The sequence below is a fragment of the Leifsonia sp. AG29 genome (assembly GCF_009765225.1).
Lineage (GTDB): Bacteria > Actinomycetota > Actinomycetes > Actinomycetales > Microbacteriaceae > Leifsonia.
In genome coordinates, this window is sequence record NZ_VMSF01000001.1 from 444,865 (window position 1) to 556,199 (window position 111,335).

Here is a 111,335-nt window from a genome sequence, read left to right on the forward strand (position 1 = left end):
CGCCGCGGGCATGATCGACCCCATGCCGGTGCCGAGGATCATGAGCGGCGGCAGCAGATCGACCGCATAGTTGGCGTGGACGCCGAGGTGGGTCAGGTAGACCATTCCGCCGGCCGCGATCGTCATGCCGATCGGCACCATGACCTTCGGGCCGAACTGCGGCACGAAGATGTTCGTCGACAGCTGCGCCGCGAGCACGAGCATGACGATCATGGGGAGGAAGCCGAGGCCGGTCTGGATGGGCGTGAACCGCAACGTTGTCTGCAGGTAGTACGTCACGAACAGGAAGATGCCGAACATGCCCGCGCCCGCGATCAGAACGGCGCTGTACGACGCGCCCCGATTGCGGTGCAGCACGATGTGGAGGGGCAGCAGCGGGTGGGAGGCGCGGCGCTGCCAGAGCACGAACGCCACGAGGAGGACGCCGGCCGCGGCGAGGAAGCCCCAGCACGACGGCGAGTCCCAGCCGTCCGACTCGGCGTTCGAGAACCCGTACACCAGCGAGAACAGCGCTGCCGACACGAGGATCGTGCCCGGCACGTCGAGCTTCGGGCGCGGCCCGGTGCGCGGGACCGAGCTGACGAACACCATCGCCCCGGCGACCGCGATGAGCGCGATGACGACGTTGATGTAGAGGTTCCACCTCCAGTCGAGCTTCTCGGTGAGGAGGCCGCCGAGCAGGAGCCCGACCGCGCCTCCCGCGCCGGCGATGGCCCCGAAGATGCCGAACGCACGCGCCCGCTCCTTGGGCACCGTGAAGGTGGTGGTCAGCACCGCGAGGGCGGTCGGCGCGAGCAGCGCACCGAACGCACCCTGCAGGGCGCGCGCGCCGACGAGCATGCCGAACGTGCCCGCTGCGCCACCCAATGCCGACGCACCCGCGAAGCCGATGAGGCCGATGATGAAGGCGCGTTTGCGCCCGATGAGGTCGGAGAGGCGGCCACCGAAGAGAAGGAGGCTGCCGAAGGCGAGGGAGTAGGCGGTGACGATCCACTGGCGGTCCGCGTTCGTGAAGCCGAGGTCGGCCTGCGCGGAGGGAAGCGCGATGTTGACGACGGTCGAGTCGAGCACGACCATCAGCTGCGCCAGCGCGACCGTCACGAGCGTCCACCAGCGGCGCGACGACGGAGCGGCGGTTGCGGGCGCGGCAGCCGGGAGGGAGGGAGAGGTGGGGGACATGGACGTCAGCATATACGAAACGGAGCAGTTTCGGATCTAAATTGTTCAGGAATTCATCTAGACTGTCGGTGATGGACACGTCAGCCCCCGCACCGAAGCTCGGGCGCAAGAGGGATCACACCCGCGACCCGGAGATCCTCGCCGCTGCCCTCGACGTCCTCGCCGAAGTCGGCTACGACGGCATGACGATGGACATGGTCGCCGCGCGCGCGAAGGCCGGCAAGGCCACCGTCTACCGGCGCTGGCCATCGAAGGCCGAGCTCGTGGTCGAGGCCGTCGCCTGCCTGAAGAAGGTGGACGCCGACCCCGCCTCCCTCCCCGACACCGGCACCCTCCGCGGTGACCTCGTGGCGATGATGAAGCCCCACACGATCGACGACGCCGAGAAGAAGCTGAAGGTGATGGCCGGGCTCGTCTCGATGCTCGCGCAGAACCCCGGGCTCTCGGAGGCCGTCAATGCGGCGATCGTCGAGCCGCGCGCCGCCGTGAACCGGCTGCTGCTCCAGCGAGCGGTCGACCGCGGCGAGATCCCCGCCGACACGGACATCGACCAGCTCGCGCTCCTGGCGCCCTCGATGGCGGCCTACCGGTCGCTGGTGCTCCGCAAGCCGGTCGACCGGGAGTTCCTGCTCGGCGTGCTCGACGACATCCTGCTGCCCGCGGTCGGAATCCGCCGAGAGGTCGCGGCCCAGCCCTGAGCGGGCTAGCATCCACCCCGTGACCTCGCTGAGCGGACCATCCCCGTATTTCGCCTTCCCCGGCACAGCCCGGGAGGCGCTCTCCTTCTACCAGAGCGTGTTCGGAGGCGATGTGCGGCTGAACACGTACGCCGAGTTCGGCCGCACCGACGGCCCCGGCGACGCGGTCGCGCACGGCATGCTCGTCGGCGACGTGCCGCTCTTCGCCGCCGATGCCGCCGAGGGCGAGGCGTCTTTCAGGGCCGAGGGGCTCCTCCTCTCTCTACTCGGGGCGGACGAGCCCGCCGTGCTGCGGGCCTGGTTCGATGGGCTCTCGGCGGGCGGCACCATCGTCGATCCCCTGCAGGAGCGGCCGTGGGGCGACTGGGACGGCCAGGTGAAGGACCGTTACGGCGTCACGTGGCTGATCGGCTTCGAGGGCTCGGCGCTGTAGCGCCGGCCACCGGCCACCGGCCACCGGCCACCGCCCGGCTCGGGCGTGGCGGAGGGAGGAGACTTCGCTGGGCCGCGACCGAATCGGCGGTGAACGGAGGATGGGGTGGCCGTTGCTGGCCGAATCGTCCTCCGTTGCACATGGAAGGTGCCGTCCCTCCAAGCGTCAGCCGGCGTCGCCCAGCCCCGCCCGCGCATAGCCCACCAGCGCGTTCGCGTGACCGTGGCCCATGCCGTGCTCGGTCTTGAGCCAGCCGACGACCTCCATGTGCGTCGCGCCCGTGTCGAGCTGCGCGACGACGAGGCCGAGCCATTCCTGCACCGTGCGGCCATAGGTCTTCTCGATGCTCGGGAAGTACGAGGCCGGGCCCTGGACCTTCTGACCCGGGGCGATATCGGGCGCGATGACGGGATGCTCGGACATGCCCGAATCCTACCGACCGCGATGTCACCGGCTGCGGATAGTCTCCATCCATCGATCGCCGAGGAGGCGCTGATGCACGACACCACCTGCCACATGTCGATCTCGCTCGACGGCTTCGTCGCCGGGCCCGAGCAGAGCCTCGAGAACGGTTTGGGCCTGCGCGGCCAGGAGCTGCACCGCTGGCACATGGGCGACCCGCGCGCGACCGAGGCTGACGCGACGGCCGCCGGCTGGCTGATGCGGCCGCGCGGCGCGTACGTGATGGGGCGGAACATGTTCGGGCCGATCCGCGGCGAGTGGGACGAGCCGTGGGACGGCTGGTGGGGGCTCGAGCCGCCCTATCACGCGCCCGTTTTCGTGCTCACCCACTTCGCCCATGACCCGATCGAGATGGAGGGAGGGACCACCTTCCACTTCGTGACCGACGGCTTCGACGCTGCCTACGCGCGGGCGGTCGAGACCGCCGACGGGCGCGGCATCGACATCGCTGGCGGCGCCTCCACCGTACGTCAGGCGCTCAACGCGGGCGTCATCGACGAGCTCACGCTCGACATCGCGCCCGTGCTCCTCGGCGCCGGCGAGCGCATGTTCGACGACGTCACCGCGTTCGACTTCGAGCCGGTCGAGGTGCTCCACTCGCCGCTCTCGACCCACATCCGGTACCGGCGCACCGGCACCTGATCCCGCGCGACTACCCGCGAGCGGCTTCCGCCTCCTCGGGCGCCCGCCGCAGCACCAGGAACCGCGCACCGTACGGGCCGATCCGCAGCGGGAAGCTCGCCAGGTTGTCGACCGTTGCGAACTCGCTGTCGTCGTCCGCGTCGATGACGGTCGCGCCGAGCGGCAGCGCCTCCGACCGCACGGTCCCGTCGACCTCGGCGCCCGTCATGTTGAGCACGGTCAGCTGCACGGTCGGCAGCCCCTGGTCGTCGAGCTCGTCGAGCTCATGCACGAGCACGAGCATCCCGGGGTGCGCGACATCGGGCACGTCGATCTGGCGCCCGCTCGCGATGCCGTACCGCGAGCGCAGCTCCAGCAGCCGTCGCAGCCGGCTGGCGAACGATTCCGGGTCGCGCAGCTGATCGGGCAGGATCCCGTACAGCGAGCGTGCCCGCGGCATACCCGACGCCGACCGCTCCGCGTCGGGGGCCACCCCGAGCAGATCGTGGGCGCCGCGCTCCACCCACCGGGTGTCGCCGTCGGCGATCAGGTCCGCGACCTCGTCGCGCGGGAGCGTCAGGGCCCCGAGCAGGTCCCATCCCGAGAGCGCGAACACTCCCGGCTGCCACGCGTTGAACGCCGCGAGCAGGAGGTGCGCGTCCCGGATCGCGGGCACGTCCTCCGCGGTGATCGAGTCGAGCGTCGTGTGCCCCTGGGTCGCCGCGATGAGGGAGGCGGTGGTGCAGGCAATCCCATTGGTCGTGAACACGAGGTTGTAGTCAGCCGCGTCGCCGGTGAGCGCAGCGGTCAGGTCGCCGCGGATGATCTCGGCGAGCTCGCCCCCGGTCACCTCCTGGTAGCGGAACGGGTAGAGATCGTCCTTGTGGAGGGTCGCCCAGTGCACGAGCTCGTAGGTGAGCTCGTCGTGGTTCTGCATGCCGTGCACCAGGCTCACCGGCTCGACGCCGGTCTCGAGGGAGGTGCGCAGCGTCAGCCGCAGGAACTCGGTGTCGCCGGTTGCGAGGGCGTGGTGGTAGGCGGGGCGGTTGATGAAGTCGTACGACAGGTCGGCGCCGACGGCTCCGGTGTCGCGGATGTCCTCCACCGTGAGGTTGAGCTCCTGGAACGTGAAGCCGCCCACCTTGCGCACCATGCCCGCGATGACGTGGTTCGCGGCGTGCGACAGCGGGTGGCCCTCCGACCAGGCGGGCATTCCCTCCACGCTCTTCTCCACGCCGAGGAAACCGTTCGCGTCGAGCCGCAGCGCACTCGTGCCGAGGTCGCCTAGCGAGTGCAGTGCGTCGCCGATCACGAGCCGCATGCCCGAGAAGGTCGGGTCGAGCCAGTTGACCGAGGGCTGTCCCTCCTTGAAGTAGTGGAGGTACACCCAGCGGCGCGTGACGCCGTCGACGCCGAGCACCGGCGCGGTGACGCTCCAGTTGGTCTCCTTCACGCCGGGCGAGTAGAAGATGACGCGCTGGAGCTCCCCGATGATGTAGCCGCGGTCGGCGAGCGAGGCCTCGGTGGCGGGGTCGAGGTTCACCGAGTCACGCCCCTCGGGCACGTCCGGCAGGAGGTGCCACTCCTCCGGCGGGATCTCGACCATGTGGTAGATGCCGGGGTAGTCCTTGTACGCCATCTCGGCGAGGCGGAAGTCCGCCCCCTTGCCGGTGTGGCCGGGGACGATGTCGTCGATGACGCTGCCGCCGTGCTCCTCGGCCACGTCGGTCAGGCGCCGGAAGGTCTCCTCGTCGCCGAACGCGGGGTCGATCTGCGTGCCGATTCGGTCGAAGTGGCCGTCGCCGCTGGGGGTCTGCTGCCAGCCGCGGATGCCGCCGGCCCGCTTGACCGGGCCCGTGTGGAGGCCGTTGATGCCGATCTGCTCGAAGACCGTCCACAGCTCGGGGTCGGCGAGGGAGGTGAGAAACGACTCGTTCGGACGCGTGATCAGCGAGATCGGGTAGGCGGTGAACCACACGTCCGAGATCGAGACGGCGCGGCGAGCGTCGGGACGCGCGTACGGGTGGCGCCACATGCTCGGCGAGCCCGAGAGCTGACGGCTCAGCACGTCGGCGTCCTTCAGCATCGACTGGCGGACCAGCCATTCGATGTAGGCGGGGTTCTGCCCGTTCGCGGCGCGAGGGTCGGCGAAGCTGCGACGCAGCGTGCCGCTGCGCAGGTTCGCGCGCGGGCGCAGGCGCCTGGGCCGCGCCGGGTACAGCTGCTCGTCGTAGGTGATCTCCGTCGCCTCCGGCTCCACCGGAGTCTCCGGCTCGACCGGGGCCTCCGGCTCGACCGGGGCCTCCGGCTCGGCAATGCTGGCCGTCTCGACCGGCTCGTCCTCCACGTGTTCTCCTTCCGCCGCTGTGAACGGTAGTCCCGTGCGGGCCGATCCGGTGCATCCTGCGCCGACTCCGGCGTACCGTTCAGCCAGGAAGGAGTCTCGCATGCCGACGTCTGCCGCACAGACGGTCGAGGTCGACGGCCGTCGCCTCCGGGTCAGCAACCTCGACAAGGTGCTCTACCCCGAGACCGGCACCACGAAGGCCGACGTCATCGCCTACTACCTGGCCATCGCACCGGCCCTCATCCCGTACGCCGCGAACCGCGCCCTCACGCGCAAGCGCTGGCCGAACGGCGTCGGCACCGAAGAGGAGCCGCTGCCCGCCTTCTTCGAGAAGGACCTCGGCAACGGCGTGCCCGATTGGGTGCAGCGGCGGACCATCGAGCACTCGTCCGGGCCGAAGCAGTACCCGCTGGTCGAGGACCGAGCGACGCTGGCATGGCTGGCCCAGGCGGCGGCGCTCGAGCTGCACGTGCCGCAGTGGCAGTTCGCCCGGTCGGGAGGCGCGCGCAACCCGGACCGCATGGTGCTCGACTTCGACCCGGGACCCGGCGTGGATCTGCCGACGACGGCGGGTGTCGCGCTGCTCGCGAAGGACATCCTGGAGGGAATGGGCCTGACGCCCTTCCCGGTCACCTCGGGCTCGAAGGGCATCCACGTGTACGCGGCGCTCGACGGGTCGCTCACCAGCGACCAGGTGTCGGCGGTCGCGCACGAGCTCGCCCGCGCTCTGGAGGCGGACAACCCGGACCTGATCGTGTCGGACATGAAGAAGTCCCTCCGCGAGGGCCGGGTGCTCATCGACTGGTCGCAGAACAACGGCAAGAAGACCACGATCGCGCCGTATTCGCTGCGTGGGAGGCCCCATCCGACCGTTGCCGCGCCGCGCACCTGGGAGGAGCTGCGCGAGCCCGGCCTCGCGCACCTCCTGTACTCGGAGGTGCTCGAGCGGTACGAGAGCATCGGCGACCCGCTCGCGCCCCTCCTGCGCTCGCGCGACGCCGGCCTCGAGCCGACGCCCGAGCACATGGCGAGGTTCGTCTCGACGCCGGAGGCGCAGGACCGGCTCGCGAAGTACCGCTCGATGCGCGATGCGGCGAAGACGCCGGAGCCCGTCCCCGACGACCTCGGACTCCCTGGATCCGGGCGCTCGTTCGTCATTCAGGAGCACCACGCCCGGCGCCTCCACTACGACTTCCGGCTCGAGCACGACGGAGTGCTGGTCTCGTGGGCGATTCCGAAGGGCCCGCCGACCGACCCCAAGGTGAATCACCTCGCGGTGCCGACGGAGGACCACCCGCTCGAGTACGGCACGTTCGAGGGCGAGATCCCGAAGGGCGAGTACGGCGGCGGCCTCGTCAAGATCTGGGACGCCGGCGAGTACGACGTCGAGAAGTGGAGGGACGGCAAAGAGGTCATCGCGGTCCTGCACGGGCGCCCGGACGGCGGGCTCGGCGGCGAGCCGCGGAGGTTCGCGCTGATCCACACGGGTCAGGCGGGAGACGAGAAGAACTGGATGATCCACCTCATGGTGGACAAGGCGCACGCGGCGGCGACGGCGGCGCAGCCCGAGCCGGCCCCGATGGGCGTGATGCTTACGAAGAGCGCCACCCGCCTCCCCGGCGCGGGCGCCCTGCCGGGAGGGACCCGCTACGAGCCGAGGTGGGACGGCGTCCGCATGGTCGTCACCGCCGCAGAAGACGGTGCCGTGCAGTTGTGGTCGGCGCAGCAGGAGGCGCTGACCGCCTCCTTCCCCGAACTCGTCGAGGCCGCGGACGGCCAGGTCCCGCCCGGCTGCTCTGTCGACGGCGTGGCCGTCCGCTGGGCCGGTGAGCGCCTCGACCCAGACTCGCTCGAGCGGCGGTTGACGGCCCCGGCGAAGACCGTCCGCCGCCTCGCCGACGAGGAACCCGCGAACTACGTCGCTTTCGACCTCCTCACGGTGGCCGGCACGGACCTCCGTGACCGGCCCTACTCGGTGCGCCGACAACTGCTCGAGGAGCTCGCGAAGGGCTGGACGCCTCCACTCTCGCTCTCGCCGTCCACCGACGACCCTGAGGTTGCGAAGGGCTGGAGGCGCGATCTGGCCCCGGCCGGCATCGACGGCGTCGTCGCGAAGGGCGCCGACCAGGCGTACGAGGCTGGTCGGCGGGAGTGGGTCGAAGTCCGAAGTCAGACCGGCGGGCGCACCGGGTGATGCCGCCCGCGCGACGCAGAAACCCGGCTCAGCCGACCGCGTCGAGCGACAGCAGGACGAGACCCTGCGGGAACAGCACGGGCGGCCGCAGACCCGCCGTGGCGAGGGCCAGCCCGCTGAGCTCCAGCGGCTCGTGCTCCCACGGCAGTGGCGACTGCCCGGGCCGGTCCTGCCGGTTCTCCGGCGCGAGAACCGAAACGGCGTAGACCCGTTCCGGGTCGAGCCCCGGGATGCGGACCGGCGCGACCGGGTGGCTCGCGCTCGAGGTGACCTGCGTGATCGTGACGAGGGCGCGCGCTCCGTCCGGCGCGACCACGCCCCGCACGTCGAGGGCCGGGTCGGCGACGTCGGAGTGGAGGGGGCGACCGGCGGCGATGAGCTCCCGCACCTCCTTGTACCGCTCGACCCAGGCGGCGATGCGGTCGAGAGCCGGCCGGTCGAGCCGGGTGAGGTCCCACTCGATGCCGAAGTGGCCGAACAGGGCGACGCCCGCGCTCAGCTCGAGCGACACCGTGCGGCCGGTCGAGTGGACGACCGGGCTCGTGAGGTGCGCGCCCATCAGCTCAGGAGGCACGACCAGGCCCGTGTATTTCTGGATGGTCAGTCGCTCGAGCGGGTCGAGGCAGTCGCTCGTCCAGATGCGGTCGGTGTGCTCCAGGATGCCGAGGTCGACGCGCGCGCCTCCCGAAGCGCAGGTCTCGATCTCGAGTCCGGGGTGCCGTTCCTTGAGGGAGGCGAGCAGCCGGTAGAGCGCGAGGACGCCGTCGTGCACACGGGCGCGGCCGCCGGGTCCGTCGCCAGGCTCCGTCACATCGCGGTTGTGGTCCCACTTGAGGTAGGCGATGTCGTACTCCTGGAGGAGCGCCTCCAGTCGCTGCTCGATGTACGCGTAGGCGTCGGGATTGGCGAGGTCGAGCACGTACTGCTGTCTGCCCGCGACGGGGAGGTCGTTCCGTCCGCGCAGGAGCCAGTCGGGGTGCTCGCGGGCGAGGTCGCTGTCGAGGTTCACCATCTCGGGCTCGACCCAGAGGCCGAACTCCATGCCCAGCTCGTGCACCCGGTCGACGATCGGGTGCAGGCCGTCGGGCCACACGGTGGTGTCGACGAACCAGTCGCCGAGTCCGGCGGTGTCGCCGCGGCGGCCCGAGAACCAGCCGTCGTCGAGCACGTAGCGCTCGACGCCGACGGAGGCGCCGGCCTCGGCGAGCTCGATGAGTCGGCTCAGGTCGTGGTCGAAGTAGACGGCCTCCCAGGTGTTCAGCGTCACAGGGCGGGGTCGCGACGGGTGACCGGGTCGGCTCCGGAGCTCCCGGTGGAACCGTCCCGACAGCTCGTCGAGCCCGTCGCCCCACGAGCCGATGACCCAGGGCGTCGTGTAGGCGCCTCCCGCCGCCAGCGTGCCCTCACCGGGGAGGAGGAGCTCGCCGCCCGCGAGGAACGAGTCGCCGGTCGTCGTCCGCTCGGCGAGGACCCGGTGGTTGCCGCTCCAGGCCACGTGGATCGCGTGCACCAGTCCGCGCTCGAAGCCGAAGGCGCGGACGCCGGCGGCGAGCAGGAGAGTCGAGTCGGCACCCGGGCGGCCGCGGCGGCTCTCCCGGAGGTGCGTGCCGTAGGTGAAGTCGCGGCGCTGCGGGAACCGCTCGCGGAGGTGGTGCCCGGTGGTGTCGAGGATCTCGGCCGTGTCGGTCGGCACCGGGAACGCGAGGAGGAGGTCGTCGAGCACGAACGGCGTCTCGGCGGTGTTGTGAAGCGTGGCGCGCTGCTTCAGGAGGCCCGCGTCGGTGACCTCGAGCTCCACGGTGACCGAGATCCCCGCCTCCGTGTCGGCTCCGTTCACGGTGACCGAGCTGCCACGCGCCTCCATTGCCGTCGTCGAGAAGAGCAGGTCGAAACCGCGGCCGTCCGGGCGGTGCCCGGCGATGCCGGGGGTGGCGCTCCACCCGGTCGCGTCCGTCGCGAGCAGAGAGAGCTGAGGAGTGCGGTCGAGACCGCCCGACACGCGCTGCGGACGCGCGGCCAGCGCGACAGCGGCAGCGTCCGCGGCGGCGAGTTCGGCACCCCAATAGACGATCCCCGGCAGCCCGGTGTCGCGCGCCTCGAGGATGAGGCTCGTGCCGCCGTTGCGGAGGTGGACGGTGTCGGGCGCGGGGGCCGTGCCGGCGTGCTGATCGCTTCGTCGCATTGAATACTTTTAGCTTGAAAGAAATAGGATTGTCAAGAACGGGCGCCCCGCGCGCCAGGCGCGGGCGGGCGCCGTGCCAGGATGATGCCCGATCGAGAGGAGGCGCCATGAAGCCGCAAGAGCTCCGCGCCGAGCTCGCCCGCGCCGTCCTTATGCACGGGCCGATCTCGCGGACCGAGCTCGCAGACCGCCTCCAGCTGTCGCAGCCCTCCCTGACCCGCTTGAGCAAGCCCTACCTCGACGCGGGCCTGTTCATCGAGCTCGACGCCCAGCCGGACGGGAGCGTCGGCCGGCCCACCCGACCGCTCGACATCCGGCGCGACGCCGCCCGCATCGTCGGCGTCAAGCTGACCGGCGAGGCCGCGATCGGCGTGCTCACCGACCTGCGCGCCGACGTGCTGTCGGTTCAGGAGCGCCCCCTCCCGTCGCACGAGGTGGCCGAAGTCGTCGCCGAAGTCGCCGCGCTCGTGTCGGCGCTCGCCGCCGGAGGGGAGCGCCCGGCGGGCCTCGGCGTCACCGTGGGCGGTCGCGTCGCGCGTGACCGGCTGGTGACCCGCGCACCCTTCCTGGGCTGGAGGGACGTCGAGCTGGCCGATCTCCTCGAAGAGGCCACGGGCATTCCGACGGTCGTCGAGAACGACGTGGTCGGTCTCACCGAAGCGGAGCACTGGTTCGGCCTCGCAAGGGGTCTCGCCGACTTCTCGCTCATCACGATCGGCGTCGGCGTCGGCTACGGTCTCGTCGTGCACGACCGCGTGGTCTCGACCCCCGACACGGGCCTCGGGCTCGGCGGCCACATCCCGCTCGATCCCGCTGGGCCACGGTGTTTCGAGGGTCATCCTGGGTGCACCACGGCGATGCTGAGCATCCCCAGCATCGAGGCGCAGGCTGCGGCCGCTCTCGGCCGCAGCACTCCCTACGAGGAGGTGCTCGAACTGGCCCACGATGACGGGTCGCCGGTCGCCCCTATCGTCCACCGCGCGGCGTGGGCGCTCGGCCGGCTCATGGGGCTGAGCGCGAACCTGACGATGCAGCCGGTCATCGTGCTCTCGGGCGATGGCATCGCCCTGTGGGAGCACGAGAGCGAGCGGGTGCTCGCCTCCCTCCGCGCCGATCGCGACCCCGAGGCGCTTCCGGTGGAGGTGCGGGTCGACACCTCCGGCTTCGAGGCGTGGTCGCGGGGTGCGGCCGCGCTCGCCATCCAGTCGTACCTCGGTGCCCGGAGCACGGGCGCGATGCTTCACACGGCGTAACCCGGCCTGGCCGGCCCGACCCACGGCCCCTATTCTTCCTCGCACCCGGTCGTGAGCCGGGTCCGGAGAGATGGGGGTCACGATGTCCGACCACGAGAGCGAGCACGGCCCGGCGCCGATCGTCGTCGGAGTCGTCAGCCTCCTGCTCGCCGCGGCGGCCGTGGCGAGCCTCTTGACGGCCTCGGCTGCGACGCCCGGCGTGACGGCCACGGCCGCACTGCTGCTCCTCGGAGCCGGCTACGGCGTCGCGGTGTCCGTCGTCTCGCTGGTGCGCCGGGGCCGGTCAGCGTCGGACGCGGTAAGCGAGGAGAGCGCGGCGGAGTAGCGGTCGCGGGCGACGGCCACGAGCTCCCACTCCGGTTCGCGCCCCGCGCGGAGGAGCGGCTCCGTGACGAGGTCCGCCCCCGACTTGTGCACCAGATCCTGGAAGTAGCCCGGCGCGAGCAGGTAGCTCGCGGCGACGACACGCGCGCCGCCCGACGACGAGGCGCTCCGGGCGACCGCCGTGGGGAGGTTCGGCTCGGCGGCGCTCAGGAAGCCGACCGTCACGGACCGCCCGGCCGTCTGGCACAACAGCAGCCCCGCCTCCCGCCCGTCGTCCACGCCGTCCGCGTCGCTCGACCCGGCGACGGCCAGCACGATGCTGTCCGCGGGAGTCGCGCCCGCCTCCAGGATCCGCCGCCGGAGGAGGGCGCCGAGCCGGACGTCGGGCCCGAGCGCACCCGCGACGACGACGCGGTCGCCGAAGGGCGCGACGGCTTCCGGGATGTCGTGCCCGAGGTGATACCCGCGGCTGAGCAGGAGCGGCAGGACGATGACGGAGGCGTCCGCCGGCAGGGCGCCCAGCGCCTCCGCCAGGTCGGGCTGCTGCACGTCGACGAACGCGTGCGCCGCCAGGTCGGCGCCGATCTGCCCGTGGACGGCGGCCGCGAAGTCGGCGACGGCGCGCTGGCCCACGGGGTCGGACGTCCCGTGCGAGACGGTCAGGAGCGCGATCATGGCCCCAGGATGCCGCATCGGGCGCGCCCGGTTTCCACATTGCGTCCATTTATTACCGGCCGCCTTCCGTCGCGCACTGCGTTCGTCCTAGGTTCGCTTCCCGATCCGCCTCGCCGCGGACGACCCGCCTCCGGGCGGAGGAAGGACCACCCGTGACGATCTCCGAGCAGGACCGGCCGGCAGCCCCGGCCCGCCCCCGCCGCACCGATGCGCGCCCCAACGGCCAGTGGGCCGTCGACGGCCGCGCGCCGCTCAACGCCAACGAGGCGTGGAAGCAGGAGGACGGCGGCCTCGCCGTCCGCGAGCGGATCGAGAACGTCTACGCGGCGGGCGGGTTCGCCTCCATCAACCCCACCGACCTGCACGGCCGGTTCCGCTGGTGGGGCCTCTACACGCAGCGGAAGCCCGGGATCGACGGCGGCAAGACGGCAACGCTCGAGCCGCACGAGCTCGAGGACGAGTACTTCATGCTCCGCGTCCGCATCGACGGCGGCCAGCTGACGACCGAGCAGCTGCGGGTCATCGCCGGCATCTCGACCGAGTTCGGGCGCGACACGGCCGACCTGACCGACCGGCAGAACATCCAGCTGCACTGGATCCGCGTCGAGGACGTGCCCGAGATCTGGCGCCGGCTGGAGGCGGTCGGGCTCAGCACGACCGAGGCCTGCGGCGACGTGCCGCGCGTCATCCTCGGCTCGCCCGTCGCGGGGATCGCGGCCGACGAGCTGATCGACCCGACCCCGCTCATCGACGAGATCGCCGACCGCTTCCTCGGCGACCCCGAGCTCGCGAACCTCCCGCGCAAGTTCAAGACCGCCATCAGCGGGCACCCCAGCCAGGACGTCGCCCACGAGATCAACGACGTCTCGTTCGTCGTCGTGGAGCATCCCGAGCTGGGCGTCGGGTTCGACCTCTGGGTCGGCGGCGGCCTCTCGACGGCGCCGCGCCTGGCCGAGCGCCTCGGCGCCTTCGTGCCCGCCGAGCGGGTGCCCGAGGTGTGGCACGGCGTGGTGCAGATCTTCCGCGACTACGGCTACCGGCGCCTCCGCAACAAGGCGCGCCTCAAGTTCCTGCTCGCCGACTGGGGCACCGCGAAGTTCCGGGAGGTGCTCGAGACCGAGTACCTCGACGCCCCGCTCCCCGATGGGCCCGCTCCCGCGGCACCCAAGACCGTGGGAGACCACGTGGGCGTCCACCGCCAGAAGGACGGCCGCTACTTCATCGGCGTCACGCCGTTCGTCGGCCGTGTCTCGGGGAGCACCCTCGCCGCGCTCGCCGACCTGCTCGAGCGCCACGGCTCCTCCCGGCTGCGCACCACGCCGCACCAGAAGATCCTCGCGCTCGACATCCCGGAGGAGGAGGTCGAGCAGGTCGTCGCCGAGCTCGACGCCCTCGGGCTGTCGGCGCGGCCGAGCGTGTTCCGCCGCGGCACCATCGCCTGCACCGGCATCGAATTCTGCAAGCTCGCGATCGTCGAGACGAAGGTGACCGCGACGACGGCTGTCCGGGAGCTGGAGAAGCGACTGGAGGGACTGGACCTGCCGGCTCCGCTGAGCCTCCACGTCAACGGCTGCCCGAACTCGTGCGCCCGGATCCAGACGGCCGACATCGGGCTGAAGGGCCAGCTCCTCCCGGACGGGAACGGCGGCCAGGTGCCAGGGTTCCAGGTCCACCTCGGCGGCGGCCTCGCCTCCCGCAACCGCGACGAGGCGGGACTCGGCCGCACCGTCCGCGGCCTCAAGGTCTCCGCCGACGGCATCGCCGACTACGTCGAGCGCATCGTGACCCGCTATCTCGCCGACAAGGCGGAGGACGAGACCTTCGCCCAGTGGGCGCACCGAGCAGATGAGGAGGCGCTGGCATGACCGCCACGAACCTGGGCAGCACGACCGTCCGCCCCGACGGGCTGCGCCCGGCCGACGAGCTGCGCGACATCGCCCGCCGCGGCGCGCGCGAGCTCGAGAGGGCGACCGCGGAGGAGATCGTCGCCTGGGTCGCCGATGAGTTCGCGGTCGAGCGGACAGCGGTGGCGTGCTCGATGGCCGACGCGGTCCTCCCGCACCTGGTCTCCACGGCCTTGCCGGGCGTCGACGTGCTCTTCCTCGACACCGGTTACCACTTCGTAGAGACGTACGCGACGCGCGACGAGGTCGCCCGTTCCCTCGACGTGACGGTCGTCGACGTGCTGCCCCGGCAGACCGTCGCCGAACAGGATGCCGAGTTCGGCGCGGAGCTCTTCGCGCGCGACCCCAACCTCTGCTGCGCCCGTCGCAAGGTCGAGCCGTTGCAGCGCGCGCTCGCGGGCTACGAGCTGTGGTTCACAGGCGTTCGCCGGGAGGAGGCGCCCACGCGCGCCGAGACTCCCGTCATCGCCTGGGACGAGAAGAACGGCCTCGTGAAGGTCAACCCGCTCGCCGCCTGGACGTTCGACGAGTTGCTCGACTACGCGACCGCCAAGGCCGTCCCCCTGAACCTCCTCCTGTCGAACGGGTACCCCTCGATCGGCTGCGAGCCGTGCACGAAGCCGGTCGCGCCGGGCGAGGACCCGCGATCCGGCCGGTGGGCCGGGCTCGCCAAGACGGAATGCGGGCTCCACCTGTGAGCGCCGCGACGACCGGGACACTGACCCTGATCGATCAGCTCGAGAGCGAGTCGATCCACATCATCCGCGAGGTGGTCGCCGAGTTCGAGCGGCCGGTCCTCCTCTTCTCCGGCGGCAAGGACTCCGTCGTCGTGCTCCACCTCGCCGCGAAGGCGTTCTGGCCGGCGCGCATCCCGTTCTCGCTCCTCCACGTCGACACGGGCCATAACTTCCCGGAGGTGCTCGCCTTCCGCGACGCGACCGCCGAGCGTTTCGGCATCCCGCTCGCGGTCGCCAGCGTTCAGGACTACATCGACGACGGGCGTCTGACCGAGCGTGCGGACGGCACTCGCAACCCGTTGCAGACCGTCCCGCTCCTCGACGCGATCGAAGCGGGTCGTCACGACGCGGTCTTCGGCGGCGCGCGCCGCGACGAGGACAAGGCCCGCGCGAAGGAACGCATCCTCTCCCTGCGCGACGGCTTCGGACAGTGGGACCCGCGCAACCAGCGCCCCGAGCTGTGGAGCCTCTACAACGGGAGGCACACCCCGGGCCAGCACGTCCGCGCCTTCCCGATCAGCAACTGGACCGAACTCGACGTCTGGCGCTACATCGAGCGCGAGGGCATCGAGCTGCCGCCGCTGTACTACGCCCACGAGCGCGACGTCTATGCCCGCGATGGTATGTGGCGCGCCGTGACCCCGGTCTCGCTGCCCGACGAGGCCGAGACCGTCGAGCGGCGGCTCGTGCGCTACCGCACCGTCGGCGACATGAGCTGCACCGGCGCGGTCGAGTCGGACGCTGTCGACGTCGCCGCCGTGGTGCGCGAGGTCGCCGCCTCCACCCTCAGCGAACGCGGCGCAACCCGTGCCGACGACCGCATCTCGGAGGCCGCCATGGAAGACCGGAAACGACAGGGATACTTCTGATGACACTCCAGCTCGACGACGTCCTGCGTCCGTCCGCCCCCGCCGCGACGCGCGGAACGCTCTTCCGGTTCGCCACGGCCGGCTCCGTCGACGATGGCAAGTCGACGCTGGTCGGCCGGCTGCTGCACGACTCGAAGGCGATCCTCGCCGACCACCTCGCCGCCGTGGAGCGCACCTCCCGTGAGCGCGGCTTCGGCGGTGAGCGCGGCGGTCTCGACCTGGCGCTCCTGACCGACGGGCTCCGTGCGGAGCGCGAGCAGGGCATCACGATCGATGTCGCGTACCGCTACTTCGCCACCGATGCCCGGTCGTTCATCCTCGCCGACTGCCCGGGCCACGTGCAGTACACGCGCAACATGGTCACGGGCGCGACCACCGCCGACGCAGTCGTGCTGCTCGTCGACGCCCGCAACGGCGTCCTGGAGCAGACCCGGCGTCACCTCGCGGTGATCAGCCTGCTCCGGGTGCCGCACGTCATCGTCGCGATCAACAAGGTCGACCTCATCGGCTTCGACGAGGCCCGGGTGAGCCAGGTCGCGGCGGAGCTGGCCGAGGTGGCCCTCGGTCTCGGCATCGGCGACCTGCACGTCATCCCGGTCTGCGCCGTAGACGGCGACAACGTGGCTGCGCGGTCCGAGCGCACGCCCTGGTACACCGGGCCGGCTCTTCTGGAACTGCTCGAGTCCCTCCCGACCGGCGATCAGGCCGAAGCCGTCACGGAGGAGCTGCGCCTCCCCGTCCAGCTGGTCCTCCGGCCGCAGGGCGCCCTGGCACCCGGCCTCGACGCCGACGAGTATCGCGACTACCGCTCGGCCGCGGGCCGTATCGCCTCCGGCACGATCGCCGTCGGCGACCGCGTGAGCGTCCACCCGGGAGGCGCGACCAGCGTCGTGACGCGCATCGACGTCGCGGGCCGGAGCGTCGCCTCGGCGGTCGCGCCCCAGTCCGTGGCGGTGAGCCTCGCTGACGGCCTCGACCTGGCCCGCGGCGCCCTCATCGGCGCGCCGGGGACCCTCCCGGAGCCGCGCTCCGCGATCACCGCCGAGGTCTTCTGGCTCGACGCTGCGGGCATCGCCGTGGGCGCACGCCTTCTGCTCAAGTGGGGGACCGCGACCGTCCAGGCGCGCCTGACCGGCATCGCCGGCCGGCGCGACCTCACCACGCTGGAGGTGGTGCCCGCCGACGCCCTCGAGGTGAACGACATCGGCCACGTCTCCCTCCAGCTCGCCGAGGCCCTCCCGGTCGAGCCGTACGCCGTCAACCGGCAGACCGGCGCGTTCCTCCTCATCGACCCCCAGTCCGGCGCGACCCTCGCGGCCGGGATCGTCTCCGTCTGAAAGGCCCGTCCGTGACCTCTCTGCACCCTCCCTCCCGCCGTTCCCTCCGCGCAGCCGCCGCGCTGCTCGTCGCCGCCTCGCTCGGGGCCCTGACCGGCTGCGCCGGAGCGTCGGCCGCGTCCAGCACCGCGTCCGGCACCGCGACCTCCACCCTGGCAGCCACGATCCGCGTCGGCTACTTCGACAACGTGACGCACGCTCCTGCGCTGGTCGGCCTGCGCGACGGCCTGCTCGAGAAGGCGCTCGGCCGCACCGAGCTCAAGACCTCTCAGTTCAACGCCGGCCCGGCCGAGATCGAGGCCCTCAGCGCGGGCGCCATCGACGCGGCCTACATCGGCCCGAGCCCCGCCATCAACTCCTACCTGAAGAGCGCGGGCCAGTCGCTGAAGATCGTCTCGGGCGTCGCCACCGGCGGCGCCGCGCTCGTGGTGAAGCCGAGCATCACCTCGGTCGCCCAGCTCAAGGGCACCACGATCGCGACGCCGCAGCTCGGCAACACGCAGGACGTCGCCTTCCGCTACTGGCTGACGCAGAAGGGCCTCCACACCTCCCTGACCGGAGGCGGGGACCTCACGATCGCTCCGACCGACAACGCCCAGGCGCTGACGCTGTTCCAGGCCGGCAAGCTGGACGGCGCCTGGGTGCCGGAGCCGTGGGTCTCCCGCTTCGTCCTCGACGGCAAGGCCTCCGTGCTCGTCGACGAGGCCAAGCTGTGGCCCGGCGGTCGCTTCCCGACCACGGTGCTCGCCGTCTCCAGCAGCTTCCTCAAGGCGCACCCCGAGACGGTCAAGGCGCTCGTGAAGGGCAACGCCGATGCCATCGCCGCGCTGCAGAAGCCCTCGGCCGCCGCCTCCATCAACGCCCAGCTCAAGGCCGACACCGGCAAGGCGCTGCCCGACGCCGTGGTCGCCCGCTCGCTCGAGCACGTCTCGTTCTCGGTCGACCCCGACGCCTCCGCCTTCCCGGCGCTGCTCAGCCACGCAAGCGCGGTCGGCCTCGGCACGAAGGGCTCGCTGAAGGGACTCTTCGACCTGTCCGCGCTCAACGCGCTCCGGAAGGCGGCGGCCAAGCCGGCCGTCTCCGCGGGCGGACTCGGGTGAGCCCGGTGGGCGGGACCAGCAGGCCGGCCGTGACGCTGGAGGCGGTGAGCAAGCGCTTCGGCGCCGACGCGCCCCTCGTGCTCGACGGCATCGACCTCCAGATCGCCGACGGGGAGTTCGTCTGCCTGCTCGGCGCGTCCGGGTGCGGTAAGTCCACGGCGCTGAACCTCATCGCCGGCCTCGAGGAGCCCACGGCCGGACGGATCGACGTCCCGAGCGGGCCGGTCGCGATGATGTTCCAGGACGCCGCATTGCTGCCCTGGCTCACCGCCCGCCGCAACGTCGACCTCGCCCTCGAGCTGGGCGGCGAGCCGCGCGACGCCCGGCGCGCCCGCGTCGACGAGCTCCTCGCGCTCGTCTCGCTGTCGCACGCCGCCGACCGCCGCCCGCACGAGCTCTCCGGCGGGATGCGGCAGCGGGTGGCGCTCGCCCGCGCTCTCGCCCAGGACAGGCACGTCCTTCTCATGGACGAGCCCTTCGCCGCGGTCGACGCCATCACGCGCGACCTGCTCCACGTCGAGCTCGAGCGGATCTGGCGGCAGACCGGGAGGACGATCGTGTTCGTCACCCACAACGTCCGCGAGGCGCTGCGCCTCGGCCAGCGGATCGTGCTGCTCACCTCCCGGCCCGGCCGCGTCGCCGCCGAATGGGCCGTGCCCGCCGACGTGCGCGCCGGGCAGGACCCCGTCGAGATCGCGCGGCTCGACGACGAGATCACCCATCGACTCCGAGAGGAGCTGGTCCGCAATGCCGCCTGAAGCCGCCGTCACCGCGCCGCCTTACGTCGCGCCCGACCTGCACGCCCTGGAGGCGGGGCTCGACTCGCTGCAGACCGCCGGCCCGGCGTCGCCCCGCCGCGGCCGCCGCCTCCTCAGAGCAGCCGTGCCGACGACGCTGTTCGTGCTCGTCGCGATCGCAGTGTGGCAGCTCTGGGTCTCGATCGCCCACCCGCGACCGGATCTCTTCCCGGGGCCGGCCGACGTCGTGGGTGCACTCGGCGCCGCTGCGACGTCCGGCCGCCTCGCGGAGGCGATCGGAACGAGCCTCGGCCGCGGCGGGTTCGGCTTCGCCCTGGCCGTCGTGATCGCGACCCCGCTCGGCCTCCTGCTCGCCGAGGTGCGGTGGCTGCGCCGTGCGGTCGGCCCGATCCTCTCGGGCCTCCAGGTGCTGCCGTCCGTCGCCTGGGTGCCCGCGGCGATCCTCTGGTTCGGGCTCACCGACGCCGCCGTGTACTTCGTCGTGCTGCTCGGGGCCGTTCCGTCGATCGTCAACGGGCTGCTCACCGGCATCGACCACGTGCCGCCGCAGCTGCGTCGCGTCGGGGTCGTGCTCGGCGCCTCCCGTCGGCAGCTGCAGACCCGCGTGCTGTTCCCCGCCGCGCTGCCCGGCTACGTCGCGGGCCTCCGTCAGGGCTGGGCGTTCGCGTGGCGCTCCCTCATGGCGGCCGAGATCATCGCCGGCTCGCTCGGCTTCGGTCTCGGGTCGATGCTCGAGCAGAGCCGGGAGCTCGCCGATCTGCCCAGCGTGCTCGCGACGATCCTCACCATCCTCGTCGTCGGCATCGTGATCGAGCTAGCCGTTTTCGCGCCGGTCGAGCGCAGCCTCCTGCGGCGCCGCGGCCTCATGGGGACGACCCGATGAGCGCGCGCGAGAACGGGTCCGTCGGGTCCGTCGCCCTGATCGGCGGCGGTCCGGGCCACCCCGACCTCATCACGGTCCGCGGTCGCCAGCTGCTCACCGCCGCCGACGTGGTCGTCGCCGACCGGCTGGGGCCTCGCGCCCTGCTCGACGACCTCGGTCCCGATGTCGAGATCATCGACGTCGGCAAGCAGCCCGGCCACCACCCCGTGCCGCAGTCGCGGATCAACGAGATACTCGTCGAGCACGCCCTCGCGGGCAAGCGCGTCGCCCGGCTGAAGGGCGGCGACCCGTTCGTCTTCGGGCGCGGCGGGGAGGAGGCGGAGCACTGCCGTGCCGCCGGCGTCCCGGTGGAGGTGGTGCCCGGGGTGACGAGCGCCATCTCCGTCCCCGCCGTGGCCGGCATCCCGCTGACCCACCGCGGCGTGGCCGCCGGCTTCACGGTGCTCTCCGCCCACACCGATATCGACGAGGTGCCGGGCGGCCCCGAGCACACGGTCGTCCTCCTCATGGGCGTCTCCGGACTCGCGGCGACGGCCGCCACCCTCGCATCGGGCCGCCGCGGCACCGACTGCCCCGTGGCGATCGTCGAGGACGGCTACGGCGACGGCCAGCGCATCACTGTGGGAACCCTCGGCACCATCGCAGCTGACGCGGCGCTTCGCGGCGTACGCTCGCCCGCGGTGATCGTCATCGGCGATGTCGTCCGTCTCGCCGACCCCGACCTCGTCGACGCACCCCTCACGCACCAGCGAACCCAGACGCACCAGCACAGGCTCACGCACCACCACAGAGAGGCACAGCAATGACCCGACCGTTCCGAGTGGCCGTCGTCGGCGCCGGACCCGCCGGAATCTACGCCGGCAACATCCTCCGCACCCGCGCCGCCGAGGCGGGCATCGAGACCCGGATCGACCTGTTCGAGTCCCTTCCCGCGCCGTACGGGCTCATCCGCTACGGCGTCGCGCCGGACCACCCGCGCATCAAGGGCATCGTGACGTCCCTCCACGACATGCTCGCCGAGGGCTCGGTGCGCCTGATCGGCAACGTGGAGGTCGGCGCCGACATCACCGTCGACGAGCTGCAGTCGCTCTACCACGCCGTCGTCTTCGCGACGGGAGCGCAGCGCGACACCGCGTTCGACCTCCCGGGTGCGGGGCTGAAGGGCAGCTTCGGCGCCGCCGACTTCGTCTCCTGGTACGACGGCCACCCCGACGTTCCGCGTCACTGGCCGCTCGAGGCCGAGCAGATCGCTGTGCTCGGGAACGGCAACGTCGCGCTCGACGTCGCTCGCGTGCTCGCCAAGCACCCGGCCGACCTCCTGACCACCGACATCCCGGACAACGTCCACGCCGGCCTCGCCGCATCGCCGGTCACCGATGTGCACGTCTTCGGCCGGCGCGGCCCCGAGGACATCAAGTTCACGCCCATCGAGCTCCGCGAGCTCGGCGAGGTCCCCGGCGTCGACATCGTGCTCTACGACGAGGACTTCGGGCGCGCGGCCGACGAGACCACGGGCGAGCGCCGCGCCGCCGGCAATCAGGCGAAGGTCATGGCGCGCATCCTCCAGTCGTGGCGCGACCGGGAGCCCTCGGGCGCGCCCCGGCGCCTCCACCTCCACTTCTGGCACCGCCCGGCGGAGATCCTGGGCGACGACGCCGTCTCGGGCATCCGCTTCGAGCGCACCGAGCCGGACGGACGCGGCGGCATCGCCGGCACGGGCGAGTACCGCGAGTACGACGTCCAGGCCGTCTACCGCGCGATCGGCTACCGTGGCACGCCCGTGCGCGACGTGCCGTTCGACGAGGCGGCGGGGGTCATCCCCAACGACGGCGGCCGCGTGCTGGAGGACGGTGTGCCGGTTCCGGGCCTCTACGCGACAGGCTGGATCAAGCGCGGACCCGTCGGCCTCATCGGCCACACCAAGGGCGACGCCGGCGAGACGATCGAGAAGCTGCTCGAGGACCACGCCGAGCTCGCCGCCTCCGAGCGCCCGGGGGAGGAGGCGGTCACCGAGTTCCTGGAGGGGCGCGGCGTCCGGTACACCACCTGGGAGGGGTGGCTCGCCCTCGACGAGCACGAGCGCGCCCTCGGCGAGGGCTTCGCGGGCGACGTCGTCCGGGAGCGCATCAAGGTCGTCCCGCGTGACGAGCAGGTCGCGATCTCGAACCGCGAGGTGATCGTCCGATGACCTACGTCATCGCGCTGCCCTGCGTCGACGTCAAGGACCGAGCCTGCATCGACGAGTGCCCCGTGGACTGCATCTACGAGGGCGAGCGCTCGCTGTACATCAACGCCGACGAGTGCGTCGACTGCGGGGCCTGCGAGCCGGTGTGCCCGGTCGAGGCGATCTACTACGAGGACGACCTCCCGGCCGAGTGGGCCGACTACCACGCGGCGAACGTCGAGTTCTTCAGCGAGCTCGGCAACCCGGGAGGCGCCTCCAAAGTCGGCCCGCAGGCGTTCGACCACCCGCTCATCGCCTCCCTCCCGCCGCAGGAGGGTCCCGGGCTGACCGTGGTGGCCCATGTCTGAGGTCGTCGTCATCGGCGGCGGACCCGCCGGTCTCTCCGCCACCCTCAACCTCGCCCGGGCGCTGGTCGATGTCGTGCTCGTCGACGCGAGCCGGCCCCGCAACGCCGCCACCCTCCGATCGCACGGCTTCCTGACCCGAGACGGCATCCGGCCGACCGAGCTGCGGTCGCTGGCCAAGGAGGAGCTGGCGCCGTACGAGAACGTCGAGTTCCTGGAGCGCCGGACCGTCACCTCCGTGCGTCGGACGCCGGACGGCTTCGCCGTCGACGTCGCAGGCCGCGCGCCGGGTCAGGAGCAGAGCATCGCCACGCGTGCGGTCCTGCTGACGACAGGTCTGACCGAATCGCTGCCGGCGCTGCCGAGCATCCGCGCCTACTACGGCATGAGCGTCTTCAGCTGTGTCGCGTGCGACGCCTGGGATCTGCGCGGCAAACCGCTGGCGCTCATCGGCGAGACGGACGACCTCGCCCGCCGCGCCGTCCACCTGAGCCGGTGGACCGACGACCTGACGGTCTTCACCAACGCCTCACCCGTCGTGTCGGACGAGGAGGAGGCCGCCCTGGCCGCCGCCGGCATCCGCGTCGAGCGCACTCGCATCGCCGACCTGGAGGGGGAGCGCGGCGCCGTCCGGTCGGTCCTGCTGCAGGACGGCCGGTCGGTGCCGATCGAGGGAGGCTTCGTGCGCCCGGGCTGGACGGTCGCGACCGCCTTCATCGACGACATCGACCCCGAGCGCTCCGGCGACGGCTTCCTCGTCGTCGACGAGGGCGGCCGCACGTCCATCCCCGGGCTCTACGCGGCCGGCGATGTGACGGTGCCGGGGCCGCAGCAGATGATCATCGCGGCCGGAGCTGGCGCGCGGGCGGCTGCTGCTATCGTCGACGATCTGCAGTCCTCCGCCGTCGCGGCGAGGGGCGGCCTGGCCGACGCCCGGGGCTGACACCCCGGCGGCGCGAGACTCGAGAGGAAGACGCCGCGTGCTCCGCACCATGCTCACCGCGAAGATCCACCGGGCGACGGTGACCCACGCCGATCTGCACTACGTGGGATCCCTGACGGTCGATCTCGACCTGATGGACGCGGCGGGGCTCCTCCCGGGCGAGAAGATCGCCGTGCTCGACGTCGACAACGGCGCGCGGTTCGAGACCTACCTCATCGCGGGCGAGCGGGGCAGCGGCGTGATCGGCGTCAACGGGGCGGCCGCGCATCTGGCGTCGGTCGGCGACCTCGTGATCGTCGTGGCGTACGGGCTGCTCGACGACGCGGAGGCGCGGACCTTCCGTCCCTCCATCGTGCACGTCGACGCCGCGAACCGGCCGGTCGCGATCGGCGACGACCCCGCCTCGGCGGACGGGCTGGAGGGCGTGGAGGCGCCGCCGCAGTCGCTGCCCGCGCTCCCCGCCTAGCCCCGCACCGCGGCCTCCGTCAGAGCCGGAGGCGGCGGTCGACGATCTCGGCGGCGACCGTCGAGATGCCGATCCGGTTGCTCCTCGCGTGACCCCGGATGAGCTCGAAGGCGGCGTCGATGGAGACTCCTCGGGTCTGGGCGACGACCCCCTTCGCCTGCTCGATCACGATGCGGCTGTTCAGGGCGAACTGGAGCTGCTGGCGCACGGCGTCGCTCTCGGCGAGGGTGCGCTGGTGGAGGATGCCGATCGTCGCGACGTCGGCGAAGGCCTGGGCGGCGATCAGGTCGTCGGGGGCCAGCTCGCCGGTGCTGTCCCGGAACAGGTTCAGCGTGCCGATCGTCTCCTCGCGGAGGCGCATGGGCACCGCGTCGATCGCCGCGAAGCCCTGCTCCAGCGCCCGGTCGCGGAAGGCGCGCCAGCGCTCGGGCGAGTCGGCGATGTCGGACAGCGAGACGACCCTCCCGGTCACGAAGCTCTCGATGCACGGACCGGCGTAGGCGCTGAGCTGCATCACCTCGACCAGCCGCGTCGCCTCGCTCGTGGAGGCGATGACGTCGAGTTCGCCGTGCTCGTCGGCGAGCATGACGCCCGCGGCCGTCGCGCCGAGGACGCGGCTCGACAGCTCGACGAGATTCTGGAGGAGGTCCACGACGTCGTAGTCGGCCACGAGGGTGTCCGCCAGGCCGGCGAACGCCGTCAGCATCTCCTGGTCCCGGGTGCGCGTCATCGATCCTGCTCCTCGCCGCGGTCGAGGGCCGAGAAGTCGAGGCGCCCCTCCAGGACCTCGCGCGACACCTCCATCATCGACCGGTTCGTCGCGTAGGCGTGTGCCTGGATCACCGACCGGGCATCGTCGGCGCTCACGTCGAGCTGGGCCAGGACCATGCCCGTCGCCTGGTGCACGGCACGGCGTGAGAACGGGTTGCGGTCCTCCGGCAGGTCGTCGGCGCCGAGAGCGGTCAGCGCCCGGTGGAGGAGCCGGCGGCCCGCCTCGTCCGCGAGCCTGCTCGCCTCCCTGGTATCGGCCTGGTCGAGCACGAGCGGCTCGCGCGAGTACAGGTCGACGGCCCCGATCCGGAGCCGGCCGATCAGCATGGGGAAGGCGAAGAGGGCTCCGACGCCCGCGTCGAGAGCCGCCGGGCTGAACGCAGGCCAGGAGGCGGCCGCCGCCGCGCGCAGGTCGGGCTCGAGCACGGGACGGCGGAGGCGCACCGCGTCCCAGCACGGTCCCTCGCCGAGGTCGAACTGCAGTTCGTCCAGTCGCGCGGCGATCGAATCGCTCGCGGCGACGGTCTCCGTGCCGAAGAGCTCGCCGATCGTCGAGACCGAGGTGCCGGAGACCGGGAGGGCCGCCATGAACGGGCGCCAGTACTCCGCACGCCGCTCGGCGCCGGAAGCTCCCTCGCCTCCGCCGTCGTCCCCGCGCGATCCATGCCCCACGACGCTCACGCTACCGAACCCGGCGCCCCCGTCGACGGGCCGTGCCTGAGAGAGTCCGCAGAAACCGTTCACCGGTGCGTGCCCGGGGGTTCACCCGGTCGTCGCATCCGGTCCCGACCCTGTGAACCGGCCGGGCGTCACTCGGACCCGCCCGTCAGGAGGATCGGTATGCGCTCTCGAACCCGCAGGCTCTCGCTCATCGCGGCCGGTGCCGTCGCGGCCACGCTGTTCGCCGGTGCGGCCGCCGTCGCGGCGCCCGGCATCGGCAACGGCTGGCCCTACGACCCGACGGTCACGGCCGATGACGCCAAGGCCTACACGCTCGCAGCCGTCGGCGACATCGCGTGCGAGCCGGCCGACGCCGAGAACGCCGCCACCCCCTCCTCCCTCAAGTGCGGCAGCCCGAGTCTCGGCGGCTACGACGCCGAGTTCGCCACCGCGCAGCAGACCGAGGCGATGAAGCCCGACGCCGTCGCGCTTCTCGGCGACGAGCAGTACGAGGTCGGCAAGCTGAGCGACTTCGAGGGCTCCTTCGAGCAGGCCTGGGGCGGCCTCAAGTTCCTCGAGCGACCGGCCCCGGGCAACCACGAGTACTACCCGTACACCAAGAAGGGCGACAACGAGGCCGGCCAGAACGGCACCGGCTACTTCGCGTACTTCAACGGCCACGACCAGGCGGGCAAGCCGAACGCGTCCGGGCAGGCCGGGGACGACACCGCCGAGACGCAGGGCTGGTACTCGTACGATCTCGGCAACTGGCACATCGTCTCGCTCAACGCCGAGTGCAACTCGCCCGCGTTCGGCAACGACTGCTCCACCACCGACGGCGGCCTGCTCGCCCAGGAGACGGCCTGGCTCGCTGCCGACCTGCAGAACAACCACCAGCAGTGCACCGTGGCCTACTGGCACCAGCCGACGTTCAGCGCGACCAGCGCCTCCACGGCGACCGTGTCGGCCTCGGCGCCCGGTGCCGGGGGTCAGGAGGGACAGGTCGCCGACGCCTGGTGGAAGCTGCTCTACGCCAACCGCGCCACCCTCGTGCTGAACGGCCACGAGCACGCGTACGCGCGCTTCAAGCCGATGGACCCGGCCGGCCAGGTCGACACCAAGCGCGGCATCCCCGAGATCATCATCGGCACCGGTGGCGAGGGGCTCGACACGCTCGCGAAGAACGCCGACGGCACCTTCGCCAACCCGAACGTCGTGACCGGGTTCGACCAGGGCTACGGAACGATGAAGCTCACGCTCAAGCAGCACGGCTACTCGTTCTCGTACTCGCCTGCGCTGCTCGGCGCGGGGCAGCCCGCGTCGGCGCTGAACTACACGGACTCCGGCTCCGGCGACTGCAAGGGCTGACCAGCGCCGGCAGCGTCGCGAAGGTCGCAGCCGCCGTCGTCGCCGCGGGTCAGAGGCCCTCGGCGACGGCGGCGGCCGCGTGCAGCCAGGCGCGCCGCGTCTTCGCCGACAGCCGCTCGAACGCCAGTCGGCCCCCGTGCATCTCCGGGTCGAACGGGATGGTCACGGCCCGGCGCGCGAGCGGCTCGAAGCCCTTCGCCACGCGCTGCACCTCCGACGCGGGGCCGGTCCGCTCCGACTGCGACACGATCACGACGGCGTCGCGGGCGAGGCGGGCGGAGTGCGCGTCGCGCTGCATGAGTGCCTCCAGGAGGAGTGCCCCGGCCTCGGCGTGCTCGCCGAGCGCGGTCGTCGCGATCACGAGCTGGTCGGTGTGGTCGACCATCCGGAGCCAGCGCTCGGCGGACTCGTCGTTGCCGCTGTCGATGATGACGAGCCGGTAGAACTTGGTGGCGACCGTGTGGAGCCGGTCGAAGTCGTCCGACGAGATCCGCTGCTCGGTCGCCAGCATGGTCGGGTTGGACCGCAGGACGTCGTACTTGTCTGCGTTCTGGTGGTGCACGAAATGGCCGATGTCGGCCGTGCGGGCCTCCGCCGAGAGCAGCATGTCGGTCGCCGGGAGGATGTCCTGCACCGTCGCGTCGTGCGCGTCGCGCTCCGTGCGCCAGCCGAGGGTGCCCCGGGTCTCGTTGTTGTCCCAGGCGAGCACGCCCGAGCCGCCGTTGCGGGCGAAGACGGCGGCGAGGAGGGCCGTCGTGGGGGTCTTGTTCGCGCCTCCCTTGCCGTTGACGATCGCGATCGTGCGAGGTCCCGCCCAGTGGCGGCTGACGGCGTCGAGCTCGGCGCGCTCCTGCAGCTCGGCGTTCGACGGGGCCATCGGGATGCCGACCCGGGCCAGCGCCCCGCGGACGCCCTGGCGGGCGCGATCCGGCTGCGGACGCTCCACGTAGAGGAACGAGTCGCGCTCGGGCGCGGTGCGGGGGAGGAAGGCGACCGGGGCCGGCTCCGCAACGGACGCGGCCAGCGGCTCCTCGTCGCCGATCGTGCCGTCGGGGTGGACGACCAGCAGCCATTCGCCCTCGTCGTCGGCGACCGTCAGCTGCACGGGGTGACCCGCCGACGCGGCGATCTGTCCGACGCGCCAGAGCATCGCCTCGCGCAGCCGCTCGGTGGTGGCCTCGGCGAACGTCTCGGTGTTTCCGTCGACGCGGAGCTCGCCCGTCGCGTCGGCCCGGAGCCGTGCGCTGAGGTGAGGGGGCAGGGGCATGTCGAGTGCCACGGGACTCCTTCCGTCGGCTGCGCCGGAGCGCGCGCAGGCCGACTCAGCACGGTAGACCGGTCCGGCGCGGGTTTCCAGTCGCACTCAGCCGACAGTCAGATCCGCGCGGCGCCCTCGCGGGCCGCTGCGCGCCCGCGGTCCGGCTCGCGAACACGGAATTCTCAGAACGCTTGTCCTCACCCCGTACGGGGGTAGAGGATAGCGATCGCGCCGACCTGCGCACTCCCGCATCGATGAAAGGACATCCATGCGCACCACCACACGATCCCTCAGGGCCGCTGCCGTCACCACCGGCGCGGCCCTTCTTTTCGCCGTCGCGATGGCCTCACCGGCCGCCGCGGCCCCGGACCGGACATCCCTCCCGGGCAGTCAGCCGTCCTGGGCGAACGCCAAGGCGCTCCGCTCTGCGGCGCCGGCGACCGACACGGTCGACCTCCGGGTGTACCTCCCGTGGCGCAACCAGTCCGCGGCCGAACAGGCGGCGCTCGCCGTCTCGACGCCGGGCTCGTCGAGCTACCGGCAGTTCCTGACGCCGCAGCAGTTCCGTCAGCAGTTCGCGCCGAGCCAGTCGAGCGTCCTCGCCGTTCAGAAGTTCCTGCGCGACGCCGGCTTCTCGATCGTCGACACTCCGGCGAACAACCGCTACGTCTCCGCTGAAGGCACCGTCGCCCAGGCGCAGAGCGCGTTCGGCGTCACCCTGGGCGAGTACAGCGCCTTCGGCACGACCCTCCGGGCCCCGGAGTCGGCGGTCAGCGTCCCGGCGTCGCTCGCGGGCGTCGTGGAGAGCGTCATGGGCCTCGATCAGGGCGCGTCGCTGATCCAGTCGGACAACACCAACGGGAACAGCGGCAACGGCACCACCGGCAACGGTCAGGACCACGGCGCACCGTCGGTCGGATTCCGTGCGGGCCAGCCGTGCTCGCTCTGGTACGGCGAGAAGACGGTCGCCATGCCGAACGCCCCCGCGTACGGCACGAGCACCAAGCCGATCGCCCCATGCGGTTACACGCCGGCGCAGGTTCGCGGCCTGTACGGCCTCGACACGGTCGCGGCCGACGGCACCGGGCAGACGGTGGCGTTCGTCGGAGCCAACGCGAGCCCGACGCTGGTGCAGGACGTGACCAAGTACAGCAGCCTCCACAACCTGCCGGCGCCGAAGATCACGCAGCTGGTGGCCCCGGGCGTGTACAAGCACCCGGACACGCCGCAGCAGGTCCCCGGCGACTACTACGGCGAGGAGACGCTCGACGCCGAGGCGATCCACACCACCGCTCCGGGAGCCAGCCTGCTCTACGTGGCCTCCGCGAACGCACGGCAGGACTTCGACGCGTCGGTGAACCACATCGTCGACAATCACCTGGCGAGCATCCTGTCTATCAGCTACGGGTTCGCCGGCGAGGCGGTGCCGCAGGGCTACATCAACAGCCTCAACAACACGTTCATCCAGGCGGCGGCCACCGGCGTCGGCGTGTTCGTGTCGAGCGGTGACAGCGGTGACGAGGTCAAGAACTTCGGTTCGCCGCAGGTCGACTTCTACGCCGACAGCCCGTGGGTGACCGCCGTGGGCGGTACCTCCGCTGCGGTGGTGCCGACGGCCGCGCCGTCCGGGCTCGGCTACTCCGCTGTCGACGACCCGGCGTCGCCGCTCAACAAGAGCGGCTGGAAGCGCTCCTTCGAGGTCGGCTGGCAGACGGGTCTCGACTCGGTGAAGCCCACCGCGACCGACCACATGTCGAGTGCTCCTTACGAGCTCGACGGCACGTTCGCGTCGCCCCTCCCGGGTGGCTTCAACGGCGGCGGCGGTGGAGGCGTCAGCAAGATCTTCGCCGAGCCCTCGTACCAGCAGGCGGCGGTCGGTTCGGCCTCCGGCCGGCTCGTGCCCGACATCAGCGGACTGGCGGACCCGAACACGGGTCTGCTCGTCGGCCAGACGCAGGCGTTCAGCGACGGCACGTACTACGACGAGTACCGCATCGGCGGCACCTCCGTCGCGGCCCCGCTGACGGCCGGCATCGCCGCGGTCGCCAACCAGGTGGCCGGTTCGCCGCTCGGGTTCCTCAACCCGCGCATCTACGCCGCGTACGCGGCGGGCGGGTCGGCGTTCTACGACGTCGATCAGGCGGACCAGTTCGGGACGACCCTCCAGTCGCCCCTGCCGTCCGTGCTCCGCGTGAACTACGTGAACAGCGAGAACGCGTCCGGTGGCCTCAGCTACAGCCTGAGGACGCAGGAGGACCCGAACCAGACGCTGCACAGCACCAAGGGCTACGACACCGCCACCGGTGTCGGCACGCCCGCGGGCGCGGCGTTCTTCGCGGCGATCACGAAGTAGCGCGATCACGACCTAGCGGCGCTGCGCGCCTCCCGATGTGCCCCCTCCCGTGCGGAGGGGGCACACTGGTGTCCGGCCGTGTTGTCGAAGGCGCGCGACGAGATTCGACAAGGTGTCGAATCGAGCCGCTCTGCGGGCCCCCTAGCATCGCCGTGACCGAAGAGGGAAGTGATAGCCATGAACAGCATCGACCGTGACGTCGTCATCATCGGCGCTGGCGCATCCGGGCTGACGGCTGCGAACGAACTGACGAAGGCGGGCCTGACCGTGGCCGTCCTGGAGGCGCGCGACCGCGTCGGCGGGCGGCTCTGGACCGACGACATCGACGGCGCGACGCTCGAGATCGGCGGCCAGTGGGTCTCGCCCGACCAGGACGCGCTCCTCGAGACGCTCGCGGACCTCGGCCTCGAGACCTACTCCCGCTACCGCGAGGGCCGCAACATCTACCTCGGCGAGAACGGCGACCGCCGCACCTTCGAGGGCGAGATCTTCCCTGTGGCTCCGGCGACCGAGCAGGAGATCGTGGGCCTGATCGACCGCCTCGACGCGCTCGTCGCCGAGATCGATCCCGAGCGGCCGTGGGCGCACCCCGACGCCAAGGAGCTCGACGAGATCTCGTTCCGCCGCTGGCTCGAGACGCAGACCGACGACGAGGAGGCGCGGCGCAACATCGGCATGTTCATCGCCGGTGCCATGCTCACGAAGCCCGCTCACGCCTTCTCGGCGCTTCAGGCACTCCTCATGGCCGCCAGCGCGGGAAGCTTCTCGCACCTCGTCGACGCCGACTTCATCCTCGACAAGCGCGTGAAGGGCGGCCTCCAGCAGGTGCCGCTGCTGCTCGCCGAGCGGCTCGGCGACGACGTGTTCCTCGGCCAGCCGGTGCGCTCCCTCCGCTGGGACGAGTCCGGCGTCACCGCGGTCGCCGACGGCATGGAGGTGCGGGCCCGCTCCGCGATCCTGGCCGTCCCTCCCGTGCTGATCAGCCGGATCTCCTATGAGCCGCCGCTGCCGCGCCGGCAGCAGCAGCTGCACCAGCACCTCTCGATGGGCTTCGTCATCAAGGTGCACGCTGTGTACGAGACGCCGTTCTGGCGCGACCACGGTTACAGCGGCACGGCGTTCAGCCCGTACGAGCTCGTGCACGAGGCGTACGACAACAGCTACCACGGCGACCCGCGGGGCACCCTCGTCGGGTTCGTCTCCGACGAGTCGGCCGACGCGGTCTTCCGGCTCACCCCGGAGGAGCGCAAGGCCCGCATCCTCGAATCGCTCTCGCACTACTACGGCGAGCAGGCCCTCCACCCCGTCGTCTACTACGAGAGCGACTGGGGCAGCGAGGAGTGGACCCGCGGCGCCTACGCCGCGAGCTTCGACATGGGCGGCCTCGCGCGCTACGGCGCAGACCTCCGCGTCCCGGTCGGGCCGATCCACTTCTCCTGCAGCGATCTGGCAGGCAAGGGATACCAGCACGTCGACGGCGCGATCCGCGTGGGGCGCGAGACGGCCGCGGCGATCGTCGCGGCGCTGGAGCCCGCGGGCCGGTAGGCCCCCACGAGCTGCGCGCGGCCAGTCGTGGATGGCCGCGCGCACCCTCCCTCCGAACCCCCTGCCGACGCGGCGGGGGGTTCGGCGTTCCGCCCGGGCGGCGCGGAACCAGGGGGAAGGTGCTCGGATGTGAAATCTCAGATGGAGGATGCTAGGCTCGTCTGCAGATCGAGGGCCGTCGAGTGATCCGGTTCTCGACCGGGCGCCGGGCTGAACGGGTACAGGCCGCGCTCGGCGGTGAGCGCTGAAGCGCCTACCGAGGTGCCCCCGGCTGTTTTCGGGTTCAGCCGGGGGCGCCTTTCTGGTGCGGCGCTGCCTGCGCTCGGTCGGCGCTCGGTGCCGGTGCCGTGCCGTGCTCACGATCCTCCCCGGGCGACGCTGATCCTCCCTGAGCGACCGCGCGCCGCTAACGGAGGATGGGCGGCGGCTGGAGACGCGGATCTGCGGTTTCCGGAGGCGCACTCCCAGTGCGCGACGCGCGCGATCCTCCCTGCGCCACGGAGCTCCTCCCTTCGCGACCGCGCGGCGCTAACGGAGGATGGGCGGCGGCTGGAGGCGCGGATCTGCGGTTTCCGGAGGACACGCCCAGTGGGCGACGCGCGCGATCCTCCCTGCGCCACGGAGCTCCTCCCTTAGCAGCCGCGCGGCGCTAACGGAGGATGGGCGGCGGCCGGAGGCGCGGATCTGCGGCTTTGGGAGAGACACGCGATGCGTGGATGCCCGCGATCCTCCCCAAGCGACCGATGCCCTCCGTCGCTACCCCCGCGGCTAAGGGAGGATGAGTGGCGGTCGGAGGCCCGAATCTGCGGCTTCCGGAGGAGGCGTGCAGTGCGGGGACGCACGCGATCCTCCCGGCGCGACAGATCCCCTCCCTCCGCGACCGTCGAGACGCAGAGGGCCTCAGACCGCGCGGATGGTCCAGGACGCGGTCGCCGCCTCCCCGGGCTGCAGCACGATGAGGTCCGTACCCGAGTTGAAGGCGTCGGGCGGGCACGTCATCGGCTCGACGGCGAGGCCCAGCCGGTCGATCGCGGCGACGGGCTGGTCGGCCGTGTGGATCTGCACCCAGGGGCACGCGCCGTCCCAGGTCATCTCGACGCCGCTGCCGTCGGCGGCCCGCAGGGTGACAGTGGCCATCCCGTCGGCATCGCGGTCGAGCCCGGTGAAGGCGTGGTCGATGAACGTGTCCGCGATGCGGCGCGGCTCGCGGAAGTCGAAGACACCGCCTCCCTCGGACGCGACATCCGCGAGCCCGATCGGAATGAGCCTGTCCTCGGTGACGGTGAGCACCGAGGCGGCCGGAAGCGTCAGCGTCCAGTCGTCCACCCGGCCGTCGCCGGCCACGAGGTAGGGGTGCGGTCCCGTGCCCCAGGGCGCGGGCGTCGTGCCGGTGTTGGTTCCCGTGACGCTCGTGTGGAGGCCGTGATCGTCGAGTTCGAACGACACGGTCACCTCGATGCGGTGCGGGTATCCGGCCTGCGCCTCGATCGTCGCGGCGAACGCGGCCGAACTGGCGGAACGATCGATCGCTGCGAAGTCGAGCCAGCACGCGAGCCCGTGCAAGGCATGGCCGCGCGTCGGCTCGGTGAGCGGGAGGCGCTGCTCCACCCCGTCGAACGTGTACCGGCCGTCGACGACCCGGTTCGGCCAGGGTGCCAGTGTCGCGCCCCGGTAGGCCGGTCGCACCTCGTCGGCATCGAACGGCACCACGAGGTCGCGCCCGTCGTACTCGAGCGTGCGCAGGGTGGCCCCGACGGAGGCGATGGTCGCGTGATAGCCGCCGGCGCTCAGGCCGAAGTGCGTGCCGGAGATGGGAGTGGTCATCCGCCCATTCTGGCGCACCGGGCGCGCCGGCGGTCGACGAGGGAGGATGCCCGTCGCTCAGGGAGGATCCCTGGGCGCCCCGGAGTGCAGGTCTCCTCCCCGACCCGCGGATTCGGGCAACCGGCCGCGGCTCATCCTCCGTTGCCAACGGTTCGGTCCCGCGTCGGCGCGGCGTGGGCGCGAGGGCCGGCGACGCCAAGGGAGGAGGCCCGTAGCTGAGGGAGGATGTATGACCGTCCCGCGGCGCTTGTATCCTCCCCAAGCCGCACTTTCGGGCCTCCGGCCGCGGCGCATCCTCCGTTCCCGACAGTGCGCGGTCGGCGGGAGGCGAAGCCCCGCCGCGACCGCGGATGCGCCGAACGCGAGCAACGCCTCCACCACCCCACCCCGCCCACCCCCTCGAAACACTCGCAACACCGCGGAAACGCCGACGAAACGCATCGCGGATAGCGTCTGCCCATGGGCGAGCTGTTCGGCGGGTACACGACCGCCGCGTCGCGCCGCCGGCGTGGCCGGGCGGCCCCGTTCGACGAGATGTTCCACGGGCCCGCCGCCGCGGTCGACGGCGCACGCCCCGCGTACCGCGAGCTGTTCACCGCCCTGGCGGCCCTCACCCAGGAGGAGCTCCGCGGCCGCACGGAGGCGCTCGCCAGCTCGTACCTGGCCCAGGGCGTGACGTTCGACTTCGCAGGGGAGGAGCGGCCGTTCCCCCTCGATGCGGTGCCCCGCGTCATCGAGCAGCGGGAGTGGGCGCACATCGAGGCGGGCGTGAAGCAGCGCGTGCGGGCGCTCGAGGCCTTCCTCGCCGACGTCTACGGCGATCAGAACGCGGTCCGCGACGGCGTGGTTCCCGCGGCCCTCATCACCTCCTCCGCCCACTTCCACCGGGCCGCGGCCGGGATCGTCAGCGCCAACGGCGTCCGCATCCAGGTCTCGGGGATCGACCTGATCCGGGACGAGCGCGGGGAGTGGCGGGTCCTCGAGGACAACGTGCGCGTCCCCAGCGGCGTCAGCTACGTGATCTCCAACCGCCGGGTCATGGCCCAGACCCTCCCGGAGCTCTTCACCTCGATGCGGGTGCGCCCGGTGGGCGACTACCCCTACCGCCTGCTGCAGGCCCTCCGCGCCAGCGCGCCCGGCGGCATGGAGAACCCGAACGTCGTCGTCCTGACCCCGGGCGTGTACAACTCGGCCTACTTCGAGCACACCCTGCTCGCCCGGCTCATGGGGGTCGAGCTCGTGGAGGGGCGCGACCTGTTCTGCTCGGGCGGTCACGTCTGGATGCGGACCACCTCCGGTCCGCAGCGCGTCGACGTGATCTACCGCCGGGTCGACGACGACTTCATCGACCCGCTCCAGTTCCGCGTCGACTCCGTGCTCGGCACGCCCGGCCTGATGCTGGCGGCGCGGCTCGGCAACGTCACGATCGCGAACGCGGTCGGCAACGGCGTCGCCGACGACAAGCTCGTCTACACGTATCTGCCCGAGCTCATCCGCTACTACCTCGCCGAGGAGCCGGTGCTGCCGAACGTCGACACCTGGCGGCTGGAGGAGCCCGACGCGCTCGCCGAGGTGCTCGACCGGCTGGACGAGCTCGTCGTGAAGCCGGTCGACGGCTCGGGCGGCAAAGGGCTCGTGATCGGGCCGGACGCGACACGCCGCGAGCTCGCGGAGCTCCGAGCCCGGCTCATCGCCGACCCGCGGGGGTGGATCGCCCAGCCGGTGGTGCAGCTCTCGACGATCCCGACGCTCGTCGACTCCGGGATGCGTCCGCGCCACGTCGACCTGCGCCCGTTCGCGGTGAACGACGGGCGCGACGTCTGGGTGCTCCCCGGCGGCCTCACCCGGGTGGCCCTCGCCGAAGGGCAGCTCGTCGTCAACAGCAGTCAGGGAGGCGGTTCGAAGGACACGTGGGTGGTGGGCGCGAACGCGAGCCCGGAGAACGGGGAGCTCGCGAGTCCGCGCGATGCCGGCACCGCTCCGGGGGAGGGGCGCCGCGTGGCCGGCCTGGTCGCAGCGCAGGCGGCGCACCGGGCGTCACCCGACGCCAGGACCGCTCAACACGCCCCCGACCACTCGGCGGAGGACGCCCCGCGCAGCGACCAGCAGCAACAGCAGCAGCAACAGCAGCAGCAGCAGCAAGAGCAACCCGGGGAGGCGCCCCGATGCTGAGCAGGATCGCCTCGTCGCTCTTCTGGATCGGCCGCTACATCGAGCGCAGCGACGGCACGGCGCGCATCCTCGACGTGCACCTCCAGCTCCTGCTGGAGGACCCGTGGATCGACGAGGACACGGCGTGCCGGTCCCTCCTCGGCGTCATGGGCAGCCCGGCGACCGAGAGCGCGATCGCCCGGGAGGATGTGCTCCGCATCCTGGCCGTGGACCGGTCTGCACCCGCCTCCATCATGTATTCGCTCAGCTCCGCCCGGGAGAACGCCCGGCGGGCCCGCGAGATCATCTCGACCGAGCTGTGGGAGTGCCTCAACACGACGGCCGCGCGGATGCCCCGCCGCGTCACCGGCGACAAGGTGCACGAGTTCTTCAGCTGGGTGCGCGAGCGGACCGCGCTCGCCGTCGGCGTCATGGAGTCCGGCGCGAGCCGCGACGAGGCCTGGCACTTCTTCACCCTCGGGCGGAGCCTGGAGCGAGCGGACATGACCGCGCGCCTCCTCGCGACCCGGTCGCTCACCGAGGCGAGCGGCCCCAGCTGGACCACGATCCTCCGCTCGTGCGGTGCGTACGAGGCGTACCTGCGCACGTACCGGGGAGTGCCGTCGGCGCGGAACGCCGCCGAGTTCCTGCTCCACGACCGGCTCTTCCCGCGATCGATCCTGTTCTCCGTGGCGCGGGCGGTGGAGTGCCTGCGCGACATCGAGCCGCGCCTGGAGCGGGCGGGCGTGTCGGATCACGCCGTGCGGATGCTCGGGCAGGTGCAGAGCGAGCTCGAGTTCCGCCCGGTCGCCGAGGTCCTCGACGACCTCCCGGCGTACATGTCGGCGATCCAGGAGGCGACGAGCGCGGCGACGACCGCGATCAGCCTCCGGTACTTCCCGGAGAGCACGGCGCCGAGCTGGACGGGGGACAGGACATGAAACGGCTCAAGGTGGTCCACTCGACCGGCTATCGCTACGCCGGCGACGTGACGGCGTCGTACAACGAGGCGAGGATGCTCCCCGTCTCGGGCGAGCGGCAGCTGGTGCTCCACTCGTCCGTCGACGTCCGGCCCGTGTCGTCTCATCACCAGTACACCGACTACTGGGGCACGCGCGTGCTCGCGTTCGACGTGCTCGATGCGCACAGCGAACTGACGATCACCGCGAGCAGCCTCGTGGAGGTGCTGGAGACCACGCATCCCCCGTCGGGCGTCGGGTGGGAGGAGCTCGCCGCGCTGGTTCCGCGCTCCGCGGGCTGCGTCGAGCAGCTCCGGCAGACCCCGCTGACCGCGCCTCCGCCCTCGCTCACCGAGCTCGCGCGGTCGGTCGCCGCCGCCGTGGCGCCCGCGGTCGACGGGCCGTGCGCCGCAGCGCTGGCGATCGTCGCCGCCGTCTCCTCCGAGATGGACTACGTGCCGGGCGTCACCGGTGTCAGGACCACCGCCGCCGAGGCCTGGGAGGCGCGCAGCGGCGTCTGCCAGGACATCGCCCACGTCGCGATCGGGGCGCTCCGGGCCGTCGGGATCCCCGCGCGCTACGTCTCCGGCTACCTCCACCCGAAGGCCGAGGCCGCGGTCGGCGAGACCGTCACGGGCGAGTCGCACGCCTGGGTGGAGTGGTTCTGCGGCACCTGGCACGGCTACGACCCGACGAACGGCATCGCCATCGGCGACCGGCACGTGCGGGTCGGGCACGGCCGGGACTACACCGACGTGACGCCGCTTCGCGGGGTCTACGCCGGCAGCGGCGGCTCGGAGCTGTTCGTCTCGGTCTCGATCACCCGGGAGGCGTGAACCGTCTGACTCTCGAGCAGCTGCCGCAGCGCGGCGACCTCGCGGGTCAGCGCCTCCACCTCGGACCGCGTGATGACCTCCTCCGCTGCCTCGCTCTCGCCGACGCGCTCGACGATCCAGGAGGCGAAGGTCGCCGTCACGACGCCGATGAGTGCGATGCCGCCGAGCATCACGCCGACCGCGACGAGACGCCCGGCGTCGGTGACGGGCACCTCGTCGCCGTAGCCGACGGTGGTGATCGTGACGAAGGCCCACCACAGCCCGTCGCCGAGCGAGCGGATCGTCCCGCCGTGCCCGCGCTCGGCGTCGAGCACGGCCAGCGCGGCGATGTACACGAGCAGCGACGCCGCGCCCACCACGTAGACCAGCACCCGGCCCCGGAACGCGCGCCCGACGGTCCGCTGCAGCACGGTCGCGATCGTGACCAGTCGCAGGAGGCGCAGCGGACGCAGCATGGGGAGGGCCACCACCAGCAGGTCGAACAGGTGCGTGTAGAACCATCGCCAGCGGCTCTCGGCGAGGACGAGCATGACGATGTAGTCGGCGACGAAGACCGCCCAGGTGGCCCAGATCACCGCCTCCGCCACGTCGCCGGGCGGACCCTTGAGGTCGCCGATCACCTCCCACGAGTACGCGACGAGGAAGATGAGGGCGGTCACGGCGAGCGGCCACTCCATGAGCCGCTGCCAACGCTGCTGGGTCATGGCGGGAGCGTAGTGCTGCCGCGCCTCCGCCGCACGCTCCCGGCGGGTCGAGGGGCGACGCGCTCAGCCGGCCGCGCGGAGTGCGGCGTACAGATCCGCGCGGGCCGCGAAGCCGGACAGGTCGCGCCCGAGCAGTCGCTCGGCCTCCGCGACGCGGGCGCGCAGCGTGTGCCGGTGCACGCCCAGGCGGCGCGCGGCGACGTCGTACACGCCGTCGCTGTCGAGCCAGATCCGCAGGGTCGCCGGGAGGGACGGGTCGGCCGCCTCCAGCGGGGCCAGCGACGCCCGGGCGACCGCCCGGGCGTCCGGCGTCTCGAGCAGGGCGAGCATGCCCGCGCCGGCGACGTCGTCGAACGCCACGACCGCCGCCTCGGGGGAGGCGCGCCGTCGCGCGGTCTCCGCTTGACTGACAGCACTGCGCAGGCCGGACAGCGACGTCGGCGCGGAGAGACCGCCGCGCAGCTCGAAACGCTCGGTCAGCTCCTCGACCGCGGCCTGGGCGGGAGCGGAGCCCTCGGCGGAAAGGACGAGCACGAGCTCCTGCCCGTCGCGCGCGAAGAACACGTCGCTGTTCGCCTCCAGCCAGTCGGCCGCCGCTGCGGTGGAGGGGCCGGTCAGCAGCGCCACGCGCACGGGAGACTCGGGAAGGGCTCCCAGGACCGGCTCCGCGACGTCCGCGGCGAGTTCGGCGTCCCCCGTGAGCAGCGCCCGCCAGACCCCCGTCCGCAGACGCCCGCGCGCCGCGTCGGTGGCCCGTCCCTGCTCGAGGGCGAGCCCGGCCAGCGCGACGACCCCGGTCACGACCTGCTGGGCCGCCTGGTCGAGCCCCTCGGCGCCGACGGCCAGCACACCGCGGAGGCGCCCCGCCGCGCCTAGGGTCTGGAGTGAGAACGCTCCGGCCGACGTCGAGGCCGTCCCCGCTGCGCGCCGTCTGCTCCGGAGCAGCGGCTCGGCCGCCGCGGCGAGGGCGGCCCGGTCGCCGGCGGCGAGGGCGTCGTCGGGAGCCACGCGGTCGATCGTGCCGTCCGCTCGCAGGAGGGCGACCGGGCGCTCGATCTGGCGCGCCAGCTCGCCGAGGACGGACGCGAGCGGATCGGGCCGCAGAGCGGCGAGCGAGATCGCCCTGGAGGCGCGGAGCGCCCAGGTGTTGCGGGCATACGTGTCGGCGGCGACGCGCTCCGCGATGAACCGGGCGATCGCGATGAACGGGGTGCGGTAGGGCACCTCGAACAGCGGCAGGCCGTGACGGGTGCACGCCTCCACCAGGGCCTCCGGCGTCCCGGAGCGGACGACCTCGGTGCCGTACCCGAGGCCGGCGATGCCGTGCGCCGCGAGGCGCGAGACGTACGCCTCGATGTCGTCCGGCGTCCCGGTGATGAGCAGCAGCTGGCCCGCCGAGAGGAACGGCGTCGGGTCGGGGAGCTCGGAGCTGTGGGCCCACGGGATCGGCCGCTCCAGATCGCCCGTGCCCGCGGGGGTGAGCAGCCGCAGCTTGAGCTCGGGTCGCGCCAGCAGCTGGGCGAGCGTCGCGGGCATGGTGGCCCCTCCCTTCCCGGCGGCTCCGGCGCCGCGCTGACAGGCTGTCCAATCGCCTGCAGAGAATTGTACGGCTGGTCCAGGCGGTGGAGGTCCACCGGTTCGTACGATTCCGGCATGACCATCCTCTCGACCGCCACCCCCGCCCTCGTCGGCGGACCGACCCTCCCGCAGGAGCGCCGGCTCGTCACCCCGATCCCCGGCCCGGAGTCGCGCCGACGCGCCGAGCGCAAGGCGCAGGCCGTGGCCGCGGGCGTCGGGGCCACCATCCCGGTCTTCACTGTCGCCGCGGGAGGCGGGGTGCTCGTCGACGTCGACGGCAACTCCCTCATCGACCTCGGCTCGGGCATCGCCGTCACCGGCGTCGGCAACTCGGCCCCCCGCGTCGTCGAGGCCGTCACCGCCCAGGTGGCCGCCTTCACGCACACCTGCTTCACCGTCGCGCCCTACGACTCGTACGTCGACGTGGCCGAGGCGCTGAACCGGCTGACCCCGGGCGACCACGCCAAGCGCAGCGCCCTGTTCAACTCCGGCGCCGAGGCCGTCGAGAACGCGGTCAAGATCGCCCGCCACTACACCGGGAAGCAGGCGGTCGTCGCGTTCGACCACGCGTACCACGGCCGCACCAACCTCACGATGGGGCTCACCGCCAAGAACCAGCCGTACAAGAACGGCTTCGGCCCCTTCGCCCCCGAGATCTACCGCGCCCCGCTGAGCTACCCGCTGCGCGACGGCGGCCTCTCCGGCGCCGAGGCGGCGAAGCGCGCGATCACCATGATCGAGAAGCAGATCGGCGCCTCCAACCTCGCCGCGATCATCATCGAGCCGATCCAGGGCGAGGGCGGCTTCATCGTCCCCGCCGACGGGTTCCTCCCGGCGCTCCAGGAGTGGGCGAACGCGAACGGGGTCGTCTTCATCGCCGACGAGGTGCAGACCGGCTTCGCCCGGACCGGCACCATGTTCGCCTCCGAGCAGTTCGGGATCGTCCCCGACCTCATCGTCACCGCGAAGGGCATCGCCGGCGGCCTGCCGCTCTCGGCCGTCACCGGCCGGGCCGAGATCATGGATGCGCCGCAGGTCGGCGGACTGGGCGGCACCTACGGCGGCAACCCGCTCGCCTGCGTCGCGGCCCTCGCCGCCATCGAGACGTACGAGCAGGAGAACCTGGCCGAGCGCGCACAGCAGATCGGGCACATCCTGTTCGAGAAGCTCGGCGCCCTGCGCGACGCCGACCCGCGCGTCGCCGAGGTCCGCGGCCGCGGTGCGATGGTCGCCATCGAGCTCGTCGACCCCGAGACCGGCGAGCCGGACGCCGCCCTCACGGCGAAGGTCGCGGCCGCCGCGCACGCCGCGGGCGTGGTGCTGCTCACCTGCGGCACGTACGGCAACGTGATCCGGTTCCTCCCGCCCCTGAGCATCCCCGACCACCTGCTGATCGAGGGACTCGACGTCGTCGCGGAGGCGGTGGCGAACTCATGAGCCTCGTCGACACCGCGAACGACACGACGCGGAGCGCCCTCGCCGACCGCGAGGCCGACCTCCTCGCCCGCATCCCCGACGGCCTGTTCATCGGCGGCCGGTGGGAGGCGGGGACCCGCGACCCGATCCAGGTCCAGGACCCCGCCACCGGGCGCGTCATCAAGCGCATCGCGAACGCGACGCCCGAGGACGGCGTGCGTGCTCTCGACGCCGCTGTTGAGGCGGCCGACTCGTGGGCGGCGACCCCCGCCCGTGTGCGCGGCGAGATCCTGCGCCGGGCGTTCGACCTGCTTCAGGAGCGACGCGAGGACTTCGCGCTCCTGATGACGCTCGAGATGGGCAAGCCGCTGGCCGAGGCGAACGGCGAGGTCACCTACGGCGGCGAGTTCCTGCGCTGGTTCTCCGAGGAGGCGGTGCGCATCTCCGGCCGCTACGGCCAGAACCCCGAGGGCACCGGGACCATGGTCGTGTCGCAGCGCCCGGTCGGTCCGTGCTTCCTCATCACCCCGTGGAACTTCCCGCTCGCGATGGCGACCCGCAAGATCGCACCGGCGCTCGCCGCGGGCTGCACGGTCGTCGTCAAGCCGGCCGAGCTGACCCCGCTCACCACGCTGTACTTCGCCCAGCTGCTCGCCGACGCGGGCCTGCCCGCCGGGGTCGTGAACGTCATCCCGACGAGCACGGCCCGTCAGGTCTCCGAGCCGATCATCGCGGACCCGCGGCTGCGGAAGCTCTCGTTCACCGGTTCGACGCCGGTGGGGCGCAACCTGCTAGCGCAGGCCGGGCAGAACGTGCTGCGCACCTCCATGGAGCTCGGCGGCAACGCGCCGTTCGTGGTCTTCGACGACGCCGACCTCGACAAGGCGGTGGAGGGAGCGATGCTCGCCAAGTTCCGCAACATCGGCCAGGCGTGCACCGCGGCCAACCGCTTCCTCGTCCACGAGTCCGTCGCCGACGAGTTCGCGGCCCGGATCGTCGAGAAGGTGCGGGCGCTGCGCATCGGGCGCGGCACCGAGGAGGGCGTCACCATCGGCCCGCTGATCGACCACCGGGCGGTCGCCTCCATGGAGGACCTCGTCGCGGACGCGGTCGACAAGGGCGCTCGCGTGCTCACCGGCGGGTTCGCGCCCGCGGGCGACGGGTCCTTCTACGAGCCGACGGTGCTCGTCGACGTGCAGCCCGGGAGCGAGATCCTCCGCGAGGAGATCTTCGGCCCGGTCCTCGCGATCAGCACCTTCTCGACGGAGGAGGAGGCCGTGGCCCGTGCCAACGAGACCGAGTACGGGCTCGTCGGGTACGTGTTCACCCAGGATCTGGCGCGCGGCCAGCGGATGATCGACCGCATCGACACCGGCATGATGGGGCTCAACACGGGGATCGTCTCGAACGCCGCCGCGCCCTTCGGCGGCGTCAAGCAGTCGGGCCTCGGTCGGGAGGGCGGCCTCGAGGGCATCCACGAGTACCTGAGCACCAAGTACACGCTCATCCCGGCCTGACTCGTCCTCGCCGTCGCTGCGCCCTGCATTCGTGCCGAATGCAGGGCGTGGCTCGCTCCAGGGCGACATTCGTGCCGAATGTCGCCTCGCCGCTGCCCCGACCGCGCGCCCGACATTCGTGCTGAATGCGGGGTATGCCGCGCTCGAGGGCCACATTCGTGCCGAATGTGGCCTCGCGGCTGACCAGACCGCGCCCCTGCATTCGTGCTGAATGCGGGGTATGGCACGCGCCAGGGCGACATTCGTGCCGAATGTGGCCCTCGAGCGGCGAGGGTCAGGCGCGAGCGATCGGCCCGGTCTCCGCGCGCAGTTCGGTCTTCACGTCGTGCTCCACGAGCACCGGTACGAAGTCGCGCACCGGAGCCCCGTCGAACTGCTCGTGGTGCTTCTCGACGAGTTCCTCGATGTGCTCCCGCGGCACCTGCGGGAATCGCTCGCTCAGTCGCTCCGCCGCGTGCTCCAACGCGGCCGACTCGTCATCGAGGCCCTCGGACAGTCGGCGCTGCTCGTTCTCGATCGTCATGGCGCGATTATGCACCCCCAGGGTTAACAGGGGCTACGGCCATCTGACAGGCTGGTCCCATGGATGACGAGAACATCGAGGTGGTCGTCGTGCGCGTCTTCACCGACGAGCGCGGGACGAACGGGAACGAGCTGGGGATCGTGCGCTCCTCGCCGGTGACGGCGCACCGGGAGCAGGCGATCGCGACCGCGCTCGGCTTCAGCGAGACGGTGTTCATCGACGAGGTCGACGCCGCCGACGTCACGGCCCGGATCCGGATCTTCACGCCGGCGAAGGAGTTGCCGTTCGCGGGCCACCCGAGTGTCGGGACCGCGTGGTGGCTGGCCGAGTCCCGCACTCCGGTCGGCGTGCTGCGCGAGAAGGCCGGCGACGTCACGGTGGAGGTCGACGACGAGCAGGGCAGTGCCTTCATCGAGGCGCGCCCCGAGTGGACGCCCGCCTTCGAGTGGCTGCCGCTCGACTCCCCGGCCGAGGTCGACGCCCTCGATCCGTTCGCCTTCACGTCCGGCCAGCACTTCGCGTACGCCTGGATCGATGAGGAGGCGGGGCTCCTGCGGGCCCGCATGTTCGCCCCCGAGATGGGCATCATCGAGGACGAGGCGACCGGCGCCGCCGCGGTCGCCCTGACCGCGCGCCTGGGCCGCGCCCTGCGGATCACGCAGGGGGAGGGATCGGAGATCGTCACCGAGCCGCTCGCCGACGGCCGCGTCCGCGTCGGCGGCAGCGTGGTCTACGACCGCACCATCGACGCGACGCTCTGAGGCGGTCCCCGGCCTGCCCGGCCGGGAACCGCCTCCAGCGAGTGCCGCTAGTCGGCGACGCCGACGAACTCGGCCGCCTCGTCGGCGGTGCCGGCGCCGGAGTCCAGGCGGTCGCGGAGAGCGCGGCCCAGGGAGGCGTCGACGTTCGTCCAGTACTGGATGGCTCGCTCGCGGATGTCCTCGCGCTTCACGCCGCCCACAGCGCCCGCGATCGTGTCGAGGAAGCGCGCGCGTGCGGCGTCGTCGTACACCTCGCGGTACAGCGTGCCCGCCTGCCCGAAGTCGTCGTCCTCGGCGTGGAGGGTCGCCGCGGCGCGCACCAGCTCGCCGTCCGCCTCCCACGAGCCCTCGTCGGCGAGCTGCGGCTGGGCCGCCGGTCCGCCGAACGAGTTCGGTGCGTAGACCGGCTCGCCGGCCGGCTTGAAGCCGTGCCGCGCGGCGCCGTCCTGCGAGTAGTTGTGGACGGGCGCGACCGGCCGGTTCACGGGCAGCTCGTTGTAGTTCGTCCCGACGCGGTAGCGCTGGGCGTCCGGGTAGGAGAAGACGCGGGCCATCAGCATCTTGTCGGGGCTGATGCCGATCCCCGGGACCGTGTTGGCGGGTGAGAACGCGGCCTGCTCGATCTGCGCGAAGAAGTTCTCCGGGTTGCGGTCGAGCGTGTGGACGCCCACTTCGATCAGCGGGTAGTCGCTGTGCGGCCACACCTTGGTCAGATCGAACGGGTTGAACCGGTACGTCTTGGCGTCCTCGTACGGCATGACCTGGACGGACAGCTTCCACGCCGGGAAGTCGCCGCGCTCGATCGCCTCGTACAGGTCGCGGCGGTAGTAGTCGGCGTCCTCGCCCGCGATCCGCTGGGCGTCGGCGCCGTGGAGCTCCTCGTTGCCCTGCAGCGCGTGGAAGTGGTACTTGACCCAGAAGCGCTCGCCCGCCGCGTTGATCCACTGGTAGGTGTGCGAGCCGTAGCCCGGCATGGTCCGCCAGGAGCGGGGGAGGCCGCGGTCGCCCATGAGGTAGGTGACCTGGTGCGCCGACTCGGGGGAGAGGGTCCAGAAGTCCCACTGCATGTCGGCGTCGCGCAGGCCCGAGCCGGGGAGGCGCTTCTGCGAGTGGATGAAGTCGGGGAACTTCATGCCGTCGCGGATGAAGAACACGGGGGTGTTGTTGCCGACGATGTCGTAGTTGCCCTCGGTCGTGTAGAACTTCACCGAGAACCCGCGGACGTCCCGCCAGGTGTCGGGCGAGCCCTGCTCCCCGGCGACGGACGAGAAGCGATGGAGGGTCTCGGTCACCGTCTCCGGCTGGAAGACGGCCGCCTTCGTGTAGGCCGTCACGTCGCCCGTGACCTCGAAGCGGCCGAAGGCGCCGCCTCCCTTGGCGTGCACGATGCGCTCGGGGATCCGCTCCCGGTTGAACTGCGCCAGCTTCTCGACGAGGTACCGGTCGTGCAGGGCGGTGACGCCGTCGCGTCCGGTGGTCAGCGAGTGGGCGTCGCTGGCGACCGGCGTTCCGGTCTGGGTCGTGGTGGGGCGATCGGACATGGTTCTCCTCATCTCTTGTGGAGCGCGGCGGTCAGGCCGCGCTCCGCTGGCAGGACGGGCACAGCCCCCAGAACGTGACCTCCGCGGTCGAGATCGCGAACCCTCCCGTTTCGCCGGGGGTCAGGCACGGGGCATGACCGGTGACGCAGTCGACATCCGCCACGGCTCCGCACGAGGTGCAGACGACGTGGTGGTGGTTGTCGCCGATGCGGCGCTCGTACAGCGCCGGCGAGTGCGCCGGCTCGATGCGCCGTAGGAGACCGGCGCCGGTGAGGTCGGCCAGCACGTTGTGCACGTTCTGGATCGACGTGCCGGGGAGGGCGTCACGCACCTCGGCGAGCACGGCCTCGGCGCTCGCGTGGGGGCGACGGTCGAGCGCGTCGAGGACGAGCATGCGCCCTCGGGTGGCACGGAGACCGGCCCCGTGCAGGGCGTCCTCCAGGCGTGCCGCGTCCATGGGTCGAGCCTAGTGATAACGGTGAATGACTCAAAACAAAGCGGATCCCGGGCGTGGCGCATCCGCCTCCACCGGGCGACGGGACACGGCCACCAGGGTCGCCGGACCGACCGCGCGCACGACGTGGTCGACGAGGGCATGCGGAGCGGCCGCCTCCACGATGAGCACCAGCCAGCGACCGCCGGCGATCACCGTGACCTCGTACTCCGCACGGTTCACCGGCCGGCCCTCGCGGCCAGCCAGGGGAGCGGATCGACGTGACGGCCGTCGACGGCGAGCTCGAAGTGGAGGTGCGGCCCGGTCGACACGCCCGTGTTGCCCAGTGCCCCGACGATGTCGCCCGCGCGCACCTCCTGTCCCTCCGCCACGGCGAGCGAGCCGGACTGCAGGTGGCAGTACTTGGTGACCACGGAGGCGCCGTCGTGGCGGTGCGCGATCTCTGCGAAGACGCCGCAGGCGCCGGTGCCCCGAGCATCGGCCGCGATGACCGTGCCGGCCAGTGACGCCGCGACGACCGTGCCTTCCGGGGCGACGAGGTCGATGCCACGGTGGAAGGTGGATGCGCCGGGAGCGGGCGCCGAGCGCGGGCCGAAGAAATCGGAGATGTCCGCGTCCGGGCCGAGCGGCCAGACGACTGCGGGCGGCGCCGCGACCGCGGGCGCCTCGCGCGTGATGACGAAGGAGCGGAAGTCGTCTGCGGCGACGGTCTGCAGCGGGTCGGTGACGGCGGGCCGCTCGGGAGGCGCGGCCGACGCTGCGTGGGCGGGGCTGCCCGCGGCGGCCGCTGAGCCGATGAGGGCGAGGGCGACGCCGCGTCGGCCGGCTCCGGCGACCAGGGCGCGCGGCACCACGGGCGAGGGTCGGGTGGGTGCTCGGTGTCTAGGCATACTGAAATTCTAAGATGCTAAAATGAATGCGTCATGTGAGAAGGCCACCCTGACCGAAGGAGAAGACATGCAGTTCAGACGACGGAATCGGCTCGGCCGACGGGCCAAGCTCGTGGTCGGGGTGTCCGGCCTCCTTCTCGGGCTGGTCGCTGCGCTCGCAGCGGCGGTCCTCATCTTCGTGACCACGGTGGCGAACACGTTCACCGCGGGCCGCGACGTCATCGAGGACGCCTTCCCTCCCGCGAGCAGCCGGGCCGCCCCCGCTGCGGACGGCTCGCGGAACATCCTCCTGCTCGGATCGGACGCCCGCGGGTCCGTGGCGGGGATCGGAGATGAGGGCAGCACTGGCCAGCGCACCGACACGATCATGGTCGTGCACGTCCCGGCCGACCGGAAGGACGTCCAGGTCATGTCGATCATGCGCGACAGCTGGGTCGACATCCCCGGGCACGGCGAAGCCAAGATCAACGCGGCCTTCTCGTGGGGCGGCACGCCCCTGATGGTCCAGACGGTGGAGGCGCTGCTCGGCACGCGCATCGACCACGTCGCCCTCATCGGCTTCGACGGCTTCAAGGACATGACGGACGCCCTGGGCGGGGTGACGGTCCACTCGGAGCAGGCCTTCACCATGGAGGGGCACCACTTCACCGAAGGGCCGAACCACCTCGACGGCGATGCGGCGCTGGCGTTCGTCCGCGCCCGCTACCCGTTCGCGGACGGCGATTACCAGCGCGTACGCAACCAGCAGGCGTTCATGAAGGCGATCGCGACCACCGCGATCAGCCAGCGGACCTTGACGAGTCCCGAGCGCATCCTCGCCTTCACCGATGCGACGGCCCGGCACCTCGCGGTCGACCCGGGTCTCGACTTCCAGACCCTCCTCGGGCTGGGTCTCGGCGTTCGGGACGTGCGCGCCGGCGACATCGGGTTCTTCACCGTCCCGACTGCGGGGACGGGAATGGTGGGCGATCAGTCGGTGGTGTTCGTCGACGAGGAGCGGCTCGCGGCCCTCCGGGTCGCGCTCGCGGAGGACGGAGTCGCGGAGTTCGCCGCGTCTCTCGGCTGAGTCACCCGTGATTGTTTCTCAGCATTGCAATATACTGGTCACACCGTATCCGTATGATCTGCAGTGCCCGAGAGACAGGGGAACGACGATGCCCATCCCGGTGACCAAGAAGGCGGCCCCTCCGAAGCGCGTGCTGCTGCGCGACGTGGTCCGCGACACCATCCGCGACGCGATCATGGACGGGACGCTGAAGCCGGGGGAGACCCTCCACGACGACGCCCTGCAGGAGTGGCTCGGCACCTCCCGGACGCCCATCCGCGACGCGCTCAACGAGCTCGCGCGGATCGGCCTCATCGAGATGGAGCCGAACCGGTACACGCGGGTCGCCATGCTCACCTCCGACGCGGAGGCGCTCGAGGCGCTGAACGTGCTCGGCGTGATCTACGGCGGCGCGGCGGTCATCGCCGTCCCCGGGCTGACCGCCGCCAACGCCAAGACGCTCACCGGCAAGGTCAAGACCGCGATCAAGGGGGTCAAGGGGTCGGACGCCGATGTCATCCGCGCCAACCTCCTCGACGTCTTCAACACGCTCGTCGAGCTGTCGGACAACAGCCTCCTGGTGAAGCTCGCCCGCGAGACCATCGACGGCCTGGCCTACAAGATCCGTGTCGCCCGGCTGGTCGAGATCGTCGACGGCCCCTCGGTCGTCGACCTCCTCGAGCGCATGATCGGCGCCCTGGAGGAACGCGACGGCTTGAGCGCGCGCCGCGTCACGGACGCCCTGTTCCAGCTGCCGACCGCGGCGCTCAGCGAGGACGCGCTCGCGGCCTCCTGACCCGGACGCCGCGGCGATTCGGTCGCTTCGGCGCGCCCTCGCGCCGGCCCACATTCGTGCCGAATGCAGCCCCGGGCGGGTGCGTCGGCAGCATTCGTGCTGAATGTTGCCGTGGAGGTGCGCCGCGGCGCTCTCGCGCTGGGCCACATTCGTGACGAATGTGGGCCTGGGCGGGTGCGTGGGCAGCATTCGTGCTGAATGTGGCCGTGGAGGTGTGCGCCGAGGCGCCCTCGCGCTGGGCGACATTCGTGACGAATCTGGGCTTGGGCGGGTGCGTCGGCAGCATTTGTGCCGAATGTGGCCGTGGAGGTGCGCCGCGCCGCCCTCGCGCTGGGCGACATTCGTGACGAATGTGGGCCTGGGCGGGTGCGTCGGCAGCATTCGTGCTGAATGTGGCCGTGGAGGTGCGCCGAGGCGCCCTCGCGCTGGGCGACATTCGTGACGAATCTGGGCTTGGGCGGGTGGGTCAGCGACATTCGGCACGAGTGGCACGAGCGTCGGCGACGCGAGACCGCGCCTTGCACAGCGAACCCGCCAGCGAGGGCCGCACGCTTTCGGCGAATTTGCAGATTCAGAGGTGCGGCGCGCGGACGGCTCGAGGAATGCGCACCTGACCTGGCGATTTTCTAGCGCGCTCGAAACACTTACGCGGCGACGGCGTACGTATGTTGAAGTATCAGAGTTCTAAAAGATCAGAACGACGAGGGAAAACGCTAGAATATCAATAGACAGGTTCACCGACCCGAGGGGAGCAGCCACCATGAAGATGCAGGCCATGACCGATGACCGCCGCGACGACGGCCACGGCGGCACGGCGATCGGACGCTCCGGCTCATTCCCGCTCGCCCGACCGCACGCCGCCCTCGCCCTCACCGACGCCCTGATCGTCATCGCGGCCCTCCTGGCCAGCACCTTCGTCGCCGGTGCCGCCCAGCTCCTGAGCATCACGGGCGCCATCGCGGCAGCGGTCCTCGCGGCCGGCTGGGTGATCGCGCTCCGCGTCGGCAACACGCGCGATGAGCGCATCCTCGGGTCGGGCACGGCCGAGTTCCGGCGCGTGCTCGTCTCGTCGCTCTCGTTCGCAGGGTCGGCCCTGCTGCTGTTCGCGATCTTCGGCGCCGACCTCGCCACCGGTCATGTCGTCATCGCCCTTCCGCTCGGGGTCGTCCTCCTCGTCCTCAGCCGGGCGGTGTGGCGGCTCGTCCTCCGGCGCCTCCGGCGCCGCGGCGCAGGCCTCCTTCCGGTGCTGGTCGCCGGGGAGAACGCGGCGCGCGTGAGCGGCCACCTGACGGCCGACCCCGCGGCGAGCGGCCTGCGACCGATCGCCGTCCTGCCCGGCGCACTCGACCACGCGGAGGTGGTGCGCAGGGCGGTCGCCGCGCACGCGGGCGCGGTCGTGCTCGCCGGCGACATCGGCGACCCCCGCGATGCGCAGCACCTCATGTGGTCCCTCCAGGACCGGGGCATCGATGTCATCGTCAGCACCGACCTCCCCGACGTCGCTCCGTCCCGGCTCGCGTACCGCGTTGCCGACGGGCTTCCGCTCGCCCACCTCCGAGGACGACGGACGCATTCGGTCGGCCGCGTGGTCAAGGGCGCCATCGACCGCGTGGGCGCGGCCGTCGGCCTCGTGCTCCTCGCGCCGGTCTTCGCTGCTGTCGCCCTGCTGATCCGCCTCGACGACCGCGGCCCGGTGTTCTTCCGTCAGGAGCGCGTCGGACGCGACGGTCGACGCTTCCGCATGCTCAAGTTCCGCACGATGTGCGTCGACGCCGAGAAGCGGCTCGAGGAGCTGCGCGACGCGAACGACAGTTCCGGGCCCCTGTTCAAGATCCGCCACGACCCGCGCATCACCCGGGTCGGGCGCACACTCCGCAAGTACTCGATCGACGAACTGCCGCAGCTCTGGAACGTCCTCGTCGGCGACATGAGCCTCATCGGCCCGCGACCGGCCCTGCCCTCCGAGGTCGCCTCGTACCCCGACCACGCCACCCGCCGCCTCCTCGTGCAGCCGGGCATGACCGGGCTCTGGCAGGTCAGCGGCCGCGCCGACCTCTCCTGGGAGGCGGGGCTGCGGCTCGACCTGTCGTACGTCGACAACTGGTTCCTCCACCGCGACGTCGCGATCCTCGCCCGGACCGCCGGGGTCCTCGTCCGCCCGCGCGGCGCGTACTGACGCACCGACTTCCACACCTCCAGCCACCCTCCCGACACCCACCCCGAAGGAGAACCCCATGAAGAACAAGCTCATCGCCCCGCTCGGCGTCCTCGTCCTCAGCGCCCTCGCGCTGACGGGCTGCAGCGCGGCCGACTCCGCGAAGCCCACCCCGACGCCGTCGAGCACGAGCACCGCCGCCCCGGTGCCCGAGGTCGAGAAGAAGGCGATCGCCTGCGAGGACGGCAAGGCGACGGTGACCGAGAACAACATCGAGGCGACCATCGAGGGCGACTGCGCGACCGTCGAGGTGAAGGCGTCCAGCAGCATCGTCAAAGTCGGCGCGGTCGGCACCCTGACGATCGAGGGGGCGATCAACAAGGTCGTCGCCTCCTCCATCGACCAGCTCTCGATCACCGGGAACGGGAACACCGTCGTGACGCCCACCGAGCCGCTCGTCACCGACAACGGCGACCAGAACGAGGTCCTGAAGGAGGAGCGGGCCGGCTGACCGGTTCCGTCAGCGGGCCCGCGACCGGAGGCGCGTCTCCTCCAGATCGAGCAGGGACTGAGCATCCGTGAGGATGCGCGACGGGTAGGAGCCGCGTGCGCGCTCGAGCAGCAGGCGGCTCCGCTCGGCGTCCACCACGGCGAGCCGGAGAGTCCGGTACACGTGGTGGGGCCGGTTCTCGGCGGGCGTCTCGCTTGCGAGTGCCCGCTCCCAAGCCGACTCGGCCCGCAGGTAGGAGGACTGCCGTACTCGCTCCACGACCTCCGGATCGATCGGCCCCGTCGTGCCGGCGACCGTCTCCGGGTCGTCGAGCACGGCGAGGCCAGCCTCGCTGAGATCGTCCAGCAGCCGGGCGAGCAATCGCCGGTCCTCTCCGGCGTCGGCGCCCTGAAGCCCGAGGGCGCGGATCAGCCAGGGGAGCGTTCCTCCCTGCACCACCAGGCTGACGAAGGCGACCGTGAACGCTATGAGGATCAGCTGCGGGCGGTACGGGATCTCGGCGGGGAGCGACTGGGCGGCCGCGAGGGTGACGACACCGCGCATGCCGGCCCACCCGAGCACGACGCCGCCCCGCCAATCGATGGCCTCCTGGCGGTACTCCTCCAGATCGGTGCGGTGCCGCGCGTAGCGCTGCTCGGCCCGGAGCTTCCGGAGCGCCTGCCAGCGAAACCGGACCGGATGGTCGCGGAAGTAGCTGATCATCAACCACTCCCGGAGCACCGCGCGCTCGGCGCGCTCGGCGCGTCTTCGCAAGCCGTAGATCAGCGGCACGATCAGCACGAACCGGATGACGACCAGCGCGCCGAGGGCGATCAGGCCGAGACCGATCGCGTCCCACACGCTCAGGATCTCCGGATGCTCGACATCGGTGATGAGCGTCCGGAGCTCGAGGCCGATCAGGAGGAAGACTCCGTTCTCGAGCAGGAACTGGATGGTCCTCCAGTTGATCGCGTCGCTGATGCGCGCCTGGGCGCTGAACTCGCGCGGCGCGGCGTGGCCGGTGTAGAGCCCGGTCACGACGACCGCGAGGACGCCCGAGCCGTGGAGCGCCTCCGTGGGAGCGAACGCCGCGAACGGGACGATGACCGACAGCGCCGTGTCGAGAACGGGGTCGCTCAGCTTGGAGCGCACCCACACCGAGACGAATCCGACCACCAGCCCGACCACGAGCGCGATCACGACGGCCGAGACGAAGTCGCCGACGCCCTGCCACGGCGTGGTGGCCGCGCCGAGCGCCACGGCCAACGCGGTCCGCAGCAGCACCAGGGCGGTGGCGTCGTTGACGAGACCCTCTCCCTCCAGGACGGTGAGGAGGCGCGGGGGCAGTCCGAGCCGGCGGCCGACCGAGGTCGCGGCCACCGCGTCCGGCGGGCTGATGATCGCTCCCAGGGCGATCGCCGCGGCGAGGTCGAGGGCCGGGAGGAGCGTGAAGAGCACGAACCCGGCGGCGAAGGCGGTGATGATGACGAGCACGACCGAGAGCCCCGCGATCGGAGCCAGGTTGCGACGGAAGTCCGTCAGCGGAGTGCTGATCGCCGCCGCGTAGAGGATCGGCGGGAGGAGCCCGTCGAGGATGATCTCAGGCGGCACCTCGATCGAGGGGACGCCGGGCAGGAACGACAGCGTCACCCCGACGATGACCAGGATGATCGGCGCCGCGACACCGAGACGCCGGGCGAACGCGGCCACCCCGACGATCACCGCGACGGCGATGACCGCGTAGACGCCGAGTTCCATGCGTCAAGAGTATGAGAGAACGTTCAGCGTGCGCGCAGTCCGTCGATCGCCATCGCGATGACGCGGTCGCGCTGAGCGTCGTCGTCGAAGGCGACACCGGCGATGCCGGACACCATGCGGATCACATCGCCGATGGTCGCGTCGGCCCGCAGCTCGCCGGCCTCCTGGGCGCGGCGCAGCAGCGGCGCACCCGCGTCGTAGAGGGAGGTGCGGCAGCTGAGGAGCACGGGCGACTCCTTGTTGAGTCCCTCCAGCAGAGCGCGCTTGGTGCCGATGTAGACCACGAACCGGGCCAGCCAGGCCGTGACCGCCTCCCAGGGTTCGAGTGCCTCCGCCTCGTGCGCCGCGCGCACCACGGCGTCGACCTCGTCGACGTACACCGCCTCGACGAGGGCGTCGCGGGTGGGGAAGTTGCGGTACAGGGTGCCGATGCCGACGCCCGCCCGGCGCGCGATGTCCTCGAGGGAGGCGCCCGTGCCGTCCGCTGCGAAGGCCTCGCGGGCGGCGGCGAGCAGCGCGTCGAAGTTTCGCCGGGCGTCCGCCCGCTGCGGGCGGACGATGCCGGCGCGCACGGTGTCGGTGGCGCTCACGGCGGGTCCTTTCGGGTCGTCGGAAAGAAGGGGTTGCAAACCGGAGGCCGCCTCCGGTAATGTCGTATCCACAAACCGGAGGCTCCCTCCGATCGGAGCCAGCCTCCATTCTACGCCCTTCCCGCTCGAGATCGGCATCCTCTTCGAGAAACGGACACTCACCGACATGTCTCGACCCCACCCCTGGCGGACCTTCGCCATCCTGGCGCTCAGCGTCGGGTCCTTCGCCATCCTCCAGTCCCTCGTCGTCCCCGTCCTCCCCGTGATCCAGGCCGATCTCGGCACGACCACCTCCGGTGTCACCTGGACCATGACCGCGTGGCTCATCGTCGCCGCGGTCGCCACACCGCTGCTCGGGCGCGTCGGCGACCTCCGCGGCAAGCGTCGCGTGCTCGTGCTGGCCCTTCTCGCGGTCGGCCTCGGCAGCGTGATCGCCGCCGTCGCTCCGACCATCGGCGTGCTCATCGCCGGCCGCGTCGTCCAGGGGCTCGGCGGCGCGATGTTCCCGCTGGCCTTCGGCATCATCCGGGACGAGTTCCCGGCCCACCGCCTCCCGTCCGCCATCGGCGCGATCGCCTCCATCATCGCCATCGGCAGCGGGCTCGGCACCGTGCTCGCGGGGCCGCTCGCCGCGGCGCTGAGCTGGCGCGGGCTGTTCCTCATCCCCGTCGCGCTGACCACGGTGGCCGCCGTGCTGGCGCTCGCCTTCATCCCCGAGTCGCCGGAGCGGGCCACGGGAGGCGTGAATCCGTGGGCCGGGCTCCTCCTTTCCGGGTGGCTCGTCGCCCTGCTCCTTCCGCTCAGCACGGGAGCGCAGTGGGGCTGGGGCTCGCCCGCGGTCGTCGGGCTGTTCGTGCTGGCCGCTCTGCTCCTCGCGGCTTGGATCGTCGTCGAGCTCCGCTCACGGCACCCGCTCGTCGACATGCGCCTCATGCGCGAGCCGGGCGTGTGGTCCATGAACGCGGCGGCCGTCTTCATCGGCGCGTCCATGTTCGCGGTGTTCGCGTACTTCCCGCGCTTCGTGCAGACGCCGGTCGCCAGCGGGTACGGGCTGGGCGCGACCGTCGCCGGTTCTGGCCTGCTGATGCTTCCGATGCTGGTGACGATGGCTGTGACCGGGTTCCTGAGCGGGCCGCTCGCCCGGTGGATCGGCTTCCGTGCTCAGATCGTGCTCGCGGCGCTCGTGATGGGGGCGTCGAGTCTTTCGCTCGCCTTCCTCCACGGCACCCTCCTCGCGGTCGCCTCGGCCTCGGGAGCTTTCGGGATCGGCCTCGGCATCATCTACGCCGCTATCACGAGCGTGGTGGTCCAGAGCGTTCCCGCCACCCAGACCGGCATCGCGAGCGGGATGAACGCCAACCTCCGCACCGTCGGCTCAGCGATCGGGGCCGCGGTCATGACGGCGCTCGTGACCGGAACGATCGGGCGCGGCGGTCTCCCGGCCGAGTCCGGCTACACCGAGGGCTTCGCGACGGCGGGCCTGCTGGCTGTCGCCGCCGGAGTGGTCACGGTGGTCGCGGTGGTGCTCATGCGGGCCCGCGAACGCCGGGTACAGGCCGCCGAGCAGGTGGCCGCCGTCGCCGGTCTCGCCCGGATGGAGGCGGACACCGCGGACGCCGCCCGGGCGGAGGCCGAAGAGATGGCCCGTCTCGTCGCACACGTCGAGCGCGACCTCGGGCTCGAAGTCGGTGGGGCGGCGCAGCCGGGGAGGCGCGACTCGCTCGAAGTGGCCTGAGCCCTCGTGGTTCGTTGTCCGCTGAGGCGGCGGTCCGGGTCAGGCCCGGGCCGCCGCCTCGCTGCGCCAGCGGGCGAGGAGCGCCCACGGGTCGCCGACGCCCTCCGCCAGCCCGGCGATGTGCCGCAGCAGGTCGTCGTCCGTCTCGAACCACTCGGTGCCGGGGATCCGGAGGCGCGCGAACTGGGCGTGCCTCCGCTGCTCGACGGTGCGGTCGCCCCGCTCGAAGGCCACCACCTCGTCGTGCGGCAGGCTCGCGAACCGCTGAGACGGATTGGCGGACGTCCCGATCTTGATCCGGTCGCGGTAGCGCAGGTAGTAGACGACGTCCACCCGGGAGGCGCGGGAGTCGTCCGGTGGAGGCTCGCCCACCCTCCACTCGCAGACCGCGCAGAGCCACCCGGAGGGGTACCGGACCCCGAGCCGGGACCCGCAGAACGCGCACGGCGACGGGAGCAGATCGGTCGTCCCGAACTCGCCCGCCACCCAGTCGTGGGCTTCCAGCAGGTGGGGGAGGCACAGCGGCACCGGGGCGTCGGCCGGCACCGCCCCTCCGCAGAGGGCGCACCCGGGAGCGTGATCCGACACGCTGGGAGCGTACGCCCGACGGACGACAGCGGCCGCCCGGCCCCGGCCGGCCGGCCCCTCCCGGAGCCGTTGAACGATTGAACGGTCGCTCGTGGCCCCCTCAGGGCGTCGTGGAGGCGGCGAGGGGGCCATTGGTGACGGCTCACGCGGCCCCGAGGGTCCGAGGCCTGTGGATAACCGGTCGCGGCGAGGGCGTTCGGCTTTCGGCTCCCGCAAAGCCGGTTACGGCAGGCTGACCCGGTACGACATCCGAAGGGAGCCGAGTGAGACGCGTCGAGACCGTGATGGGCATCCCGATGTCGGTCGACCTGCGGGCCGACGACGCCGCGGCCGCTGCCGCCGCCGAGGCCGCCTTCGCCGTGCTCGAGGCCGCCGACCGGCGATTCAGCCGCCACCGGCCCGACAGCGAGCTGTCGGCGCTGAACCGCGGCAGCCTCCCCGAGGAGGAACGGAGCGCCGATCTGCGGGAGGTGCTGGCCATCGGCGAGCAGCTGCACGTCGCCACGTCGGGCGCCTTCACCCTGCGGGCGGCAGACGGCAGCATCGACACGGACGGCATCGTGAAGGGGTGGGCGGCCGACCGGGCGGCCCGAGCGCTGCGGAGTCACGGCATCCGGTCGTTCTGCCTCAACGCGGGCGGCGACGTCGCGGTCGGGGCAGCACCCGAGGGGCAACCGGCCTGGAACATCGGCATCCGATCGCCGGAGTCACCCGATCGCATGCTCGCCGTGCTGACCGTCGCCGATGGTGCTGTGGCCACGTCCGGGGCGTACGAGCGCGGCGAGCACATCGTCGACGGGCGCACCGGGGCCCCGGCGCGGGCGCTCGCGAGCGCCACCGTGCTCGCGCCGGACCTGACGACCGCCGACGTGCTCGCAACGGCGGTCTTCGCGATCGGGGAGGCGGGGGTCGGCTGGGCGCTCGGGCACGGGGCGACCGGCGTGCTCGCCCTCACAGCTGATGGCCGCCTCCTCGCGGCGGGCACCGTACCGTTCGCGCGGTGACGCGGGCCGCCGAGAGACGCCGTCGCTGTCAGCGCGGAGGAAAGCAGCGGATCAGCGTGAGCGTCCCCTCCACGCCCAACTCACCATCGCCGTAAGCGGTGAGGACGGTCGCGCCGCGCTTCAGCGGGATCTCGCTGCCGTCGCGTCGCCCGACGAGAGCGCCCTCGCCGTCGATGATGACGAGCACCGAGAAGGAGGGCTCGAGCTCCCTGCTGCCGGAGATCCGGATGCGTTCGGCCCCGAAGAACGGGTCGGCGTCGGCCGGGAAGAGTTCGTCGCCGCGGCCGCTTCGAAGCCGCGCGATCGCGTCGGCGTCCGTCGGCCGGCGGTTCAGCCCGCCGATGGCGGTGTCGAGGTCGAGCCCGAGGAGGGCGTCGGCGGCGGGGAGCCCGCGACGCTCGAGCAGCATGGAGAGGTCGGTCGGCTGCTGGAGCTCGACCAGGGTGACGCCGGGACCGATCGCGTGCGCGAGGCCGGCGGGCACGAGGAGGGTGTCCCCGGCGGCAAGCGGGAGCCGGTTCATGGCGGCGAGCATCGCCTCGGCGTCCTGACCGTCCCACCAGTCGCGGACCTCGGCCTCGGTCACCTGGCGCGCGAAGCCGAGCGTCGCGTAGGCACCGGGCTGCGCCTCCAGGATCGCCCAGGCCTCGGTCTTGCCGTGCGGGCTGCGGAGGTGCCGGGCCGCGAACGCGTCATCCGGGTGATAGTGCACGAACAGTCGCTCGGCCGTGTCGAGGAGCTTCACGAGGAGCATGGTGCGCGCGCCGAACCGGTGGAGGTGCTCCTCGCCGAGGAAGTGCACCGGATCCGCTAGGACCGCGTCGCGCAGCGTGCGGCCGTCCGGCAGAACGGTGAGCCCGACGCCTCCACCCGACCAGATCTCGGTGGTCGAGGCGACGAAGTCCTCCGGGACCGACTCGCCGGGCTGCGGGGTGCCCCGGAACCGGGCGATCCCGGCGCCGCCCCGGTACGGACGGTCGAGCGGCTGGTTGGGGCCGAGGAGGAGCGGAGTCATCATCGTCCAGCACGCTACCCGCATGTCGCTCGCCCAGAGGCTGGGCCGGGGTCGCCGGCGTCGCTACGCGTACACGCGCCGGTGGTACGCTCCGGGCATTCCCGCCCCTGCGGAGCAAGGAGACATCGTGACCGAGGACGTGCCCGTCAGCGACCTCCGCGAGTACATCGAGTACCTGCGCGAGCGCGGTTACTCCGTGCAGAACGGGCACACCCCCGACCCGGACCTCATCGACCCGGAAGGCAACCCGGTCTACACGTGGCAGGAGGGTTACCCGTACGACGAGCTGATGAGCCGCGAGGAGTACGAGGTCGAGAAGTACCGCCTCCAAGTGGAGCTGCTCAAGTTCCAGTACTGGCTGGAGGACAACGACCGCCAGGCGATCATCGTCTTCGAGGGACGCGACGCGGCCGGCAAGGGAGGGACGATCAAGCGGTTCACGGAGCACCTCAACCCGCGCACCTCCCGGGTCGTCGCGCTCTCGAAGCCGAGTGACCGCGAACGGGGTCAGTGGTACTTCCAGCGCTACATCCAGCACCTCCCGACCGCCGGCGAGATCGTGATGTTCGACCGTTCCTGGTACAACCGGGCGGGCGTCGAGCGCGTGATGGGGTTCTGCAGCGACGACGAGTACGAGCAGTTCATGTCCCAGGCGCCCGCCTTCGAGAAGATGCTCGTCGACTCGGGCATCCACCTGACCAAGTTCTGGTTCTCGGTTTCGCGCACCGAGCAGCGCACGCGGTTCGCGATCCGTCAGCTCGACCCGGTCCGGCGCTGGAAGCTCTCGCCGATGGACCTGGCCTCCCTCGACAAGTGGGACGAGTACACGGCCGCCAAGGAGAAGATGCTCCGCCGCACGGACAAGCGGCACGCCCCTTGGACCATCGTCCGCTCCAACGACAAGAAGCGTGCCCGGGTCAACGCCATGCGGTTCTTCTTGAACCAGTTCGACTACGAGGGCAAGGACTCGTCGGTCGTGACGCGCCCCGACCCGCTGCTCGTGATGCGTGGGAAGCAGGAGGGCCTGGAGGAGTAGGGACGTCGGTGCCGGCCCCGCCCTCTGCCGTTCCTCAGAGGCTGTCCGGGTCGAGGTTGAGCCGGGTGGAGGCGTACAAGGTCTGAGCACCGGTGATGGTGCCGAGATCCGAGTTGAGCCAGACGAGGTCTTGGACGGTGATGCCGAACCTCGCCGCCACCGCATCGGTCGTGTCCCCCTGCGCCACGTCGTAGTGCTTGGGGGCGCCGGCGGCGGTCGTCGCGCTCACGGTGCCCATGGCGTTCGGCCGCGCCCCGCCGTCGACCGTGTGGACGTTCGACTGCCGGACCGGGACGGACCACCGCACGGTGTTCACCGCGAGGACCTTGTCGGGCCCGAGCTCCTGCGGCACATCGTCGGATGCGGAGGCGGATGAGTAGGTCACCAGCGCCTTCAGATAGGAGGGTTGCCCCTCCTCGATGGGGCCGACGGACGACGCGGCCCCGCTCGTCGGGCCGCCAAGCAGATGATCGCCGACGCCGTGGAAGGTGAGACCGTCGCCGACGCGCGGAGGGATCTCGAGCAGGGTCACCGAGACCGGGATGGGCACCGTCGAGGTAAACCTGGAGTACTGGGCCGAATAGGTGTTGTCGCCGTCCGAGACGATCCGGTAGTGGAAGTGGATGCTGCCCTTCGGTGAAGCGACGTCGCCCTCGGCCACGACGGTTCCCGTGGGCACCGGCGTGAGGGTCGGCGGCGGGGGAGGCGGCGCGGTCGGCGTCGGGCTCGCTGAGCTCACGGTGCTCTCGCGGGCGGCCGTGGCCGTCGGCGAGGCCTTCGGTGTCTTGCGCGCATGCGTATGCGTCGCTGACGGGCCCGATGCCTGCGCCTGACCCAGCAGAGCGCATCCCGACAGGACCATGGCTGCGATCATCACGGCGCCGATGGCCCCCGCGAATCGACGTGTCTTTCGAATCACTCGTCTACCCCCGTGAAGCACCCTATATGCGGCGGGGGACAGAGTGGGATGTGCCGGCCGTCATGGGGCTTCGACACGCCTCCACCGACATGCCGACCGCCGACGGGCCCGGGCCCTCGAGCCCTGCCCGCCGGCGGTCATGACTCAGTGCAGCGGGAGCTCCTCCAGGGAGAACACCCGGCTCGTCAACGGGGTGCCGAAGAGGTAAGTGTCCATCTGGGAGTTGGTGACGAGCAGCCGGTCGTGTGCGATGGCCACGCCGGTGGTCGTGTCAGCTCCGGTGAACGTCCGCTCCGAGACGACGGTGCCCGTGTCATCGGCGGAGAGCCGCACGGTTGTGATCTCGTTGTCGACCGAGCGGGCGATGTACAGCGTGTTCCCCTGCCGGACGATGCCATCGGCGCTCGGCAGCGCAGGGGCGGAGATCTTCCGAATTCCACCGGTGGCCAGGTCGAGCCGGTACAGGGCGCCCGAGTACCAGTAGCCGATGATCAGGGAACGGCCGTCCGGACCCATGACGATGCCATTGCCGTTGGACTGGCCCGAGATGTAGTCCGGCAGCCGGTAGGCGACCTGGAGGGTCCGGTGCGTGTCCCCGGGGAGCGCCTGAACCTGGGCTGCGGGAATGCGGTAGACGACCGCCCGGAAGGAATCAGTGATGTACACGTCCCCATCGGGGGCGATGGCTTCGTCGTTCACGAGAGTCTTCTCGCCGGTGTCCGGGACGGAGTAGGAGCCTACGAGCTTCCCGGTGCTCGTGTAGATGAAGAAGCGACCGGTGAACCCGCCGGCCACCAGGAGGCGGTCGCCGGCGATCTTGACCCCGGTCGCCTGCGTGCGGCCGTCCTCGCCCCCGCGAAGGAAGGGTTCGAGGGTCGGCGCGCCGAGGCGGCCCCGGTAGACGGTGCCGTCGGCGATGCTCGTGGTGTAAACGAAGCGGCCATCGGAGGCGACGCTCTCCGGGAAGGCGTTCGCGCCATCGATCGTCACCGCCTGAGCGGCCTCGTTACGGGATTCTGCCGATGCGGTGGTCGCCGGCGCGGCCGCGATCAAGCCGACGGCGACAACCGCCGCGGCGACGGAAGAGCCGATAGCGCGCCATGAGGCACCGGATCGGATGCCCGCGATGGCGCGGCCGACACCGACACCTTCGGTATTGACAATTGACACAGTACTTCTCCTTTCTCGCGCGGCCGGTCGGTTGGCTGCCGCGCAGTTTCGATGAGACTGGACCGAGGATTCGGTTCAACAGAAAGCGCCTCCGGTCCGGCCCGAACTACGGCGCTCGCCCAGATCAGCAGGACGCGCACCGGCGCATGCGATGCCTCCTGTTCGAACCCATCCTCAAGCGGCGCGAAGTGCGTCTCGGACGGCTGCCCGGGCGGTCACGGGGGTCCGGCCGAGGAGGCGCTCCAGATCGCGGCTTTCGGTGGCGAGCTCGCCTCGGGAGAGCCCCGCGTCCGCGTCGGCGAGGACCTCGGCGAGTTCGGCGGGGAGGCCCGCTTCTGCGAGGGTCCTGGCGAAAGCGGCGACGGGGAGATCGTGATACTCGATCGGAAGGCCGGTCTCGGCGGCGATGATGTCCGCCAAGGCGTGGAGCGTGAATCCGTGGCCACCGAGTTCGTAGGTCTCGCCGTCGTGCCCGTCTCCGGTCAGTACGGCGGCCGCGGCGGCGGCGAGGTCGTCGCGCGAGGCGCCTGCCACCGTTCCTGTGCCCGCGGCCCCGACGATGACTCCGCTTCGGAGGATGGACTCAAGCTGGCTGGTGTAGTTCTCCAGATACCAACCGTTGCGGAGGATCGTGAAGGGCGTGCCGCTCGCTCGCAGGTACTGCTCCGTCTTCCAGTGCTCATCCGCGAGCCGCATCCGCGCGGAACCCGCGTTGAGTGTGCTCGTGTAGACGATTCGGCGGACGTTGCATGCCCGCGCGGCGTCGATCACCCGACGATGGTTGTCGAATCGTTCTCCGACCGTGGTCGTGGAGACCAGGAGGAGCCGGTCGACGTCCGTCAGTGCGCTCTGCAGCCCGGCCGGGTCGCTGAAATCCACAGCTCGCGTGAGGACTCCGCGCTCCGCGAGCTGGTGCAGCCTCCCGACATCGCGACCGGTCGCAATGATCTCACCCGCTGAGACGCCTTGGGCGAGCAGGTTCTCGACCACCCGGCGTCCGAGCTGTCCGCTTGCGCCTGTGACCATGATCGTCATGTTCGTGCTGTTCCTTTCGTAGGGCTCTGTGCCTTCGTCTCGGGAAGATGCGCCGCGGGAGTGCGCCACGGCAATTACGCTAGAACCTGACACCAATGTCAGGGTCAAGTCGTCGTGGCAGAGAAGGGAGTCGGCGGATGCGGATCGGAGATCTCGCGCGCCGCACGGGCGCGAGCGTGCGCTCACTGCGGTACTACGAACAGCAGGGACTGCTCGTGAGCGAACGGAGCCCCAGCGGTCAGCGCCTCTACTGCGAAGAGGCGGTGGAGCGGGTCGAATTCGTCCAGCGACTTCTCGCGGCCGGCCTGTCGAGCGCCACGATCCTCCAGCTGCTTCCGTGTGTCGATGCTCCGAGCAGCGACAACTCCGCGGCCGCGCTCGAGCGTATGGCCCACGAGCGGGTGCGCCTGTCAGAGCGAATCGCTGACCTCATCGCCACCCGCGACGCGTTGGATGAAGCCATGGACCGCGCTCGCCGGCTGCAGCCGGCTTCGCTCACGGGGTGAACGGCGCTCCCGCCAGCGCGTGCCGAGTCCAGGTCGTGAGGATGGGCATGAGTTCGTCCATCTTGTCGATGGCGCAGTGACCGGCCCCGCGGATCAATGAGACCGTCGTGCGGTCGCGCCCCTCGAAGATGTGCGCGTCGGACGGGGGCACGTGGACATCGGCATCGCCGTTCACCACGAGCATCCGGCTCTGGTTCTGCTCGATGAGCAGGTCATCCAGCGCGAGTCCGGAGGCCGCTCGGGTCAATTCAGCGGTGGACGGGGCGTGATCGAATCCGAGCGCGTTGCCCAGGATGCCTTCCATCCCGAACAGCAGGCCCGCCAGGTTCTGCTCTCCGAACGACCGGAGGGTGACGGGGCCGCCGAGCACGATCGCTGCATCGACGACTCCGCGGAGCCCGCTGGAGGCCGAGAAGTATCCGCCGAAGCTCAGACCGAAGTGTCCCACGCGACCGCGGGTGAGCGTTCGCGCGTAGCCCACGATCTGGTCGACGATCTTGTACGAGGTAGGCGTCAGCGGCGTGTCGGTGAGTTCGCCGACGCCGGGGTGATCGAACGCGACGATCCGGGCGTTCGATGCCTGGCTCAAGGCGATCAGCATCTGATGCAGGTCCAACTTCCACGTGTCGATTCCGCCGCTGGCGATGAGGACCGGGGTCTGATCCGTGGCGTCCGGCGGGGTGAGAACGTGAACCGGCACGTCGATCGCGATTCCGGAACTGTCGAGTCGGAGAACGTGCCGCTCGAAGACAACGGGAAAGTCGGGTGATGCGGCCTCGTACTCCCGCACTTGGTCGGCGATGGCGGTGCGCCGGGAATCGGTGGCCAGGGACGGGAACTTGGCGCAACCATACGCGAGGGAGGCCGCGAGATGATCGCCCCGTTCGCTGTATCGCTCGGCTAGGCGGCTCCACTCGTACACCCACCCGCCGGGCTGATCCGACCACATGTCGGTGACACGCGATCGCACGGCGGCGATGTCTGCAGCGTTCAAGCCGAGGTTGGCGAACTGCCGGGTGCGCTCCTCGAAGAGGTTCTGCGGGTCCACAGCGAAGGTGTAGGTCATGGGGTCTCCTCTCGTCGAATCTCGACCCCAGTTTTCGGCTCATCGCACGCCGACCGGTAGAGCCGGATCCTCCTGGCCCCCATGTCGCGGTGACATGTGTTTCCGCTAAGCTCCCTCGCCATGACCGCCGACCTCTCACAGTGGCGAACGTTCGTCGCGGTCGCTGAGCAGGGCAGCATCAGCAAGGCTGCGTCGACGATGAGAATCGATCAGCCGGCGCTGAGTCGTTCGCTGCGTCGACTGGAGCGGGACATCGGGGGTGCGCTGTTCCAGCGCGGTGCTTCCGGCGTTCAGCTCACGGAGCTCGGCTCCGCGCTCCTGCCGGAGGCCGTCGAGCTGGTCGCGGCCGCTGACGCTCTGGCGGCACGTGCCGCCGAGGTGGTTCGTTCGTCGACGAGTCGGGTACGGGTCGGCACGCTCGAATACCATCCGTTCAGCGCAGCGCTGGCGTCGACTCAACGGAAGCTAGCCACCGAGCATCCGCCGGTGGTCCTCGAACTCGCCCATCTGCCCCGGTTGGGTCACGCCCAAGCTCTCCGGACGCGCGAGATCGACCTGGGTTTCTCCCTCATGATGCCGGAGGACCTGGATGCCGACGACTTCTTCGCCTACCAGGTGATCCGTGAGGAGCGCCGGCTGTACGCCATCCTTCCCGCGGATCACCCGTTGAGCGGCGAGGATTCTCTTGCGCCGGCTCTGCTCAGCGGGACTCCGCTGATCCTGCCTGATCCCAAGGACAATGCCGGCGCCTACGAGCAGATACTGTCCGCCCTGACCGACGCGGGGTACGAGGCCGGCGCGCCGGTCCGGGTGAACAGGAGCCTGACGGATGCGCTCCAGGACGTGGCACTCGGTGCCGGCTGGACGGTTGCTGCCGGGGGAGTCGCTCGCAATCCGATGCCCGGGACCGTGGCCGTGCCGCTCCCGTCCGGGATCCTCGCCGGAGTTCACCTGGTGGCCCTGTGGAGGGCGGCGTCCGAGGATCGGACGGTCCGCAGCGTGGTGCACACGTTCAGGGCCGAACTTCAGTCACGACGGGACGAGCGTTCCTGAAAATGGAGGCTCGGCCCCGAAGGCCGCGAGAGCCCCGGCCTACAGGGGCCGGGGCTCGTGAGCGGCACTCGTCGAGGTGTCAGTCGAAGTCGGCGCGGTGCTGCTCGGCCCACTGACGGAACGTGCGGGGGGCGACACCGGTGAGGTTCTGGACGTCCTCGGTGACGACGCCGGATCGGCCGACACGGAACAACTCCTGCAGATCCTTGAGGGCAAGCGCCTGCGGTTCGGGGGTCCCCCGGGAGATGTTGACCTCGAAGTACTGCTCCGGGGTCACCGGCACGAACTCGATCTCACGGCCGAGGACATCGGCAAGGGTCTCGACCTGCTCCCGGGCGCTGAGCGCCGCGGGACCGTTGAGGATGTAGCTGTTTCCTTCATGGCCGGGCTGGGTGAGCACGGCCGCGGCGACGCGGGCCAGGTCGTAAGGGTCGATCGGCGAGGTGAGGCCGGGCTCGGTGGGGTCGTAGACCTTCCCTTCCGCGGTGATCGTGCCCTTCCACCACAGCGCATTGGAGGCGAGCGTGTTCGGCTTCAGGTAGGTGATGTCCAGGTCCGAGGCACGCAGCACGTCGTCCCGGGCGCTGATGGCCGCGCCGATGATCGGCATCGGGTGGATCGCGGTCCCGATCGAGGAGAGCACCACGACCCGGCTGACGCCCGCGGCCTTCGCGGCGTCGACGATGTACTGCGCCTGGGCGGGGACCGGGTGGGTCTGCATGAAGAAGATCCCGTCGACGCCGTCGACCGCGGAGGTGAGGGCCGCGGTGTCGTCGAGGTCGCCGATCGCGAGCTCGGCCGCCTCGGGAAGCAGCTGGCGCGCTTTCTCGGGGTTGCGGACGTAGGCGCGCACCTGGTGGCCCGCGTCGAGCAGCTCCGTGACGAGTTCGCCGCCGACGTTTCCGGTGGCTCCGGTGATGAGGAATTTCATGATGCTCCTTGTCGAGGATGGTGAGTGCTGGGGAATGGATGGGTGGATGGGCGGGGTCACCACGGGACATCGCCTTCGCGGTCCCGGTAGTGGCCGGTCAGGTGCCGGTCCTCACCGAGGGCGAAGCGGATGATGGCGTCCGTGCCGTCGGTGACCGAGTGCCCCATACCGCCGGACAAGGCGGTGGCCGTCAGCCCGGGGTCGGCGGCATTGATCCGGATGCCCGGGAGACGCCGGGCATAGCGGACGGTGAGCATGTTGATCGCCGCCTTCGAGGCCGCGTACAACGGGCTCCCGGCCCGCGACTCGATGGTCGAGGGATCGTGGAAGCGGGCCAGCGACCCCAGGCCGCTGGTCACGTTCACGATGCTCGGCTCAGCGGCGCGTTCCAGCAGGGGCAGGAACGCGTGGATGACGCGCACGTAGCCGACGACGTTGGTCGCCAGCACCTCCTCCATGCCGGCGGCGGTGAGGTCGTGGACATCGACCTGCGGACCGGTGATGCCGGCGTTGTTGACGAGGATGTCCAGGCGCCCGGCTTCAGCCTCGACCTGGGCAGCGGCTGCCGCTACCGACTCGTCCGAGGTGACGTCCAGAGCGACGAACCTCGCGCCGATCTGCGCTGCCGCAGCCGTGCCGCGGTCGGGGTTGCGGGCGCCGACGTACACGGTGCAGCCCGCCTCGGCGAGGCGTCGGGCGGTCTCGAGCCCTATGCCCTGGTTCGCCCCGGTGACGAGCGCCACCGGAGCTTGCTCATTCGGTGATGTCATGCATCTCCTCCTTTCGGTCCGGGACTCGTTCCCCGGCCGAGAACAACTCTGCTGATCGCCGGGCGACGCAGCGTGGCCCAGCCTGTGCCACCCTGATCGGACGGGGGACGAGCAGACTGGAGAGCATGGAAACGCTCCTCGAACTCGGCCCCTTGCTGCGCACCTGGCGCGGCCGGTTGCAGCCGGCGGACGTCGGCTCGCCCTTCGGGTTCGCCTCCAGCCGAACGCCCGGCCTGCGGCGAGAAGAGGTCGCCAGGCTCGCGGGGGTGTCGCCCGATTACGTCAAACGGCTCGAGCAGGGGCGCGCCCACCCGACGGCCGGCGTCGTGTACGCCTTGGCCCGGGCACTCCGGCTCTCGGAAGCCGAGACCGCGACCGCGCTCCGGCTGGCCGGGCACGCCAGCGACCTGCGCGCGCTCATGCCACGGCGGATCACACCGAGCGTCCGACGGCTCCTCGACCGGCTTCCGGACACACCGGTGGCCGTGTTCGATGCCGCGTGGAGCCGCCTGGATCAGAACGCGCTGTGGACCGCCCTGACCGGCGATCCGCGAGGTCGCGGAGATCGAGAGGACAACCTGGTCTGGCGCGTGTTCCTCGGCGATCCCGGACGGGTCCGCCACCCGCGTCCGGAGGAATATCGGGCATCCATCGTCGCCGACCTGCGCCGGGTCCACACCCGCTATCCGAACGACAGCGAGCTCGCCTCACTGGTGAGCGCCCTGGGTCAGCGCAGCGATGAGTTCGCGCGGCTCTGGGGCAGCTCCGCCTTCGGCGAGCATGGGAACCAGCGCAAGACCATCGACCACCCCGAACTGGGTCCCATCGAACTCGACTGCGACATCGTCACCGTTCAGGGCGCCGAGCTCCGGCTCATCATCTTCACGGCCGAACCCGGGAGCGAGTCGGCCGAAAAGCTCCAGCTGCTCAGCGTCATCGGCACCGAGCGCATCAGCACGCCTCGACCGGACGAGTCCTACGCTCCTAGCGAGGTCGGATCAGGCGAGTGACGTCATGCCGGGTTCGGCCGCTCGCAGAGCGGTCGTGAACGTTCGGCGATACGCGGTGGGGGTGGTGCCGAACGAGCTGCGGAACTGCAGCCGGAGGTTCGATCCGGATCCGAGGCCGACCCGGTCCGCGATCTGGTCGACCGAGAGCTCGCTATCCTCCAGGAGCGCCCGGGCTTCGTCGAGTCTCACCCGCTGAAGCCAACGGTGCGGAGTCGTCCCGGTTTCCTTGATGAAGCGCCGCTCGAATGTTCGGGTCGACAGATTCGCGCGCGCGGCCAGCTGAGGCAGCGTGAGCCGTTCGGCGAGGTGCTCGCGTGCCCACGCCTTGACGGGGTCCAGCGAGGCATCGGCGATCTCGACGGGGCTGGCCGTCGGCACGTACTGGGACTGACCCCCGGGTCGGCGCGGTGCTGTGACCAGGCGTCGCGCGATGTCGTTCGCGGCTTTCGCGCCCAAGTCCTTGCGCACCATGTAGAGACACAGGTCGAGTCCGGCTGCCACTCCCGCAGAGGTGAGGACCTGTCCTTGGTCGACGTAGAGGACGCCCTCATCGACCTCGACGCGAGGGTGCACGCGGGCGAGGACCCCGGCCGCATCCCAGTGCGTGGTGGCTCTGCGACCGTCGAGTAGTCCGGCCCCGGCCAGCGCGAACGCGCCGTAGCAGATTCCGACGATCCGGGCGCCGCGATCGTGGGCTCGGCTCAGTGCTGCTGCGACCACGGGCGCCAGCGGCGCGGTGGGTGGTTTGTAACCGGGAACGATGACCGTGTCTGCATCGTCGAGAGCCTCGAGTCCAGCGGCCACCGCTATGCCGATCCCGGATTCTGCGGGGATGACGCCCGGGCGTGGGCCGCACACGCTCAACCGGTACGGGTATTCCGGTCGTTCGGCGAACACCTGCAACGGGATCCCCAGGTCGAGAGGAAGGACTCCCTCCAAGACCAGGACGCAGACACGATGCGGAACCTGTCGGTCAAGCATGACGTAATCCTCGCACATCTTGTCATTTACGACACTGGCTGGATCGGCTCGCAGCGGAGACGCTGGTGAGCACGATCCCCCCATTCGAATCGGATGCTCATGAAACACCCTTCCCGTAACCGCGCGGTCGCCTATGTCGTCTCGACCGTCGCCTTCCTGGTGGTGATGGCCGCCTCGGGTGCCCCGAGCGTTCTGCTCGCGGCGTACCAGCGGCAGTGGCACTTCCCCGACGCGGCCCTCACCGTCGCCTTCGCGATCTACGCGCTCGCGCTCGTCGTCGCACTGTTGTTCTGTGGTTCGCTCTCTGATCACATCGGGCGGCGACCGGTAGCTGTCGGCTCCCTCTTGCTCACGGCGTTGTCGATGGTGCTGTTCCTCTGCGCCGGGGACGTGACCGTCCTGATCCTGGCCAGGGGCGTTCAGGGAGTCGCGACGGGTCTCGCCACGGTTGCATTCAGCGCTTGGATCACCGAGCTGGCCTCCCCGCGCCGACGAAAGCAAGCGGAGACCCTGGTTGCCGTGTCCACAGCCGGCGGTCTGGGTGTCGGGGTCGTCGTGGCCGGAGCTGTATCGCAGTTCGCCGCGCATCCTGAGGCCCTGATCTTCGGGACCAGCCTCGTGGCAGTGCTCGTCGCGGCGGCCCTTCTCTTGATTGCACCGGAATCGGTGGCACCTCGCGGCGGGATCGCCGCCTCCCTGCTGCCTCGGCTCACCCTCGAACGCCACGTCGCCAAGAGGATGGCGCGGCTCGCGCCGGCGGTCGTCGGCATCTGGATGTCGGCGGGGTTGATCCTCGGCCTGGGGGCATCGCTCTCCCGAGCGGCTCTGCATCTCGGGGATGGCTTCCTCGCCGCCGTGGTGGTCGCAACGCAGCCGCTGACGGCGACCGTGTGCTCTCTGCTCCTTGCTCCCCGACTGCGCCCGCGGCCGTTGCTGGCGCTGGGTTCGAGCGCCGTCCTGGTCGGTGTCGCCGCTGAGGGCTGCGCGTTCGTCACCGGAGTCGCGGTGCTCGAGATCGTCGGCGCATTCATCACAGGCCTGGGGTTCGGCGCCGTGCTCACAGCCGTTCTCGTCGACATGGTGCCCCGCGTCGACGTCAACGACCGCGGGGCGTTCTTCGCGGTGTTCTATCTCGTCGGCTATCTGCCCTACGGCTGCTCGGCGATCGCGGCGGGGCTCCTCAGCGACACGATCGGGCTCGCTCGTGCGGCCGCGGTCTACGCGGCGGCGATCATCGTGGTCATCCTGCTGGCCCTCGTTCTGAATCCGATGAAGTCGAGCCGGACACGGGCGGACGCCCAAGCGAGCCGGGCGCATCGCGGCATCGAATCGACCTGACACAAGGGACACGAATGAACAAGAAGAATTGGTTGATCACCGGGGTGAGCACGGGGCTCGGCCGCGCTATCGCGAGCGCGGCGCTTGCGGCTGGTCACACTGTTGTCGGCACGGTCCGCTCGGATGCGGATCGTCTCAGCTTCGAACGGCTCGACGACCGACGGGCTCACGCGCGCATCCTGGACGTCCGGGACGAGGAGGCGACCTCGCAGCTGGTGGAGGAGATCGAGCGCAACGTCGGCCCTCTGGATGTGGTGGTGGCCAACGCCGGTTACGGCTTGGAAGGGACTTTCGAAGAGACTCCGCTGACCGAGGTGCGCCGCCAGTTCGAGGTCAACGTCTTCGGGGCGATGTCCACGCTGCAGGCGGTTCTGCCTTCCATGCGCCGGCGGCGGAGCGGGCACCTCATGGCGGTCACCTCGATGGGTGGGCTCATGGCCGTTCCGGGCATGTCGGCATACTGCGGCAGCAAATTCGCGCTGGAAGGAGTTCTGGAGGCTCTGGGCAAAGAGGTCGCGCAGTTCGGCCTGCACGTCACCGCGATCGAGCCGGGATCCTTCCGGACGGACTGGGCCGGCCGGTCGATGACGCGTGTCGAGCGCACGATCGACGACTACGACGAGCTGTTCGCCCCCATTCGCGCGGCGCGTCTCAAGGCGAGCGGCAACCAGCTGGGCAACCCTGTCAAAGCGGGAGAAGCCGTGGTCCGGATCGCCTCGGTCGAACATCCGCCCGCGCATCTCGTCCTCGGTTCAGACGCGCTGCGACTCGTGTCGGCAGCGCGATCGGCGGTGGATAGCGACATCAAGACGTGGGAGCACCTCTCGCGCACCACGGACTTCGCCGAGGGGGCGCAGCTCTGACGAGACTCGCCCTTCGCCCTGGTCGTCAGTTGGCCGGCCGGCTTTGGCTCGGGCGCTCATCGAGCGGAGCGTCCGGCCAAAGGTGCCTGACGACGTCGGGGAAGTAGCTCGGAGCGGACGGATCCAGCAGCGCCAAGGTGAGCAGGTAACCCGGAAGCGTTGCGAGCAGGACTTGGGCAGTCTGCTCGGGTGAGAGAACGTCCAGCGCGTCAGACGTCCGACGCTGACGCACCGAGGCGGCGAGCTCTCGGAGCATGAAGTCGTTTGCTTCGCGGAGCCGCCTCCCGAGTTCGGGGTTGCGCAGGGCTTCGGACCAGACCATCACCGCAACCTCTGCCAGGTGGTCGTCGCTGTGTTGCCTGGCGATCTGGTCGAGGAACGCCGCCATGATCGCGCCCGGCTCTGCGCCCGGGCCCCCCGCCTCCGTTGCCGCTTTGAGGAGGCGCGCGACGTCTTGCAGATTCTGGGTCGCGATCGCCAGGATCATGTCGTCCTTGCTGGGGAAATAGCGATAGACGGCGCCGGCGGATCGGCCGGTCTCGGCGATCACGTCGCGGGTGGAGGTGCGGTGAAAACCGTTCCGCAGGAAGCAGCGACGGGCCGCATCGAGGATCTCGTCACGCTGACGGTCCTTGTACTGCTCGCTTCTTCGGGGCATGTTCGGTCCCTTCGTGTTCAGCCTAGCGAATGTGATCTGACGGGGTTGCGCGTGATGGCGATCGGCGGTGTGGTGACGACTCTGTCGTCTCCACACCGCCGATTCGGGTGCTGCCGCGTCGGTCGTCCTAACGCACTTGAGCCTCCGTGGTGGGAGCTACCTGCCCGCTTCGGATGCCTGCCATGTACTCATCGACGATGCGTGCGACCGCGGCACCTTGTTCGGGGAACAGCGCGTGGCTCGCGTCGGGAACCACCACGCTGGTGACCCGCGCTCCAAGCTGCTCGCGCAGATCGTTCCACTGGTCCTTCGGGTGGAACGGGTCGAGCTCGGCGAGGATCTCCAGGATCGGCGCCGACCCGGCGCTCCAATAGCGGGAGGCGTCGATCCCGGCGACGGCCGAGCGCTGCATGGCGAGGGTTCGCGGGTACCAGCCGCTCAGCCAGCCTCGGGCGTCGTGACCGGGCGCGAAGAACGCCAGTTCGAGCGCCGCAAGCCGATCGGCCTCGGGAAGATCCGGGTCGCCGGCTCGGAAAGGCGCTTCGTTGATCTGACGCGGAGGAGCCTGGGTCGATGCGGCCGCGAGAATGACGGCTCGCACCTTGTCCGGCGTGTTCGTGGCCGCTGCGCGGGCAACGAAGCTTCCGTAGGCGTGACCCAGGACGACCGCCGGCCCACGCCCGAGCTGGTCGATCACCCGTGCGACATCGTCGCCGAGCTGGTCGATCGTGACTCCGGTCATCGGTCCTGTGGATGCGCCGATGCCGCGCGGCTGCGGGCGGAGGACTCTGTGCCCGGCCTCTGCCAGTGCTGAAGCGAAGTCATCGAAGTCTTCGACTCCGCGGCCGTATGAGGGCAACACGACGATGTCGGAAGCGCCGTCCCCGTCGATGTAGGTCTCGATCGAGACGCCGTTCCCGCCGACTGTCTCGACGTGCTGGTTCACCGCGCCTTCCCCTCTTCGCCGCTCGTCCCTGCCGAGAGCTCGACACGCAGCAGCGCGGCGTTCCGGGTCACTCCGTCCGGAGGCGCGGTGGTACCTCCATCGGTGGTGACGTACATGACGCGGCCCGGGTCGTCGGACTCACGACCCCAGCGAGCGCTCGACGGCCCCACGACCGATGCGTCGAAGGGGTCACCGAGGAGGTGACGCACTTCGCTGCCGTGGCGGGGGAGGAGCGGGACGCGGTCGAGAGTGTTGGCGCGATGCCGCGTGACGTACGCGAACCCGCTCGTTTCGTCGATGCAGAAGTCGTCCCCGTCCGTGATCGCGGCGACGAACTCCGGTGCCCCCGCCGCGTCGAGCGTGCGGCGGTCGACCGGGATGCGCATGAACGTCTTCTGGGCCGTCGACGTGTAGTACAGGTACCCGGTCCGGGCGCCGTACTGGAGGCCGTTGACGCCCGGCTGCGGCGGCCAGGGCAGCCCGCTGTCGGGGTCGTCACCCATCGTGTCGTGCTCGGCCCAGACGGAGGCGGTCGCGGTGTACGCGCCGGCGCCGAGGTCGATGCGCCAGATCAGCCCGGCGAAACAGTCAGCGATCGCCATGACTCCCGGGCCGAGCAGGCAGCTGCCGTTCAGTGCCCGCACCCGGTAGTCGAACGTGTAGATGATCTCGGGGCTGACCGGGGTGCCCGGAGTCCAGCCACTCAGATCGAGTCGGACGAGGTGGGATTCGTGGGTGGTGTAGCCCTCGGTGAGGCTGATCACGAAGAGGTCCGGCTCGACTTCCACAATGCCCGTGACGGGGTGGTCGAACCTGTGCACGAGCACGGGCTCCGTCAGCTCGTGGGCCGGGCCCGGCACGTACCAGAGCTCTTTCTGGAGCACCGCGGTGATCAGCACCGAATTGTCTCGGCGGACGGTCAGATTCTCGAGGAAGTACTTCTGGGGAAACTCGGCCACGGGAGTCACAGCGACTTCGGGCAGCGGGGCGATGGTCATTCTCAGCTCCTTTGTGATTACTTTCCGGATGGGCTTCTACTGATCGAGCCCGACAGCGTTGGCCGGGACGTCGAAGGCGGTAAGGGTGAGTGATACGGCCGTGAACCAGCCCAGGAGGGCGGCGACGTCGGCGATGCCCGCATCGCCGAGGAGGTCTTGTGCGCGCCGGAAGAGGTCCAGCGGCACCCGTCGTGAGGCGGCGAGGGTGACGGACAGTTCGTAGACGATCTGCTCCCTCGGATCGTCGAACGTCGTCGGCAATCCCGCGAGGAGGGCGCTGACCCGTGCCGGTTCCACCCCGCCGAGGAGTTCGGCGATCTTCTCGTGTTCGTGGCTGCTGTAGACGCTGGCCCAGTGGCCGCAGATGACGCACGTGGCGATCTCGATCTCGCCCTTCGACAGGGTCGAGGCCGTCTGGAAGTACGCTCCGACGGGTGCGAGTGCCCGAAGCAGCGACGGGTTTGCCGCCCAGATCTTGTGCGGGCCCGGGACGAGGCCGCGCAGGGACTTGGTGAAGTCGAAAGCGTCGCGCATGTCCGGTGGCATCGTGTCGACGGGGGTCTCGACGTATCGTCCGAAGGTGCCGAAGTCGTCCGGGTTCTCCAGCGCGTGCTTGATGTCGTTGACGTTCATCTCGTTCCGTGACCTTCCGCAGGGACGTCGTAGGCGTTGAGGATGACTCCCAGCGCCAGGTAGTGAATGGTGATGAAGACGACGGTGTCGAACCCTTGCTGTCCGAGGGATTCGATCGCCGCGTCGTAGAGCGGCCCGGGTACCGGGCCGCCGTGCATGAGGGCAGTGGCGACGTCAGCGGCCATGACCTCGTCGGGGTTCAGGTCGACGGGCCGCCGCCCCGCGCTGAGGGCCGCGATCTGGTCCGGCCTCAGCCCTGCCTCGGCGGCCAAGACGGCGTGCGCGTACAGCTCGTACGCGGAACGAAGCTCGCCGGCGATCGTCATGATGACGACCTGGCGGGCCCGCTCGGTGAGTCCTGGGAGGTTCTGGCACAGATCGATGAACCGCCCGAGGGGCGCGGCGAGGTCGGGGAAGTGCAGCATCACGCCCCACGGCCCGACGAAGGCGCCCTCGCTGTTGCGGACGGTGAACCCCTGGTACTCATCGGCCTGGGTCCCCCGTTCGAAGGCCGAGTACAGGGTGCGTTGAGTCGGGGACAGTTCGTCTGGTCGAAGCAAAGGGAGTCGCATCAGATCATCTCCTCAGATAAAAAAGCGAGCGTCCGTTCGCTTAAGATTGTCACTCTCGCCTGGCATGTGCGCAACCCCGACTCCGATGCTGTCGCGGCGTGCGTCGACGGGTCCGCCGCGCGAGGGCTAGCCGGTGATCCGGCTGGCGCCCGATTGCGCCCTCCGCTGCTCGTTCACGATGCAGCGCTGTCGGGCGTCCTTTCCGTCAGCTCCTGCACGCGCTCGTGAGGCACGCCGAGCAGCAGCAGGCTCGTCGCGGCAGCGGCCCGGGCTCCGACGCGGCTCCCCGCACCTTCGTGGTCGGCCAGCGTGAAGACGGATGACCAGGCCACCTGGCTGAGCACATCGGGCGGGAGGTGTCTGCCGAAGGCTCCGTGGGCCTGGCCGCGCGCTACGAGTTCCGCCATCGGCTTCTCGATCGGGACGAGGAGCGAGTGGATGCTGTCCCCGAATTCCCCCCTGCGCAGTGAGACGAGCACGCGGTAGCGGTGAGTCAGCGGCCAGAGGCGCGTCACGAACTCGGACCACGCGACATCGGCGCTCTTCTGTTCGGAGGTCGTCTCGCCGAGGATCGCCGACATCTCCCTCACCGCACGTTCGGTGAGTGCTCGAACCAGGTCTGAACGAGAAGGGAAGTAGCTGTAGACGGTCCGCCGCACGACGCCTGCGGCGGAGGCGATGTCTCCCATCCCTGCGTCCAGATCTGCACCGAGGACCTCGATCGCCACGTCGAGTATTCGTTGCTCGGTGTCGGTCATTCCGCTGTCGTCGCGAGTCTTGTCGGGCACGAGACCATGATTGCACATGCGTGTGCAATGGCGTACGCTGCACACTCGTGTGCAGTGGCAGGATCCGCTGCGATGAGACTGAGGAGCACGTGAATGATGACACCGGATCCCGTAGCCGAGGATCGTTCCATCCGCCCGTTCCGGGTGTCGGTCGGTGACGCAGAGCTCGACGATCTGCGGCACCGGCTCGCGCGGACGCGCTGGCCCGACCCGGAGACCGTCCCCGATTGGTCGCAGGGCGTTCGGGTGAGCGCGGCCAAGGAGCTCATCGCCTATTGGGAGAGCGGATACGACTGGCGTCGCTTCGAATCGGAACTGAACGCCCTCCCTCAGTTCGTGACGACGATCGACGGAATGGACATCCACTTCATCCACGTGACGTCGCCGAACGAGTCGGCGATGCCGCTGCTCATGACGCACGGATGGCCCAGTTCGTTCGCCGATTTCCTGGGCCTCATCGGGCCGCTCACGGATCCCGTCGCCTTCGGCGGTGACGCAGGGGATTCCTTCGACGTGGTCATCCCGTCCATACCCGGCTTCGGCTTCTCCGCCAAACCGACGGAGTCCGGTTGGGATGCGGCGCGCATCGCCGCGGCGTGGACCGAACTCATGCGGCGCCTGGGGTACGAGCGCTGGGCGGCGCACGGTGGGGATTGGGGTGGGGTGATCACCACGGCTCTGGGCGTTCTGCGGCCGGAAGGTCTGGTGGGCATCCACCTGAACACGCCGTACGCGTTTCCCCCGTCGGTCCCTGAGGAGCTGTCTCCCGAGGAGCGGCATGCGGTGGAAGGGCTGGCTCAGTACACCGGGCCGCTGGGGGGATCGAACCATCTGCAGGGGACGAGACCGGAGACGGTGGGGTTCGCCCTGGCCGACTCACCCGCCGGCCAAGCGGCCTGGATCTACGAGAAGTACCAATCGAAGACGGACAATGCCGGTTCCGCCGAGGACGCTCTGAGCGTAGACACCATGCTGGACACCATCTCGCTCTACTGGTTCACCAACACCGCCGCATCATCGGCGCGAATCTACTGGGAGAACAGGACGGCCTCGATGGCGGGTCCGAAGCTCGAGCTCCCGGTCGCCGTGACGGTGTTCCCTCGTGACATTCCGCGGCTTCCGAGGACCTGGATCGAGGCGGCCTACAGCAACCTCATCCATTACGGCGAAGCCGCCCATGGCGGACACTTCGCCGCGCTCGAGCAGCCGGGGATCCTCGTCGACGAACTCCGCGTCGGTCTCCGGACGCTGCGGGGCGAGCTGCGGAGCTGACATCGTCGGGCCCCGGCTCACGCTGTGAGAGCCGGGGCCCGGCATGGACCGACCTACATCTCCTGCTCCCACCAGCCGCGGGTGTCGACCCCCGTGGCGTCCGCCACGGCCTCCAATTCGACGATTTCCTCGTGCGTGAGCTCGATCGCCCGCGCCCTGACGAGGGCGTCGAGGTAGTCCGGACGCGTGACGCCGACGATGGGAGTGGTGCCCTTGGAGATCGCCCAGGCGAGAGCGACCTCGGCGGGCGAAGCCGTCCGGCGCGCGCCGATCGCGGCCATGCGGTCCGTCAGGGTTCGCAATCGCGGGAGCACCTCGTTGTAGGAAGCTGCTCTGTTCGTGCCCTCCGGCATGGGGTTCGCAGGACTGTATCTGCCGCTCAGCGCGCCTTGCTCGAGCACCATGTAGGAGAAGAACCGCATGTCGCGATCGCGGCAGTATCGCAGGATTCCCGCGTTCTCCGACTTCCGGTAAAGGAGGCTGTAGTGGTTCTGGACGGCCTCGACCCGGAAGCCCGCGGCCTGAAGGATGCCGTCGGCGCGAGCGATCTGGTCGAGATCGTGGTTGGAGACCCCCACGTGTCGAACCGCGCCCGACCTGAGGAGGGGGACGAGAAGCGGGGTCCATCGTTCCACGTCGGCCGGATTGTGGATCCAGAGGATATCCACGTACTCCGTGCGGAGACGCTGAAGGCTCTGCTCCAGCATGTCGGCGACGGGGTTCTCGCCGTCACCCGCGAGCTGCGGAGTGAACTTGGCAGAGAGTTGATAGTCGCTTCGCTCGTAGTCCGACAGCACGTGGCCGAGCGCGGATTCGGCGCGCCCCATCCCGTATACCGCGGCGGTGTCCCACAGGGTGAATCCGTTCGAGTGGGCTCTGTCGACGATCTCGTGCAGATCCGACAGGCCCAATCCGCTGCCGAAGTAGCCATCGCCCGGTTCGCCGATGTCGCCCCACGCCCAGGTGCCCAGCGCGGCTGCCGGCGCGGAGAGTTCGGTCTCGATCATGAAAAGCCTCCAGTGTTCAGGGGATCGTTGCGATCGTCCCGACACCAGAAGATCGTGTTCCCGGCGAGGAGAGCAGGTCGGGTTCATGGGGGGCACAAGCTCGACCCCCTTCTGCTGACCGAAGCTGCGTAGTCTCGGAGGCATGGATCAGCAGCCGGATGACCGCGGCGAAATCCGGGACTTCCTTGTGACCCGCCGAGCTCGGATCACTCCTGAGCAGGCAGGGTTGCCGACCAGCGCGCGCCGTCGGGTGCCCGGCCTCCGCCGTGAGGAGGTCGCAGTCCTCGCGGGAGTGAGCACGGAATGGTACACGCGCTTGGAGAAAGGGCACATCGGCGGTGTCTCCGACGAGGTCCTCGAGGCTGTCTCCCATGCGCTGCGTCTCAGTGAAGACGAACGCGGCTATCTGTTCGAGCTCGCAATGTCCGCACGGCGCGGCAACCGCAAGCCCGCGCGCGGCCCCGACCGAGATGTGGCGGCCCCGGTCCAGTGGATGCTCGATTCCATCACCATGTCGGCCGCGTTCGTCCGCAACGGCCGCACCGACATCCTCGCGGCGAATGCGATGGCCCGGGCACTGTTCGGACCGCTGTACGCGAGCGATACGGTCGACACGCGAGGACACCCCAACATCGCCCGCTTCGTCTTCCTCGATCCCGATTCGAGGCGCTTCTACAGTGATTGGCGCGCCGCGGGTGCCGCCACCGCCGCCATGCTTCGCGCCGAGGCGGCGTGTCAACCGGATGACCGGAAGCTGCGAGAGCTGATCGGGGAGCTGTCCACCCGAAGCGCGCAGTTCCGGACCTCCTGGGCTGCACACGATGTACTGCTCCGTCATGACGGGCTGAAGCAGCTGGACCATCCCGATGTCGGAACCCTGGAGCTGTCCTTTCAGTCTCTCGCGCTTCCCCGGCCGGGCACCGGTGTCCACGAACTGGTCCTCTATACGGCAGCTCCCGGAACGACATCCGAAGACCGGCTCAGGATCCTGGCCATCGCAGCGGCCTCCGAGTCGGCAGGCAGCGCTCGCGCGGCGGCGTCGGACGCGCCGGCGAGGGCGAGCAGGTCGGTCGCGCCGAGCCCGTGATCAGCTCGTCGAGGCGCGCGTTCGTCCGCTCGACTCTTCGCCGGTGCCGGCATTCGGTTCCAGCAAGGACCCGAAGCCCAGGCGGGAGACGAAGTCACGGCGCTCGCCTTCGACGACGGCAAGCACGTCCGCGACGTGGGACTGGGTGAAGTCGACCACGGTCCGGAAGGGTTTCTCGCCCGCCGGGAGCGCGAGGATCCTGGCGACTTCATCGCCCACGCTGGAGGGATGCGCTTCGACGCCGGGATCGAACAGCGCCGCGGTCGCCGCCTCGTTCCGCGCCACCATCGGGTCCAGCTCCGCGTATGCGGCCTCGACCGCACGGTCGGACGCCCGGCCCGCATTCGGGAAGTGCTCGGTCCCGGAGGTGAACGCCCCCGGCATCACGATCACGGTCTCGATGCCGAAGTGGTTCGCCTCGTATGCGGTGACCTGGGCGAGCGCGTCGAAAGCGAATTTCGAGGCGACGTAGGGGCCGAGGAAGGGCGGCGCGACCACGGTGGTCGTGCTTCCGATGTACACGAGCGTGCCCGAACGGCGGGAACGCATGTGTGGAAGCACCGCGCGGTTCACCCGCTGAGCCCCGAAGGTGTTGACGTCGAACAGATGGGCCAGGTCCTCGGCCGTGAACGCCTCGGTGTAGCCGATGAGGAGGTGCGCTGCGTTGTGGATCACGACGTCCAGCCCGCCCTGCTCGTCGATGATGGCGGCGACCGCCGCATCGGCGGAGTCCTGCGACGTGACATCCAGTTCGATCGTGTGGAGGCGCTCGCCGCCGGCGGCCTCGAGGGAGGCGGCCCGTTCGGCGTTGCGCCCCCGGGGGTCGCGCATGCTCGCATAGACGGTGTGCCCGGCGCCCGCGAGCGCCAGTGCGCAGTACCGGCCGATCCCGGTCGCAGCGCCGGTGATGAGGATGACGGACATCAGACTCCTTCAGGGTTCAGGTGGGTGGCGATGAAAGCGGCAGCGGCGTCGAGGGCGGTCGCCCCCTCGGTCAGATCGGAGGCGAAGCCTTGGAACACGTGCGGCATGTGCGGAGTGACCTGCAGGGTGACCGCTACGTCCGCCTCTGCCGCTCGCGCGGCCACTCGGAGAGCGTCATCGAGCAGGATCTCGTGGCTTCCGACCTGGACCATCAACGGGGGCAGCCCGGTGAAGTCGCCGTTGACCGGACTCAAGAGCGGGTGGGACGGCTCCGAGCCGGCGGCGTAGTCGCGCGCGCGCGTCTGCAGCGCGCCGCGGGTGAGCGCAGCGTCGACCGCGGCCTTGCTGGTGATCGTGGAGCCGCGCAGCTCGAGGTCGGCCCAGGGCGAGAGCACGATGCCGGCGGCCGGGAGCGCTTCGCCATGATCCCTCAACGCCAGCAGCAGCGCGAGCGTCAGGCCCCCGCCTGCGGATTCCCCGGCGACGATGATCCGGCCCGCGGGGACCCCGGCGGCGAGCAGGCCGCGGTAGGCGGCGACGGCATCGTCGAGCGCTGCAGGGTGAGGGTGCTCGGGGGCGAGGCGGTACTCCACGCTGACCGCGCGTGATCCGGTTCGCGTGGTGAGCTCGGCCGCCAGGCCGGCTCCGCCTCGGGCCGAGCCGAGCGCGTACGCGCCGCCATGGAAGTAGAGGATGACCCCTCCCTCCTCGTGCTCAGCCGCGATCTCGATCGTCGGGACGCCGCCCCGTGTCCGCTCCTCGAGCACGACCCCGGCGGGAAGCGGATGCGACGTCATCAGTTGATCGAGCAGCGGTCGCTGGACATCGAGCGGGCCCCCGAGGTCGAGCGGTCCGTCCCGGAGCAGTGCTTCGATCTGCTCGGCCTGCGCCCGCGTCATGCCAGGCCGCCGTTGACGTAGAGGACCTGTCCGTTGATCCAGCGCGCGGGGCCGGCGAGCGCCGCGACGACCTCGGCGATGTCCTCGGGGGTGCCGAGACGTCGGGAGGGAACGAGGCCGGCGATGCGATCGATGACCTCCGGGGACTTCCCGTTGCGGAAGAGGGGAGTGTCGGTCGGCCCGGGGGCGACGACGTTGACGGTGACGTCCCGTCCGGCGAGTTCACGGGCGAGGATCAGCGGCAGACCCTCGACGGCGCTCTTGCTCATGACGTACGCGGCGTACGTCGGCGACTGGGTGCGGGTCACCGAGGTCGAGAACAGGATCACAGCGCCGCCCGCGCGCACTGCTCGCGCCGCCTGTCGGGCGACGAGGAACGATCCTCGGATGTTCGTGCGAGTCACCTGGTCGAACGTGTCCATGTCGGTGTCGGCCACCGGCGCCAACGGCATGATCCCTGCGGCGTTGACGACCACGTCGACACCTCCGAGGGTTTCGGCGGCGGCGAACAGGTCCGCGACCGCCCCCTCGTCGCCGATATCGGCGCGAACGGCGACCGCGCGACGCCCCGCGGCTTGCGCCTGGGCGACGACCGCGTCCGCAGCCGACTGATTGCCGTTGTATTGGGCGACGATGTCGAAGCCGTCGTCCGCGAGACGCAATGCCGTAGCCCGCCCGATGCCGCTCGAGGCGCCGGTGACCACTGCAACCCGTGAGTTCATGATGCCCTTTCCCGATTTATGTGGACACTGTGTCCACAAAGAGGATAGGGCATAATGGACGCTGTGTCCACATCACTAGGAGAAGAGCACGCGCAGCCTCGACCCGGACGCGGGCGGCGGCCGTCGGCGGAGGTGCGGGCGGAGATCCTCGCCTCGGCGGCCGGGTTGCTCTTCGCGGAGGGGCTCGGCGCCGTCACCTTCGACCGCGTCTCGGCCGAATCCGGGGCCAGCCGGACCACGTTGCACAAGTGGTGGCCCACGCGCGGTGCTCTCGCGGCCGAGGCCTACTTCGCGAGCGTCAAGCGGGACCTCGACTTCGTCGACACGGGGGACATCGAGAGCGACGTGCGGACTCAGCTCCACGCGTTCGCCCGCCTGATGACCGTCGAGCCGGCGGGTCGCGCGGTCCGCGAGCTCATCGGTGCGGCACAGACGGATCCGGCTCTGCGCGCGGCCTTCGTGGAGGCGTATTCCCGGCCCCGGCGCCAAGAAGCTGTGGAGGTGCTCGCGGTCGCCAAGTCGCGCGGCCAGATCCGGCAGGACGTCTCGCTCGAGATCCTTGTCGACCAGCTCTGGGGGGCCTGTTACCACCGGTTGCTGCTGCTCGACGAGCCTCTCGACGATCGTCTCGTCGACGAATTCGTCAGCAACGCCTTCGCGGGAGCCCGGCCGCGCTGATCGCAGAGCGGCGCTCTCACCGAGCCGCTCCGGTGCCGAAATGCGTCTTGCATCGATGCATGGATTCGCCGGCTGCACCATAACCGTGACCGGAGTGCCCAGTGCGGGAGGAGACTCCGTCTCGTTCAGCTATACGGACAGCGGCTGCACGACGACGTCGGCAGGGGCGATCGGCGTGCGCACCTTCAACACCACCGCCCAGTGGAGGCACGTCCAGGTCGTGCAGCACTGACCGAGGAGGAGGGTGGGGTCGCCCATGCGGCCCCACCCTCGTCGGGCTTCCCGTCCCTGTTCAGGGGCGACCGTTCGTGCTCTCGCGCACGATCAGGCGGTACGGGGCCTGGATCGACGACGCAGGAAGTTCCTCCCCGTCGATCCTCGCCAGCAGACGGTCGACCGCGAGGCGCGCGATCGCTCCCTTGTCGGGGGCGATCGTGGTCAGGCTCGGCGTAGCGAAGCCTCCCTCGTCGATCCCGTCGAACCCGACGACGGCAATGTCCTCCGGCACGCGAAGACCTGCGAGGAGTATCGCCCGCATCGCGCCGATGGCCAGAAGATCGTTGAAGCAGAACACGGCGTCGGGAACGGCCCCCGAATCCAGCAAGGACCGCATGGCCGCGAAGCCGGCCTCCCGGTGGTAGACGTCCGCGTCGACGATGAGACGCGGGTCGGGGCGAATCCCGGCCGAGCCGAGGGCCTGGCGGTAGCCCGTCACACGCAGTTCGGCCGTCTTGTTGCCGGCCGTCGGCTGGCTCCCGATCGCGGCCACCCGACGACGCCCGAGCGAGAGGAGGTGCTCCGTCGCGTCAGCGGACGCGGCCACGTTGTCGACGAAGACATGGTCGACGGTGCCCTCCTCCACCTGCTCACCGAGGAGGACCATGGGCTGTGGAGAGCTGTGCACCGCCTCGGACAGTTCCTCCCACGAGATGCCCAGCGGGCTGAAGATCAGACCGTCGAACATCCGGGGATGCTCACGCTCACGGAGGAGGCGTCGTTCGGCTTCGGCTGAGCCGTCGGTCTGGCGGACGTTCACGGTGTAGTCGCGGCTGGCCAGCGACGTGATGATGGCCGACGAGAGCTCGGAGAAGTAGGGGACGGCGAGCTCTGGCAGCGCGAGGGTGATGATCCCGGTCTTCCCCGATCGCAACCCTCGCGCCAGGAGGTTCGGACGGTAACCGAGCGCATCGATGGAGCGCTTGACGCGCGTTCGCATCTCATCCGACACGTGGACGTATCCGTTGACCACGTTCGACACGGTACGAGGCGACACTCCGGCGTGCCGTGCCACGTCATAGATCGTCGTCGCCATCGGCGCTCGCCTTCCCGCATGACCGTGCGTTCGGTGTACCGCGCGGTATCGGAGAATTCTATCGATGCACGAGGCGAGGGGACGCCGAGTCAGCTGATGGCGGTGGACTGCCGTTGGATGAGCCGACAGGGCACACGTTCGATTCCGCCCGCGGCGGGCTCCCCAGCGATGGCGGCAAGCAGCCGGGTCGCCGCGACGTTGCCCAATTCCGACAGTTGGAGATCCACGGTGGTCAGCGGGGGTCGAGCTGCATTGACCATGACGTCCCAGTTGTCCACCCCGACGATGCCGACCTCGCGGGGGACCTCGACGCCGTTCTCCCGCAAACCGTCGCCGAGCCCGCGCGCTATCTGATCGCTGGCGCAGAACACGCCATCGAACTCAGCGCCCGAGCGCAGTAGACGCAGCGCGGCCTCCCGGCCCCACTCCTCGCTCCATTCGCCGAACAACGCGCCGCCGCCGACGAGGCTCTCGCCGGCCTGCGACAGAACGCGCTCCACGCCTGCCAGCCTGTGGCGGACGGCGACGTGGTGCGGGGGGCCGGTCACGTGCGCGATGCGTCGCCTTCCCGTGTCCAGAAGGTGCTGCACGGCCTGCGCGGCGCCGTCCTCATCGTCATGGAGGATCGACAGGTCGCGTGGGTCGTCGGATTCGACGAGCGCATAGACCACCGGGACGGGGAAGTCCTGCCCGAGCGAGGGGCGCCGGTCGCTCGAGCGCCCGGTCACGATGATGCCGTCGACCCGACGAGCGAGCAGGACGCGAAGGTAATGCTGCTCCCTGATGGGATCTCCCCGGCTCTCGCAGAGGAGCATGGACATCTGCCCAGCGCCGAGCGCATCTTCGGCTCCCGTCAGGAGGGGGATGGTGAACCGGCCGATGCTGTCCGTGGTCAGCACGCCCACGATGTACGTGCGACCGGAGAGGAGCCCGCGCGCCATGAGATTGGGTTGGAAGCCCAGCTGTTCGGCTGCTGCGAGCACCTTCTCGCGCGTGGCCTGCCGAAGGTCGCCGCGGCCGTTCAGTGCCTTGGAGACGGTGCCCGGAGAGACACCGGCCAGGGATGCGACGTCCGCGACGGTCGGATTCTTCCTCGGGGCTGCGGACGGCATCGGACTCCATTCGAGAGGGTGAGGAGTCACGCTACACAGTCGGAAACGTTTCCGCAAGTCTTTGGCTAATTTCATCCTTGACATCGATGCAAACGGCCAAATAGCATTCAGAAATCGTTAGCCGGAATTTCCGAATGAGAGCGGCTGGCGACACGAGGCGAAGCACCCTTCTTTCAAAGGAGAAACGAAATGGCATCAAGTGCCCACCGCATCCCGTTGCGGGTAGCGCGCGCTGCAGGGATCGCGGCGACCGTGGCCGTGGCCGCGGTCGCGCTCGCGGGCTGCTCGCAGAGCGCACCTGCGCAGTCCGCCAGCAAGCCGGACGACGGCACGTCGCTCACCATGTGGGCGCGCGACGCCAACGGCAACATCGCGCAAACGCTGGTGAACGAGTACAACAAGACCCACAAGAACAAGGTCAAGCTCACGGTGATCCCCACCAACAGCTACCAGACCAAGGTCGGCGCGGCCGCGGGCTCGAACGGGCTGCCGGACATCCTGGCCGCAGACGTCGTCTACTCGCCCAACTACGTGAAGCAGGGACTGTTCCAGGACATCACGTCGCAGGTCAAAGGCCTTCCGTTCTACGGCAAGCTCTCGCACGCGCACACCGATGCGGCGAGCAAGGACGGGAAGATCTACGGCACCCCGCTGGTGGTCGACTCGTCGCTGATCATGTACAACAAGGACCTGTTCAGCAAGGCGGGACTGGACCCGGACAAGGGGCCGAAGGATTTCACGGACATCTACAACGACGCGAAGGCCATCCGCGACAAGGTGGGCGGCGACACCTACGGGTTCTACTTCGCCGGGAACTGCGCCGGATGCAACGCGTACACGATGATGCCGTACCTGTCTGCCGCGGGTAAGCCGCCGTTCATCGACGACGGCAAGAAGGCGCAGATCGACACCGCTCCGATGAAGGCGACGCTGGATCTCTACAAGAAGCTCTTCGACGAGGGCATCGTGCCGCCGAGTGCCAAGTCGGACGACGGCACCAACTGGACCAAGCTGTTCAACGCCGGCAAGATCGGCATCATCCCCATCGGCAACTTCAACTTCACTCCGGCGCAGCAGGCGAAGATCACCTACGGGGAGGCCGGCCTTCCCGCTCCCGACGGATCGGAGACCTCCGCGTTCATCGGAGGCGATGTCGCAGGGATCAGCAAGAACTCCACCCACGCCGCCCAGGCCTGGGACTTCCTCCAGTGGACGCTCGGCGAGGACGCACAGGTGAACGTGCTCGCCAAGGCGGGCAACCTCCCCTCGCGGGTCGACCTGGCCGAGAACAAGTACAGCTCGACGAACCCCGCGGTGGTCGCTGCCATCAAGGGGGAGGCCACCGGGTACACCCCGTCCTCGACCGCGTACGGGTCGCTGGTGAACGACGCCACGGGCCCCTGGCTGAAGGGGATCCGAGACTACGTCTTCAACGGCGACAGCAACGCGCTGACGACCGCTCAGAAGTCGTTCGACACAGGTCTCGCGCAGGCTCAGTAGCCCCGCACCGTGTGCGCGCGGGTGACCGCGCGCACACGGTCGCGCTACCGGATCGGAGTCACATCATGATCGCAACATCTTCCGAGGACATCCGGGCGAAGGCCCCGGTCGCCCCGACTCGGAGGCGCAGATCCACTCTCACCTCCCGCCCAGGACTGGGGATGCTCTTCGTCGCTCCGTTGACGCTCATCGTCACCGTGCTGTTCCTCATCCCACTGGGCGTCCTCATCTTCATGTCGTTCCAGAACTGGCCTCTGCTCGGCGGCCCGACACCGAACGGCCTCGCGAATTATCAAGCCATCCCCGAGAACACGCTCTTCACCGGAGCGATAACGTTCACCCTGATCTACACGGTGCTGGCCACGGTCGTCATCTTCGGCGTCTCCTTCGTGCTCGTCGCGGTTTCGAACTCGCGTCGCCGCGGCGCGAAGTTCTATCGCACGGCCTTCTTCCTCCCTTACGTCGTCGGCACGGCATCCGCCGCGCTCATCTGGTTCGCAGCGGTCAACGACCAGAACGGCATCGCGAACACGCTCCTGCAGGCTCTGGGGTTCGGCAAGGGACCCTGGGGATTCCTGGACACGCCGGGGCAGGCGCTCTTCACCACCCTCACCCTCGTGGTGTGGAAGTTCATCGGCTTCCAGGTGATCGTGCTGCTGGTCGGGCTGCAGGCCGTGCCCGCGGAGCTCTACGAGGCGGCCCGGATGGACGGCGCCTCCACCCTCCAGCGCCTCCGCTACATCACGCTGCCCTACCTCCGTCCCACGCTCGCCCTGTTGCTGATCCTCTCGATCACCGGTTCGCTGCTCGCGTTCGACCAATTCCAGGTGCTCATCCACGGCGGGCCGGACAACAGCACCATCACCCTCGTCATGGCCATCTACGACACGGCGTTCGCGAAGTTCGACCTCGGCAAAGCCGCTGCGCTCTCGATCATCCTGCTGATCGCTCTCGTGATCCTCAACGGCATCCAGCTCATGTTCCTCCGGGAGAAGGAAGACAAGTGACCACCACAGCAACGCAGCCGGCGTCGCGAACCTCTCGACGTCCCGGTCGCCGCTCGCGACGCCTGGTCGCCGGCGGGTCCTACCATCTGTTCAGCGGGATCCTCGCGGCCGTCTTCCTGATGCCGATCCTGTGGGCGACCCTCAATTCGTTCAAGACGTCGGCGGAGGCGAATCAGGCCGACCCCACGTGGTTCCCGCACAGCTTCTCGCTCGAGAGCTACGCCAAGCTGGCGAACTACGGAAACGGGATCGCCGTGTATCTGTGGAACAGCCTGTCCCTCTCGATCCTCGTCGTGATCGGAACCGTCGTCGTGACGGTCCTCGCCGGTTACGGGTTCGCCAGATTCCGGTTCCGCGGCAAGTCGCTCCTGTTCGGGACCACCCTGCTGATCCTGATGGTCCCCTACGCCACCATCCTCATCCCGCTCTACATCGTCCTCGGCTGGTTGCACCTCACCAACTCCGTGGTCGGGCTCGCCCTGACCTTGATCATGTTCCAGATGCCGTTCGGCGTCTTCCTCATGCGCAACAGCTTCGAGTCGATTCCGCGCGAACTCGAGGAAGCGGCGCTGGTCGACGGGTGCGGGCCGGTCGGAGCGCTTCGGTTCATCTCGCTGAGGCTCGTCGTGCCCGGAGTGGTGACCGTCGCCCTGTTCTCGTTCCTGGCTTCGTGGAACGAGTTCCTCGCACCGCTGATCTTCTTGAACGACGGCTCGCAGTACACCCTCCCGTTGATGCTGGTCGGACTGTCTACGGGCCAGTACGGCGCGGTGGACTACGGGTCGCTCCAAGCGGGCGTCGTCATCACCATCGTGCCCGTACTGCTGCTCTATCTCGCCTTGCAGCGCTACTACGTCTCGGGACTCGTGAACGGAGCGCTGCGCGGATGACCCTCCAGCAAGCGAAGCCGCCCTCGTCCTCCCGCCATCTACCGAACACCCACCAAGGAGATCTCTTCGTGAAGACCAGCCGTCACGTCTCGCCCGTTCTGCCCGCCGCCACCGATCGCCTGGCCGTGCAACCGCTCGGCCTCGATGCTGTGACGATCCGCAGCGGCGTGTGGGCAGACTGGCAGCGCGATAACCGCGCCGTGACGACACCGCACTCCTTCCACTGGTTGGAGCGCGACGGCACGGTCGACAACCTGCGCCGGCTCGACCCGTCCGGTTCCGGGAGGCCGGAGCGCCGGGGGCCGTGGTTCACCGACTCGGATCTCTACAAGGCTCTGGAGGCGGTCGCCTGGGACCTGGGCCGGGAGGATTCGCCGGAGCTGGCCGAGCTGGTCGGCGACATCTCGGACATCATCCGTCGCGCCCAAGCACCGGACGGCTACATCAACTCGTTCGTGCAAGCGGGCATGGACGTCCGCTGGGACAACCTGGTCAAGAGCCACGAGCTCTACTGCATCGGTCACCTCATCCAGGCCGGGATCGCGCATCGGCGCTCGACCGGGCGCTCCGAGCTCTTCGATATCGCCGTCGCCGCTGCCGATGTCGTCGTCGCCGACTTCGGCGACGGCCGCCGCTCCGATACGGACGGTCACGAGGAGATCGAGATGGCCCTCGTCGAGCTCTACCGGGAAACCGGGAATCGCACGTACCTCGATCTCGCGCAGCAGCTCGTGGACGTTCGCGGCTACCGGACGCTGGACACCACGAACTTCGGGGACAGCCCCTACTACCAGGACGCCACCCCCGTGCGAGAGGAGACCACCGTCGTCGGACACGCGGTTCGCGCCATCTACCTCCTCGCCGGCGTCGTGGACATCGCCATCGAGACCGGCGAGGAAGCGCTGCTCTCGGCGGCGATCACCCAATGGGAGTCGATGACCGCCACGAAGACGTACCTGAACGGTGCCGTCGGATCGCGCTTCATCGGGGAGGCGTTCGGGGACCCCTACGAACTTCCGCCGGACCTCGCATACGGGGAGACCTGCGCCACGATCGGCAACATCATGGTCAGTTGGCGCCTCCTCCTCCTGACGGGCGAGTCGAGATTCGCCGACGCGATCGAGCGGGCGCTCTACAACCTGTTCGCCGCATCGACGGCCGTCGACCGCAAGGGCTTCTTCTACAACAATCCCGCTCAAAGACGCACAGCACTCGAAGCCGCCCCGACCAACACCCGGCCGGACCGCGCCGATGCGCCCGGCACCCGGCCCGCCTGGTTCGAGTGCGCGTGCTGCCCCCCGAACATCATGCGGACCATCGCGTCGCTGGGAGCGTATGTCAGCACCGCCACGGGCACCGCGGTCCAGCTGCACCAGTTCCTCCCGGTGAGCATCGAGACGGAGCTGAACGCCGGGGCGGTGCGTCTCGAGGTCGATACGCGCTATCCCCTCGACGGCTTCATCGACGTCACCGTGCAGGAGACGATGGGCAGCGAATGGGCGCTCGAGTTCCGGGTCCCCGAATGGGCGGGCCGTCCCGAGCTGACCATCAACGGCATCTCCAGCGGCTACTCGATCACCGAGAAGGGGTACGCCCGGGTCTCCCGCGTATGGGTGCCCGGCGACGTCATCACCTTCATCGTTCCGATGGAGCCGCGGCTGACGGTCGCGCATCCCGCCGTCGACGCCGTACGCGGTGCCGTCGCCATCGAGCGGGGTCCGGTCGTGTACGCGTTCGAGAGCGTCGATCAGGACCCGATCGTCGACCTCAACCATGTGGAACTGCTCCGCGATCCCGTCATGACCGAACACATCCGCGAGGACTTCCTGGGTCAGGCCTCGGCCTTGATCACAGTGAGGGGCCGCGCTCGTCAGGACGCCCAGTGGCGCGACACCGGATGGAAGCGGCTGGAGGAGGCGCCCCCCAGCGACGGCACGGAAGTCGAACTCACGGCGATCCCGTACGCCCTCTGGGCGAACCGCGGCCCGTCGGTCATGCGCATCTTCATCCCGCTGGAGGCATCGCCCGCGTGACCGGGAGCGGATACGGCGCCGCCGCCAGATCCGACGTCGAGGGGCTCCGGGAGGTCGTGGCCCTGCCGTCGTGGTGGCGGCAGGGCGCCGTCTCTCAGCCCCCTGCCGCCGCGAGGTCACGCAAGCGGGGAGGTGCGACCTCCGATCTTGTCAGAGGTCTCGAGAGGCACTCTCGTGATGTTGAGGAACAGACTGAGCATCGAGAACCACCCGAGCACGACGGCATACCGGCGGGTCAGCGTCGCGCCGAATGCGTCGAGCATTTCTCCGAGGGTGGCATCATTCAGCGTGTGGCCCGTGTACGCCTCGTCGGCCGCGCGGCAGAGGAGCGATAGTTCCGGGTCGAGCGCATCGAGGTCGCGGTCACCCGCGATCGCGTCGATCTCATCGTCGGTGAGCCCGACGTTGCGGGCCATCACCTCGTTCGCCTGCCACTCGTAAGCGGAGTCCATGCGCATTGCTGCTCGCAGGATGATCGTCTCCCGGTGCCGGCCGTCGATGTCAGGCGTCGTGAAGACGGCGCTCACAAGCTGGACCAGCACGGGGAAGAAGCTGCCCGTGCCGGCGAACATCTTGCCGACGTTGAGCTGCGTCGCCAGGTCGGCGTCGGGGCCGAGGGCGGCGCGCAATTCGTCGTCGTCGGGCAGTGGGACGACGACGTGAGTGGTGGGCGGGGTCGGACGAGCCATGGTTGTCCTTTCGTTCGGTATACGGACTGTATACCGTTCTGGTATACACCCCGTATGCAGTTCGATACAATCGGGTGATGGTCGATCAAGGCTTGCTTGCATACGAGACGCTGAGTCAGCAGATCACCTCGTGGGCGCTGCCGCCCGGCACACATCTGGTGGAGGCCGAACTCGCTGCGAGCATCGGGGTGTCACGGACGCCGCTCCGGGATGCGCTCGCTCGCCTTCGCGGCGAGGGACTCGTCGACCAGGAGCCGGGGCGGGGCGCTGTGGTCTCACCCGTGACGGCGGAGCACGCCGTCGCCATCTATCAGGCACGCGACGCGCTCGAGTCGTATGCATTGCGGCTAGCCGCCGAATCGACCCGCACGGCCGCATTTGCGAGCTTTGCGAACGAGTTCGGCGCCCTCGCAAGCAGGGCTGCGGACGCAGAGGCGGTGGCTTCCTGCTCTGCACGATTCGACGCAGCCGTGCTGAACGCAGCGGACAGCCCGGTCATCGCATCCCTCATCGCCGGACTCATGGGCAGGGTCCATCGGTTGCGTCGCCTGGCGGCTACGGACTCCGGGCGCCTCCAGGCCTCCTGCGTGCAACGTCAGAGCGTTGCGATCGCGCTCGAGGCAGGTCTCGGGGCCGCTGCTGTCGCCGCGAACTCGGCCCGCCTCCGGAGCAGCCTCGACTCCGTCTTGCATCGCTTGCTCTCACACCTCGCACCGCCCGAGCACGGCCCGACGGAACCGCCTCTCGGAAGACACTCATCGTCGACGACTGAACCCTGACCGGGGTAAGACAGCAGTCCTCAGCATGACCCTGTAGCCCTGTTGCGGCGCCTAGAGTGCAGTTGCGAATTCGGTGATATCGGCCGCGAGCAGACCCGGCTCTTCGTGCGGTGCGAAATGACCGCCGCTCGGCATGCGGGTGAATCGAGTGACGTTGTAGGTCCGCTCGGCCCAGCTGCGCGGAGGACTCGCAAGGTCGTGCGGGAACAACGCGACGGCCGTCGGGACCGCCACGCGCTCGACGCGCGGCAGCAGCCCTGCTGCGTACTCCCAATAGGGGCGGAAGGATGTGCCGATCGAGTTGCTGAACCAGTACACCGAGGCCAGCGTCAGCAGATAATCCGGGCTGAAGCGGGAGAAGACGTCACCCTCGCAGTCGCTCCAGGCCCGATGCTTCTCGAGGATCCACGAGAGGAGTCCTGCGGGTGAATCCGAAAGCGCCGGTGCGAGCGTGAGTGGCCTGGTCTGCTGCTGATGCTGGTATCCGCCTTCGGCGGCCAGCCAAGCATCGACACGCTTCAGGTGTTCCCGCTCCTCCGACGTGAGCGTGTCCTCGTCGACGTGCGCAGGCGCGGCGACAGAGAGCAGGTGGATGCCGGCCACCGCGTCCGGATGTGCCTGTGCCAGACGGGAGGTGATGCCGGCTCCGAGATCGCCTCCGTGCGCGAGGTACCGTCCGAACCCCAGCGCGGTCATCAGCCGATGCCAGAGCTCATGGGTCTGCTCACGGAGCCCCGTGTCCACCGTGGTGCTGGGAAGCGACGGCCGTTGCGGAGAGAAGGGGAATCCGGGTAGGGCCGGGATGATCACCGTCATCGACGTTCCGGGATCGCCCCCGAAGCGGGACGGCCTCGCCAGCCGCTCTGCGATGCCCACGAGCTCCAGGGCGCTGCTCGGCCAGCCGTTCGTGAGGATGATCGGGAGGCGTTCCTCGCGCTCCGCGTCGAACCGGAGGTACGCGACCGGGGTCTCGCCGAGATCGATGGAGTGCCAGGGCAACGCCTCGATGGCCGACCACTGGGCATCCCAGTCGTAACCGTCTGCCCAGTACTCCACCAGTGTCCGCAGGATGTGCCCATCGGTCCCCGCGCGCCAACCCGCTTCGCCGTGGATTTCCGGCCAGGGTTCGGGCCATCGTGTCGCCCGCAAGCGCGCGCGGAGCTCGGACAGTTCATGATCAGAAAAGAACGAGGACAGCATGTCTTCCTCCGGTTATCGTTCAGTCGTCGACGATGAGGGTCTTCGGCCCGTCGAGCCGGTGCTCGGGGGTAGGTCGCCGCGGGTCCGTGACGCGGACGGGCCTCGCCAAGCCGCGCATCCCGGTCAGGGCCGCAGCCGCGCCGAGCAGGGGTATCACGACGAGCAGGGCGACGGGAGTCGGGACGGACCCGGCGAGGAAGCCGATGGCGGGCGGCGCGGCGAGGTAGGCGATGTACATGGCGGTCGTCACCGTCGAAATGCGAGCGGCGGCGAGTCGCGGGTCCCGACCGGCGAGCTGCAGTGCCGTCGGGATGCCGAGCGCGACCCCGGCGCCCCACACCACGGCGGCCACGAACTGCAGCGCGGGTGTCGCCGCGACGCTCACGAGGACGACGCCGAGGATGCCGACCAGCGTGCTGGCCCGCAGCACGGTCGTCAGCTGCAGATTGCGGAGCAGCAGCGGCATCACGAGTCTGACGAGGGTGACGGTGCCGACGAGGCAGCCGTAAGCGATGCCTGCGGTGAGCGCTGGTTCGGCATGGTCTCTGGTGATGGAGACGCCGATCCAGTTGCTTCCTGCGCTCTCGGCGACGGCGAAGGCCGCCGCGATACAGGCTAGAGCGATCGCCGTTCGTGATCTGGGTGGCGCGGCAGCTAGGGATGCGCGGGGCGATCGAGTCGAGGGCGGCTTCGAGCGCAGGTAGAAGCGGCTCGCGACCGTGATGCTGCCGGCCGCGAGAACGGCGACAACCAGAAGGTGGGGGAGTGGGGTCACGCCTCCCGCCGCGCGGGCCGCTCCACCGGCGGCTCCGGCGACGCTTCCGAGCCCGAACCATCCGTATGCCTGCGGCAACAACGACCGGTTTGTGCGCTGCTCCAGTGCGGCGACATGCACGCTCATCGCGACGTCGCCCACGCCCACGCCTGCGCCGAAGACGACCAAGCCGACCACGGTCAGCATGAGGGAGACGGCGGTACCGCATGTCGCGCAGGCAAGCCCTGTGCCGAGGACGAGCCCCGACAGCAGAGTTGCCTTCCGTGTGCCCACGCGTGACACCACCATGCCAGCCAGAGGTGCCGCGACGATCCCTCCCGCCGCCTGGGTGAACAGCACCGCGCCGAGCTGCGCAGGTGAGAGCCCTAGATGCGCCGATGCCTGCGGGATGCGCGAGGTCCAGCTGGCGACGAGCACACCGGAAGCCGCGAAAACGACACGCGATGCTGTCAGCGCAGAACGCTCACGCATCCGACGCCTCGCGAGGTCCCGCGACCGGTCCGTCGACCGTCTCGAGGAATCGAGCGATGGAACGACGCGTGGGCGGCCTGCCTGATCGCTCCGGTGCCAGCAGGGAATGGAGGATGAGGCCTTCGAGGAAGGCATCGAGATCCGCCGCCGATTCCGGATCCATCAGCCGGGCGAGTGTCGTCCGGCTGGCATCGGTCCACCGCTGGGTGAGATCGCGCAGCCAAGGGTCCCGCAGTGCCGCGAGATGGAGCTCGAAACCGAGAACTCCCGCCCGTTCACGATTCGGCCCCCCGGTGACCATGCCCTCGAGGACTTCCAAGAGTTCCGCCTGTGTATTGGCCGCACCGACTATCCGCTCATAGAGAGCGGTCTGCTCCTCGACGAACAACGCGAACGCCGCGCGAACCAACTCACGCTTCGTCGGGTAGTGATAGGTCACGGACCCCAAGGGAACATCGGCCGCGCCCGCGACCAATCGCTGCGTGAGCCCGCCGACACCCTTGTCGACGATGACTTGCAACGCGACCTCGATGATGTGCTCGCCGCGCCCCGGATCGAAACGGCGCGGTCGCCCCCGGCCCACCCGGTCCTGTTCGTCGCGGTGCTTTGCGTCCATAAGAACAAGCGTACACATCGTCGGCAGTGGCCGGATTCCCGGTCGCGTGCCTGCCCGTTCCGGGAGCACGGGCTGGGTGGGCGATTCACTATCGGGGCCAGCGCCCGTGCCGGGTCGGGAGCGGCGGTTGCTGTGTTCGGTTCGTCGTTCATGGGTTCAACCGTTCGATGACTTCGGGCAGCCGGTTCGCGCCGGCCAGTCCGCGTGCGGTCGCAGTTGCGGCGTCGATCCCGGCATCGCGCATGGCCTGGTCGAAGAGGTCCATGTCGAGCGCCTCGACGGCGGAGAGGTGTTCGACGGTTTCCGGAGTCACCATGGTGTTCATGAGCTCCAGCGCGCGACTGTTCGCAGAACCGAGGCGGAGGGCGTGGACCAGGCTGACCGGGTCGAGTCCTGCCTGTGCGGCGAGTTGCAGGATGTCTGCGATCGAGGCTTGGTTGTGCATTAGTAGTGCGTTGTTGAAGAGCTTTGCCATTTGGCCTGCTCCGGCGCTGCCGACGTGGACGATGTTGCGGGCGTAGGAGTGGAACACTGCCTGCATTGCATCGATCGCGGATGTTGTGCCTCCGGCGAGCACCGTGAGGGTGCGTGCTTCAGCGGCGGGGCGTCCGCCGCTGACGGGAGCGTCGATGACCTCGATGCCGGCTGCAGCGCCGAGGCTGTGCAGGATTCGTGCGTTTTTCGGTGTGCCGGTTCCATGGTTGACGATGATCGCGCCCGGGTGCAGTCGACCCAGCAGGTCTTCCTGGACGATGCGGAGCACGTCGCGGTCTGTGCCGACGCAGAGCAGGACGATGTCGACGGCGCCGGCGAGTGAGCTCGCCGAGTCGTGCGCCACGTGCGGGGTGGACGCCAGGGGGATCAAGGAGGCGGCACGGCGCGCCCAGACGTGGAGCTCGAAGTCGTTCTCTGCGATGCCGGTTGCCATGGGCAGCCCCTGATCGCCGAGGCCGATGAATCCGACCCTGGGCCGGGGTCGCCGTGCCGACGAGTCGCTCACTGTGGTCCTTTCTTCTTCAGGAGCATCTTCTTCAGGAGCGGTAGCGCGATGCCAGCTCGGGCGACTGTGCACCGAATGCGGTGAGGTCGGCCGAGAACACGGCCTGGAGCAGGTCGGCTTGTTCGACGCCGGGAGCGGTGACGGTCTCACCGAGTTCCAGGCCGCGCAGGCTGGCGGTGACGACGTCGGCGGCGCTCATCCGGGGTACCGCTGAAAGGTCCATGCCCTGGCGCTCGTGGAACTCGGTGGCGACCACACCAGGGAGGAGCGCTTGAACGGTGACGCCTTCCGGGGACAACTCCGCGTGCAAGGTCTGCGAGAGGGTGAGGGTGTAGGCGAGGGACGCGGCGTAGACGGCTCGGCGGAGGCCGACCTGCTCCAGGGTGGCGGGCCCGCTGAACGCGATCATCCCGGCGACGTTGACGATCTGCCCGGCGCCGCGGGCCACCATCCCGGGCGCGATCGCCCGGGTCAGGAGGGTGGGGGCGAGCACCTTGACCCCGACCAGCTCCGCGGCTTGCTCTTCGGGCAGGTCGATGAAGGGTTTGTAGTGGGCGACGCCGGCGTTGTTGACCAGCAGCGTGACGGGCTGGCTGCCGACGGCGTGGATGACATCCTGGATGCCAGCGGGGGTGGACAGATCCGCGACCACGCTGTGAACGCGGATGTTCGGGAACTCGTCGGCGAGTTCGTCCAGGCGCTCCCGGCGGCGTCCGACCGCGATGAGATCGGCGCCGTGCGCTGCCAGACGACGGGCGTACTCGCGACCGATGCCGGAGGACGCTCCGGTGACAACAGCTAGCTCGCTCATGGTGGGTTTCCTGCTTTCTCGCGTCGGCTCTGTGACGCGCGTTCGGCGACCGGGTCGTCGGTGCCCGGTGGGGTCGATATCGAAGCTAGGTGCGGCGTGGAAGCGGTGGGTATGCCTCCCTGACAGTGGTCCCCGGAGGACCACGACCGCGTTCACGACCAGGTTCTAGGCTGGGCGGATGGTTCCCGGAGAGAACATGCTGGGCGACTATCTGCGTGCGCAGCGTGCACGGGTGAGTCCGGCGCAGGTGGGGCTGCCTGCGGGCGGTGTCCGCCGTGTCCCCGGCCTCCGACGCTCGGAGGTGGCACTCCTGGCAGGCATCAGCGCCGACTACTACCTCCGCCTGGAGCAGGGACGGGACCGCCACCCGTCACCGCAAGTCCTCAGGGCCCTCGCCCACGTCTTCGGGCTGGATCGAACCGGCACCAGGTATCTGCTCTCGTTGACCGACCAACCCGAACGCCGGGCACGGTCACGGCCCCGACGGGAGACGGTGCCGGAGACCATCAATTTCCTCCTGTCCTCGATCAACCTGCCGGCCTTCGTAGAAGGCCGCTACCTCGACGTCCTCGCAGCGAATCCGCTCGCGACTGCCCTGTCTCCTCGCATAACCCCGGGTGCGAACAGGCTCCGTGACGTGTTCCTGGACGAGGCCGAGCGGGCGCTCTACACCGACTGGGACGACACTGCCGCACGCCTGGTGGCCGGCTTCCGACGCTCAGTCGGCACCAACACCAATGACGCCCGCTTTGCCCAGCTAGTCGGCGAACTCTCGATAGCAAGCGAGGATTTTCGAACGCTCTGGGCGCGCCAGGACGTCCAGGCCCGACAGAACTGGCCGATCACCCTCGACCACCCGTTGGTAGGGGAGATCACGCTCAACCGCGAAAAGCTCGTCATCGGGGACACAGCGCAATCGCTCGTCCTGGCGATCTATCACCCCACGCCCGGGTCGGACAACGCCGACAAGCTTGCGCTCCTGGCCACTTACAGCGCGGTCGACCCGTCGGCCGATTCACGCGAGTCGGGCGCTGGGCAGCCCCAACACGCCGGCTGATCCTCGAAACCTGGTCCTGGGTGCGCGGAGATGAGATTCGACGCCCCGAACGCAATCCGGTGTCAACTACACGAATCCTTTGTCGTTTAGGCCGGTCAAGCGTGAGAAATACCTTCAACGATGATGCGGATGCCGAGGCTCGTGCGGGCTGTTGATGTCGGTGGTCCCGGGTAATCTCGCGCATGTCCAGAAAAAAGGCGAAAACACTACATGTAGTGGAATGACAATCCTGTCATTCGGGTTATATAGTGGGTGAACACCGCGGGAACGCGGCCTACAACACTTCAAGGGGAGGCCACAATGGACTACGAAAACGACAGCGTTGGCGGCTACTCGGTTCCCGTCGACCCCATGGACCTGCTGCAGTGCGACAGCTGCCAGTGAGGCGCTAGCACCGAGCACGAGAACCCCGGCGACCGTGAGGCGCCGGGGTTCTTCTGTCTGCGGCGCGGGATACACCGGCCCGTAGAATCGACGGGTGCCAGTCAATCCCAGCCTGCAGGGTCGCGCCTTCCCGCCGACCGAGCCGTACCTCGTGGGGCGCGAGAAGATCCGGGAGTTCGCCCGCGCCGTCTTCGCCACCGACCCGGCAAGTTTCGATGTCGAGGCTGCACGTGCCGCCGGTCACGCCGACCTCGTCGCCCCGCCGACGTTCCCGGTGGTCGTGCAGGAGCGCACCCTCGCCCAGCTGCTCGCTGAGCCCGACGCGGGCATCGACTTCAGCCGCGTCGTCCATGGCGATCAGCGGTTCACGTTCAGCCGTCCTGTGGTCGCGGGCGATGAACTGACCGCGACGCTCACGGTCAGCTCGGTGAAGTCGCTCGGCGCGCACTCCATGGTGACCGCCGAGTCCGTCATCGTCGATGCCGGCGGCGAGCACGTCGTGACCGCGATCTCCACCCTCGTCGTGAGAGGAGACGACTGATGGCCGCCCCCGACTTCGATGCTCTCGCGGTCGGCGATGTGATCGCCGAGCGCACCTTCGAGCTCACCCGCGACTCCCTCGTCCGGTACGCCGGCGCCTCCGGCGACTTCAACCCGATCCACTACCGCGACGACATCGCGACCTCGGTCGGCCTGCCCGGTGTGATCGCGCACGGCATGCTGACCATGGGCCTGTCCGTCCAGCCGGTCGTCGACTGGGCCGGCGACCCGGGCCGCGTAGCCGATTACCAGGTGCGGTTCACCCGGCCGGTGTCGGTCCCCGGTGATGGGTCCGCGGCCGTGACGGTCGTCGCGAAGGTGGGCCAGCTCGACGCTGCGGCTCGCGTCGCGCGGATCGACCTCACCACCACCTTCAACGGGGAGACCGTGCTCGGCAAGGCGCAGGTGCGGGTCTCGCTGGCATGACGGACGTCGCCTCCGCCACCCCGCTCTCCGAGCTGACCACCATGCGGGTCGGGGGAGTGCCCGAGCGCCTCATCGTCGCGTCCGACCGCGAGGCGCTCATCGCCGCGGCGCTCGACGTCTGGGGCTCGGGCGACGACTGGCTGCTGCTCGGTGGAGGCTCGAACACGGTCGCCGCCGACGAGGGCTTCCCCGGCACCGTGCTCCGCATCGCCACTCGTGGCGTCACCCGGCTCGAGGCCCCGGAGGGTCGCGTGCGCCTCCGCGTGGAGGCCGGCGAGCCGTGGGACGAGCTCGTGGCGCTGACGGTGCGCAACGGATGGTCGGGGATCGAGGCGCTCTCCGGCATCCCCGGGTCCACCGGTGCCGCGCCGGTGCAGAACATCGGCGCGTACGGGCAGGAGGTGGAAGCCTCGCTCCTCGGCGTTGACTTCCTCGACTACGAGACGGGAGAGGTGCGCACCCTGTCGCGCGCCGAACTCGGACTCGGCTACCGCACCTCCATCCTCAAGCGGGGCGTCCTGGGCATCGTCCTCTCTGTCGATGTCGAACTGATCGACAGCACGGTGCCGGGTGGCGTGGGGGCTCCGCTGAGCGCGCCTGTGGCTTACGCCCAGCTCGCCGACTCGCTCGGCGTTCCCGTCGGCGCTCGCGTCTCGGTCGCGGAGTTGCGCCGGGCGGTGCTCGCGCTGCGCTCCTCCAAGGGGATGGTGCTCGACCCGGCCGATCCGGACTCCGTCAGTTCGGGTTCGTTCTTCACGAATCCGATCGTGTCGGAGAGCTTCGCGCGCGGCCTTCCTGCGGATGCGCCCCGCTGGCCGCAGGAGGGGGCCGAGCCGGACACCGTGATCCAGCTCCCGCCGGGTGGGGTGCACCCGCTCGACATCCCGCCGCTCGCGACGGCCGACTACCGGGTGAAGCTCAGTGCTGCGTGGCTGATCGAGCGGGCCGGGATCCGTCGTGGCTTCTCCTTGCCCGGTTCCGGGGCGGCGATCTCCTCGAAGCACACCCTCGCGATCGTGAACCGGGGAGGCGCGTCCGCCGCGGATGTGGCACAGCTCGCCTCGTTCGTTCAGGCGCGGGTCCAGTCGGAGTTCGGCGTCGTCCTCCAGCCCGAGCCGGTGCTCGTCGGCCTCTCGCTCTGATCGGGCGGCTCTCCGGCTCTCTCTGAGAGAACTCTCACGTCTGCTCGTTAGGCTGTCGCGCACCGCGGCGGGAGGCTCCGCCGCCCGATGGAGAGGCGCTCGATGGGTTTCCTGGACCGACTGTTCGGACGTGAGGAGGCGCGCCCGGCCGCGCCGTACGGGAGTGGGCCGTATCCCGGCGGGGCAGCTCCCGGCGCTACGCCTGGAGGCTCCGCCCGCAGCGAGGACGAACTCGCCGTGGAGCGGTACCGGTACCTGCTGCGGACCGCTCCGCCCGAGACGATCGAGCAGGTCCACGAGGAAGCCTTCGCGAAGCTGACTCCCGACCAGCGCCGTCTGGTCTTCCAGCAGCTCAGCGAGAACGCTCCCACTGGGGAGCAGCCGCGCAGCGACGACGCGCGTGCCCTCGCCCAGGCCGCGACGAGGTCGGAGCTGCGCCAGCCCGGCACGCTGGAGCGCTCGCTGTCGGGGAGGGGCGGTCCGGGCGCCGGCCTGGGCGCTGGCGGCATGGGCTTCGGTGGCATGTTCGCCTCCTCGTTGCTGGGGAGCGTGGCCGGGTATGTGATCGGCTCTGCTCTGGTCAGTGCGTTCCTTCCGGGGCCGGGGGATGTCCAGGCCGCCGGATGGGACGGCGCGGGTGGTGCTGAGGGCTCGGGCGACGCGGGATCGGGCGGCGATGCGGGCTCGGGCGCTGCGGGCTCCGGTGGCGATGCGGGCTCGGGCGATGCGGCCTCGGCCGATGCCGCCGGATGGGACGGCGGCGGTGGCTGGGACAGCAGCGGCGGCTGGGACAGCGGTTTCGGCGGTGGCGACTTCGGCGGTGGGGACTTCGGGGGCGGCGACTTCATCTAAGCGCCGCGCCGCGCCGAGCGGGACCGGCACGGCACAGGGTCGGCGCCCCGGAGCCGGCCTCGGCCTGCGAGCGGCCGGCTCAGGCCCGGACGGCCGCAGCGAACGGGAGGACCGCCGATGCGCCCGCTCGTCGGAGCTCTCTCCCCGCGACCGTGACCGTCCATCGGCTGTCGACCAGATCATCGACGAGGAGCACAGGCCCGTCGGGCACGGCGAGGCCCTCCGCCGACAGCCGCTCCCACACGCCGGCGAGCCGGAACGCACTGTTGCCTCCCGCGCCTCCGGACGGGCCGCCTCGCGCCAGGGTCAGCGCTCCGAGGTAGGGCAGCCTGCCGGCGTCGGCGAGCCCGCGAGCGAGGGACTCCACGAACCGGGGTCGTCGCCGCGACGGCACCGAGACGACGGCGACCGGGCGTTGCGCCCAGTCCCAGTCGGCGAGCACACGCACCGCGACGGACAGCAGCTCGGGCGGGCACGGCTCATCGGGCGCGTCGTCAGCGAGCAGCGTTCGGAGGCGGCCGCCCCACCCGAGGTCGGTCAGCCGTGCGATCGCCCGGCCCGGCTCGGACTGCTCGGCGGCGGAGATCTTGCCGCGCACGGGGACACCGAGGCGGTCGGCCCCGGTGGGCCACAGCTTGCGCGGCTCGAGCTCGACACCGGCCCGGCTCAACTCCGTCGAGACGGAGCCCAGGGCTTCGCTCGGAACGGCCGCCGGGTACCACGGACCCGCGCATCGATCGCAGCGGCCGCAGGGAACCGCGTCCCGGTCGTCGAGGGACCGCTGGAGGAACTCCATGCGACAGCCCTCCGTGTTCTCGTAGTCGAGCATCGCGCGCTGCTCGGCCTCGCGCGCGGCGGCGATACGGGCGTAGCGCTCGGAGTCGTAGACCCACGGGCGCCCGGTTGTGATCCAGCCGCCTGAGACGCGCCGGACGGCTCCGTCGACGTCGAGGACCTTCAGCAGCAGCTCGAGCGTCGACTGCTTGAGATCGACCCGCGACTCCAGCGCACGAGTCGACTGCGGGTCCGACGAGAGAGCCTCCAGCACGGCCGACGCCTTCTCCTGCGAAGGCATCGACGCGGTTGCGAAGTACTGCCAGATAGCGCGGTCCTCCGGCCCCGGGAGCAGGAGGACATCCGCGTTCTCTGTGGCGCGTCCGGCGCGGCCCACCTGCTGGTAGTAGGCGACCGGCGAGGACGGAGCACCGAGGTGGACCACGAAGCCGAGGTCGGGCTTGTCGAAGCCCATGCCGAGAGCGCTGGTGGCGACCAGCGCCTTCACCTCGTTTCGCTTGAGCCGACCCTCCAGCTCCTCCCGCTCGGCCGTGTCCGTCTGGCCCGTGTACGCGTGCGCTTCGTGGCCGGCGAGGCGGAGAACGCGAGCCGTGTCCTCCGCCGCGGAGACGGTGAGCGTGTACACGATCCCGCTCCCCGGGAGCGCTGCGAGGTTGCCGACGAGCCACGCGAGCCGTGCCGTCGCATCGGGCAGCGGAAGGACACCGAGCCGCAGGGAACGCCGGGCGAGCGGGCCGCGGATGGTCACCACCGACGCCCCCGCGCCTCCGCCGCCGAGCTGCTCGGCCACATCGGCGACGACACGCTCGTTCGCCGTGGCCGTCGTCGCGAGGACGGGCACTCCCGGGGGGAGCGCGGCCACGAGGTCTCGGAGCCGACGGTAGTCGGGCCGGAAGTCGTGGCCCCAGTCGGAGATGCAGTGCGCCTCGTCGATGACGAGGAGACCCGTGCGAGCAACGAGCGAGGGCAGATGCTGATCGCGGAAGTCCGGGTTGTTGAGCCGCTCAGGCGACACGAGGAGGACGTCGACCGTGTCGTCCCCAAGGCGAGCGGAGACGTCCTCCCACTCGTGGCGATTCGCCGAGTTGATCGTCACCGCGCGCACCCCGGCGCGCTCGGCGGCCGAGACCTGGTCGCGCATCAAGGCGAGCAGCGGCGAGACGAGCACGGTGGGCCCGGCGCCGCGCCGGCGCAGCAGCATGGTCGCGACGAAGTAGACCGCCGACTTGCCCCAGCCCGTGCGCTGCACGACGAGCGCACGCCTCCTGTCGTCGACCAGGGCCGAGATGGCCTCGAACTGGCCGTCGTGGAAGGTCGCCTCCGGCCGGCCGACGAGGGCCCGGAGGCTGTCGAGGGCGTCGTCGAAGGTGGAGGAGGGGGTGTCGCTCATGGGTCCATCGTTTCAGAGGGGTCTGACGCCCGGCCGGTGCTCGGATGAGCCAGGGGATGAGCACGTCAGCGGGAGGCCCTGTGGACGACGCGTCAGGAGTCCTTCCGGATCCAGCGGAAGGTCAGCCGGCAAGCGACGAGTCCGAAGATCAGCCAGGCGACGAGCGCGACCGCCACCCACCCGAGCTCCCAGCTCCCGTTCGGTTCCTGGGCTTCGAAGCTCGCCGGGAGGAAGACGCTGCGCATCCCCTGAGCGATCCACTTGAGCGGGAAGATCGACGCGATGTTCTGCAACCAGGTCGGCAGCAGGTGGAACGCCAGATAGACGCCAGAGATGAATTGGAGCACGAGGACGATGGGGATGATGACCGCCGTGGCGGACTTGCCCGTACGAGGGACGGCTGAGAGGGCGATCCCGAGCACCGCCGATGTGGTGATCCCGAGCAGGTAGATCCACGCGAAGCGCAGCCACGCCTCCGGGGAGGTCGGCAGTGCCACGCCGAAGGCGAACCGCGCCATGAGGAGCAGCAGAGCGATCTGGAGGACGCTGGTCGCGAGGACCTGCCCCATCTTCCCGAGGAAGTAGGACACGACCGGGAGGGGCGTCCCTCCCAGCCGCTTGAGCGTCCCGTCGCTCTTCTCGACGGCGATGTCGACAGCCAGGTTCTGGACGCCGCTCAGGAGGATCCCGGCCGCGATCATGCCGGGCAGGTAGTAGGCGGCCTGGCTGACCCCTCCCGAGCCGTCGGGCGCGGCGCCGACTTTCCCGAGCCCCTGGAATGCGACCGAGAAGATGCCCAGCATCACCACCGGGAAAAGGAAGGTGAAGAAGATCGTGTCGCCCTGCCGGAAGTACATCCGGGTCTCGTAGCGGGCGCGTGCGGCGCCGAGCGACAGCGTGCTCACGCCACCTCCTCCTTACTGCCGACGGGGACGGTCTCCGCCTGACCGGACTCCTCGGAGCGGACGAGTTCGAGGTAGATGTCCTCGAGGCTCGGCCGGATCACCTCGAGGTCCCGGGGTTCGGTGCCGAGGTCGGCCGTGAGCCGGGCGACGAGGGCACCCGGCCGGTCCGTGCGCACCTGCTGGGGGGTTCCGTCCGCGTCTCGCCACCGGACGATCGGGATGCGCGCGGAGGTGCCACCGATCGTGTCGACGGGGCCGATGTCGACCAGCCGCCCGGCCGCGATGACGGCGACCCGGTCGCTCAATTGAGCGGCTTCATCGAGATAGTGCGTCGTGAGGAGGATCGTCGTCCCTTCGCGCTTGAGCGAGCGGATGAGATCCCAGAACTGGTGCCGCGCCTCCGGGTCGAAGCCTGTCGTCGGCTCGTCGAGGAAGAGCAGTTCGGGCCGGCCGATCACCCCGAGCGCCACGTCGAGACGGCGCCGCTGGCCGCCCGACAGGTTGCGGATGCGCGTCCTCGCCTTCGCTGTCAGCCCGACCGCTGCGATCACCTCATCGACGTCTCGCGGTCTCGGGTAGAAGCGGGCGAAGTGCAAGAGCTGTTCGCGCACCGTGACGTCGGCCGCCTCGCCGCCGGACTGGAGGACGATGCCCAGCCGCGCCTTCCACGCCGTCCCGCCGTGCTGCGGGTCGACGCCCAGCACGCGGACCTCACCCCCGGAGCGGTCGCGGTAGCCCTCGAGGATCTCGATCGTGGTGCTCTTGCCCGCGCCGTTCGGCCCGAGCAGGGCGAAGGTCTCGCCGCTCGCGATCTCGAAGTCGATCCCCCGGAGCGCGTCGGCCCCGCCGTACGTCTTGCGCAGTCCGCGCACCACGATCGCGGGCGACGAGGAGGTGGTGATCACGGCACCATCATGGCGCAGCGGAACGGCCCGGCGACAGGCTCATGCCGGTCTCCGGGCCGCACGCCCTCCGTGGGGACTGTCAGATGAGCTCGCGCTCACGGCGCCGCTGCGCCGACCGGATCGCCCCGAGCAGCGCCGACACGGCGATGATCACGCCGAGCGCTGCGGCCGCCAGAACCCACGCGGAGGCCGGGGTCAGAGCGGAGACCCACCGCTCCGCTGCGGCGACGCGTTCCGGGGCGGCGAGCACCCAGAGGGTCCCGGCGGCGAAGAAGCCGAGGATCAGCCCCCATACGACACCGCCCCACCGGATCGGGGCGAGCCTCGTGGCTGAGGGGAGGGGGACCTCGGCGGGCTGTGTCATCGTCTCGTCCCTTTCATCGGGGGTCCGGTCCTCGGGCGCGGTCACCGCGACCACGTCCCATCGAATGCACCGGCTGCGGCCAGGAAGGCGTGCGCCGATGCTCCGGCCGCGACCGTGGCCGCCATCGTCAGGACAGCCAGCAGGATGGCCAGGAAGATCAGGAACCCGCTGCGCCGCCGGGCGAGGCCCGCGATGAAGACCGTCACGGCGAGCACGAAGGTGCCTGCGGACAAGGCGGCCGCGCTCGCGTAGCGAGAGATCTCGGGGATCTGCATCCAGATGATGGCGGCGATGGAGCCGGCGACCAGCGACAGACCGACGGCGAGCCAGCCGACCGCCGCACCGATCCGCGGGTTCGCAGTGCGATAGGCGATCCGCCGGGCGGCGGCGTCGGCGGAGGCGGCGGCCGCCTGAGCCCGGAGCTCTGTGCGCCGCTGCGCTCTCACCGTCCGCATGTCCTCGTCGAGGCGGCGCTTCCACTCCGCGTGCTCAGCGCGCCACTGCGCCTGACGCTCCTGCCAGTCGGCGACCGCCTCCGTCGACGCGTCCGCTTGGGGTGCGGGAGGCGCGACCGGCTCGGACGCGAGGCTCACCGTCGGCACAGAGGAACGGGCAGCTCCAGCCACTGCCGCAGCGCCGGGAGCCTGGGCCGGGCCGTCGGCAGCGGGTGCCGCTGGGGATGCGTCCGCGCTCTGCGGGTGACCGGGAGGAGCCGTCGGTGGCGCCGGGTCCGTCGGCGACGTCGGAGTGGAGGCGCTGGGCGGCGAATTCCTCACGGCCAGCACGATCAGTGCTATCCCGGCCCCGAGCACGACCAGTGTCCAGAGGACGCGACCCACGAGGTCGCCCCACGCGGGCAGGTGCCAGAACGGGCCGTCGAACCACCAGAGGCCGCTCGCCCACGGGACGAGGGAGAGCAGCACCATGACGCCGATGGCGACCATCGGGGGCTCGAACTCACCCTCGAAGAGGCGCTGGAGATGGATCCGTCCGTCGCGATCGGGCAGGAGCGCCCAGGCGATCGCGTAGATCAAGAGGAGGGGCGCCCCGAGAACCGCGGCGACGGCGACGATACCGCGAACGATCAGGGGGTCGATTCCGAGCCGGTAGGCGACGCCGGCGCACACGCCGCCGAGCCAGCCGTCGGCCCGTGCGATGCCCAGCCCGCGCATCCAGTCGAAGAACCGTGCGCCGCGTCCGGAGAGCCCCGTCCGGGGTCCGCCGTATGGTGCGTGGGCGCCCGGCGGGGTAGCGGTCGAGTCCTGTTGTGACATGCTCCGATCCTGTCTCGGCGCCGCATCGGAGGGTATCGGGTGACACCCTGATCGGACCCTGATCCCTGGGGCCGCCGGTACCCCGAGGCGCCCGTGTCTGCTTGGATTCTGCTCATGAGCTCTGCTGCCGCCCGCCCGCGGGCCCCGCTCGCGCGACCTCGGTCGTGCGCGCTGGCCGGTGTGAGCGTCGCGCTCGCGGACCACCTGTGCTGGCCGGTGACCGTCGTCCGGTGGCTTTTCATCGGGACATCCCTCCTGGGTGGCGCCGGGGCTCTGTTCTACCTCTGGCTGTGGGCTCTCGTCCCGCTCCGAGACCCCGGTCCCGATGACCCGGAGGACGGCGTGCGGCGGCTCGTCGACGTGCCGTGGGCTCTCGCGCTCGGGGGCGGCCTGGCCGGCGTCTCGAGTGTCGTGCTCGTCGTCGCCGGCGCGCCGGGGACGGGGTTCGGCGCGCTCGCCGCCTCCATCGTCCTCCTCGTCGCGGCCGTGGGCTGGGGGCAGCTCGTGGACGATGATGCCGGGCGGCCGGCCCGGATGTCGGCGACCGCGTTCCGGACCACCTGCGGCGCGGCCCTCGTCGGCCTCGCGCTCGTCCTCGCCGTCCTGCAGAGCACGAGCGGTTCCGGCCCCGTGTGGCTGGGCATCATCGCAGCGACGTTCGCCGGAGCTGCCGTCATGGTGGCTCCGTGGGCCCTCCGCCTGTGGCGGGAGCTCATCGGGGAGCGCACGGCGCGCATCCGCGAGGAGCAGCGCGCCGAGATGGCGGCGCACCTCCACGACTCCGTCCTCCAGACCCTGGCGCTCATCCAGAACCGCGCCGGCGCCTCGAGCGAGGTGGGCCGGATCGCCCGGGCGCAGGAGCGCGAGCTCCGCGAGTGGCTCTACGCCGACGGTGCGCACTCGGACGAGAAGCCCGGCGAGGACCTCGCCGCCGAACTGCGGGAAGCGGCCGCTGTGCTCGAGGTCGATCATGCCGTCCACTTCGATGTCGTCTCGGTGGGCGCACCCGTCGTGCACGCTCCGGCCGAACTGGCCGCAGCGGCGCGCGAGGCCATGCTCAACGCGGCCCGGCATGCCGGAGGTGACGTCTCCGTGTACATCGAGAACGGGCCGGGCGCCACCGACGTCTTCGTGCGAGACCGCGGGGCCGGCTTCGACGTCGACGCGCTGCCCGAGGGCCGGCTCGGAGTCCGCGAATCGATCATCGGACGCATGCGCCGGGCGGGCGGCCATGCTACCGTCACGTCGCGCGACACCGGCACCGAGGTGCACCTCCGCATCGAGCCCACGAACGAGGCATCATGACCGACGCACAGCCGCCCGCTCCGCTCGAGGAGGCGCCCCGGCAGAGCATCCGGGTGGCCATCGTCGACGACCACTCGATCTTCCGTTCGGGCCTCCGTGCCGACCTCGACGACCGACTCGAGGTCGTCGCCGAGGCGGGCGACGTCGGCAGCGCGGTCGACGCGATCCTCGCCTCCCGGCCGGACGTCGTGCTGCTCGACGTGCACCTCCAGGGCGGCGATGGAGGCGGCGGCGCCGAAGTCGTGAAGCGGACCGCTTCGCAGGTGCCCGGGACCCGGTTCCTGGCGCTGAGCGTCTCCGACGCCGCGGAGGATGTCGTTGGCGTCATCCGGGCGGGTGCCCGGGGCTACCTCACCAAGGGCAGCTCGGGGGGCCAGGTCAGCGACGCCGTGGTGGCGGTCGCGGGAGGCGATGCGGTCTTCTCGCCGCGGCTCGCCGGGTTCGTGCTGGACGCCTTCGGTGCCGCCGCCGGAGAGCAGGCCGAGACGACCGACGAGCTCGACCGGCTCTCCGCCCGGGAGCGCGAAGTGATGCGGCTCATCGCCCGGGGCTACGCCTACAAGGAGGTGGCGGCCGAGCTCTTCATCTCGATCAAGACCGTCGAGACCCATGTCTCGGCCGTCTTGCGGAAGCTCCAGCTGTCGTCGCGTCACGAGCTCACCGCGTGGGCTCTGGAGCGGAAGCTGCTCTGACCGATCCGAGCGGCGCACGGTGCTGTCGAAGCAGGGCCCGCACCCGTCGCGACAGTCCGGGATCGTGGAGGTCCTCCGGGCCGAGCTCCACGACCCTCCAGCCGTCGGCCTGAAGGTCGAGCCGGCGTGACAGATCGCGCCGGTACTGGCCGCGGTCGCGGTGGTGGTCGCCCTGGTATTCGAGGATGAGGCGCTCCTCCACGTAGACCAGGTCGCCGCGATATCGGGCCCCGCTCGAGACACGGATCGGCTCGTTGGGACGGCCACCGTGTACTCCGCTGCGTTCGAGTCGCGCGCGGAGCAGGCTCTCCTGCGGGGACTCGGAACGCGCGCTCACCAGGCCGATCGCCTCCGTGAGCGCTGGTCGACCCCGCCTGGCCGGCGAGCGGTGGAGCGCCGCTCTCAACCGGGTCGTGTCGCACAGCCGGCGCTCCTCGGCGATCAGCCAGTCGCCGGCGACGACGAGCTCGTCCACCGTGAGCGCTCCTCCGAGCTCGCACCAGGTGCGCTCGGGCGTCGAGACGGGCAGACCGGCCTTCACGGTCACGTCCCCGAGCGAGATGCGCACCGAGTGGCCGGTGATTCCGTGCCTCCGGGGAGCGCGGGCGGGCGCAGGGACGCTCACATCGAGCCGTCGCGAGTGCTCCCAGCAGGCTCGCCGGGGCAGCGGCACGCCATGGAGGGCGGCCGCCGTCGCCCCGGAGAAGAAAGCGCCCGGGGGCCGCACAGCGAGAAAGGCGCGACACAGGTCGACGAGGGTCAGCTCGGGCAGGGCGGTCACCACGCCGCGGAACGGCCGATGGACGTCCGGACCGCGGAGCCGCTTCGGGGAGACGCCGAGTGCGCGGGCGTCGGCGCGGCGGATCGCGGCGTGCTGGAGGAGCGAGGGGAGGGGCGCGGACGGCTTCATGCGTTCAGCCTGACCGGCGCGACGGAGCGGTGGGCGTTATCCACAGGAGTCCGTGGAGGGAGAGAAGTGAGACGTCGCTTGTGGCCCCCTCGGGAGCCGCGAGAGCGTGTGAGGGGGCCACCACGGACCGTTCAATCGTTCAACGGGGGTGGAGGGGCGGGGGAGGGGGACGAGGGAGGGCTGCGGGAGGCGGAGGGGGACGAGGGAGGGATGCGGGAGGCGGAGGGGGACGAGGGGGACGAGGGCGAGCGGCGGGCGACGGCCCGGCATTGCGGCGCGGGGTGCGGGCAACCGGGCGAGGCGCGCTTATCCACAGGGCGCGGCCCGAGGAGCGGGTTGAGACGTCGGTTGTGGCCCCCTCACGGGGCAGGCAGCGTCGTGAGGGGGCCATAGGTGACTGTTCAATCGTTCAACGGCGGGAGGGAGGGAGGGCGGGCGGGAGGGAGGGAGGGAGGGTGGGAGGGGGCTGCGGGACGAGGGGAGGGGAGGGGCGGGGGTCGCGGGGGAGGGGGGCCGCGCCCGGGCGGCGGCGCCGCTTTGCGGCGCGGGGCGGGCGTCCCGTAGACTTGACGAGGTGGTTGAATCTGCCAAGCTTTTCTGCGCCCTTTTTTAGGTGAGCGATGGCAGTCCTGCCGCGCTGCGAGGGGGCATCCGTCAGACATTTCGGATGCTCGATCGGTTAGCCTTGATGGAGCGATTCGAGAGCCGGGCGATTCGCTGTCCTAGGGCGGTAGCTCAATTGGCAGAGCAGCGGTCTCCAAAACCGCAGGTTGCAGGTTCGATTCCTGTCCGCCCTGCAAGTCGGCGTCCCGGGCGCCGGCCCACGAAAGGTAAAACGAGGTGGCCCGAAAAGTAATCGACGAGCCGAGCGAGGAAATCGTCGCCAACGCGAAGAAGGATCGCGCCGCGAGGCGCAACCCCTTCGCGCGGATCGCCCTGTTCATCCGGCAGGTCTTCGGCGAACTCCGGAAGGTCGTCACGCCGACCCGCAAGGAGCTCCTGAGCTACACCGGCGTCGTGCTGGTCTTCGTGGTGATCATGATGGCTCTGGTCTCGCTCCTTGACTGGGTGTTCGGATTTGGTGTCGTCTGGGTCTTCGGTCATCCGAAGTAGACGACGCGGACCGAGGCGGACCACGCCGACCTGGCCGGATCACCGGCCTCACCGACAGAAATGGAATGAATTCAGTGTCTGAGACGAATCGCGACGACGTGGACTGGGCTCCCGCTGCCGAGCAGTCCTCCGAAGACGACGAGGCGCAGACCGGCAACGTCCTCGCCGGCGAGGACGAGGCGTCCGACGCCGCCGAGCACGAGGCGCTGCACGTCGTCGCCGACGACGGGACCGAGATCGACCTCGACGCCGTCCTCGACGCGATGGCCGAGGCCGTCGACCCCGAGGCCGACCGCGCCGTCGACGAGGCCCTCGAGGTCGACAGCGACGACGAGGCCGAGGCCGCGCTCGAGGCCGTCGAGGACGAGGAGGAGGTCGCCAGCGACCCCTACGAGGAGTTCCGCACCGAGCTGCGCAGCAAGATCGGCAAGTGGTACGTCATCCACTCCTACGCGGGCTTCGAGCGCCGGGTGAAGTCCAACATCGAGAACCGCATGGTCTCGATGAACATGGAGGACTACATCTACGAGGTGCAGGTCCCCATGGAGGACGTGGTCGAGATCAAGAACGGCCAGCGCAAGATGGTCAACCGCGTGCGCATCCCCGGCTACGTTCTCGTCCGCATGGACCTCAACGAGGACAGCTGGTCGGTCGTCCGCCACACGCCGGGCGTCACCGGGTTCGTCGGCAACGCGCACAACCCCACCCCGCTCCGCTTCGAGGAAGCCTTCTCGATGCTGAAGAGCCTGGTCCAGGTGGAGGCGGCCCCCGCCAAGGGCGGCGCGAAGGGCCAGAAGGCCGCCGCGCGCGTCATCCCCGCCGAGGTCGACTTCGAGATCGGCGAGACCATCACCATCAAGGAGGGCTCGTTCGCGGGCCTGCCGGGTTCGATCAGCGAGATCAAGCCGGAGAGCGGCAAGCTCACCGTCCTCGTCTCCCTGTTCGAGCGCGAGACGCCGGTCGAGCTGAGCTTCGACCAGGTGACGAAGCTCTAGGGAACATCCCGAGCCTCCTCGAGCGTTCACCCTCAAGGATTTTCATCTCA

General features: G+C 70.3%; 108 protein-coding genes and 1 tRNA gene (1 of these 109 running past the window's edge). 58 read left to right on the forward strand and 51 right to left on the reverse strand.

Annotation, left to right across the window (positions count from 1 at the left end):
• Positions 1-1,179, reverse strand: partial view of an MFS transporter gene (locus tag FPT20_RS02255; RefSeq protein WP_158862148.1) — the 5' portion only. Its footprint begins 351 nt before the window's first position; the window shows 1,179 of its 1,530 coding nt (coding positions 1-1,179); it begins with the start codon at positions 1,177-1,179; its stop codon lies off the left edge, out of view.
• Between the two features lie 71 nt (positions 1,180-1,250).
• Between FPT20_RS02255 and FPT20_RS02260 the strand changes: the two genes are divergently transcribed.
• Together FPT20_RS02260 and FPT20_RS02265 are read left to right on the forward strand one after the other, a co-directional pair.
• A complete protein-coding gene (locus tag FPT20_RS02260; RefSeq protein WP_158862150.1) occupies positions 1,251-1,877 on the forward strand; it encodes a TetR/AcrR family transcriptional regulator in 627 nt (208 codons plus the stop codon).
• A gap of 28 nt (positions 1,878-1,905) precedes the next feature.
• Positions 1,906-2,310, forward strand: coding sequence for a VOC family protein (locus FPT20_RS02265; protein WP_158867753.1), 405 nt, complete (start codon positions 1,906-1,908; stop codon positions 2,308-2,310).
• A gap of 165 nt (positions 2,311-2,475) precedes the next feature.
• On the opposite strand, the gene FPT20_RS02270 is transcribed toward FPT20_RS02265, so the two are convergent.
• Positions 2,476-2,733, reverse strand: a complete 258-nt coding sequence (locus FPT20_RS02270) for a DUF4287 domain-containing protein (RefSeq protein WP_158862152.1) — start codon at positions 2,731-2,733, stop codon at positions 2,476-2,478.
• Between the two features lie 72 nt (positions 2,734-2,805).
• On the opposite strand from FPT20_RS02270, the gene FPT20_RS02275 reads away from it, so the two are divergent.
• The gene (locus FPT20_RS02275) at positions 2,806-3,414 is read left to right on the forward strand and encodes a dihydrofolate reductase family protein (protein WP_158862154.1); all 609 of its coding nucleotides are present in this window, start codon (positions 2,806-2,808) and stop codon (positions 3,412-3,414) included.
• A 10-nt stretch (positions 3,415-3,424) separates the two neighbouring features.
• On the opposite strand, the gene treS is transcribed toward FPT20_RS02275, so the two are convergent.
• A complete protein-coding gene (gene treS / locus FPT20_RS02280) occupies positions 3,425-5,740 on the reverse strand; it encodes a maltose alpha-D-glucosyltransferase (RefSeq protein WP_442786466.1) in 2,316 nt (771 codons plus the stop codon).
• A 100-nt stretch (positions 5,741-5,840) separates the two neighbouring features.
• On the opposite strand from treS, the gene ligD reads away from it, so the two are divergent.
• Positions 5,841-7,934 (forward strand): non-homologous end-joining DNA ligase, encoded by a 2,094-nt coding sequence (gene ligD, locus FPT20_RS02285; RefSeq protein WP_158862156.1) that lies wholly within the window; start codon positions 5,841-5,843, stop codon positions 7,932-7,934.
• 28 nt (positions 7,935-7,962) lie between these two features.
• Here the strand turns inward: ligD and FPT20_RS02290 are convergent, their stop codons facing one another.
• Positions 7,963-10,116, reverse strand: coding sequence for an alpha-galactosidase (locus FPT20_RS02290; protein ID WP_158862158.1), 2,154 nt, complete (start codon positions 10,114-10,116; stop codon positions 7,963-7,965).
• Between the two features lie 107 nt (positions 10,117-10,223).
• Here FPT20_RS02290 and FPT20_RS02295 point away from each other — a divergent pair, with 107 nt between their 5' ends.
• Positions 10,224-11,369 (forward strand): ROK family transcriptional regulator, encoded by a 1,146-nt coding sequence (locus FPT20_RS02295; protein ID WP_158862160.1) that lies wholly within the window; start codon positions 10,224-10,226, stop codon positions 11,367-11,369.
• 82 nt (positions 11,370-11,451) lie between these two features.
• The gene (locus tag FPT20_RS02300) at positions 11,452-11,694 is read left to right on the forward strand and encodes a hypothetical protein (RefSeq protein WP_158862162.1); all 243 of its coding nucleotides are present in this window, start codon (positions 11,452-11,454) and stop codon (positions 11,692-11,694) included.
• Here FPT20_RS02300 and FPT20_RS02305 read toward each other — a convergent pair.
• Positions 11,607-12,368 (reverse strand): sirohydrochlorin chelatase, encoded by a 762-nt coding sequence (locus FPT20_RS02305; protein WP_158862164.1) that lies wholly within the window; start codon positions 12,366-12,368, stop codon positions 11,607-11,609. The two genes, FPT20_RS02300 and FPT20_RS02305, sit on opposite strands and share 88 nt — an antisense overlap.
• Before the next feature lie 152 nt (positions 12,369-12,520).
• Between FPT20_RS02305 and FPT20_RS02310 the strand changes: the two genes are divergently transcribed.
• The 12 genes from FPT20_RS02310 to panD are packed head-to-tail and all read left to right on the forward strand — an operon-like array spanning position 12,521 to position 23,894.
• The gene (locus FPT20_RS02310) at positions 12,521-14,233 is read left to right on the forward strand and encodes a nitrite/sulfite reductase (RefSeq protein ID WP_158862166.1); all 1,713 of its coding nucleotides are present in this window, start codon (positions 12,521-12,523) and stop codon (positions 14,231-14,233) included.
• Positions 14,230-14,970 (forward strand): phosphoadenylyl-sulfate reductase, encoded by a 741-nt coding sequence (locus tag FPT20_RS02315; protein WP_158862176.1) that lies wholly within the window; start codon positions 14,230-14,232, stop codon positions 14,968-14,970. The genes FPT20_RS02310 and FPT20_RS02315 overlap by 4 nt, the downstream gene beginning before the upstream one ends.
• Positions 14,952-15,878 carry a sulfate adenylyltransferase subunit CysD gene (gene cysD / locus FPT20_RS02320; RefSeq protein ID WP_158862178.1) on the forward strand — a complete coding sequence of 309 codons (927 nt, stop codon included), beginning with the start codon at positions 14,952-14,954 and terminating at the stop codon, positions 15,876-15,878. Before FPT20_RS02315 ends, cysD begins: the two co-directional genes overlap by 19 nt.
• The gene (locus FPT20_RS02325; RefSeq protein ID WP_158862180.1) at positions 15,878-17,215 is read left to right on the forward strand and encodes a sulfate adenylyltransferase subunit 1; all 1,338 of its coding nucleotides are present in this window, start codon (positions 15,878-15,880) and stop codon (positions 17,213-17,215) included. Before cysD ends, FPT20_RS02325 begins: the two co-directional genes overlap by 1 nt.
• A gap of 11 nt (positions 17,216-17,226) precedes the next feature.
• A complete protein-coding gene (locus tag FPT20_RS02330) occupies positions 17,227-18,315 on the forward strand; it encodes an ABC transporter substrate-binding protein (protein ID WP_233265355.1) in 1,089 nt (362 codons plus the stop codon).
• A 44-nt stretch (positions 18,316-18,359) separates the two neighbouring features.
• The gene (locus FPT20_RS02335) at positions 18,360-19,073 is read left to right on the forward strand and encodes an ABC transporter ATP-binding protein (protein WP_442786499.1); all 714 of its coding nucleotides are present in this window, start codon (positions 18,360-18,362) and stop codon (positions 19,071-19,073) included.
• A complete protein-coding gene (locus tag FPT20_RS02340) occupies positions 19,063-19,956 on the forward strand; it encodes an ABC transporter permease (protein WP_158862182.1) in 894 nt (297 codons plus the stop codon). The genes FPT20_RS02335 and FPT20_RS02340 overlap by 11 nt, the downstream gene beginning before the upstream one ends.
• Positions 19,953-20,762: a uroporphyrinogen-III C-methyltransferase gene (gene cobA, locus FPT20_RS02345; RefSeq protein WP_158862184.1), complete on the forward strand. Its 810-nt coding sequence runs from the start codon at positions 19,953-19,955 to the stop codon at positions 20,760-20,762. Before FPT20_RS02340 ends, cobA begins: the two co-directional genes overlap by 4 nt.
• On the forward strand, positions 20,759-22,144 hold the full coding sequence (locus FPT20_RS02350; RefSeq protein ID WP_158862186.1) for an FAD-dependent oxidoreductase: 1,386 nt from the start codon (positions 20,759-20,761) through the stop codon (positions 22,142-22,144). The genes cobA and FPT20_RS02350 overlap by 4 nt, the downstream gene beginning before the upstream one ends.
• On the forward strand, positions 22,141-22,488 hold the full coding sequence (gene fdxA, locus FPT20_RS02355) for a ferredoxin (protein WP_158862188.1): 348 nt from the start codon (positions 22,141-22,143) through the stop codon (positions 22,486-22,488). The genes FPT20_RS02350 and fdxA overlap by 4 nt, the downstream gene beginning before the upstream one ends.
• Positions 22,481-23,428 carry an NAD(P)/FAD-dependent oxidoreductase gene (locus FPT20_RS02360; protein WP_158862190.1) on the forward strand — a complete coding sequence of 316 codons (948 nt, stop codon included), beginning with the start codon at positions 22,481-22,483 and terminating at the stop codon, positions 23,426-23,428. The genes fdxA and FPT20_RS02360 overlap by 8 nt, the downstream gene beginning before the upstream one ends.
• 37 nt (positions 23,429-23,465) lie before the next feature.
• Entirely contained in the window at positions 23,466-23,894 is a 429-nt protein-coding gene (gene panD / locus FPT20_RS02365; protein WP_158862192.1) for an aspartate 1-decarboxylase, read from the forward strand.
• A gap of 19 nt (positions 23,895-23,913) precedes the next feature.
• Here panD and FPT20_RS02370 read toward each other — a convergent pair whose 3' ends face one another.
• Complete coding sequence (locus FPT20_RS02370) at positions 23,914-24,624, reverse strand: GAF and ANTAR domain-containing protein (protein ID WP_158862194.1); 711 nt, start codon at positions 24,622-24,624, stop codon at positions 23,914-23,916.
• Positions 24,621-25,337 carry a GAF and ANTAR domain-containing protein gene (locus FPT20_RS02375; RefSeq protein WP_233265357.1) on the reverse strand — a complete coding sequence of 239 codons (717 nt, stop codon included), beginning with the start codon at positions 25,335-25,337 and terminating at the stop codon, positions 24,621-24,623. Before FPT20_RS02375 ends, FPT20_RS02370 begins: the two co-directional genes overlap by 4 nt.
• Before the next feature lie 168 nt (positions 25,338-25,505).
• On the opposite strand from FPT20_RS02375, the gene FPT20_RS02380 reads away from it, so the two are divergent.
• Positions 25,506-26,693, forward strand: a complete 1,188-nt coding sequence (locus FPT20_RS02380) for a metallophosphoesterase family protein (protein WP_158862196.1) — start codon at positions 25,506-25,508, stop codon at positions 26,691-26,693.
• Positions 26,694-26,742: 49 nt separating this feature from the next.
• Here FPT20_RS02380 and FPT20_RS02385 read toward each other — a convergent pair whose 3' ends face one another.
• A complete protein-coding gene (locus tag FPT20_RS02385) occupies positions 26,743-27,972 on the reverse strand; it encodes a MinD/ParA family ATP-binding protein (protein WP_233265358.1) in 1,230 nt (409 codons plus the stop codon).
• 247 nt (positions 27,973-28,219) lie between these two features.
• On the opposite strand from FPT20_RS02385, the gene FPT20_RS02390 reads away from it, so the two are divergent.
• Together FPT20_RS02390 and FPT20_RS02395 are read left to right on the forward strand one after the other, a co-directional pair.
• Positions 28,220-30,304, forward strand: coding sequence for a S53 family peptidase (locus FPT20_RS02390; RefSeq protein ID WP_158862198.1), 2,085 nt, complete (start codon positions 28,220-28,222; stop codon positions 30,302-30,304).
• Positions 30,305-30,481: 177 nt separating this feature from the next.
• Entirely contained in the window at positions 30,482-31,849 is a 1,368-nt protein-coding gene (locus tag FPT20_RS02395; RefSeq protein WP_158862200.1) for a flavin monoamine oxidase family protein, read from the forward strand.
• 900 nt (positions 31,850-32,749) lie between these two features.
• Here FPT20_RS02395 and FPT20_RS02400 read toward each other — a convergent pair.
• Positions 32,750-33,673 carry an aldose 1-epimerase family protein gene (locus tag FPT20_RS02400; RefSeq protein ID WP_158862202.1) on the reverse strand — a complete coding sequence of 308 codons (924 nt, stop codon included), beginning with the start codon at positions 33,671-33,673 and terminating at the stop codon, positions 32,750-32,752.
• A 459-nt stretch (positions 33,674-34,132) separates the two neighbouring features.
• On the opposite strand from FPT20_RS02400, the gene FPT20_RS02405 reads away from it, so the two are divergent.
• From FPT20_RS02405 to FPT20_RS02415, 3 genes are read left to right on the forward strand one after another with little or no spacing between them, the layout of a single operon-like run.
• Positions 34,133-35,845, forward strand: coding sequence for a circularly permuted type 2 ATP-grasp protein (locus FPT20_RS02405; RefSeq protein WP_158862204.1), 1,713 nt, complete (start codon positions 34,133-34,135; stop codon positions 35,843-35,845).
• Complete coding sequence (locus FPT20_RS02410) at positions 35,839-36,765, forward strand: alpha-E domain-containing protein (protein ID WP_158862206.1); 927 nt, start codon at positions 35,839-35,841, stop codon at positions 36,763-36,765. Before FPT20_RS02405 ends, FPT20_RS02410 begins: the two co-directional genes overlap by 7 nt.
• Complete coding sequence (locus FPT20_RS02415; RefSeq protein WP_158862208.1) at positions 36,762-37,619, forward strand: transglutaminase family protein; 858 nt, start codon at positions 36,762-36,764, stop codon at positions 37,617-37,619. The genes FPT20_RS02410 and FPT20_RS02415 overlap by 4 nt, the downstream gene beginning before the upstream one ends.
• Here FPT20_RS02415 and FPT20_RS02420 read toward each other — a convergent pair.
• Together FPT20_RS02420 and FPT20_RS02425 are read right to left on the reverse strand one after the other, a co-directional pair.
• Positions 37,559-38,323, reverse strand: coding sequence for a potassium channel family protein (locus tag FPT20_RS02420; RefSeq protein WP_158862210.1), 765 nt, complete (start codon positions 38,321-38,323; stop codon positions 37,559-37,561). The genes FPT20_RS02415 and FPT20_RS02420 overlap by 61 nt on opposite strands.
• A 63-nt stretch (positions 38,324-38,386) precedes the next feature.
• Positions 38,387-39,859 (reverse strand): PucR family transcriptional regulator, encoded by a 1,473-nt coding sequence (locus FPT20_RS02425; RefSeq protein WP_158862212.1) that lies wholly within the window; start codon positions 39,857-39,859, stop codon positions 38,387-38,389.
• Between the two features lie 117 nt (positions 39,860-39,976).
• Here FPT20_RS02425 and gabT point away from each other — a divergent pair, with 117 nt between their 5' ends.
• Together gabT and FPT20_RS02435 are read left to right on the forward strand one after the other, a co-directional pair.
• Entirely contained in the window at positions 39,977-41,338 is a 1,362-nt protein-coding gene (gene gabT, locus FPT20_RS02430; RefSeq protein WP_158862214.1) for a 4-aminobutyrate--2-oxoglutarate transaminase, read from the forward strand.
• Complete coding sequence (locus tag FPT20_RS02435; RefSeq protein WP_158862216.1) at positions 41,335-42,834, forward strand: NAD-dependent succinate-semialdehyde dehydrogenase; 1,500 nt, start codon at positions 41,335-41,337, stop codon at positions 42,832-42,834. Before gabT ends, FPT20_RS02435 begins: the two co-directional genes overlap by 4 nt.
• A gap of 274 nt (positions 42,835-43,108) precedes the next feature.
• Here the strand turns inward: FPT20_RS02435 and FPT20_RS02440 are convergent, their stop codons facing one another.
• Positions 43,109-43,357, reverse strand: a complete 249-nt coding sequence (locus tag FPT20_RS02440) for a three-helix bundle dimerization domain-containing protein (RefSeq protein ID WP_158862218.1) — start codon at positions 43,355-43,357, stop codon at positions 43,109-43,111.
• A 59-nt stretch (positions 43,358-43,416) separates the two neighbouring features.
• On the opposite strand from FPT20_RS02440, the gene FPT20_RS02445 reads away from it, so the two are divergent.
• Entirely contained in the window at positions 43,417-44,118 is a 702-nt protein-coding gene (locus FPT20_RS02445; protein WP_158862220.1) for a PhzF family phenazine biosynthesis protein, read from the forward strand.
• Positions 44,119-44,165: 47 nt separating this feature from the next.
• On the opposite strand, the gene FPT20_RS02450 is transcribed toward FPT20_RS02445, so the two are convergent.
• Genes FPT20_RS02450 through FPT20_RS02465 form a run of 4 tightly spaced genes read right to left on the reverse strand, consistent with a single transcriptional unit; the run spans position 44,166 to position 47,003 of the window.
• Positions 44,166-45,659 (reverse strand): catalase, encoded by a 1,494-nt coding sequence (locus FPT20_RS02450; RefSeq protein WP_158862222.1) that lies wholly within the window; start codon positions 45,657-45,659, stop codon positions 44,166-44,168.
• 31 nt (positions 45,660-45,690) lie between these two features.
• Complete coding sequence (locus tag FPT20_RS02455) at positions 45,691-46,116, reverse strand: Fur family transcriptional regulator (protein ID WP_158862224.1); 426 nt, start codon at positions 46,114-46,116, stop codon at positions 45,691-45,693.
• 30 nt (positions 46,117-46,146) lie between these two features.
• Complete coding sequence (locus FPT20_RS02460) at positions 46,147-46,335, reverse strand: hypothetical protein (protein ID WP_158862226.1); 189 nt, start codon at positions 46,333-46,335, stop codon at positions 46,147-46,149.
• A complete protein-coding gene (locus FPT20_RS02465; RefSeq protein ID WP_158862228.1) occupies positions 46,332-47,003 on the reverse strand; it encodes a M23 family metallopeptidase in 672 nt (223 codons plus the stop codon). The genes FPT20_RS02460 and FPT20_RS02465 overlap by 4 nt, the downstream gene beginning before the upstream one ends.
• A gap of 67 nt (positions 47,004-47,070) precedes the next feature.
• Between FPT20_RS02465 and FPT20_RS02470 the strand changes: the two genes are divergently transcribed.
• From FPT20_RS02470 to FPT20_RS02485, 4 genes are all read left to right on the forward strand, one after another.
• A complete protein-coding gene (locus FPT20_RS02470; protein WP_158862230.1) occupies positions 47,071-48,069 on the forward strand; it encodes an LCP family protein in 999 nt (332 codons plus the stop codon).
• An 88-nt stretch (positions 48,070-48,157) separates the two neighbouring features.
• Positions 48,158-48,844 (forward strand): GntR family transcriptional regulator, encoded by a 687-nt coding sequence (locus FPT20_RS02475; protein WP_158862232.1) that lies wholly within the window; start codon positions 48,158-48,160, stop codon positions 48,842-48,844.
• A gap of 775 nt (positions 48,845-49,619) precedes the next feature.
• Positions 49,620-51,020 (forward strand): sugar transferase, encoded by a 1,401-nt coding sequence (locus tag FPT20_RS02480; protein ID WP_158862243.1) that lies wholly within the window; start codon positions 49,620-49,622, stop codon positions 51,018-51,020.
• 58 nt (positions 51,021-51,078) lie between these two features.
• Positions 51,079-51,510 (forward strand): DUF3060 domain-containing protein, encoded by a 432-nt coding sequence (locus tag FPT20_RS02485; RefSeq protein WP_158862245.1) that lies wholly within the window; start codon positions 51,079-51,081, stop codon positions 51,508-51,510.
• Positions 51,511-51,519: 9 nt separating this feature from the next.
• On the opposite strand, the gene FPT20_RS02490 is transcribed toward FPT20_RS02485, so the two are convergent.
• Together FPT20_RS02490 and FPT20_RS02495 are read right to left on the reverse strand one after the other, a co-directional pair.
• Complete coding sequence (locus tag FPT20_RS02490) at positions 51,520-53,247, reverse strand: cation:proton antiporter (RefSeq protein WP_158862247.1); 1,728 nt, start codon at positions 53,245-53,247, stop codon at positions 51,520-51,522.
• Positions 53,248-53,270: 23 nt separating this feature from the next.
• A complete protein-coding gene (locus tag FPT20_RS02495) occupies positions 53,271-53,837 on the reverse strand; it encodes a TetR/AcrR family transcriptional regulator (RefSeq protein ID WP_158862249.1) in 567 nt (188 codons plus the stop codon).
• Positions 53,838-54,003: 166 nt separating this feature from the next.
• On the opposite strand from FPT20_RS02495, the gene FPT20_RS02500 reads away from it, so the two are divergent.
• Complete coding sequence (locus FPT20_RS02500) at positions 54,004-55,572, forward strand: MFS transporter (protein WP_158862251.1); 1,569 nt, start codon at positions 54,004-54,006, stop codon at positions 55,570-55,572.
• Between the two features lie 39 nt (positions 55,573-55,611).
• Here FPT20_RS02500 and FPT20_RS02505 read toward each other — a convergent pair whose 3' ends face one another.
• Entirely contained in the window at positions 55,612-56,160 is a 549-nt protein-coding gene (locus tag FPT20_RS02505; RefSeq protein WP_233265359.1) for a GIY-YIG nuclease family protein, read from the reverse strand.
• 263 nt (positions 56,161-56,423) lie between these two features.
• Between FPT20_RS02505 and FPT20_RS02510 the strand changes: the two genes are divergently transcribed.
• Entirely contained in the window at positions 56,424-57,164 is a 741-nt protein-coding gene (locus tag FPT20_RS02510; RefSeq protein ID WP_233265360.1) for an FAD:protein FMN transferase, read from the forward strand.
• A 28-nt stretch (positions 57,165-57,192) separates the two neighbouring features.
• Here the strand turns inward: FPT20_RS02510 and FPT20_RS02515 are convergent, their stop codons facing one another.
• The gene (locus tag FPT20_RS02515) at positions 57,193-58,182 is read right to left on the reverse strand and encodes a class I mannose-6-phosphate isomerase (protein ID WP_158862255.1); all 990 of its coding nucleotides are present in this window, start codon (positions 58,180-58,182) and stop codon (positions 57,193-57,195) included.
• 124 nt (positions 58,183-58,306) lie between these two features.
• Here FPT20_RS02515 and ppk2 point away from each other — a divergent pair, with 124 nt between their 5' ends.
• On the forward strand, positions 58,307-59,215 hold the full coding sequence (gene ppk2 / locus FPT20_RS02520) for a polyphosphate kinase 2 (protein WP_233265361.1): 909 nt from the start codon (positions 58,307-58,309) through the stop codon (positions 59,213-59,215).
• A gap of 34 nt (positions 59,216-59,249) precedes the next feature.
• Here ppk2 and FPT20_RS02525 read toward each other — a convergent pair whose 3' ends face one another.
• From FPT20_RS02525 to FPT20_RS02535, 3 genes are all read right to left on the reverse strand, one after another.
• Complete coding sequence (locus FPT20_RS02525) at positions 59,250-59,894, reverse strand: LysM peptidoglycan-binding domain-containing protein (RefSeq protein ID WP_233265362.1); 645 nt, start codon at positions 59,892-59,894, stop codon at positions 59,250-59,252.
• Between the two features lie 384 nt (positions 59,895-60,278).
• Positions 60,279-61,304 carry an SMP-30/gluconolactonase/LRE family protein gene (locus FPT20_RS02530; protein ID WP_158862259.1) on the reverse strand — a complete coding sequence of 342 codons (1,026 nt, stop codon included), beginning with the start codon at positions 61,302-61,304 and terminating at the stop codon, positions 60,279-60,281.
• Positions 61,305-61,478: 174 nt separating this feature from the next.
• Positions 61,479-62,339 (reverse strand): SDR family oxidoreductase, encoded by an 861-nt coding sequence (locus FPT20_RS02535; protein ID WP_158862262.1) that lies wholly within the window; start codon positions 62,337-62,339, stop codon positions 61,479-61,481.
• Positions 62,340-62,476: 137 nt separating this feature from the next.
• Between FPT20_RS02535 and FPT20_RS02540 the strand changes: the two genes are divergently transcribed.
• Complete coding sequence (locus tag FPT20_RS02540; RefSeq protein ID WP_158862263.1) at positions 62,477-62,845, forward strand: MerR family transcriptional regulator; 369 nt, start codon at positions 62,477-62,479, stop codon at positions 62,843-62,845.
• Here FPT20_RS02540 and FPT20_RS02545 read toward each other — a convergent pair.
• Positions 62,835-63,911 (reverse strand): alpha/beta hydrolase, encoded by a 1,077-nt coding sequence (locus FPT20_RS02545; protein WP_158862265.1) that lies wholly within the window; start codon positions 63,909-63,911, stop codon positions 62,835-62,837. The two genes, FPT20_RS02540 and FPT20_RS02545, sit on opposite strands and share 11 nt — an antisense overlap.
• A 120-nt stretch (positions 63,912-64,031) precedes the next feature.
• Here FPT20_RS02545 and FPT20_RS02550 point away from each other — a divergent pair, with 120 nt between their 5' ends.
• The gene (locus tag FPT20_RS02550; protein ID WP_158862267.1) at positions 64,032-64,964 is read left to right on the forward strand and encodes a LysR family transcriptional regulator; all 933 of its coding nucleotides are present in this window, start codon (positions 64,032-64,034) and stop codon (positions 64,962-64,964) included.
• Positions 64,965-65,043: 79 nt separating this feature from the next.
• Here the strand turns inward: FPT20_RS02550 and FPT20_RS02555 are convergent, their stop codons facing one another.
• Positions 65,044-65,895 carry an NAD(P)H-binding protein gene (locus tag FPT20_RS02555; protein WP_158862269.1) on the reverse strand — a complete coding sequence of 284 codons (852 nt, stop codon included), beginning with the start codon at positions 65,893-65,895 and terminating at the stop codon, positions 65,044-65,046.
• A gap of 56 nt (positions 65,896-65,951) precedes the next feature.
• On the reverse strand, positions 65,952-66,665 hold the full coding sequence (locus tag FPT20_RS02560; RefSeq protein WP_158862270.1) for an SDR family NAD(P)-dependent oxidoreductase: 714 nt from the start codon (positions 66,663-66,665) through the stop codon (positions 65,952-65,954).
• 125 nt (positions 66,666-66,790) lie between these two features.
• On the opposite strand from FPT20_RS02560, the gene FPT20_RS02565 reads away from it, so the two are divergent.
• Entirely contained in the window at positions 66,791-67,675 is an 885-nt protein-coding gene (locus tag FPT20_RS02565) for a helix-turn-helix domain-containing protein (protein WP_158862272.1), read from the forward strand.
• On the opposite strand, the gene FPT20_RS02570 is transcribed toward FPT20_RS02565, so the two are convergent.
• Complete coding sequence (locus FPT20_RS02570) at positions 67,664-68,656, reverse strand: GlxA family transcriptional regulator (protein ID WP_158862274.1); 993 nt, start codon at positions 68,654-68,656, stop codon at positions 67,664-67,666. The genes FPT20_RS02565 and FPT20_RS02570 overlap by 12 nt on opposite strands.
• A 99-nt stretch (positions 68,657-68,755) precedes the next feature.
• On the opposite strand from FPT20_RS02570, the gene FPT20_RS02575 reads away from it, so the two are divergent.
• Together FPT20_RS02575 and FPT20_RS02580 are read left to right on the forward strand one after the other, a co-directional pair.
• Positions 68,756-69,994, forward strand: a complete 1,239-nt coding sequence (locus tag FPT20_RS02575) for an MFS transporter (protein WP_158862276.1) — start codon at positions 68,756-68,758, stop codon at positions 69,992-69,994.
• Positions 69,995-70,008: 14 nt separating this feature from the next.
• A complete protein-coding gene (locus FPT20_RS02580) occupies positions 70,009-70,857 on the forward strand; it encodes an oxidoreductase (RefSeq protein WP_158862278.1) in 849 nt (282 codons plus the stop codon).
• Between the two features lie 25 nt (positions 70,858-70,882).
• Here FPT20_RS02580 and FPT20_RS02585 read toward each other — a convergent pair whose 3' ends face one another.
• The 6 genes from FPT20_RS02585 to FPT20_RS02610 all read right to left on the reverse strand — a co-directional run bounded on the left by FPT20_RS02585 (position 70,883) and on the right by FPT20_RS02610 (position 75,452).
• Entirely contained in the window at positions 70,883-71,515 is a 633-nt protein-coding gene (locus FPT20_RS02585; protein WP_158862280.1) for a TetR/AcrR family transcriptional regulator, read from the reverse strand.
• Positions 71,516-71,642: 127 nt separating this feature from the next.
• Positions 71,643-72,461 carry an alpha/beta fold hydrolase gene (locus tag FPT20_RS02590; protein WP_158862282.1) on the reverse strand — a complete coding sequence of 273 codons (819 nt, stop codon included), beginning with the start codon at positions 72,459-72,461 and terminating at the stop codon, positions 71,643-71,645.
• Positions 72,458-73,459 (reverse strand): hypothetical protein, encoded by a 1,002-nt coding sequence (locus FPT20_RS02595; RefSeq protein WP_158862284.1) that lies wholly within the window; start codon positions 73,457-73,459, stop codon positions 72,458-72,460. Before FPT20_RS02595 ends, FPT20_RS02590 begins: the two co-directional genes overlap by 4 nt.
• 36 nt (positions 73,460-73,495) lie before the next feature.
• On the reverse strand, positions 73,496-74,092 hold the full coding sequence (locus tag FPT20_RS02600) for a carboxymuconolactone decarboxylase family protein (protein ID WP_158862286.1): 597 nt from the start codon (positions 74,090-74,092) through the stop codon (positions 73,496-73,498).
• Complete coding sequence (locus FPT20_RS02605) at positions 74,089-74,664, reverse strand: carboxymuconolactone decarboxylase family protein (RefSeq protein ID WP_158862288.1); 576 nt, start codon at positions 74,662-74,664, stop codon at positions 74,089-74,091. Before FPT20_RS02605 ends, FPT20_RS02600 begins: the two co-directional genes overlap by 4 nt.
• Before the next feature lie 173 nt (positions 74,665-74,837).
• A complete protein-coding gene (locus FPT20_RS02610) occupies positions 74,838-75,452 on the reverse strand; it encodes a TetR/AcrR family transcriptional regulator (protein ID WP_233265363.1) in 615 nt (204 codons plus the stop codon).
• Positions 75,453-75,545: 93 nt separating this feature from the next.
• On the opposite strand from FPT20_RS02610, the gene FPT20_RS02615 reads away from it, so the two are divergent.
• Complete coding sequence (locus FPT20_RS02615) at positions 75,546-76,724, forward strand: epoxide hydrolase family protein (protein WP_199245647.1); 1,179 nt, start codon at positions 75,546-75,548, stop codon at positions 76,722-76,724.
• A 53-nt stretch (positions 76,725-76,777) separates the two neighbouring features.
• Here the strand turns inward: FPT20_RS02615 and FPT20_RS02620 are convergent, their stop codons facing one another.
• Complete coding sequence (locus FPT20_RS02620; protein WP_158862290.1) at positions 76,778-77,731, reverse strand: aldo/keto reductase; 954 nt, start codon at positions 77,729-77,731, stop codon at positions 76,778-76,780.
• Between the two features lie 142 nt (positions 77,732-77,873).
• On the opposite strand from FPT20_RS02620, the gene FPT20_RS02625 reads away from it, so the two are divergent.
• The gene (locus FPT20_RS02625) at positions 77,874-78,818 is read left to right on the forward strand and encodes a helix-turn-helix transcriptional regulator (protein ID WP_158862292.1); all 945 of its coding nucleotides are present in this window, start codon (positions 77,874-77,876) and stop codon (positions 78,816-78,818) included.
• Here the strand turns inward: FPT20_RS02625 and FPT20_RS02630 are convergent, their stop codons facing one another.
• Genes FPT20_RS02630 through FPT20_RS02640 form a run of 3 tightly spaced genes read right to left on the reverse strand, consistent with a single transcriptional unit; the run spans position 78,819 to position 81,363 of the window.
• Positions 78,819-79,742 carry an SDR family NAD(P)-dependent oxidoreductase gene (locus tag FPT20_RS02630; protein WP_199245649.1) on the reverse strand — a complete coding sequence of 308 codons (924 nt, stop codon included), beginning with the start codon at positions 79,740-79,742 and terminating at the stop codon, positions 78,819-78,821.
• Positions 79,742-80,641, reverse strand: a complete 900-nt coding sequence (locus FPT20_RS02635; protein WP_158862294.1) for an alpha/beta hydrolase fold domain-containing protein — start codon at positions 80,639-80,641, stop codon at positions 79,742-79,744. Before FPT20_RS02635 ends, FPT20_RS02630 begins: the two co-directional genes overlap by 1 nt.
• The gene (locus tag FPT20_RS02640) at positions 80,638-81,363 is read right to left on the reverse strand and encodes an SDR family oxidoreductase (RefSeq protein ID WP_158862296.1); all 726 of its coding nucleotides are present in this window, start codon (positions 81,361-81,363) and stop codon (positions 80,638-80,640) included. Before FPT20_RS02640 ends, FPT20_RS02635 begins: the two co-directional genes overlap by 4 nt.
• A 54-nt stretch (positions 81,364-81,417) precedes the next feature.
• Between FPT20_RS02640 and FPT20_RS02645 the strand changes: the two genes are divergently transcribed.
• Both FPT20_RS02645 and FPT20_RS02650 read left to right on the forward strand, forming a co-directional pair.
• Entirely contained in the window at positions 81,418-82,041 is a 624-nt protein-coding gene (locus FPT20_RS02645) for a TetR/AcrR family transcriptional regulator (protein ID WP_158862298.1), read from the forward strand.
• An 85-nt stretch (positions 82,042-82,126) separates the two neighbouring features.
• Complete coding sequence (locus FPT20_RS02650; protein ID WP_158862300.1) at positions 82,127-82,273, forward strand: hypothetical protein; 147 nt, start codon at positions 82,127-82,129, stop codon at positions 82,271-82,273.
• Positions 82,274-82,333: 60 nt separating this feature from the next.
• Here the strand turns inward: FPT20_RS02650 and FPT20_RS02655 are convergent, their stop codons facing one another.
• Both FPT20_RS02655 and FPT20_RS02660 read right to left on the reverse strand, forming a co-directional pair.
• A complete protein-coding gene (locus FPT20_RS02655; RefSeq protein WP_158862302.1) occupies positions 82,334-83,353 on the reverse strand; it encodes a LacI family DNA-binding transcriptional regulator in 1,020 nt (339 codons plus the stop codon).
• A gap of 89 nt (positions 83,354-83,442) precedes the next feature.
• Positions 83,443-84,465, reverse strand: coding sequence for a LacI family DNA-binding transcriptional regulator (locus FPT20_RS02660; protein WP_158862304.1), 1,023 nt, complete (start codon positions 84,463-84,465; stop codon positions 83,443-83,445).
• A 189-nt stretch (positions 84,466-84,654) separates the two neighbouring features.
• On the opposite strand from FPT20_RS02660, the gene FPT20_RS02665 reads away from it, so the two are divergent.
• The 4 genes from FPT20_RS02665 to FPT20_RS02680 all read left to right on the forward strand — a co-directional run bounded on the left by FPT20_RS02665 (position 84,655) and on the right by FPT20_RS02680 (position 89,895).
• Positions 84,655-85,965, forward strand: coding sequence for an ABC transporter substrate-binding protein (locus tag FPT20_RS02665; protein WP_158862306.1), 1,311 nt, complete (start codon positions 84,655-84,657; stop codon positions 85,963-85,965).
• Between the two features lie 65 nt (positions 85,966-86,030).
• A complete protein-coding gene (locus FPT20_RS02670) occupies positions 86,031-86,972 on the forward strand; it encodes a carbohydrate ABC transporter permease (RefSeq protein WP_158862308.1) in 942 nt (313 codons plus the stop codon).
• Positions 86,969-87,862 carry a carbohydrate ABC transporter permease gene (locus FPT20_RS02675; protein ID WP_199245651.1) on the forward strand — a complete coding sequence of 298 codons (894 nt, stop codon included), beginning with the start codon at positions 86,969-86,971 and terminating at the stop codon, positions 87,860-87,862. The genes FPT20_RS02670 and FPT20_RS02675 overlap by 4 nt, the downstream gene beginning before the upstream one ends.
• Before the next feature lie 68 nt (positions 87,863-87,930).
• Positions 87,931-89,895 (forward strand): glycoside hydrolase family 127 protein, encoded by a 1,965-nt coding sequence (locus tag FPT20_RS02680; protein WP_158862310.1) that lies wholly within the window; start codon positions 87,931-87,933, stop codon positions 89,893-89,895.
• Between the two features lie 116 nt (positions 89,896-90,011).
• Here the strand turns inward: FPT20_RS02680 and FPT20_RS02685 are convergent, their stop codons facing one another.
• Positions 90,012-90,584, reverse strand: a complete 573-nt coding sequence (locus tag FPT20_RS02685; protein ID WP_158862312.1) for a carboxymuconolactone decarboxylase family protein — start codon at positions 90,582-90,584, stop codon at positions 90,012-90,014.
• Positions 90,585-90,661: 77 nt separating this feature from the next.
• Between FPT20_RS02685 and FPT20_RS02690 the strand changes: the two genes are divergently transcribed.
• Positions 90,662-91,363 carry a GntR family transcriptional regulator gene (locus FPT20_RS02690; RefSeq protein WP_158862314.1) on the forward strand — a complete coding sequence of 234 codons (702 nt, stop codon included), beginning with the start codon at positions 90,662-90,664 and terminating at the stop codon, positions 91,361-91,363.
• Between the two features lie 51 nt (positions 91,364-91,414).
• Here the strand turns inward: FPT20_RS02690 and FPT20_RS02695 are convergent, their stop codons facing one another.
• The 5 genes from FPT20_RS02695 to FPT20_RS02715 all read right to left on the reverse strand — a co-directional run bounded on the left by FPT20_RS02695 (position 91,415) and on the right by FPT20_RS02715 (position 96,236).
• The gene (locus FPT20_RS02695; protein ID WP_158862316.1) at positions 91,415-92,563 is read right to left on the reverse strand and encodes an epoxide hydrolase family protein; all 1,149 of its coding nucleotides are present in this window, start codon (positions 92,561-92,563) and stop codon (positions 91,415-91,417) included.
• Positions 92,564-92,582: 19 nt separating this feature from the next.
• Positions 92,583-93,809, reverse strand: a complete 1,227-nt coding sequence (locus FPT20_RS02700; RefSeq protein WP_158862318.1) for an MFS transporter — start codon at positions 93,807-93,809, stop codon at positions 92,583-92,585.
• The gene (locus tag FPT20_RS02705) at positions 93,802-94,425 is read right to left on the reverse strand and encodes a TetR/AcrR family transcriptional regulator (protein ID WP_158862320.1); all 624 of its coding nucleotides are present in this window, start codon (positions 94,423-94,425) and stop codon (positions 93,802-93,804) included. Before FPT20_RS02705 ends, FPT20_RS02700 begins: the two co-directional genes overlap by 8 nt.
• 148 nt (positions 94,426-94,573) lie before the next feature.
• Positions 94,574-95,575, reverse strand: coding sequence for an NAD(P)-dependent oxidoreductase (locus FPT20_RS02710; protein WP_325064781.1), 1,002 nt, complete (start codon positions 95,573-95,575; stop codon positions 94,574-94,576).
• The gene (locus FPT20_RS02715; protein WP_158862324.1) at positions 95,457-96,236 is read right to left on the reverse strand and encodes an SDR family NAD(P)-dependent oxidoreductase; all 780 of its coding nucleotides are present in this window, start codon (positions 96,234-96,236) and stop codon (positions 95,457-95,459) included. Before FPT20_RS02715 ends, FPT20_RS02710 begins: the two co-directional genes overlap by 119 nt.
• Before the next feature lie 178 nt (positions 96,237-96,414).
• On the opposite strand from FPT20_RS02715, the gene FPT20_RS02720 reads away from it, so the two are divergent.
• The 5 genes from FPT20_RS02720 to FPT20_RS02745 all read left to right on the forward strand — a co-directional run bounded on the left by FPT20_RS02720 (position 96,415) and on the right by FPT20_RS02745 (position 100,637).
• On the forward strand, positions 96,415-97,293 hold the full coding sequence (locus FPT20_RS02720; RefSeq protein ID WP_158862326.1) for a helix-turn-helix domain-containing protein: 879 nt from the start codon (positions 96,415-96,417) through the stop codon (positions 97,291-97,293).
• A 478-nt stretch (positions 97,294-97,771) separates the two neighbouring features.
• On the forward strand, positions 97,772-98,218 hold the full coding sequence (locus FPT20_RS02730; RefSeq protein WP_158862328.1) for a MaoC family dehydratase N-terminal domain-containing protein: 447 nt from the start codon (positions 97,772-97,774) through the stop codon (positions 98,216-98,218).
• The gene (locus FPT20_RS02735; protein WP_158862330.1) at positions 98,218-98,643 is read left to right on the forward strand and encodes a MaoC family dehydratase; all 426 of its coding nucleotides are present in this window, start codon (positions 98,218-98,220) and stop codon (positions 98,641-98,643) included. Before FPT20_RS02730 ends, FPT20_RS02735 begins: the two co-directional genes overlap by 1 nt.
• Complete coding sequence (locus FPT20_RS02740; RefSeq protein WP_158862332.1) at positions 98,640-99,785, forward strand: UDP-N-acetylmuramate dehydrogenase; 1,146 nt, start codon at positions 98,640-98,642, stop codon at positions 99,783-99,785. Before FPT20_RS02735 ends, FPT20_RS02740 begins: the two co-directional genes overlap by 4 nt.
• A gap of 102 nt (positions 99,786-99,887) precedes the next feature.
• On the forward strand, positions 99,888-100,637 hold the full coding sequence (locus FPT20_RS02745) for a hypothetical protein (RefSeq protein ID WP_158862334.1): 750 nt from the start codon (positions 99,888-99,890) through the stop codon (positions 100,635-100,637).
• 79 nt (positions 100,638-100,716) lie between these two features.
• Here the strand turns inward: FPT20_RS02745 and FPT20_RS02750 are convergent, their stop codons facing one another.
• The 5 genes from FPT20_RS02750 to FPT20_RS02770 form a co-directional block, all read right to left on the reverse strand.
• Complete coding sequence (locus FPT20_RS02750; RefSeq protein ID WP_158862336.1) at positions 100,717-102,822, reverse strand: RecQ family ATP-dependent DNA helicase; 2,106 nt, start codon at positions 102,820-102,822, stop codon at positions 100,717-100,719.
• Between the two features lie 92 nt (positions 102,823-102,914).
• On the reverse strand, positions 102,915-103,727 hold the full coding sequence (locus tag FPT20_RS02755) for an ABC transporter permease (protein WP_233265364.1): 813 nt from the start codon (positions 103,725-103,727) through the stop codon (positions 102,915-102,917).
• Complete coding sequence (locus FPT20_RS02760; RefSeq protein ID WP_233265365.1) at positions 103,724-104,632, reverse strand: ABC transporter ATP-binding protein; 909 nt, start codon at positions 104,630-104,632, stop codon at positions 103,724-103,726. Before FPT20_RS02760 ends, FPT20_RS02755 begins: the two co-directional genes overlap by 4 nt.
• A 79-nt stretch (positions 104,633-104,711) precedes the next feature.
• Positions 104,712-104,996, reverse strand: a complete 285-nt coding sequence (locus FPT20_RS02765; protein WP_158862338.1) for a hypothetical protein — start codon at positions 104,994-104,996, stop codon at positions 104,712-104,714.
• A gap of 41 nt (positions 104,997-105,037) precedes the next feature.
• On the reverse strand, positions 105,038-106,270 hold the full coding sequence (locus FPT20_RS02770) for a PspC domain-containing protein (protein ID WP_158862339.1): 1,233 nt from the start codon (positions 106,268-106,270) through the stop codon (positions 105,038-105,040).
• A gap of 114 nt (positions 106,271-106,384) precedes the next feature.
• On the opposite strand from FPT20_RS02770, the gene FPT20_RS02775 reads away from it, so the two are divergent.
• Both FPT20_RS02775 and FPT20_RS02780 read left to right on the forward strand, forming a co-directional pair.
• On the forward strand, positions 106,385-107,575 hold the full coding sequence (locus tag FPT20_RS02775; protein ID WP_158862341.1) for an ATP-binding protein: 1,191 nt from the start codon (positions 106,385-106,387) through the stop codon (positions 107,573-107,575).
• The gene (locus tag FPT20_RS02780; RefSeq protein ID WP_158862343.1) at positions 107,572-108,267 is read left to right on the forward strand and encodes a LuxR C-terminal-related transcriptional regulator; all 696 of its coding nucleotides are present in this window, start codon (positions 107,572-107,574) and stop codon (positions 108,265-108,267) included. The genes FPT20_RS02775 and FPT20_RS02780 overlap by 4 nt, the downstream gene beginning before the upstream one ends.
• On the opposite strand, the gene FPT20_RS02785 is transcribed toward FPT20_RS02780, so the two are convergent.
• Positions 108,233-109,177 (reverse strand): endonuclease domain-containing protein, encoded by a 945-nt coding sequence (locus tag FPT20_RS02785; RefSeq protein ID WP_158862345.1) that lies wholly within the window; start codon positions 109,175-109,177, stop codon positions 108,233-108,235. The two genes, FPT20_RS02780 and FPT20_RS02785, sit on opposite strands and share 35 nt — an antisense overlap.
• 724 nt (positions 109,178-109,901) lie before the next feature.
• Here FPT20_RS02785 and FPT20_RS02790 point away from each other — a divergent pair.
• The 3 genes from FPT20_RS02790 to nusG all read left to right on the forward strand — a co-directional run bounded on the left by FPT20_RS02790 (position 109,902) and on the right by nusG (position 111,285).
• Positions 109,902-109,974: transfer RNA gene (locus FPT20_RS02790), tRNA-Trp, on the forward strand.
• Between the two features lie 43 nt (positions 109,975-110,017).
• Entirely contained in the window at positions 110,018-110,290 is a 273-nt protein-coding gene (gene secE, locus FPT20_RS02795; RefSeq protein ID WP_158862347.1) for a preprotein translocase subunit SecE, read from the forward strand.
• Between the two features lie 74 nt (positions 110,291-110,364).
• Positions 110,365-111,285, forward strand: a complete 921-nt coding sequence (gene nusG / locus FPT20_RS02800) for a transcription termination/antitermination protein NusG (RefSeq protein WP_158862349.1) — start codon at positions 110,365-110,367, stop codon at positions 111,283-111,285.
• Positions 111,286-111,335: the final 50 nt, after the last annotated feature.

Excerpts from the sequence above, each read along its gene's own strand:
- FPT20_RS02260 (WP_158862150.1), top strand. The coding sequence starts at position 1,251 with ATGGACACGTCAGCCCCCGCACCGAAGCTCGGGCGCAAGAGGGATCAC.
- FPT20_RS02270 (WP_158862152.1), bottom strand. The coding sequence starts at position 2,733 with ATGTCCGAGCATCCCGTCATCGCGCCCGATATCGCCCCGGGTCAGAAG.
- FPT20_RS02275 (WP_158862154.1), top strand. The coding sequence starts at position 2,806 with ATGCACGACACCACCTGCCACATGTCGATCTCGCTCGACGGCTTCGTC.
- ligD (WP_158862156.1), top strand. The coding sequence starts at position 5,841 with ATGCCGACGTCTGCCGCACAGACGGTCGAGGTCGACGGCCGTCGCCTC.
- FPT20_RS02290 (WP_158862158.1), bottom strand. The coding sequence starts at position 10,116 with ATGCGACGAAGCGATCAGCACGCCGGCACGGCCCCCGCGCCCGACACC.
- FPT20_RS02295 (WP_158862160.1), top strand. The coding sequence starts at position 10,224 with ATGAAGCCGCAAGAGCTCCGCGCCGAGCTCGCCCGCGCCGTCCTTATG.
- FPT20_RS02300 (WP_158862162.1), top strand. The coding sequence starts at position 11,452 with ATGTCCGACCACGAGAGCGAGCACGGCCCGGCGCCGATCGTCGTCGGA.
- FPT20_RS02305 (WP_158862164.1), bottom strand. The coding sequence starts at position 12,368 with ATGATCGCGCTCCTGACCGTCTCGCACGGGACGTCCGACCCCGTGGGC.
- FPT20_RS02315 (WP_158862176.1), top strand. The coding sequence starts at position 14,230 with ATGACCGCCACGAACCTGGGCAGCACGACCGTCCGCCCCGACGGGCTG.
- cysD (WP_158862178.1), top strand. The coding sequence starts at position 14,952 with ATGCGGGCTCCACCTGTGAGCGCCGCGACGACCGGGACACTGACCCTG.
- FPT20_RS02325 (WP_158862180.1), top strand. The coding sequence starts at position 15,878 with ATGACACTCCAGCTCGACGACGTCCTGCGTCCGTCCGCCCCCGCCGCG.
- FPT20_RS02340 (WP_158862182.1), top strand. The coding sequence starts at position 19,063 with ATGCCGCCTGAAGCCGCCGTCACCGCGCCGCCTTACGTCGCGCCCGAC.
- cobA (WP_158862184.1), top strand. The coding sequence starts at position 19,953 with ATGAGCGCGCGCGAGAACGGGTCCGTCGGGTCCGTCGCCCTGATCGGC.
- FPT20_RS02350 (WP_158862186.1), top strand. The coding sequence starts at position 20,759 with ATGACCCGACCGTTCCGAGTGGCCGTCGTCGGCGCCGGACCCGCCGGA.
- fdxA (WP_158862188.1), top strand. The coding sequence starts at position 22,141 with ATGACCTACGTCATCGCGCTGCCCTGCGTCGACGTCAAGGACCGAGCC.
- FPT20_RS02360 (WP_158862190.1), top strand. The coding sequence starts at position 22,481 with ATGTCTGAGGTCGTCGTCATCGGCGGCGGACCCGCCGGTCTCTCCGCC.
- FPT20_RS02370 (WP_158862194.1), bottom strand. The coding sequence starts at position 24,624 with ATGACGCGCACCCGGGACCAGGAGATGCTGACGGCGTTCGCCGGCCTG.
- FPT20_RS02380 (WP_158862196.1), top strand. The coding sequence starts at position 25,506 with ATGCGCTCTCGAACCCGCAGGCTCTCGCTCATCGCGGCCGGTGCCGTC.
- FPT20_RS02390 (WP_158862198.1), top strand. The coding sequence starts at position 28,220 with ATGCGCACCACCACACGATCCCTCAGGGCCGCTGCCGTCACCACCGGC.
- FPT20_RS02395 (WP_158862200.1), top strand. The coding sequence starts at position 30,482 with ATGAACAGCATCGACCGTGACGTCGTCATCATCGGCGCTGGCGCATCC.
- FPT20_RS02400 (WP_158862202.1), bottom strand. The coding sequence starts at position 33,673 with ATGACCACTCCCATCTCCGGCACGCACTTCGGCCTGAGCGCCGGCGGC.
- FPT20_RS02405 (WP_158862204.1), top strand. The coding sequence starts at position 34,133 with ATGGGCGAGCTGTTCGGCGGGTACACGACCGCCGCGTCGCGCCGCCGG.
- FPT20_RS02410 (WP_158862206.1), top strand. The coding sequence starts at position 35,839 with ATGCTGAGCAGGATCGCCTCGTCGCTCTTCTGGATCGGCCGCTACATC.
- FPT20_RS02415 (WP_158862208.1), top strand. The coding sequence starts at position 36,762 with ATGAAACGGCTCAAGGTGGTCCACTCGACCGGCTATCGCTACGCCGGC.
- FPT20_RS02420 (WP_158862210.1), bottom strand. The coding sequence starts at position 38,323 with ATGACCCAGCAGCGTTGGCAGCGGCTCATGGAGTGGCCGCTCGCCGTG.
- FPT20_RS02425 (WP_158862212.1), bottom strand. The coding sequence starts at position 39,859 with ATGCCCGCGACGCTCGCCCAGCTGCTGGCGCGACCCGAGCTCAAGCTG.
- gabT (WP_158862214.1), top strand. The coding sequence starts at position 39,977 with ATGACCATCCTCTCGACCGCCACCCCCGCCCTCGTCGGCGGACCGACC.
- FPT20_RS02435 (WP_158862216.1), top strand. The coding sequence starts at position 41,335 with ATGAGCCTCGTCGACACCGCGAACGACACGACGCGGAGCGCCCTCGCC.
- FPT20_RS02440 (WP_158862218.1), bottom strand. The coding sequence starts at position 43,357 with ATGACGATCGAGAACGAGCAGCGCCGACTGTCCGAGGGCCTCGATGAC.
- FPT20_RS02445 (WP_158862220.1), top strand. The coding sequence starts at position 43,417 with ATGGATGACGAGAACATCGAGGTGGTCGTCGTGCGCGTCTTCACCGAC.
- FPT20_RS02450 (WP_158862222.1), bottom strand. The coding sequence starts at position 45,659 with ATGTCCGATCGCCCCACCACGACCCAGACCGGAACGCCGGTCGCCAGC.
- FPT20_RS02455 (WP_158862224.1), bottom strand. The coding sequence starts at position 46,116 with ATGGACGCGGCACGCCTGGAGGACGCCCTGCACGGGGCCGGTCTCCGT.
- FPT20_RS02465 (WP_158862228.1), bottom strand. The coding sequence starts at position 47,003 with ATGCCTAGACACCGAGCACCCACCCGACCCTCGCCCGTGGTGCCGCGC.
- FPT20_RS02470 (WP_158862230.1), top strand. The coding sequence starts at position 47,071 with ATGCAGTTCAGACGACGGAATCGGCTCGGCCGACGGGCCAAGCTCGTG.
- FPT20_RS02475 (WP_158862232.1), top strand. The coding sequence starts at position 48,158 with ATGCCCATCCCGGTGACCAAGAAGGCGGCCCCTCCGAAGCGCGTGCTG.
- FPT20_RS02480 (WP_158862243.1), top strand. The coding sequence starts at position 49,620 with ATGACCGATGACCGCCGCGACGACGGCCACGGCGGCACGGCGATCGGA.
- FPT20_RS02485 (WP_158862245.1), top strand. The coding sequence starts at position 51,079 with ATGAAGAACAAGCTCATCGCCCCGCTCGGCGTCCTCGTCCTCAGCGCC.
- FPT20_RS02490 (WP_158862247.1), bottom strand. The coding sequence starts at position 53,247 with ATGGAACTCGGCGTCTACGCGGTCATCGCCGTCGCGGTGATCGTCGGG.
- FPT20_RS02500 (WP_158862251.1), top strand. The coding sequence starts at position 54,004 with ATGTCTCGACCCCACCCCTGGCGGACCTTCGCCATCCTGGCGCTCAGC.
- FPT20_RS02515 (WP_158862255.1), bottom strand. The coding sequence starts at position 58,182 with ATGATGACTCCGCTCCTCCTCGGCCCCAACCAGCCGCTCGACCGTCCG.
- FPT20_RS02535 (WP_158862262.1), bottom strand. The coding sequence starts at position 62,339 with ATGACGATCATGGTCACAGGCGCAAGCGGACAGCTCGGACGCCGGGTG.
- FPT20_RS02540 (WP_158862263.1), top strand. The coding sequence starts at position 62,477 with ATGCGGATCGGAGATCTCGCGCGCCGCACGGGCGCGAGCGTGCGCTCA.
- FPT20_RS02545 (WP_158862265.1), bottom strand. The coding sequence starts at position 63,911 with ATGACCTACACCTTCGCTGTGGACCCGCAGAACCTCTTCGAGGAGCGC.
- FPT20_RS02550 (WP_158862267.1), top strand. The coding sequence starts at position 64,032 with ATGACCGCCGACCTCTCACAGTGGCGAACGTTCGTCGCGGTCGCTGAG.
- FPT20_RS02555 (WP_158862269.1), bottom strand. The coding sequence starts at position 65,895 with ATGAAATTCCTCATCACCGGAGCCACCGGAAACGTCGGCGGCGAACTC.
- FPT20_RS02560 (WP_158862270.1), bottom strand. The coding sequence starts at position 66,665 with ATGACATCACCGAATGAGCAAGCTCCGGTGGCGCTCGTCACCGGGGCG.
- FPT20_RS02565 (WP_158862272.1), top strand. The coding sequence starts at position 66,791 with ATGGAAACGCTCCTCGAACTCGGCCCCTTGCTGCGCACCTGGCGCGGC.
- FPT20_RS02570 (WP_158862274.1), bottom strand. The coding sequence starts at position 68,656 with ATGCTTGACCGACAGGTTCCGCATCGTGTCTGCGTCCTGGTCTTGGAG.
- FPT20_RS02575 (WP_158862276.1), top strand. The coding sequence starts at position 68,756 with ATGAAACACCCTTCCCGTAACCGCGCGGTCGCCTATGTCGTCTCGACC.
- FPT20_RS02580 (WP_158862278.1), top strand. The coding sequence starts at position 70,009 with ATGAACAAGAAGAATTGGTTGATCACCGGGGTGAGCACGGGGCTCGGC.
- FPT20_RS02585 (WP_158862280.1), bottom strand. The coding sequence starts at position 71,515 with ATGCCCCGAAGAAGCGAGCAGTACAAGGACCGTCAGCGTGACGAGATC.
- FPT20_RS02595 (WP_158862284.1), bottom strand. The coding sequence starts at position 73,459 with ATGACCATCGCCCCGCTGCCCGAAGTCGCTGTGACTCCCGTGGCCGAG.
- FPT20_RS02600 (WP_158862286.1), bottom strand. The coding sequence starts at position 74,092 with ATGAACGTCAACGACATCAAGCACGCGCTGGAGAACCCGGACGACTTC.
- FPT20_RS02605 (WP_158862288.1), bottom strand. The coding sequence starts at position 74,664 with ATGCGACTCCCTTTGCTTCGACCAGACGAACTGTCCCCGACTCAACGC.
- FPT20_RS02615 (WP_199245647.1), top strand. The coding sequence starts at position 75,546 with ATGATGACACCGGATCCCGTAGCCGAGGATCGTTCCATCCGCCCGTTC.
- FPT20_RS02620 (WP_158862290.1), bottom strand. The coding sequence starts at position 77,731 with ATGATCGAGACCGAACTCTCCGCGCCGGCAGCCGCGCTGGGCACCTGG.
- FPT20_RS02625 (WP_158862292.1), top strand. The coding sequence starts at position 77,874 with ATGGATCAGCAGCCGGATGACCGCGGCGAAATCCGGGACTTCCTTGTG.
- FPT20_RS02630 (WP_199245649.1), bottom strand. The coding sequence starts at position 79,742 with ATGTCCGTCATCCTCATCACCGGCGCTGCGACCGGGATCGGCCGGTAC.
- FPT20_RS02635 (WP_158862294.1), bottom strand. The coding sequence starts at position 80,641 with ATGACGCGGGCGCAGGCCGAGCAGATCGAAGCACTGCTCCGGGACGGA.
- FPT20_RS02640 (WP_158862296.1), bottom strand. The coding sequence starts at position 81,363 with ATGAACTCACGGGTTGCAGTGGTCACCGGCGCCTCGAGCGGCATCGGG.
- FPT20_RS02645 (WP_158862298.1), top strand. The coding sequence starts at position 81,418 with ATGGACGCTGTGTCCACATCACTAGGAGAAGAGCACGCGCAGCCTCGA.
- FPT20_RS02655 (WP_158862302.1), bottom strand. The coding sequence starts at position 83,353 with ATGGCGACGACGATCTATGACGTGGCACGGCACGCCGGAGTGTCGCCT.
- FPT20_RS02660 (WP_158862304.1), bottom strand. The coding sequence starts at position 84,465 with ATGCCGTCCGCAGCCCCGAGGAAGAATCCGACCGTCGCGGACGTCGCA.
- FPT20_RS02665 (WP_158862306.1), top strand. The coding sequence starts at position 84,655 with ATGGCATCAAGTGCCCACCGCATCCCGTTGCGGGTAGCGCGCGCTGCA.
- FPT20_RS02670 (WP_158862308.1), top strand. The coding sequence starts at position 86,031 with ATGATCGCAACATCTTCCGAGGACATCCGGGCGAAGGCCCCGGTCGCC.
- FPT20_RS02685 (WP_158862312.1), bottom strand. The coding sequence starts at position 90,584 with ATGGCTCGTCCGACCCCGCCCACCACTCACGTCGTCGTCCCACTGCCC.
- FPT20_RS02690 (WP_158862314.1), top strand. The coding sequence starts at position 90,662 with ATGGTCGATCAAGGCTTGCTTGCATACGAGACGCTGAGTCAGCAGATC.
- FPT20_RS02695 (WP_158862316.1), bottom strand. The coding sequence starts at position 92,563 with ATGCTGTCCTCGTTCTTTTCTGATCATGAACTGTCCGAGCTCCGCGCG.
- FPT20_RS02700 (WP_158862318.1), bottom strand. The coding sequence starts at position 93,809 with ATGCGTGAGCGTTCTGCGCTGACAGCATCGCGTGTCGTTTTCGCGGCT.
- FPT20_RS02705 (WP_158862320.1), bottom strand. The coding sequence starts at position 94,425 with ATGGACGCAAAGCACCGCGACGAACAGGACCGGGTGGGCCGGGGGCGA.
- FPT20_RS02715 (WP_158862324.1), bottom strand. The coding sequence starts at position 96,236 with ATGAGCGAGCTAGCTGTTGTCACCGGAGCGTCCTCCGGCATCGGTCGC.
- FPT20_RS02720 (WP_158862326.1), top strand. The coding sequence starts at position 96,415 with ATGGTTCCCGGAGAGAACATGCTGGGCGACTATCTGCGTGCGCAGCGT.
- FPT20_RS02735 (WP_158862330.1), top strand. The coding sequence starts at position 98,218 with ATGGCCGCCCCCGACTTCGATGCTCTCGCGGTCGGCGATGTGATCGCC.
- FPT20_RS02740 (WP_158862332.1), top strand. The coding sequence starts at position 98,640 with ATGACGGACGTCGCCTCCGCCACCCCGCTCTCCGAGCTGACCACCATG.
- FPT20_RS02745 (WP_158862334.1), top strand. The coding sequence starts at position 99,888 with ATGGGTTTCCTGGACCGACTGTTCGGACGTGAGGAGGCGCGCCCGGCC.
- FPT20_RS02750 (WP_158862336.1), bottom strand. The coding sequence starts at position 102,822 with ATGAGCGACACCCCCTCCTCCACCTTCGACGACGCCCTCGACAGCCTC.
- FPT20_RS02765 (WP_158862338.1), bottom strand. The coding sequence starts at position 104,996 with ATGACACAGCCCGCCGAGGTCCCCCTCCCCTCAGCCACGAGGCTCGCC.
- FPT20_RS02770 (WP_158862339.1), bottom strand. The coding sequence starts at position 106,270 with ATGTCACAACAGGACTCGACCGCTACCCCGCCGGGCGCCCACGCACCA.
- FPT20_RS02775 (WP_158862341.1), top strand. The coding sequence starts at position 106,385 with ATGAGCTCTGCTGCCGCCCGCCCGCGGGCCCCGCTCGCGCGACCTCGG.
- FPT20_RS02780 (WP_158862343.1), top strand. The coding sequence starts at position 107,572 with ATGACCGACGCACAGCCGCCCGCTCCGCTCGAGGAGGCGCCCCGGCAG.
- FPT20_RS02785 (WP_158862345.1), bottom strand. The coding sequence starts at position 109,177 with ATGAAGCCGTCCGCGCCCCTCCCCTCGCTCCTCCAGCACGCCGCGATC.